Origin of the sequence: Rhizobium leguminosarum, from assembly GCF_004123835.1 — a bacterium.
Taxonomy (GTDB): Bacteria; Pseudomonadota; Alphaproteobacteria; order Rhizobiales; family Rhizobiaceae; genus Rhizobium; species Rhizobium leguminosarum_M.
In genome coordinates this window covers 1,233,585-1,346,873 of sequence record NZ_MZMU01000003.1, presented here as the reverse complement: position 1 = coordinate 1,346,873, position 113,289 = coordinate 1,233,585, and the positions used below count along the sequence as shown (strand labels likewise).

Genomic DNA, 113,289 nt, shown 5'->3' with positions numbered 1-113,289 from the left:
ATCGAAATCGGCCGCGTGATTGCCCTCGATGCTGAGGAACGGCGGCAGGAGCAGCATCTTGTCCGCCCAGGGGGCACCAGCAGTGCGGCTGACGGCGCGGCCGGATTTCGGCGAGACATAGACGAGATCGGAACGGGCGCCGGTCGCGGCGCATTCGGCAAGATCGAGGCCGAAGCCGAGGTCATTCAGCACCGCAAGCTCGAAGCGCACAAAGAGTTCACCGGCATCGGCCGGGTTGTGCAGGTGATCGAGGATGACCTCCAGCGCATCGAAGAGGTGCGGATGCGGGTCACGCTCCGGCAGCAGCCGCAGCAGCGCGCCCATCGCCTGGACACCGTAGACGGCGGTCGCCGTTTCCATCAGTCGGGCAGCGCGCAACGTCACCGGCTCGACGCGGAATTCGCCCAGATGCTCGTCAAGCCGGGCACGCCAGATGACTTCCACTGCATTGCCCGCTTGCAGCACCGGCTGCATGGCGCGCGAGCGGCCGGAGCGCACCAGGCCGAGATGGCGGCCGCGATCACGCGTCATTACCTCAGCGATGACGCTCGTCTCGCCGTGGCGCTTGACGCCCAGGATGATCGCATGGTCCTGCCACTGCATCGAAAGAAGTCCTTACGGCTGACGAATCCATCCTACTGCATAATTCAACGCGTTACAGCGTCCTTTGCGCGTCTGAAAAGACGCGCTGCAATGCAAGGTCTGGCTTCTGCCATGGACCGCGTCAGGCGACAGCCGGGAAAAGCCTCTGCAGGAACTCCCGCATCGCCGTTTCGTCGAAAGGCTTCACCAGAAGCGGTATGTTCTGCAGATCGGGCGGGAAATCGCCGGTATCGGAATAGCCGCTGACGAAGCCGAAGGGGATGCCGATATCGAGAAGATGGCGGGCAAATCCGAAGCTCATGCCCTCGCCGAGATTGACGTCGAGAAGGGCGAAATTATATGTCTCCGCAGCAATGGCAGCCCTCGCCTGTTCGACGCTGCCGACGATATCGATACTCTCGACACCTGCCAGGCGGAGAATATCCTCCGCCTCCATCGCGATGATCAGACTGTCTTCAAGAACCAGAACACGGATTGCGCTCATGATTCGATGCCCCTCGTCGGGCGCCTGTCGCAGCGCCCCGGCCGTTTCGCCAACATCATTGCCCTCCGGTGCCCCGCATGGCACGCTATCGGTGAATTCCGCCACCTTTTCTGAATAAACCATTTTTCTGCCCGGTCGATAAGAATCAAAATCGGAGGAAAGATGACGGCCGACCTTATTTTCCTTGCTGCTAATCTGCATTTAAAAAAGACATAACGAAGCTGCTTGGCTGAAGCATGTCGCGCAAAACTGTGCAGTGGTTTTGTGCTGACGACATGCGTAAAACAAAGACCTAAAATGCGAGGAGTGAATCTGAAAGATCGCGACGCGCTTTAGATGAACGGGCGTTTGCCCTCTCCGAGCCCTTCCCAGCCTGATATCGCCATCAATTCCTCGCCATTCAGCACCTCGCAGCCGCGCTCCTGCCAACGGATGAACCCACGTTCGCTGAGCTTTTTCAATGTCTTGTTTGTGTGAACGATGGAAAGACCGAGCGTATCGGCAATATGCTGCTGGGTGATGGGGATGAATTTGCGGCCGTTGAAGATATTGAGCTTCCGACCGCGCTCAAACAGGAAAGCGATCAGATAAGCTGCTCGTTCCAGCGCCGTGCGGCGGCCTATGCTCAAGAGATGCTCATCCAGGATGCGCTCCTCCCGCGCGGCGATCCAGGTGATGTCGAAGGCGAGCGAGGCGTGCTTGTTGTAGAGCGTCATCAGCCTGTCACGCTCGAAGACACAAAGGGACACGGGCGAAAGCGCTTCGACGGAATGCTGCATCTCACCGGCAATCGTTCCCTGCAGGCCGACCAGGTCGCCCGGCATGATATAATTCAGAATCTGGCGGCGTCCGTCCTCCAGCATCTTGTAGCGGAAGCCCCAGCCGGCGAGCACCGTGAAGAGATGAGCGCTATGTGCGCCCTCGACGAGGATGGTGGAGCCGGCATCGACGGCAAGCTCACCCCTCTTGAAGCTCGAGACGAATTCCAACTCGTCACGGCTGAACTCCCTGAAATGCGGCAGGGGCCGCAAAGGACATTGCTCGCAAGGGGTCTTAAAAGAATTGATGGGTCTCGACGTCGCCATACTTGCCCTTGCCGTCGCAAAATCGGCGCGCCAACATTGACGCGCCGTTCATCAAGGAATGCCCAAGGCACGGATTTGTTCCATGAGCGAGGCGAATTTTTGGTGCAGAAACAAATGGCTGGCGCAATCCCGACGAAATCCTTGCCATGCTTATTTCGGGAAATCGAGACCCATTTCGCGGAACCGCTCAGGATCATCACCCCAATTCTCGCGAACCTTGACGAACAGGAAGAGATGGACCGGCTGTTCGAGGATCTCCGACAATTCCTTGCGGGAAGCAGTCGAGATCGCCTTGATGGTTTCACCGCCCTTGCCGAGCGCGATCTTCTTCTGGCTGTCGCGCTCGAGATAGATCACCTGCTCGATCCGCACCGAGCCGTCCTTGCGCTCTTCCCACTTCTCCGTCTCGACATGCGAGGCGTAGGGAAGCTCCTGGTGCAGGCGCAGAAACAGCTTCTCGCGGGTGATCTCGGCAGCGAGCTGGCGCATCGGCAGATCGGAGATCTGGTCTTCGGGATAGTACCACGGCCCCTCCGGGAGCGTTTTCGCCAGATAGTCCATGAGGTCGTCGCAGCCGGAGCCATTTTCGGCGGAGATCATGAAGGTGCGCTCGAAAGCGATCTTCTCGTTGGCGGCAGCGGCCAGCGCCAGCAGATCCTCGCGGTTGACGCGGTCGATCTTGTTGAGCAGCAGGATCTTCGGCTGCCGGACTTCCTTGAGGCCTTCGAGGATGGCTTCGGCATCGCCGCGCAGGCCGCGCTCGCTGTCGATCAGCAGCACGATCAGATCGGCATCCCTCGCACCACCCCAGGCCGAGGTCACCATGGCGCGATCAAGCCGGCGTCGCGGCTTGAAGATACCAGGCGTATCCATGAAGACGATCTGGGCATTGTCGTGGATCGCGATGCCGCGGACGATGGCCCGCGTCGTCTGCACCTTATGGCTGACGATCGAGACCTTGGCGCCGACGAGGCGGTTGACCAGCGTCGACTTGCCGGCATTGGTCGGCCCGATCAGCGCGACAAAGCCCGAATGCGTCGGACCATTGGTTTCTGCGGCAGCTGCGGCCGCGATATCTTCTTCTTGTGTCATTGTCCCGTCAGTTTCCGGCAGGCGATTGCTGCCAAATGCCTTCGCGCTCGAGCATCTTCGTTGCCGCCACCTGTTCGGCGGCACGCTTTGACCGCTCTACGCCGGTTTCGGGCTTAATGCCAGCAACTTCCACCGTCACCTTGAAGCGCGGATCATGATCCGGTCCGCTGCGTTCATCAACCCGGTAGATCGGCGTGACGCCGAATTTCGCGTGCGACCATTCCTGCAGCTCGGTCTTGGCGTCGCGCTTGGCGCCATCGGCCCGCACCGCCCTGCCCTGCCAGTAACGCAGAATGAAGCGGCGGGCAACTTCCAGGCCGCCGTCGAGATAGATCGCGGCGATCAGGCTTTCGACGACATCGGCGCGCACATTCATCATGCGCTTGCCGGTCAGTTTCTTCACATCGGCGCCGGTGCGGATATAGAGGTGAAGATTGAGTTCGTCGGCAACCGCAGCACAGGTTTCGGCGCTGACGAGCTGGTTGAGGCGAACCGAGAGCTCGCCTTCTCCTGCCGTGCCGAAGGTGCGGAACAGAAGCTCGGCGATGCAGAGCCCGAGGACCCTGTCGCCGAGGAATTCCAGCCGTTCGTAATTGCCGCCCTTTTCGGTGCGGGCGCTGGCATGGGTCAGCGCGCGATCCAGGCGTTCCTTTTCAGCGAAGTCATGACCGATCAGGCCTTCAAGCTTTGCGCGGTCCGCCGCAGAAAGCGTCTGCGCCTTACTCATTCAACAACCTTGAAGAGGCGGTCCCAACGCATGTTCGTCGGCCACTTCCAGATTTCGCGGAAGGAGGTGTCGTTGCCGAGCGAGAAGAAGATGACGCTGGCACGGCCGACAAGATTTTCGGCAGGCACGAAGCCGACGTCAAAGCGGCTGTCGAGCGAGTTGTCGCGGTTGTCGCCCATCATGAAATAATGGCCTTCCGGCACGATGAATTCGCGGGTGTTGTCGCCACGCGACACCGGAGACTGATCAAGCGTGTCGTAGGACTTGCCGTCGTCGAGCGTTTCGCGGAACACCGGCACGTCCTCGCCCGGGTCAAGCTTGTAATCCGACGTGAACGCACCGTCCGCCACCTTCGGAACCGGCTTGCCGTTGACGTAGAGCACGCCGTCGGTCACCTGGATATGGTCGCCCTGCAGGCCGATGCAGCGCTTGATGTAGTCGATCTCGGGGTTCGGCGGGAAACGGAAGACGACGATGTCGCCGCGCTTCGGATCGGCGCCGAACAGGCGGCCGCTGAATATATCGGGCGAGAAGGGCAGCGAATATTTCGAATAGCCGTAGGCGAACTTGTTGACGAAGATGTAGTCGCCGACAAGCAGCGTCGGCATCATCGAACCGGACGGAATGGTAAAGGGCTGGAACAGCACCGTTCGGATCACCATCGCCAAAATCAGCGCCTGGATGATAACTTTGATATTTTCCCAGAGGGCGTTCGGCTTGGCTTCGACTTTTTCGGACACGCAGTCTTATTCCTTCAAGACGCCGCGGCGGCGCAATTCTTTCTGTCGTTCTCTCTAGCGGCTTCGGCCGGTTGCGGCAATGGCGACAACATCAAAAGCGACGAGAGGTCGCGATCAACAGCTCCCGAGGTCACGATCAACAGCTCCCGAGGTCGCGATCAGAGGCTCTCGGGCAACGCCTCGATAATGACGAAGGCCTGCGCCAAGGGATAATCATCCGTTATTGTCAAATGAATGGCGGGCCTGTGCCCCGCGGGCAGCAACGATTCGAGGATCAGGGCGGCGGCGCCCGATAAAAGCATGGTCGGCTTGCCGCTCGGCAGGTTGACGACGCCCATGTCCTTCCAGAAGACGCCCTGCGCTATGCCGGTGCCGAGCGCCTTGGAACAGGCCTCCTTGGCGGCGAAACGCTTGGCATAGGATGCGGCACGGTTTGCCCGCTTATCGGAACGCGCGCGCTCGATCTCGGTGAAGCAGCGATGGGTGAAGCGCTCGCCGAAGCGCTCGATAGATTTCTCGACACGGCGAATGTCGATCAGATCGCTGCCAATGCCGATGATCATGCCGGACCCTTCCGTGGCTTAAGAATTCTTGATCGGGTTCATATGCTCGGCATGTCGCCGGCTGGAACGGCAAGACGCAGGCGCGCCCGCTCCATCAGCCGTATATGGCGGCGCGTCTGAAAACTCCTGACGGTGTAGAACGTCAGCGCATAGAGCGCAACTGAGGTGACGATCGCCGGCGGGATAGCGCCGACCAGCATCGGCTCCAGCACCGGCTTCCATAATTCGGTGAAGTTCAACTTATGGAAAAGGGCGGCGAGATCCACCGTTTGACCGGCCAGATGGTCCTCGCGGCTCAACAGCAGATGCCCGATTTCCCAGGTGATGCCCCAGATGAAGGGGTAGGTCAGGGGATTGCCGAAGGCGGCGCAGCCGAGGGCGGCGGCCACCATGCTGCCGGAAAGGAAATAGGTGATGACGAAAGCCATGACGAAATGCACGCCGATGAAAGGCGTCCACGAGACGAAGACACCCGCAGCGACGCCGGCGGCAACCGCATGCGGCGAAGCGCTCAGGCGCAGGACGCGCATTGTCAGGTAACGGATCGGGCGAAGGAAACCTTTGCGAGGCCATAAAAGCTCCCGCATCTTTTCCTTGAATCCCGCAGGTTTGCGACGGCGAAACAACATGGCCGGTATTTAGTGCAGCGCACACCACCATGACAAGAGCGGCAAATGATACCGCCCGAAAAACAGCCCCTCAGTTGTCTCTGCGACTAGGAGCGTCTTCATGCCGAGGGGCGTCCGTTATGCATAACGTCCCTCAATTACCTCAAGTATAAAGTCCAGTATCAGCGATTGCGGAACAGACCGCGATCGACCTGGCGCTGACGAAACTCGAGGTCGATACGATCGAACGAGCCATTCAAATATGCCATTTCACGTTCCTGGGTGGTCGGAGCGCGAAAGGCGCGAGCGAATTTCTTGATAGGGTCAAACATTATCTTGTCTCATCTTCTGTTTATGTTTCGATGACCAGAAGATAGGCCTTGCAAAGGTTAATTACCACCGCCGCAACATGGATACAGGCATGCGCTCAACGCATCTCTCGCCTTTTTGATGCGCCGTTTTGATCTTAAAACGATCATAAAATGTGCAATCTTTCGCTCAAATCCCTGAAGGGCTTAACAAAAGCTTACTCGTAGAGGCGCCGGACCGTGGCAATGCAATCCAGCTCCTTCATCTGGGCGAGCAGCTGGTTGAGCTGACGCAGGTCCCAGACCTCGACCTCGAGCATCATTTCGGTGAAATCGGCCGCGACCCGCACCGTGTTCAGCAAGCGGATATTGACGTCGAGGCCTGCGACCGTCTGGGCGACCTTGGCGAGCGTGCCGGGTTCATTCAACCCATTCACCATGATACGCGCCATGAAACGCGACTTGTTGGCTTCGTCGAGATCCCAGCGCACGTCGATCCAACGGTCGGGCTGATCGTCGAAACGCTGCAGGCTCGGCGACTGGATCGGATAGATGGTGATGCCGTTGCCCTGGTCCATTATGCCGACGATACGATCGCCGGGCACAGCGCCGGTCGGCGCGAACTTGACGTCGACATTGCCGGACAGGCCGCGGATCGGCCCGATATCGGCCTCGGTGTCGATTTCCGAATGGCCGCCCTCGTGCCCTGCCTTGGTCTTGCCCGGGATCTTGAAGATCATGCCGGCGGCACTGCGGACGTTAAACCAGCCGTCATCGCCGGAGGGCTTCACGGTGACGCGCTCATCCTGATGATCGGGATAGACGGCGCGCAGCACGTCGAGCGAGGACATCTCGCCGCGGCCGACGGCGGCGATCGCATCCTCGACATCCTTCTGACCGAGACGGTGCAGCGCCGGCTTCATCGCTTCGCGCGAGAAGATCTTGCCGGCCCTGTTGAAGGTGCGCTCGAGAATGCGGTGGCCGAGACCGGCATATTGCTTGCGGATCGCCATGCGGGTGGCGCGGCGAATGGCGGCGCGCGCCTTGCCGGTCACGACGATCTCCTCCCAGGCGGCGGGCGGAACCTGCACGCCGGAGCGGATGATCTCGACCTCGTCGCCATTTGCAAGCCGCGTCACCAGCGGCATGATGCGGCCGTTGATCTTGGCGCCTACTGTGGTGTCGCCGATATTGGTGTGCACCGCATAGGCGAAATCGATCGGGGTGGCGCCGCGCGGCAGGGCGATCAGCTTGCCCTTCGGCGTGAAGCAGAAGACCTGGTCCTGGAAGAGCTCGAGCTTGGTGTGTTCGAGGAATTCTTCCGGGCTGTCGCCCTCGGCGAGCGCCTCGATCGTATGACGCAGCCAGGAATAGGCATTGGATTCGCGAGAAAGGATGTCGCCATCGGCATTGGTAGCGCCGTCCTTATAGAGCGTATGGGCGGCGATGCCGAATTCGGCGATTTCGTGCATGCGCTTGGTGCGGATCTGCAGTTCGATGCGCTGGCTGGAGGGGCCGACGATGGTGGTGTGCAGCGAACGGTAATCGTTCTGCTTCGGCGTCGAGATATAGTCCTTGAAGCGGCCCGGCACGACGCGCCAGCGTGTGTGGACGATGCCGAGCGCCCGGTAACAGGAGGGGATGTCCTCGACGATCAGGCGGAAGCCGTAGACATCGGAAAGCTGCTCGAAGGAAAGCGACTTCGACTGCATCTTGCGGAAGACCGAATAGGGCTTCTTCTGCCGGCCCTTGACATAGGCGCTCGTCAGGCCGCTTGCGACCAAAAGGTCGCGCAGTTCGGCCTCAATCTTCTTGACGATGCCTTCGTTGCGCTTCGAAAGCTCTTCCAGCCTTTTGGTGACGGTCTCGTAGGCTTCCGGGTTCATATGGCGGAAGGAGAGTTCCTCGAGTTCCTCGCGCATGTCCTGCATGCCCATGCGGCCGGCGAGCGGCGCATAGATTTCCATCGTCTCCTCGGAAATGCGGGCACGCTTGTCGGCCGACATGTGATCGAGGGTGCGCATATTGTGCAGGCGATCGGCAAGCTTGACGAGCAGCACGCGCACATCGTCGGAAATAGCCAGCAGCAGCTTGCGCAGGTTTTCCGCCTGCTTGGCCTTCTTGGTGACGAGATCGAGCTTCTTGATCTTGGTCAAACCCTCGACCAGGCGGCCGATATCCTCGCCGAAGAGTTCGTCGATCTCGGCGCGTGTCGCCGTCGTATCCTCGATCGTATCGTGCAGAAGGGCGACCGCGATCGTCGATTCATCGAGGTGCATGTCGGTGAGAATGGCGGCGACCTCGAGCGGATGGGAAATATAGGGATCGCCGCTCGCGCGCTTTTGTTGGCCATGCTTCTGCATGGCGTAAACATAGGCTTTGTTCAGCAGTGCTTCATTGGCATCGGGCTTGTATTGCTGAACCCGCTCCACGAGCTCGTACTGCCGCATCATTCCAAAGCCACTCCGATAAAAATAAAAGCGCGCCAATCAACGATTGGCGCACACATGGGCAATAATATGCCTAAGCAATAAAGGTGCAAGATTGACGATTGGTAATCGTCGCTCTTTTGCATCGCATGCAGCTTTTTCCGGATCGCATCTGACCGATGCGACAGGGATCCGGCCAGCGCGCTTAGTAGTCGTCGCTCTTTTCCGGCGGCACGAGGCCTTCGATGCCGGCAAGCAGCTCTTCTTCCGACATCTGGTCGAAAGTGATCGTCTCCGGCACGTCGTCCTGCTCTTCGCTATCGGCTGCGGCGACACCGCCGGCGGCGATCATGCTTGCCGGATCGGGCTCGGGCTCGTCGACTTCGACATGCTTCTGCAGCGAATGGATCAGATCTTCCTTGAGGTCATCGGGCGAAAGCGTCTCATCGGCAATTTCGCGGAGCGCCACGACAGGATTCTTGTCATTGTCGCGATCGATGGTGATCGAGGCACCCTGGGAAATCAGCCGGGCGCGGTGGCTGGCGAGCAGAACCAGCTCGAAGCGGTTCTCCACCTTGTCGATGCAATCTTCAACTGTGACACGGGCCATTGCCTGTCCTTTACGGTCGTCATTTCGGGATTAACACGCCCGATACAATTAAAACCGGGCAAATACAAGTTTTTCATTCCGGCTCCCTCGTCTTTATCCGCGGCTGAGCTAGATTTCCATGGAGAATGTCATAATTCCACCGAAGGTTGCTTGGAATATGTCGAATCGTGCCCTAAATCTTTCATATATGAATAATTCATAAAGTAAGGATCAGATCGAAATCGAAACACAAGCTATTGTTTTTATTGAAGTTTGCCCCATGCGGATTTCGATTGCTCTCATTGGATTGGTAAGCGATGTTTGACCCACGCGAAAAAATTGCACTCTTCATTGACGGCGCCAACCTCTACGCTGCATCCAAGAGCCTCGGCTTTGACATTGATTACCGCAAGCTGTTGAAAGCATTCCAGAAACGCGGATATCTGCTGCGCGCGTATTATTATACCGCTCTGATCGAAGATCAGGAATACTCATCGATCCGGCCGCTGATCGACTGGCTCGACTACAATGGCTACAAAGTCGTCACCAAGCCCGCCAAGGAATTCACAGATTCCATGGGCCGCCGAAAGATCAAAGGCAACATGGACATCGAGCTTGCCATCGACGCCATGGAACAGTCCGAAACGGTCGATCATCTCGTCATCTTCTCAGGCGACGGCGATTTCACGAACCTGGTCGAGGCGTTGCAGCGTAGAGGCCGCAAGGTCTCGGTGATCTCGACCATGGCGACCCAGCCGCCGATGATCGCCGACGACCTGCGCCGGCAGGCCGATCATTTCATCGACCTATTGTCTCTGAAGGCTGAAATCGGTCGCGACCCCTCCGAGCGGGCGCCACGCCCAGCCGAAGTCGCCCCGGCCAGCGATTTCGAGGACTGATCTCTCCATCATCCCGAACGGAGCGGCCACGAGGCTTACAGCTCCATGCGTCTTTTCAGACATGCAAAGGACGTTGTAACACCTTGAATGGCTGCGGCCAGCTCCTCACGCGGCCATGCCTTTGCGTGGATGATACGCGAAAGCGGCCGATTGCAGTGTGATCAGCCCCAGCGTGGTCAACCATGAGCCTTCAGCAGGCGGCTCTTCTGCCGGTTCCAATCGCGCTCCTTCTCGGATTCGCGTTTGTCGTGCAATTTCTTACCTTTGGCGAGCGCCAGTTCCATCTTTGCCCGACCGCGATCGTTGAAATAGATCTTCAGCGGGATCAGCGTCATGCCTTCGCGGTTGATGGCAGAGCGCAGGCGATGGATTTCACGGCCCGACAGCAGCAGCTTGCGGCGCCGGCGCGGTTCGTGATTGAAGCGGTTGGCCTGCAGATATTCCGGCAGGTAGGAATTGATCAGCCAGATCTCGCCGCCCTCATCCGAGGCGTAAGATTCGGCGATATTGGCCTTGCCTTCGCGCAGCGACTTGACCTCCGTGCCCATCAGCACGATGCCGGCCTCGTAAGTATCGATGATCTCGTAGTTGAAGCGGGCCTTGCGGTTTTCGGCCACGACCTTGTTCACCACGCGCTGGCTGCCTTTGGGGGCCATGACGATATTCCAATTTCTTCAGAGCATGATGCCGAAGGCGACATCATGCTCTATTTCTTTGATTTAGTTCCGGATTCAGATTTTAGGCCGACCCGGCCTAAAATCATCCGGACCTAGGGCGCGAAAAGCCGCGCCCTCATTCCTTGCCCTTTATGTAAGGGAGAGACCCCGTCTTGTGAAGAAGGCCGGTCTCGTCAGTTCAGCAGGCCTGCATGTCGCATCGCGGCGTCGATCGCCGATTCCGTTGCCGGCTCCAGCGTCGAAAGCAGCGGCGAGCGAACGTTGCGGCTCATCCGGCCAAGTTTGGAGAGCCCGTATTTGGCGCCGCAAAGACCCGGCTCAAGGAAGATCGCCTTGTGCAGCGGCATCAGCCGATCCTGAAATTCCAGCGCGCGGGCATAGTCGCCGGCCAGCGTAGCCGCCTGGAAGTCGGCGCAAAGGCGCGGGGCGACATTGGCCGTTACCGAAATACAGCCGACGCCGCCATGGGCGTTGAAGCCGAGCGCCGTCGCATCCTCGCCGGATAACTGCCTGAAATCTGCGCCGCAGCTGATGCGCTGTTCGGAGACGCGCTCGATCTTGCCCGTCGCATCCTTGACGCCGACGATATTCCTATGCGCCTTGGCGAGCGCACCCATCGTTTCCGGTGTCATGTCGACCACCGAGCGGCCGGGGATGTTATAGATATAGATCGGCAGATCGACGGCCTCGGCGATCGCCGAAAAATGCGCGATCAAGCCCTTCTGCGTCGGCTTGTTGTAATAGGGCGTGACGACCAGCACGGCGTTCGCACCGACCTTTTCGGCATGCTGGGCAAGCTCGATCGCCTCACGCGTATTGTTCGAGCCGGCGCCGGCCATGACGGGAACGCGTTTCGCGGCAACTTCGATGCAGAGTTCCACCACCCGTTTGTGCTCAGCATGCGACAGCGTCGGGGATTCACCGGTCGTGCCGACCGGAACGAGACCACCGCTGCCTTCCTTGATCTGCCAGTCGACATGAGCGGCGAAGCTGTCTTCGTCGATCAGTCCGGCATCCGTGAAGGGGGTGACGAGGGCGGGAATGGACCCATTGAACATGCAAAGCTCCTCACGACCAAATCCTTGCTTCGGCCGCATTCCATGAATATGAGTTGCGCACCATAGAGCGCCGAAATCATCGCGACAAGCGCGCAGAGTTCGGTTTAGGGCAAATTCCGATAGCAGATGTGAATGAATTTTACCTGGTACGGTAAGGTTTCGTTAAGATGCCTCTAGCCAAATGGCAGGGCGTGTTTTCGTTGCGAGATCCCGGATGAAGAAAGCTGTCCTGATTCTGTCCGCCTTCGGCTTCATTGCCGCCGCGTGGAGCAGTGTTGCGTCGCCGCTTCCCGGCGAAAGCACCCCCATGCCTGCCGTCAAGCCGCTCGGCTTCATTCCCGAAACAGCCATACCGGAATCGATCACAACAGGCGCCATTCCGCGCAATCCGGCCATCGCGCCCGTCAACGGCGACCTGAAAGCCGGCCTCGACGCGCTTTCCGACAAGGACCCGCAGCTGGCGCTTTCGATCCGTGACAGCATGCGCGACGGGACGCTCGACCGCCATATCCTCACCTGGGCGATCGCCGTTTCCGGATTGAAGGGTGTTCCTTCTTATGAAATCGCCAGCGCCGCGCAAGAGCTCAAGAGCTGGCCGGGTCTTTCGCGGCTGCGCGCCTATTCCGAACGCGCGATCTATGACGAAAATCCCGCCCCTTCCGCCGTGCTCGCCGCCTTCGGCGATACTGCGCCCGAGACGATGCAGGGCGCCGTCATCCTCGGCCGGGCGCTGGTTGCGTCAGGCAAGCAGGCGCAGGCGGCAAAATATATCCGCAAGGTCTGGCGCGGAGAGGCTCTCGACAAGGCGACCGAGGACAAGATCCTCATCGAGTTTTCCGCGCTGTTGACGCCTGCCGACCATAAGGCGCGGATGGACTATCTGATGTATCGCGGCCGGGTGGCGCAGGCCAAGCGCTTCGGAGACATGGGCCAGGCGCAGTCGCTCTACACGGCCTGGGCTGCCGTCGACGCCAAAGCTGGCAATGCCGGCGCGCTGCTCAACGCCGTCGATGCGAAATGGCGCGGCGATGCCGGCCTGCTGTTTGCGCGGATCGAATATCTGCGCAAGCAGGACAAATATGCCGAGGCGGCAGCGCTTCTGGAGCAGATGCCGCCCGAGCGTAGCGAACTCGTCAATTCCGGCGAATGGTGGAACGAGCAGCGCATCATCAGCCGTGGTCTCGTCGACCAGGGACAATTCAAGCCTGCCTATCGAATCGTCGCAAACTACGCCGCAACAAGCCCGACGGATATCGTCGAGGCTGAATTCCATGCCGGATGGTACGCGCTTCGCGGCCTGCAGGACTCGACAACGGCGGAAAGACACTTCCGCAAGATCCTCCAGACATCAAACGGGCCGATCTCGGTTTCACGCGCCTGGTATTGGCTGGGACGAGCAGCGGAGGCCGGAGGCCCCGGCAAATCCAGCGAATTCTATGCGAAGGCCGCGAATTTTCCCGGCACCTTCTATGGACAGCTTGCGGCCGAAAGGCTGGGGCGAAAGACGCTTGATGTCACCTATCCCGCACCGAGCACGGCCGACCGGCAACGCCTCCAGGCACGCGAAGCCGTGCAGGCGATCGCCCGGCTGGAGGCCGCCGGCCATGGATGGCGGGCCGCCATTCTCTATCTTGCGCTTGCCGATCAACTGCAAAGCCCCGGTGAATTGGCTGTCCTTGCGGCGCGGGCCGAGCAATCCGGCGATCATCATCTCTCGCTGCAGATCGGCAAGATCGCCTATGGGCGCGGCATCGATGTCGCAGCGCTTGCCTTTCCGGTCGGCGTAATCCCGGCGAACGCCAATATAACAGGCTCCGGCAAGGCGCTTGCCTATGCCATCGCCCGGCAGGAAAGCGCCTTCAACCCGGCCGCCGTTTCGGCGGCGAACGCGCGCGGCCTGCTACAGCTTCTGCCGGGAACAGCCCAGGCGGTGGCCAAGCGCCACAACATCGCCTTTTCCAAGGACAAGCTGACAGCCGATGCCGGCTATAACGCGACACTCGGCGCGCATTATCTCGGCGAGCAGATCGACGCCTTTGGCGGTTCCTATATCCTCACCTTCATTGCCTATAATGCCGGGCCGAAGCGGGTGCCGGAATGGATCGGCCGCTACGGCGATCCGCGCGGCAGGCCGATCGACGAGATCGTCGACTGGATCGAGCGCATCCCCTTCCCCGAAACGCGCAACTATGTGCAGCGGGTGATGGAGAACTACGAAGTTTATAAAGCCCGTCTGGGCCAGCCCACCGATATCGAGCGCGACCTGATCGGCGGACGCAGCGCCTCCTGAAGCCATTTGGCGCGGCTTGAAAAGCAAGCTACATCTTCGGGATCAAACAGGTCTTGAGGGATGCGATGCCGGATACGGATGCAGGCGGTTTCCAGGAACGATTTTATACTTCTTTTGATGGGTTGAGGCTTTATGCCCGCGACTACCGACCCGGCGAGCCGGCAACCGACGGATGGCTGCCGGTGATCTGCCTACCCGGCCTGACCCGCAATACGCGGGATTTTCATCCGCTTGCGCTGCTTCTCTCCGGGGACACGCCAGTGCCGCGCAGGGTGATTGCGCTCGATTCGCGCGGACGGGGAAACTCGGCATGGGATGACAACAAGGCGAACTACAATCTCGCCATCGAGGCCGGCGACGTCCTTACCGCCTGCGCGACGTTCGGCATCGAGCGGGCGATCTTCATCGGCACATCGCGGGGCGGGCTGATCCTGCATCTGATCGCGGCGACGCGGCCGGATCTGCTCGAAGCCGTCATCCTCAACGATATCGGGCCTGTGCTCGAGGCTGAGGGGCTAATGCTGATCCGCGATTACCTCAACAGCGGTAGGAAGCCGGCGAACTGGAACGAGGCGGCCGATATATTGAAGGAAAATCATGGCGCGTCGTTTAGCGCGCTCGGAGAGGAAGACTGGCGCGAAATGGCGCTTGCCCTTTATCGTGATATCGGCGGAAGGCCCGCCGCCGATTTCGACCCGGCGATCGCCGAAGCGCTTAAATTGATCGATTTCAGCCAGCCGCTGCCTGATCTCTGGGGGCAATTCGAAAGCCTGAGCCGGTTGCCGCTCATGCTGATCCGCGGTGAAAATACGACGCTGCTTTCACAGGAAACCGCCGGCGAAATGGCACGGCGGCATCCGCGGCTGATCCTTCATGCTGCCGAAGGACAAGGACACGCCCCGCTCCTGCATCTCGGCGATATCCCTACGACAATTCGAACTTTTCTCGACACCTGCCGATAACCTCACGAAATTGGTCAGCTGGCACAATCGGCCATTCGTCCAAATACAAAAAGCCCGGCTCGAGAGCCGGGCTTTCCTGATTGACCGAAGTCAGATCAGATTAGAACGAACGCTGCAGGCGGAAGTAGCCAGCCGTCTGATCGTCCTCATCTTCCGGATCGAGGTACTGAACCGAAGCCTTGGCGTAGAAGTTGTCGACGATCTGGTAATCGACCGTCAGACCGACCTTCCAGGCATCGCCGTCGCTGAAGTCGTCGCCGGCAACGTAGTAGTTGCTGTAGTACTGAACACCAGGAGTGATCTTGAGCTTGTCGGTTGCCTTGATAGCGTATTCGGCAGCAACAACCCATTCAGCCTTGGTGTAGTAGGAGCTCGGGCCAGTAGCGTATACGGCAGCGAGGCCGAGCGTACCGGGACCGATGTCAACCGTACCCATTGCGCGGATAGCACCGTCTTCGTTGTCGACGTCGTAGCCGGCAGTGATCTGGTAGCTGAACGCACCAGCCTTGCCGCCGAGACCGACTGCAACGCCGACGTTGTTCGGCTCTTCGTCCGTCTTGTAGAAGCCGTCTTCGAGTTCGTCGACGCTGATGCCAGCGTAGAAGGCATCGGTTTCGTACTGATAACGGATAGAGTTATGCAGCGTGACCGGCGAGCCGATGTCGTCGGTTTCGCCGGAGAGACCATCGTCCCACCAGCTGTAGAAGAGACCAGCGCGGAAGCCCGCGATGTCGAGGTAAGCGGAGTCGAGGATGGCTTCCTGTTCAGAGGAGTTGTCAGCATTGAACTGCATGACGATGACGCCGGTCAGCGGACCATACTCGGTATCGCTCTTGGCCGTGAACTGAACCTGGCCGCGAGTTCTTGCATCCCAATCGGAGTCGTTAGAAGCCGACTGATTGAGCGGCTGATCGCCAATATCAACCTGGAAACGGATGTAGCCTTCGATCTTGAGGCAGGTTTCGGTGCCCGGGATGTAGAAGTAGCCGGTGCCGTAAGCGTCGCAGACGCGAACATATTCAACCGGTTCCGGCTCGGCAGCAACGATAGCGTCAGCAGCCTGAGCACCGGAAACTACTGCGAGAGCAGCAGCGGAGCCGAGAAGAAGGCTCTTGATGTTCATAAATGACCTCCAATTCAAAGTTTCGATCGGGTTTGGGATCTTTCGCTGAGCAGCGTTCCCTGCCCCATCCCCGTGTTTCAAGAAGTGGACGATCAGTCGCCCTTGCTTCCGACACTGAAAATACAAGACGGAAGCCGTCACGCAATCACCAACTTACTCGGATGGGTGATTTGAGGCAGCCTTCCCGACATTCTGTTGCTGAAAGGACACAAGTCGGGCAATCGGCCTCGCTTTCCTTTATATTTTGTTAAGAAAACGCTGATTTTGCGGAGGCTTAGGTCAGGTCAGCAAAGAATTGGACATGCGCTTTGCGACACATTCGTGACGCTTTTTTGACAAAATGCGGCTCTTGCGGGGGATTCATGATTGCCGGAAGCGTAACCCGACGTGCACCGATCCGCTTTCGCCCCCTGCTGGTGGCTTCAGCGCGGGAGGTGATTCCCGCAGGCGATTCTCTCGCTTGAGGCAGAGAGATTGTTTCGTCGCCCGGCCTAGCCGACTAAGCGAACATGATTCCCTACCAGAAACTAACGATCGATGCGTGCTGAGGAAATCGGGATGGCGGAGAAGATGGGATTCGAACCCACGATACGCTTTTGACGTATACTCCCTTAGCAGGGGAGCGCCTTCGACCACTCGGCCACCTCTCCGGTGCGGCCTAACTATGGTGACCGGTCTGTGAATGCAAGGGTTTTTTGAGTTTTCACCAGAAGAAATGCAGCGAGCTGCAATTCAGCCGGTTGCGCAAACAAACCGCATTTCCTGGCGAATCCGCGGAGTTTGATCGCGCTTCGTTCTCTCGATGAAGAAGCCGAGCTCAGCCGAGCAGGCTCTTGAGGTCAGCAGAAGGGTCGGCGAGAATCGATTTGTCGGGATTGGTCCCGGATTCCAGCAGTTTTTTGCCGGTCACATAGGCCTTGGCGTCGTTGATCGCATCGACGGCGATCAGCCGGCCTTCCCTGAAGTACCAGACCGAATGGGCGCCTTCGCGGGCGCCGGGGCGCAGCAGCGTCTCGTCATAACCGAGATTGAAGCCGGCGATCTGCAGCTTGACGTCATACTGGTCGGACCAGAACCACGGCTTCGGATCATAAGGCTCGCTGCCGCCGGCGATGACGGCCGCCGCCGCTTCCGCCTGGTCGACGGCGTTCTGCACCGATTCGAGCCTGATGCGGCCGCCCTGCCAGGGAAGTGCGGCGCAATCGCCAGCCGCAAAGATCGCCGGATCGGAGGTGCGGGCGAATTCGTCGACGACAATGCCGTTGGCGACTTCGAGGCCGGCTTCCTTGGCAAGCTGATCGTTCGGGGCGACACCGATGCCGACGACGGCGAAATCGATGTCGATGACCGATCCGTCGGAAAGTGCGGCGCCGGTGACGCGGCCATCCTTGCCGATCAGATGCTTGAGCCCTGTCTTCTCGCGGATCACCACGTCATGGGCCTCGTGGATCACGCGCATGATGTCGGCGGTCTCCTTGGCCGCGACGCGCTGCAGGATGCGGTCGGCCATCTCAATGACGGTGACCTCAAGGCCGCGATGGCGGGCAACGGCCGCCGCCTCGAGACCGATATAACCGCCACCGATGATGAGGACACGGCGACCGGGGCGCATCTCGTCGGCGAGCAGGTCGGCATCGCGCTTGTCGCGGGCGACATAGACGCCTTCGAGATCGCCGCCGATTGCGGCCGGCAGCCGGCGCGGCGTCGAGCCGGTGGCCAGCGCCAGCGTGCCGTAATCGAGAACGGAGCCGTCCTGCAGCAGAACCTGCTTGCGGTCCGGTTTGATCTGCTCGGCCCAGGTCGAAAGGCGAAGCTCGACGTCATTGTCGGCATACCAGTGCTCGGCGCGGAACAGCAGGCGGTCGAAGGTCATTTCGCCGAGCAGGTATTTCTTCGACAGCGGCGGGCGCTGATAGGGGGCGACGTCTTCCGCACCGATCAGGGTGATCGGGCGCGTATCCTTCAACGCACGCAGCTTGGCTGCCAATGCGAAACCGGCCTGTCCCGCGCCGATGATCACCAGTCTATCCGTCACGATCTCACTCCTGAAGCTGCGCCCGACAACCACGCCAAGGCCTATTCCCGACAGCGCCGCGTGTCTTTCAGACCCGCAAAGGACGCTGTCGCATTTTGAGTTTCTACATAATCCCCGAAATCGATCCCGATTTCAGGGATTATGCAGTAGCCCACGCCCCGTCAACGGAAAGCGGCCTCTTACATTCAGCCGATCTCGATCCAGCGGCGCTCGTGGAAGGACTGTGCCATGGCATGCACCGACTTCTCTATCCTGAGACCGTCTTCGAATGTCACGATCGACGACGGCTCGCCTGAAATTGCCCGGATCAGCTCACGGCATTCGATGATCTTCAGATCGTTGAAGCCGAGGCCATGGCCTGGCGCCGGGATAAACCGATCATAGGGCTGATGGGCGGGTGCCGCCAGTATCTTGCGGAAGCCCTGCTCGGAACCGCGGCCGTCAGCCTGATAGAGTTCGAATTCGTTCATGCGCTCCTGGTCGTAGACGATCGAGCCTTTCGAGCCGAAAATCTGCAGGGCGATGCGGCCCTTGCGACCCCAGGCGGCGCGATTCGCCATCAACACGGCTGAGATGCCGCCACCAAGCCGCATCAGCACGTTGGCGCCATCGTGGTTTTCGACGGCACGGCGACCGCCCTCGCTCAGCGGGCGGTCGGCATAGGGTTTGACCATATCCGTTATGACGGCCTCGACATGCCCGAAGAGATACCAGAGCAGCGACAGCGGGTGCACGGCGAAATCGTCGAGCGCGCCGTAGCCGGCGGAAAGCTCGCTCTTCCAATAAAAGAAGACATCGGGATCGGCCATGAAATCCTCGTCCATCTCGACGCGGATATGGTTGACCGTGCCGATGGCGCCCTCGCCAATTAGAGTCCTGATATGCCGCATGACAGGATTTTGAATGTAATTATAGCCAAGGGCGGCAACCTTGCCGGATCGCTTCGCGGTTTCCAGCATGCGCTCGGCATCGGCATAGGCCGGCGCCATCGGCTTTTCGCACCAGACATGCTTGCCGGCCTCAAGGGCTGCAATCGCCATCTCGGCGTGGAACTGATTGGGCGTGGTGACGGAGACGACGTCGACCTCGGGGTCGGCGATCAGCGCCCGCCAATCGGCCGTTGCCTTCTCGAAGCCGAATTCACCGGCACGAGCCTCAGCCAGCCCGGCATTGGCTTCGGCCAGATGCACGAGACGCGGACGCTCGACATCGCCGAACACCGTCTTTACCGCATTCCACGCCAGCGCATGGCACTTGCCCATATAGCCAGTGCCGATCAAACCGATGCCGAGTGGCTTCATTTCCGTCTCCTCCAGAGCTGCGCGCGGATTTTTGGAATATTTGGATCATTTTGACAAGGGATCTTCTCTCAGGCATCTCTGTGCCCTTCCCTGACAAACTGTCTAAAAGTCTTCAATTACAGGGGATTAAAAACAATTAGGCGTGTCGTTTGAAATCGTCTATGCTCGATAATATGGAATATTTGTTTCATCTCGTGAGCCGCAAGCATGGATAACGATCCCCAGAGGCACGTGCGCGTGCCGCGCGATTTCGAAAGCCTGCGCAGCACAATCATCGAGCGCAAGGCGAGTATGCCGAAACGGCTGGCGCAGGTCGCCGCCTTCGCGCTCGGCAATCCTGATGAAATCGCCTTCGGCACGACGGCAAGCATCGCTGCCGCCTCCGACGTTCAGCCCTCGACGCTGGTGCGGCTGGCGCATCATCTGGGTTACGGAGGCTTTTCCGACCTGCAGAGCATTTTCCGCGAAAGATTGCGCGACAGGACGCTGAGCTATGAAGAGCGGCTCGTCACGCTGGAGCAGGCGAGCGGCGACGATGAGGACGCCAATCTGCTCTCCGGCTTCATTGCCGCCGCCAGCCAGTCGGTCAACCGGCTGGCGGCGACGGTGCAGAGCGATACTTTCACGAAAGCGGTGAATATCCTTGCCAGCGCCGAGACGATTTATCTGATCGCCAAACGGCGCTCCTACCCGCTGACGGCGCACATGACCTACGCTTTTTCCAAGCTCAACATCCGCCACCAGATCGTCGCCTCGCCGAACGGCGTCGACCCTGAAATGGTGCAGTTCGCAACCCCCAGGGATGCGGCGATCGCCGCGAGCTTCTCGCCCTATGCGGCCGATAGCCTCAGCCAGAGCCAGGAGCTTGCCGACCGCGGTGTGCCCGTCATCGCGATCACCGATTCGGCCTTCTCGCCGCTTGCCGCCTGCGCGACGCATTGGTTCGAAGTGGCGGAGGCCGATTTCGCCGGCTTCCGCTCACTTTCGGCCTCGATGGCGCTGACCATGGCGCTGCCGGTGGCGATCGCCGAACGGCGCCGCAAGCATCAGCACTCAAAAGCTGGAAAAGCGAAAATGGAATAAACATTCCGAATTGACAAAATATCGGAACCGATGTTTCATTATTGAAAATTCGCAGGCACTGGAAGCCGCGCAAAATCTAGCGGGAGGACATCATGGTACAATCGAATCCGGGCTCACAGCCGGAGCCGGCGCTTGATGTAATCACCATCGGCCGTTCCTCGGTCGATCTTTACGGCCAGCAGATCGGTTCACGGCTGGAGGATATCGGCTCCTTCGCCAAATCCGTCGGCGGCTGCCCGGCCAATATCGCCATCGGCACGGCGCGGCTCGGCCTCAAATCCGGCCTCATCACCCGCGTCGGCGACGAACAGATGGGACGTTTCATCCGCGAGCAATCGGGGCGCGAAGGTGTGGCGACTCAGGGCATCATCACCGACAAGGAGCGGCTGACGGCACTGGTGCTGCTGGCGGTCGAGGCCGAAGGCGTGTCGCCGATGATCTTTTATCGGTCGGACTGCGCCGATATGGCGCTCGATGAAGGCGACATCGATGAAGATTTCATAAAGTCGTCGCGCGCCGTTCTCGTTTCCGGCACGCATTTCTCCCGGCCGAATACCGAGGCCGCGCAACGCAAGGCGATCCGCATCGCCAAGGCGAACGGCCGCAAGGTGATCTTCGACATCGATTACCGACCGAACCTCTGGGGCCTTGCCGGCCATGCAGAGGGCTTCGAGCGCTACGTGAAGTCCGACCGCGTCTCTTCGAAGATGAAGGAGACGCTGCCGGATTGCGATCTCATCGTCGGCACCGAGGAAGAAATCCTCATCGCTTCCGGCGCCGACGACGTGCTCGGCGCGCTGAAGGAGATCCGCCGCCTTTCACCGGCGACGATCGTGCTCAAGCGCGGCGCCATGGGCTGCATCGTCTATGACGGACCGATCGCCGACGACCTCGAAGCCGGCATCATCGGCCAGGGTTTCCCGATCGAAGTCTTCAACGTGCTCGGCGCCGGCGATGCCTTCATGTCCGGTTTTCTGCGCGGCTTCCTGCGCGATGAGCCACTGAAGACCTGCGCCACCTGGGCCAATGCCTGCGGCGCCTTCGCCGTTTCCCGCCTGCTCTGCTCGCCGGAATATCCGACCTGGGCCGAACTCGACTTCTTCCTGACGACCGGCAGCCAACACCGGGCGCTGCGCAAGGACGAGGCGATCAACCATATCCACTGGGCATCGACCCGGCGCGGCGAAATCCCGCTTCTGATGGCGCTGGCGATCGACCACCGTTCGCAGCTCGTCAGCGTCGCCGATGAACTCGGTGTCGGCCACGACAAGATCGTCGCCTTCAAGCGGCTGGCGGTTGCCGCGGCGGCGCGGGTTTCGAACGGCCGCGACGGCTACGGCATGCTGATCGACGAACGCTTCGGCCGCGACGCCTTCTTCGACGCGGCGACGAAGAATTTCTCCTGGATCGGCCGGCCGGTGGAGCTGCCGGGCTCGAAGCCGCTGCGCTTCGAATTCAGCCAGGATATCGGCTCGCAGCTTGTGGAATGGCCACTCAGCCATTGCATCAAGTGCCTGTGCTTCTATCATCCCGACGACCCCTCAGAATTGAAGACGGAGCAGCAGGAGAAACTGCGGACGCTGTTCGAGGCGTCCCGCAAGGTCGGCCGCGAGCTGCTGGTGGAGATCATCGCCGGCAAGAACGGGCCGCTCACCGACGATACGATTGCGACTGCGCTGGAGGAACTCTATGCGCTCGGCATCAAGCCGGACTGGTGGAAGCTCGAGCCGCAGGCATCGACCGAGGCCTGGAAGAAGATCGATGCGGTGATCGCCAAGAATGATCCATGGTGCCGTGGTATCGTGCTCTTGGGCCTCGAGGCGCCCGCCGACGAGCTGATCTCCTGCTTCGAGGCGACGCTGGCGGCTCCCTCCGTGAAGGGCTTTGCCGTCGGCCGGACGATCTTTGCCGATCCGGCGCGTGCCTGGCTTTCGGGCGGAATGAACGACGAGGAGGCGATCGCCGACATGGCCGGCCGCTTCCGGCAATTGACAGAGGCCTGGCTTAAGACGCGTGGGCTTCAGTAGGATATAGAGTTAAGACCCCTCCGCAACCCCTCCCCACAAGGGGGAGGGACTTAAGTTGAGGCATCGCTTCACGCCACAAACGAGCTCCTTGCGGACGCGAGGTTGCGGTGAAATGCGGCGGCACGGCGGGTTAGCCCCTCCCCCTTGTGGGGAGGGGTTGGGGAGGGGAGAAACACGAAAGAAAGATTGCGGGAGGACCCGATGGGCAAGACGATACGGTTGACGATGGCGCAGGCCGTGGCGCATTTCCTCAAAAAGCAGATGACGATCGTTGACGGCAAGAAAGTGCCGATCTTCGGCGGCGTCTGGGCGATCTTCGGTCACGGCAACGTCGCCGGCATCGGCGAGGCGCTCTATCAGGTGCGCGAGGAATTGACGACCTATCGCGCCCACAACGAACAGGGCATGGCGCATGCGGCGATCGCCTATGCCAAGGCGAATTTCCGCACACGTTTCATGGCCTGCACGAGCTCGATCGGTCCGGGCGCGCTGAACATGGTGACGGCCGCCGGCGTGGCGCATGTCAATCGTATTCCCGTTCTCTTCCTGCCGGGCGACGTTTTCGCCAACCGTGCGCCCGATCCGGTGCTGCAGCAGATCGAGGATTTCGGCGACGGCACGATTTCGGCCAATGATGCCTTCCGTTCGGTTTCGCGCTATTTCGACCGCATCACCCGGCCCGAGCAGATCATCACGGCGCTGAAGCGCGCCATGCAGGTCCTGACCGATCCGCTCGATTGCGGCCCGGTGACATTGTCGCTCTGTCAGGACGTTCAGGCGGAAGCCTTCGATTATCCGGAAAGCCTGTTCGATGAAAAAGTCTGGACGACCCGCCGGCCGCAGCCGGATGCGGACGAGCTGGCGAATGCCATCGCACTGATCAAGGCGTCGCAGAAGCCGGTCATCGTTGCCGGCGGCGGCGTGCTTTATTCGCAGGCGACGAAGGAGCTTGCCGCCTTTGCCGAGGCCCATAGCCTTCCCGTCGTCGTCACCCAGGCCGGCAAGTCGGCGATCAACGAGACCCATCCGCTGGCGCTCGGCTCGGTCGGCGTCACCGGCACCTCGGCGGCGAATGCGATCGCCGAAGAGACGGATCTCGTCATCGCCGTCGGCACACGCTGCCAGGATTTCACCACCGGCTCCTGGGCGCTGTTCAAGAACGACGGCCTGAAGATGATCGGCCTCAACATCGCCGCCTATGACGCAGTGAAGCACGACAGCCATCCGCTGGTGACTGACGCCCGCGAAGGGCTGAAGGCGCTTTCAGCAGGGCTTTCGGGCTGGAAGGCGCCGGCCGCACTCGCCGAGAAGGCAACTGCGGAGAAGAAGGTCTGGATGGAGGCCGCTGCCAAAGCGATGGCGACGACCAATGCCGCCCTGCCCTCCGATGCCCAAGTGATCGGCGCAGTGGCGCGCACGCTCGGCGGCGAGAATACGACGGTGCTTTGCGCTGCGGGCGGCCTTCCCGGCGAATTGCACAAGCTCTGGCCGGCGACGGCGCCGGGCAGCTATCACATGGAATACGGCTTTTCCTGCATGGGCTACGAGATCGCCGGCGGGCTCGGCGCCAAGATGGCGCATCCGGAACGGGATGTCGTCGTCATGGTCGGCGACGGTTCCTACATGATGATGAATTCCGAGCTTGCGACCTCGGTCATGCTTGGCCTCAAGCTCAATATCGTCGTGCTCGACAATCGCGGTTATGGCTGCATCAACCGGCTGCAGATGGGAACCGGCGGCGCCAACTTTAACAATCTGCTGAAGGACTCCTATCACGAGGTGATGCCGGAAATCGATTTCCGGGCGCATGCCGAAAGCATGGGCGCCATCGCCGTCAAGGTGGCCTCGATCGCCGAGCTGGAGCAGGCGATCACCGACTCGAAGAAGAACGACCGCACCTCGGTCTTCGTCATCGACACCGATCCGCTTGTTACCACGGAGGCCGGCGGCCACTGGTGGGATGTCGCGGTGCCTGAGGTCAGCCCGCGCGAACAGGTCAACGAGGCGCGCAAGGGCTATGTCGCAGCGCGTGCCGCCCAGCGCATCGGCTAATATGATTTCTCGGAAGAGCGTCCCGGCTCTTCCGCAATGCTTTTAAGGAGAATGTTGATGAAGGCCAAACTCGGCATGTCGCCCATCGCGTGGTGGAACGACGATCTTCCTGAGCTCAGCGACGATGTGTCCCTGGAGGAATGCCTGCGGCAATCACGCTGTGCCGGCTTTACCGGCATGGAAAAGGGCCGCCGCTTCCCTGAGGATCCGGAGGTAATGCTGCCGATTCTTCGCGCCGCCGACGTGACGCTGTGCGGCGGTTGGTTCTCGGGCACGCTGGTTGACGAGGAGCTTGCTGCCAACAAGGACCGCATCGCACCGATGATCGAACTGTTCAAGGCCGTCGCCGCGCCCTGCATCGTTTATGGCGAGGTGGGCCGCTCGATCCAGGGCGACCGCTCCAAGCCGCTGGCGACCAAGCCGCGCCTCTCCGATGACGAGATGAAGGCCTATGGGCGTCGCGTCACGGAATTCGGGGAATGGTGCGCCGAGCAGGGCATGCCGCTCTCCTACCACCATCACATGGCTGCCGTGGTCGAAACCGAGCCGGAACTCGACGCCTTCATGCGCCATTCGGGCGAAGGCATCCCGCTGCTGGTTGATGCCGGGCATCTGGCCTTTGCCGGCGGCGACGTGCTGCGTGCCATCGAAAACCACCACGCCCGTATCAACCATGTTCACGTCAAGGATATCCGCAAGCCCGTGGTGGATGGACTGGACCGTAGCCGACAGTCCTTCCTCGATGCGGTGGCACTTGGCGCCTTCACGGTACCGGGCGACGGCTCGCTCGATTTCGGCGCCATCGTCCAGCGGCTGGCCGATCACGGCTATGAAGGCTGGTTCGTTGTCGAGGCCGAACAGGATCCGCGCAAGGCTCCGCCGCAGAAAATGGCCGAGATCGGTCACGCCGAGTTGATGCGCGTCATGACGGCTGCGGGCTATACCGTGGAAACGGAAGGCTTCCCCAAGGGATAACGGAACGAAAGACCCCCCAACCCCTCCCCACAAGGAGGAGAGGCTGATCGGACTGCTGGAGCAAGAAGCCCCCTCATCCGCCCTTCGGGCACCTTCTCCCCGTTGGGGAGAAGGGGAAAAAGACGGTGCGGCATATCCCTTCTCCCCCTCGGGGAGAAGGTGGCGGCAGCCGGATGAGGGGGCCGCACCCGCCAACTTACGAGGAAAAACACCAATGCCAAATCTCAAGGTGAAACCGTCCGGCACGCATGGCCGCGTCACGCATGTCACCCCGGAAAATGCCGGCTGGACCTATGTCGGCTTCGATCTGCATCGGATGAAGCCGGGCGAAACCGTTTCGGGAGAGACGGGCGATCGGGAAGTCTGCCTCGTCTGGGTGACCGGCAAGGGCAAGGCGTCTGCCGGCATCAAGGATTTCGGCACGCTCGGCGACCGGATGAACCCGTTCGAAGGCGCCCCGCATGCGCTCTACATCCCGATGGAATCGACATGGTCGGTGACGGCGGAGACCGATCTGGAGCTCGCGGTCTGCTCCGCACCCGGCGGCGGTACCTATCAGGCAAAGGCCATCCCGCCCGGCACACATCCGCAGGTGACGCGCGGCAAGGGTACGAATGTGCGCTACGTCAACAATATCATGCCGGAAGACGACAGCTCGGCGCATTCGCTGCTGGTCGTCGAGGTGATTACGCCGGGCGGCCACACCTCCTCCTATCCGCCGCACAAGCACGACCAGGACGACCTGCCGAACGAGAGCTTCCTGGAAGAGACCTATTACCATCGCCTCAACCCGCCGCAGGGCTTCGCTTTCCAGCGCGTCTACACCGACGATCGCTCGCTTGACGAGGCAATGGCGCTCGAGGACGGCGATGTGACGCTGGTGCCGAAGGGCTATCATCCCTGCGCCGCCTGCCATGGCTACGACCTCTACTACCTCAACGTCATGGCCGGGCCGCAGCGTATCTGGAAATTCCACAATGCCGCCGAGCACGAGTGGCTGCTGAAGGCGTAGGCGTCGCGTTCGATCGCTAAATAATCTGACAGCGCGAAATCGCCGCTGATGGCTCACTGCCTCCATCCCAACACGGATGGAGGATCACCATGCACAGTTCGAATTTCACGATACCGGCCCGAAATATTCGCTCTTCACACCGTACGCGACCCGGCCTGTTCCTTGCCGCAATCACGGCGGCGCGCTGGCTGGCCCGCAAAATAAACGAACGGCGCAACCGGAATGCGTTGATGGAGCTTTCCGACGAACAGCTGAAGGATATCGGCCTTTCCAGGGGGCAGACGCAAAGCGATGTTCATGTCTGCAGCCGTTACTAAAGTGCTGTTATAAGTACCGTCGGTTCTGGCCTGTCTGATACGGACTATGCAATGTCGCAGTTCTCAACGGCACCGCTTCTGAAAACGAAGATGGTCACTATTCGTGACATCATCTGCAATGGCGAGTGCCGTCATAAGAGCGACGAGGAATGCGCCCACAGGACGAGCCTCGTCTATCCATATCGCGGCGTCTTCATGCGCCATGTCGGCCGCAATGATACGGTGGCCGAAGCCAATCAGGTCTTGTTCTTCAATGCCGGTCAGGGATATCGGATCAGCCACCCTATCGAGGGCGGCGACGCCTGCATCGATCTGGCGATCGACGAATCCATGCTCGAAGAGCTCGCGCCGAAAGACCAGGTGCAGTCCGGGCCGGCTTTTGCCTTCCGCCGCCAGCGCCGGCGGATCGATCCGCGCGCGCAGGCGCTGGTCGCGCTCCTGCGTCATGGTCTCAGCCGCAACGTCGCCGAAACGCTGGAAGCGGAAATACTGGCGCTGACACTGGTGCGCCGCTCGCTCGGCGAGCGCACGTCGCATGCGGCGGGTGCCAGCGCCGGCCGGCAGAAACTCGTCGACCGGGCAAAGCTGGTGCTCTCCTCCGATCTCGCCCGGCGCTGGACGCTTGCGGAAATCGCCTCGGAAGTCGGCGTCTCGCCCGTGTATCTCACCCAGGTCTTCCAGCAGGTCGAGGCGACGCCACTTTACCGCTAGGCTGCGGCTTGCCCGTGCACTCGATCTGCTTGGCCAGTATGAGGATCTGACCGCGCTCGGTCTCGATCTCGGCTTTTCCAGCCACAGCCATTTCAGCGCTTCCTTCAAGCAGTCCTTCGGGCAGACTCCGGCCGAATTCCAGCGCGCGGCGCAGCTGCGGCGCAAGTGAAAGCCTACAGCGCCGCACGTCTTTTCAGACGCGCAAAGGACGCTGTAGCACTTTGAATCCCCGCATAATTCCTTAAATCGATCCCGACTTAAGGAATTATGCGGGGGGTCAATCGCTAAAGATTTCGACAGCGGCGATGCGGTCTTCGATGGTCTTATCAGCCTGTCCCGATCGCGGGACGATCAACGGAGGATCACCAGATGAAGAATACCACATGCGCTGCCTGCGACTGCGAACTCGGCGCGGAGACCATCACCGTCAAGCTCGGCGGCAAGACTGTCGAGGTCTGCTGCCAGGAATGCGCCGAGGCGTTGAACGAGGCGGAAGCCGCGACAACGGCCGCTTCGAGCGGCAAGGAATAGACGACAGCAGGAAAAGCCGTGCTGGCGAGTGCGGCTTTTCCGTCTCAGGTTGGTAAAAGTCCATAGCGCCAACCGCGGCGCTTCGCATTCTGCGACAGCACGAGGAAGGCAAGGATGAACATGCCTGCCTCGGCAAAGACCGGCACCATCCAGATTCCCTGTTCGCCGAAGACGAAGGGCAGCAGGAAGGTGAGCGGCAGGGTCAGCAGATAGGGCCGCGACAGGCCGAAGATCGCGGCGCGCGGCGCATCGCCGATCGACTGGAAATAGGACGACAGGATCAGCAAATCCCGCCGAAGGCCTCAGTGCCGCCGGCCGATGCCAGCGATAGGCGAGCACGGCCGCGAGACAGGCGAATTGCGAGGCGATGGTGCAGGCTGCCGAACCGAGCACACCCCAATGCATTACCGCCATGAACAGCCAGTTGGCGAGGATGTTGAGCAGGGAGGCCGACAGCGTCACCAGCGTCATGAAACCGATCTTGCCTTCGCAGCGCAATCCGTCGAGATGCAGCGACAGGAAGAAGCCGACCGGCGCACAGGCGATCATCGCGCCCATGAACAGCATGGCGCCATCGGCCACGGCAGCATTGCCGGCGGCACCGGCATCGATGATCTGCCGGCCGACAGTCCAGTAGACCAGATTGAGGACGAGGGTAACGGCGAACGCCAGCGCATGCGCGCCGGCAAACACCCGACGCGCGCCTTGACGATCGCCGGCGCCGAGCCGGCGGGCGAGGATGCTCGCCATGCCGTTCGAGACAAGCGATTGCAGGGCGACCAGCAGCATCAGTCCGGGGAAAATCAGGCTGACGGCAGAGAGCGCGTCCGGGCCGACATAGGCGCCGAGGAAATAGGCGTCGACGACGGTGAACAGGCCGTTGACGGTGGTGATCGCGACGATCGGTGCCGCCGTCCTGATGAAGACGCCCGGCAGCCAGCCGGTGAGAAAGGCATTGCCTTGGGAAAGATCGGTCATGGAGAAATCCGTGCGATATGATGCAGGGCCCGATCCGGCTAAATCAGCCGGATCCGGACGGTCTCAAAAGGACAAAAACAATCTAGAGATCGAGGACCAGATGCGGCACGCCGTTCGAGGTCTTCCTCGGCGACACGCCATCGGCATCGATCTGCGCGTTCACGCGCTGGCGAAAGGCCGAGAAGCTCTCGAAGGTGACGACATCCACCGGCTCGTCGAAATGGATGGTGATCCTGTGGAGGTCGCCGTCCGGCAGGGCCGAAAGCGCCAGGACTTCGCCGGTGAACGGCTGATTGAGATAACGGCCGCGAATATGCGCGCCGATGAAGAGCGGCGTCTTGGGAGCGGCATTGGGCTTTGCCGCAAGGGCCGCAAGCGTATTCCAATCGCGCACGCCGTGCTGGCGGGCAATCATTTCCAGGGCCGCACTGTGGGTCAGTGTGGTGCCGCGATCATTCATCGCCTGGCGCAGGCGCTTGGCCTGGGCCTTCAATTCGTCAATGGCCGGATAGGTCGTCGTCATGGAGTGAGCCTTCGTAAGGCATGCTCTTCGACTGTGGATGGGAGCTCGCATTGCCGCCAGTCAGCATGCACAAAGGGCCGTGACCATGATCGCGAGGACTTCACCATGGACTTTCATCCGCGAGCGGCCGGCGCCTCGAACCGGCCTTTGTATGCGCGAACGCCGCCGACATGTCAAGAATGGCGCATCTGCCTCAGGAATGCGCAGCTTTGGGGCAAACCTGCACGAAATCGATGCGATTTTCCCGCGGCTTTCACATAAGCATTCAATCTTAACGGTGTTCTTTAGTAAGTGTCAGCATTCTTCAGCTAATATCCTGCCGTATAACAGCGGAGGCTAAAGGGCCTTTCAGATGCACCTCGACACAGAACACCCCAAGCCGGAACGTGCTTACAGGGAATTCAATCTCGACAGGCCCGGCAACATCATCTTCGTCGGCCATCACCTCAGCACCGGAACGCAGGTGCGCTGCCTGATCCGCACGATCACGCTTGCCGGCGCATTGCTCGAAGTCAGCCCGAACCTGGAAATGCCGAGCCATTTCTTCCTCGAAATCCTCGGCATCCATGACGAGATCGGCTCGACCGTGGTCAAACGCGAAGGCGAATTGGTGACGATCAGCTTCAACATGCTGATCAATCCGGAATTCCTGCACCACGTGTTGCGATTGAACTTCGAAACCTGAGGCTTTTTCCGATCCACGAATCATCGCGGCACGGCACCTTTGTTTCTGTAGCCCGTCTTGCGACAAGGCGCGCGATGATCGAAACGGCCCAGAGAAATCCGCGCCATTCCGGACGATCGAGCGGATCGCTCAAGGGATCATGGCGGAATCGGCGATTGCGGATTTCGATTTCCGTAAAGAGAGTAACCCAGTTGAGATCCATTGCTTCATCCTCCATCTATTTCCTGGAGCACTTGAGCTAAGGCTTCGCGCCCGTCCGATGTAGAGGCGCTGGGGAAAGGGGGTTTTCATCCATGAAAGATGCGAGCTGGGACGACCTGCAACTTTTCTTCCATGTTGCGACCGGCGGCGGGCTTTCGGCGGCGGCGACGCGCACCGGGCTCAGCGCACCGACGATCGGCCGGCGCATGCTCGCGCTCGAACGGGTGACCGGCCGCTCGCTCTTCAGCCGCGGCCCCACCGGTTATCTGCTCGCCAAGGACGGGCAGGAGCTGCTCGATCGCGTCCGGCTGATGCAGGATGCTGCGCGTGCGATCTCCGACTGGCGCGGCGAGGTGCTGACACTGCCGATCGTCTCGACGGCCGCCGACAGCTGGACCTCGCGCTTCGTCGCCGACAATCTGGCCAGCGTCTGGACGCCGAAGGACAGATTCCGCATGTGCTACAAGACCTGCGATACGAGCGTCGATTTCACCTATCGCGAGGCGCATATCGCCATTAGCCACAGCCGGCCGGAGAGCGGCAACGTCGCGATACGCCGTTCGGTCAAGGTGGCGCATACGGCTTATCAGGCGGCCGGCTATGACGAGACAAATTGCAACTGGATCTCGCTCGGCACAGATACCGCCATTACGCCGGCGGACAAATGGACTTTCGAACAGCCGGACTCCTGGATCACCAGTTGGACGAACACACCACATATGCTCTTTTACCTGATCCGCGGCGGTGCCGGCCGCGGCGTGCTCCCCTGTTTCATCGGCGATCAGGAGCGCAGGCTCGTCCGCGCCGGGCCTGTCATCGACGAACTGACCTACGAAATGTGGATCGTTGCGCATGACGACGAGCGGCAACGGCCGGAAGTCAGGATCGTCATCGACCGCCTGGCGGCGCTCTTTGCCGATCATGAAGATCTGTTTGCCGGGCAGAAATCGTCCGCGTGACGCGACGGCATGAGAAAACGCGGGCCATTCGACCCGCGTTCACTAGAGCGGTTCAGCTTTTCATGAAAACGCAGAACCGCTCTAACTTTTTGTTTACGCAATTCCGGACGGAAAACCGCTTCGCACTTTTCCTGGAATTTCTCTAATAGGTAGGTTTTTTGCCGGCTCAGGCGGCGAGATGCCGCTCAATCTCGTCGACCGGCATATTGGTATAGTCCTTCGCCAATTCTAAAGAGATCGCTGCCTGCGCATCGGCGCTGAGCGCCGGCCGCAGCGCACCGAGTGCTTTCGGCGGCGCAACGAGGACGATGCGGCGGACATCCTTTTCCTGTGCCAGCTCATCCAGCCTTTCCGCGACCTGTTTCAGGAACTGGGCTTCGGCCTGATCCTGCCAGTTGGTCTCCTCGACAGCACTGCGGCTGAAGCCATCGGCGGCATGGCTGCGGCCGGGCTTGTCGGCCCCGATCTCGCGGTCGGGCTCGCTCGGCTGCGTCAGAGTTTCCAGCACCTTCAGGTTCATCAGCTGGGCATCGCCGGCATTCTGCATGATCAGAGCCTTGGCTCCGTTGCAGACCACGACCCATGATTTCCAAGGGATTTTAACGTCGGTCATCTTCAACTCCTCGCTGTCGTCATTCGAAGCGCGCCATGCTTCATCGATCAAGGCAGAACGCTCGGCCATTGAAAGAGTTCGGGAAAATTGCACCGAAATCGCAGGGGCGGCGATCTGTTCGGCCTTGGCTGCGTAAAAAAGGCAAGCTCGCTTCTCGTCTGCGACGGGATATGGCTCGGCCGCCGCAGCTTCTATCGCGACCAGTTAGGATCACTGATGCTACCCTCGCCCAATCCGGCGGCCTCTATCGCCACGGCGTTTCTCCACGGTGCCATTCTGGGACTGGCTGCCTATGGCACTCATGACATCACCAATCTCGCCACGCTTCGCAACTGGCCGCTCGCCATGAGCCTGGTCGACGTGACCTGGGGCACGCTGCTGACGGCGCTGACTGCCGCCGGCCAATATCTCGCCGTCAGATTTTTTGGCTGAAACGGGAGCCTGGAGATAAAAGCCTGCGTCCCGATAATGAACATTGGGCGTCCCGCTTGGGTACAAAGTTTAAACTCGTTAAAATTGTAATTTTATATTTGACGAATGTGCAAAACATTCATGTGACCTTGGTTGGAGCAAGACCCCCAGCTTGAATGAGATCAAGACCAGCTTGCTCGCGATCAAGACCCCAAATGTGCCCTGTCTGACGGAGAATGTGAATGACTATGCTCCGCGCTACACACCTTGCCACGGTCAAATCCGCTGTCTACGACCTGCGCTGGGAAGAGTTCAACGTCAAGCGACCCGCCCGCATCGTCGCTGTCCGCCCGTGCCTGACCGGCGTGTCGATGCGAAGCGCCGAGATCATCGATATCTCGCAGGGCGGCGCCACCTTCGTCGTATCGACCACCGCCGGTCTGCCGAAACATTATTATCTCAACATTCTCGGCCTCGCCTACCGGATCGGCTGCGCCGAGGTCTACCGCCACAAAGAACGCATCGGCGTGCGGTTCATCAACATCATGGACCCCGAGGTTCTGCGCCGCGTCGTCCGTACCGATTTCATGATCGGCAATATGGAAGCAATCGACGCCCGACGTGCGCCGATCTTCCGCGCGTGAACAGGCCGACGACACGCGCAGCGCTGCCGTTGCGGAAATAATCTTGCTTGCGTTGGCCGTGCCCGGGCCTATTGTTGCGCCGATTGTCAATATGTCCGGGAAGCTGCCTTCGCATGTCCGCCTTTTCGCGCTTCACACCTCTTGCCAGCGCCCTGCCCTCCACAGTTCCCTTCGTCGGCCCCGAGGCCATCGAGCGCCAGCGCGGACTTGCCGTTTCGGCGCGCATCGGCGCCAATGAGAACGGCTTCGGCCCAGCCGCTTCCGTCTTTGCAGCGATGCGCGAAGAGGCCGGCAATATCTGGAAATACAATGATCCGGAGAATTTCGCGCTCCGGGAAGCGCTTGCCGCCCATCTCGGCGTCTCGGCCGCCAATATCGCCATCGGCAGCGGCATCGACGAATTGCTCGGCCAGATCGTCCGGCTGGTGATCGAGCCGGGCGCGCCCGTCGTCACCTCGCTCGGCGCCTATCCGACCTTCAATTTCCATGTCGCCGGTTTCGGCGGCCGGCTGGTGACCGTTCCCTACGCAAACGACCGCGAGGATCTCGACAGGCTGCTCGATGCGGTGAAACGCGAGAATGCGCCGCTCGTCTATTTCGCCAATCCCGACAATCCGATGGGAAGCTGGTGGGATGCCGACAGCATCGTCGCTTTCGCCCGTGCGCTGCCCGAGACGACGCTGATGGTGCTCGACGAGGCCTATAGCGAGACGGGGCCGGCAGATTCGCTGCCGTCGATCTCCTCGCTCATCGAACTGCCGAACGTCGTTCGCACCCGCACCTTCTCCAAGGCCTACGGGCTTGCCGGCTCACGCACTGGCTATGCGATCTCGACGGCGGGCACGGCACAGGCCTTCGACAAGATCCGCAACCATTTCGGCATGAACCGGCTGGCGACGGCAGCAGCGCTCGCGGCGCTGAAGGACCAAGCCTATCTCGTCGAGGTGGTCGGGAAAATCCATGCGGGCCGGGAGCGGATCGGCGGTATCGCCCGGGCGAACGGCCTTCAACCGCTGCCCTCGGCGACGAATTTCGTGGCGATCGACACCGGCCGCGACGGCGTTTATGCCAGGGCGATCGTCGACGGGCTGATGGAGCTCGGGGTTTTCATCCGCATGCCTGGCGTGGCGCCGCTCAACCGCTGCATTCGCGTCAGCGTCGGGCCGGAGGCGGATATGGCGCTCCTCGAAGAAGCGCTGCCGCGGGTGCTGAAACAGATCGGCTGATAAAACGAAGAACCGCGGCCGGTGGAGGATCCGGTCGCGGTTCCGTTCTCCCGGCGTCGGCCCCGTCCAAAGCGCCCCGCCAGCTCCCTCTTTTTGAGGTTGTTATTGCTGCTTTTGTCGAATTCCTGGTCGGAGGCGGTGTTAGAGCGGTTCAGCTTTTCACGGAAACGCCGAATCGCTCCAGCTTTTTGTTTTTACGCGATTCCGAACGGAAAACCGCTTCGCACTTTTCCTGGAATTGCTCTAGTGAACCGTCATCCACTCGCGGGCGGCGCGTAGCGCTGCTGCGAGCTGCATCTTGTCCATGGCGGCGGCCACGTCGGCACGAAGCTCGGCGGCGCGGTCGTTGCCCTTGATGGCGGCGATGTTCAGCCATTTGTGGGCGGCGACGAGATCGACTTCGCAGCCGCGGCCGGTCGCATACATCAGACCCATTTCGCAGAAGACATCGGCGCTGTTGTCGCCACCCATGGTGGCCGTTTCAGCATTGTGCATTTCAAAGCGTGCCATCGGTTTTATCCCTGTTAGCCTGTTTATGACTGACCCTGTTTTACCCTCCGGGCCTTGCCGTCTATCGCGGCTTGGCGGCCCTTCCGGTCCGGCGGGTTTGCCCCGCTCGTTTGATGGGTTCACTATGCCAAACGGCTTTCAAAAAACGCCTAAAATGCATGATTAATTTGAGACAAACAAAGTGCAAACACTTGGTAAAATTGGATTTTTGTTAAACATCGGACTCCCTGCGAATTAAGGATTTTCGAGCGGATTTTACGAAAGATTCAGATTTGAAAATAAACGGATCGTTCATCATGAAATCAGCAGGCGATATCTTTACAAGCTCGCCGCATGGCTTTTTTCTCCCGTTTTTCACTCGATCCGCAGAACGGTGATCGGGCTTATTTACCTTTACGTTCGCGTCAGTTATTTTCGCGACTGACCAAGGGAAATCATGGAGGAAAAGATGATCCGCAGCTTCGTTCTCGCCGGCGCCATAACAGTTATCGCGGGTATCGCGCATGCCGAGGAGCCGATCGTCGGCAACTGGAAGACGGCCGCCGGCGATACGGCGGTGATCGCTTCCTGCGGCGGCAGTTACTGCGTGACGCTGAAGACCGGTAAATATGCCGGCCGGAAGATCGGCACGCTTGCGGGAACCGGCGGCAGCTATGCCGGCGAGATTACCGACCCGGCCGCCGAAAAGACCTATAGCGGCTCGGGCAAGGTTTCCGGCAATTCGCTGAGGATGCAGGGCTGCGTGATGAAGATCCTCTGCAAGTCGCAGACCTGGACGCGGCTCTGAGAGAACGCGGGGCGGATAGCGGCAACGCCGATGTGTGTTAGAATGTACACATTTCAGCACAGGAGTTTCGAAATGGCCGCCAGCACGACCATGACAATTCGGGTCCGCCCCGACATCAAAGAAAAGCTCGACAGGATTGCGGCCGAGACGCAACGCAGCAAATCATTTCTCGCAGGCGAGGCCGTAGCGGCCTATGTGGAGCGCGAGCTTGAAATCATCGAGGGTATCAAGCGCGGCAAGGCCGATGCGGAAGCCGGGCGCGTTATACCGCACGATCAGGCTGTCGCCGAAATGCGTGAGGTCATAGAGGATGCCAAGCGTAGGAAGACCCCGCGCGGATGAGGCCGGTTCTTTGGTCGAAGGAAGCACACCAGGATAATCTCGAAATTCTGCGTTACATCGCAAGCGACAACCCCGATGCGGCCGAAAGGGTCGTGGACGCCATCGAGGATGCCGGCAAAAAACTTGGCGAATTTGCAACCGGTCGGCCGGGACGAGTAACCGGCACTTATGAAAAATCCCTCACCATGTTCCCCTACATAATTTCCTATGAGTTGCGGCCGATCGCGGGACGTGAAAGCGTCGTCATCTTGCGTGTGATCCATACCGCGCGGGATTGGCCGACCCAGGAATAGCCGAGCCGCCTTATAAGCGTATCGCAACGCACCCTGTGCAGCAATCATCCAACACGCCAAGCATGTCACGCCTGCCATGCCTCGAAGCCCTTGGCGACCGGCCCGAGCCTGTCCGGCAAGCTGAACGGCGGATGAACCGGGATCTCAGCACCCGTTCAGCCGTCGCGTGGCAAAACTCTTGTCACGATAGAGTTGCGTATCGGGGATAAGGGGATGAACATCTATATTCTGGCAAGACGCTTTAGCATCATCACGCTGTTTGCGGCGATCTTCGCGATCACATTTTCAGCGGTCGTGGTGCACGAAGGCGGCGGCGGCGCGCAGTCGCATTTCGGGGCAAGCTATACCTGCCTGGAGAGAAACGGCAACTTCTGCGCGCCATCGGTGCGGTGACCGGCATCCACACACGGAGGAAGATAAAAAATCGGGATTCCGCCGGCGCGCGTCGTTTGCTTGTCAAGAACAACTCTCTATAATGCGTCATGAACAAACGAATCTCCCTTTTGTCGCCCCTCGACACATCCTCTCCACCGCCTTTCCAGCCTCAGAGCTTCGATGATCCCGCCAAGGCGGTCGAGACGCTGACAGCGCTTTACGAGCGCAACACGGCGTTCCTGATCGAGAGCTTCAGCGAACTTGCGCAGGGCGCTCCGATCTCCTCGCGCTATCGCGCATTTTATCCGCAGGTCAGCATCGAGACGACAAGCTACGGCCATGTCGATTCGCGGCTTTCCTACGGTCATGTCACGGCACCCGGCATCTACACGACGACCGTCACCCGGCCGAAGCTCTTCAAGCATTACCTCAAAGAGCAGCTGTCGCTGCTGATGAAGAGCCATAATGTCCCGATTGTCGTCTCAGAATCGTCAACGCCGATCCCGCTCCACTTCGCCTTCGGTGAGGGAGCGCATGTAGAAGCATCGACCAACGCCTTCGTCGACGTTCCGATGCGCGATATCTTCGACACGCCCGACCTCAACACCACCGACGACGAGATCGCCAACGGCGAATATATCCCGCCGCCGGGAGAGCCCTCGCCGCTGGCGCCGTTCACCGCGCAACGCATCGATTATTCGCTCGCCCGGCTGTCGCATTATACGGCGACGCATGCGGAGCATTTCCAGAATTTCGTGCTGTTCACCAACTACCAGTTCTATATCGACGAATTCTGCGGCTGGGCGCGCAAGCTGATGGCGGAGGGCGGCGACGGCTATACCGCCTTCGTCGAGCCCGGCAATGTCGTCACCCTGCCCGGCTCGAACGCGCCGGACACGGATGCCGCCCTCACCCGCCTGCCGCAGATGCCGGCCTACCATCTGAAGAAGAAGGGCCATGCCGGGATCACCATGATCAATATCGGCGTCGGCCCCTCCAACGCCAAGACGATCACCGACCATGTCGCCGTGCTGCGCCCGCATGCCTGGCTGATGCTCGGCCACTGCGCCGGTCTTCGCAACAGCCAGCGGCTCGGCGACTATGTTCTCGCCCATGCCTATATGCGTGAGGACCATGTCCTCGATGACGACCTGCCGGTCTGGGTGCCGATCCCGGCGCTGGCCGAAGTGCAGGTGGCGCTCGAAGCCGCCGTTGCCGAAATCACCGGCTATGAAGGTTTCGAGTTGAAGCGCATCATGCGCACCGGTACCGTCGGCACGATCGACAACCGCAACTGGGAACTGCGTGATCAGCGCGGGCCGGTGAAGCGGCTCTCCCAGGCGCGAGCGATCGCGCTCGACATGGAATCGGCAACGATCGCCGCCAACGGCTTCCGCTTCCGCGTGCCCTATGGCACGCTGCTCTGTGTCTCCGACAAGCCGCTGCACGGCGAATTGAAGCTGCCGGGCATGGCAACGGCCTTCTACCGCACGCAGGTCAACCAGCATCTGCAGATCGGCATCCGCGCCGTCCAGAAGCTTGCCGCCATGCCGAAGGAAGCGCTGCATTCGCGCAAGCTGCGCAGCTTCTTCGAAACGGCCTTCCAATAGGCCGTTTTCCTCATCTGCCGGTCACGACAGGCGCCGAGCCCTCGGCCAGCATCTGCGGCCTACCGGTCGCAAGATTCAGCCCTGATATCAGCAAGGTGAAGGCCATCACGACGAAAGCGATGCGCAGGAGAACCTTCAGCACATCGGCATCGTCGAGTACTACCAGCTGACGCTTCTCGTTGCGACGTGCCCAGATCTGGCTTGCCAGAGCGATTTCAAGAATGCTCATTTCCATTCTCCTCGACAGGTTTCGATGAAGCCTTGTCGAGTGCTGCCTTGCTATTTCGACACCTCATCCGCACAATTTTTTTTCGCGGCGCTGTCGAAATGCATGCAGGTCGTTCGTCCATGTTTATGGGAACAGGGCGAGGAGGCTGCCGCGATGAAATATCTCTGTCAGGTCTGGTTCGATGGCGAGGTACTCGGCGCCATGACACAAGAGGAGAAGACCGAACTCGACACCAATTCCTTGAATTATGACAAGGACCTCGTCGATAGCGGGCATATGATCGTCGCCCAGGCGCTGCAGCCGCCAAAATCGGCGGTGACCGTACGGGTGCGCAATGGCGAGATGTCGGTGACGGACGGTCCCTTCGCCGAGACAAAGGAGGCGCTCGGCGGCTTTATCCTGATCGAGGCCAAGGATCTCAACGAAGCGATCCGCATTGCCGCCGGCATCCCGCTCGCCATGCTCGGCGCGATCGAAGTGCGGCCAATCCACGAATTCGGAGCCAAATGAGGAGAGACCAATGAAATTTCTATGCCAGATCTGGTTCGACACGGAAAAAAGCAAGCTGGTCCCTCAGACCGAATGGGATGCGCTCACACAGGAGTGCATCACCAGCGACAATCGCTGGCGCGAGAGCGGTCATCTGCTGGTGGCGCTCGCCTTGCATGAACCGTCAACGGCGATCACGGTCCGCCTGCGCAATGGCGAAGCCTTTGCGACCGATGGCCCATTTGCCGAAATCAAAGAGCATCTCGGCGGTTTTGTGCTGATCGAAGCCGAGACTATCGACGAGGCGAAGACGATCGTGTCGAGTTTTCCGATCCTCAAATATTGCTCGATCGAAGTGCGCCCGACTTACGCCATCCAGGATGGGAAATAGCCATGCGCTACATCTGCCTGATTTATAACAGCACCGACACGGACGGAACGCTGACGCCTGATGAAACCGACGAACTTATCAAAGCGCATTTCGCTTTCGATGAGGAGCTGTGCCGCGAAGGCATCATGATCCACTCCGATGCCTTGGAGATGCCTGACAAGGCGACCGTGCTGCGCGTTCGCAACAACACGCTCTCCGCCACGGACGGCCCCTATGTCGAGACGAAGGAGCACCTGGCCGGCTTCTACGTCATTGAGGCGCCGGATGTGATGAAAGCCAGGGAGATTGCCGGGCGGATCCCCTCGGCGCGTTTCGGCGCGGTCGAACTGAGGCCCGTGCGGATACTGACCCTGCCGGACTGAGGTGCACCATTGGAAAGCGTGATCGAAGAAATCTACCGAACGCAGTCGCGCCGGGTGCTGGCGACGCTGATCCGCCTGCTCGGCGATTTCGACCGGGCGGAGGAGGCGCTTCACGACGCCTTTGCCGCCGCCGCCCGGACATGGCCGACAGACGGCATTCCCGGCAATCCCTTCGCCTGGCTCGTTTCGACGGGGCGCTTCAAGGCGATCGATACGATGCGGCGGCGGGTGCGTTTCGATGCTTCGCAGCATCATATCGAGGACAGCCTTTACACGCCCGATGCAACGGAGATCGGCGACATGGAACCGATCGAGGACGACATGCTGCGGCTGATTTTCACCTGCTGCCATCCGCTCATCCCGGCCGATGCGCAAATGGCGATGGCGCTCCGGGAAATCTGCGGACTGACCACCGAAGAGATCGCCCATGCCTTCCTCATTCCGGCGCCGACGGTGGCCCAGCGGATCGTGCGCGCCAAAGGCAGGATCCGGGCGGCGAAGATCCCCTATGAAGTGCCGGGCCGCGAGGCGCTGCCGGAGCGGCTCGACCGCGTGCTGCACGTCATCTACCTCGTCTTCAATGAAGGCTATTCGGCCTCCTCGGGTGAAGACGTGGTCCGCGCCGACCTGACCGCGGAGGCGATACGGCTGGCGCGGCTCGTTCTGACGCTGCTGCCTCACCCCGATATTTCCGGACTTCTGGCCCTGATGCTGCTGCAGGATTCGCGCCGCAGCGCCCGCCGCGGCGAGCAGGGATCACTGGTGCTGCTTGCGGATCAGGACCGCTCGCTCTGGGATCACGCGAGGGTCACGGAAGGCCTGGCGCTGCTTGCCGAGGCGATGCGGACGGGAGAGATCGGCAGCTATACGGTGCAAGCGGCGATCGCCGCCGAGCATGCGAGGGTTTCGAGCGCCGAAGAAACCGACTGGCGGCGGATCGCCTTTTATTACGATCTGCTTCTGGCGGCACAGCCCTCGGCGATCGTCGAGCTCAACCGCGCCGTGGCGATTGCCATGGCGGAGGGGCCGGCGAAGGGGCTGGAGCTGGTCGATGCCATTCTGGAACGCCGGCAGTTGCAGGCCTATCACCTCGCCCATTCGGCGCGCGCCGATTTCCTGCGCCGTCTCGGCCGGAGGCAAGAGGCGATCGCGGCCTATGAAACGGCGCTGTCGCTCTGCCGCCAGGAGCCGGAGCAGGCGTTTCTGAGAAGACGGATTTCAGAGCTTGCCGCGACGTCCGAGCGGCAGTGAGATCGCCGTGCCGGTCAGCGCCGAGACGATGATCAGCAGGTGGGCATTGACGCTTGCCTGCGCCAGCGCGGCCAGGGCCATCCGCTCGCTCGAGGCGCCCAGGGCGATGGCGCCGGCGGTGATGCCGGCCGGATAAGTGCCGACGCCGCCTGGCGCATGCATCGGCAGCACGGAGGAGAGCTCGCCGCCGAGCGCGCCGCCGAAGCTTGCCGCCATCGGCAGCACGCCCATCAGGCCGAGCGCCCATGCGAGCACCATCACCTTCACCAGCCAGTTGACGATGGTCATCGTCCAGGCACGCGCAAAGGCGATGGCATCGAGCGGCAAGCCGTTTTCGATCTCGGCGACGAATTTCTGCGCCTGGTTCGGCAACAGCCTGGCGGCTAGGCGCAGCAGCGGCTTGCGGGCGGCGAAGGCCGCGACCGGCAGCAGCAGGAAGGCTGTCCAGAGCGACCAGGCAACAGCGGCATCGGCTGAAGCGACGGCAAAGCCGATGCCGGCGGCGGCCAGAAGCGCGTGCAGGTCGAGCAGCCGCATGACGAACAGCGCCGAGGTTCCGCGCGTCAGCGGAATGTCGAATTCTGTGCGCATCAGCAGCGGAAAGCTGGTCTCGCCGGCGCGGAAGGGCAGCATGATGTTCAGCAGATTGTGGATCTGCGTGACGCGGAAGAGGACCGCGAACCGGCCGGCCGTCTCGTTCGGGAAATAATCATAGATGCGCCAGGTGCGCAGGAAATAGGTGCTCGTCAACAGCACGAGCGCACCGATCACCGGACCTGCGCCGACATCGGCCCACTGCCTGATGATAACAGGCCAACCCCAGAACCATTGGATGAAGAGCCCATAGGCTGCGACGATGACGACCGTCAGAACGGTCATGCGATTGCGCATAAACCAGGATTGCCGGCTTTCAACGATCGAACTCTTCATGTAGTAGGCATTCCTCGCTTGGCTTCGGCATAGGCAGCGGTTCCGTCGCCAGGCCTTTTAGGAGAAATGAAGGTTGCGCACAACGACGGAGTTGATGGCGGCCCTCTACGCCGACGATCCGAGCGACCGACTGGTAGATGACGGCGCCTCGCCGGTTTGACGTGGAGATCGATGTTGGAGCGGATTACCAGAAGCATTACAAGCGCAAGCGTTTTTCTGGCGGCCTATTTCCTGCTGAACATCGCGCTTCGCATCGCCTTGCCGCATACGCTCGATCTCGACGAGGCGGAGCAATCCTTCTACTCGCAATACCTGCTTGCCGGATACGGTCCGCAGCCGCCCTTCTACAACTGGATCCAATATGCCATCGTTTCGGTGACCGGCATATCGATGTGGGTGCTGTCGGTGCCGAAGAACATCATTCTCTTCGGCTGCTATCTCTTCTACGGGCTTGCTGCCCGCGAGGTGCTGAAGAGCCGTTCGCTCGCAGCCGTCGCCATGCTGAGCCTGATTACCCTGCCGCAGGTCGGCCTGATGGCGCAGCGCGAACTGACCCATACGGTTGCCCTGCTGTTTGCGACCTCGCTCTTCCTCTTCGGTTTTTTCCGCACGCTGCGCCAGCCGACGATCGGGAGCTATCTCCTCATCGGCATTGCCACCGGCATCGGGCTCATCTCGAAGTATAATTTCGCCATCCTGCCATTTGCCGCCCTCATCGCCGTGCTGCCGGAGCGGGAATGGCGCAGCCGTCTCATCGACTGGCGTTTGCTGCCGGCCGCCGTGCTCGCCATTCTGATCGTGCTGCCGCATGCGCTCTGGCTGCCTGACAATCTCGCCAGCGCGTCTGCGCCGACGCTGGAGCGGATGACCGCCGAACACCTGGCCCCGGCCGGCCTTCTCCGCATCGGGCAAGGACTGCTGTCTCTTATCATCGCCGTCCTCGGCTTCGTCGCATTGCCGATCGTTCTCATCGCGGCCGCCTTCCGGCGCGACTTCTTTCGCGCGCTCTCCTCTTCCAGCCCGATGATCCGGGTGATCGAGCGGATGATGGTCATCAGCCTTCTCGCCTTCCTCGGCGTGGTCCTCTTCGCCGGCGCCAGCGATATCCACGAGCGCTGGCTCGACCCATGCCTGCTCGTGCTGCTGATCTATCTGTTCCTGAAACTGGAAACCGCAGACATCGATCTTTCCGCCGGTCTTGCGCGCTTCCGGCCCGTGGTGCCGGTCTTCATGGTCGTCATCCTGTCGATCCTTCTTTTCCGGATCGTCGGCATTCAATATATCGGCACTTATACGAGAACGAACGTACCCTTTTCCGGCTACGTGGCTGAATTGACCGCGACCCGCAAGCCGGTTCTCATTGTCGCCGGAACCAAGTTCGTTGCCGGCAACATGCGGCTGAAGTTTCCCGATGTTCCCGTCGTGATCCCGTTCTTCCCCGGACCCGGAGTTCCCGAATATGCGGACGCGAAGGGGCCGGTGCTGGTTATCTGGCGCGGCGAGACCGCAGATGATCCAACAATTTCCCCCGGCTTCGCCAATGACCTCGTCAAATCGGGCATTCATCTGCAAGAGTTGAAGACGCTGACGCTGCCCTATCTCTTCGGTGACGGCAAACGCAGCTTCTCCATTGGTTACTCCTGGGTGGAAGGCGGCGCGAAATAGCGCCCGGCAGGTCAGCCGATTGCGGGGAAACCGGCATTGCCCGCTGGCAACCGGCGGACACTTCATGTAGTAGCCTTCCGCAAGCGCGGCGGCAGCAGTAAAGATTGCTCGGCCGTCCGGCCTTTTGGAGATGAAAGTTGCAGACAACGGTAGAGCCCATTCGCGGTACGAATGATCCGGTACAATCGCTCGAACTGTCGCTGGTCGTGCCCATTTTCAACGAAGAGCAAAGCGTCGGCCCGCTTGTCGAGCGTGTCGTGGCGGCGATGGTCAGCTACCCCCATCGCTGGGAGCTGATCCTCGTCGACGACGGCAGTACGGATGCGACGCTCGTCAACGCCCGGAAGTACGTCGGACGCGAGGGGCTGGCGCTCAGGATCGTCGAGCTGCAGCGCAACTTCGGCCAGACAGCCGCCATGCAGGCCGGCATCGATACCGCCCGGGGTCGCCTGATCGCGACGATGGACGGCGACCTCCAGAACGATCCGAAGGACATTCCTTCGATGGTCGCCGAGCTGGAACGGCGTGAACTCGACCTCTTGGTCGGCTGGCGCAAGAACCGCAAGGACGGTCTGTTCCTGCGCAAGATCCCCTCCTGGTGCGCCAACTACCTGATCGGCCGCATCACCGGCGTCAAGCTGCATGATTACGGCTGCAGCCTGAAGATCTACCGTGCCTCGATCATCAAGCAGGTGAAGCTGATGGGCGAGATGCACCGCTTCATCCCCGCCTGGGTCGCCGGTGTGGTGCCGAGCTCGCGCATCGGCGAGATGGCCGTCACCCACCATGCCCGCGAGCACGGCGTTTCGAAATACGGCATTTCGCGCACCTTCCGCGTCATCCTCGATCTGCTGTCGGTGATGTTCTTCATGCGCTACAAGGCGCGGCCGGGGCATTTCTTCGGATCGCTCGGTCTAGGCCTCGGCGCGCTCGCCATGCTGATCCTGCTCTATCTCGGCTTCGACAAGTTCATCCTGGGCAACGACATCGGCACGCGACCGATGCTGATGGTCGGCGTCGTGCTGCTGCTGTCGTCGGTGCAGATGATCACCACCGGCATCCTGGCAGAAATGATCGCGCGCACCTATTACCGCGACGATGCCTCTCCGAATTATATCGTGCGGCAGATCTTCGACGATCAAAGCCAAGCCTAAGCCGGCAGCACGATGCTGGAGCGCGTAACGAGGACGATCAAAACCGCGGGCCTGCTGCTTGCAGCCTATTTCGTGCTCAACATCGTGCTGCGCATCATGCTTCCGCATTCGCTGGAACTCGACGAGGCGGAGCAATCCTTCTTCTCGCAATATCTGCTGGCGGGCTACGGCCCGCAGCCGCCGTTCTACAACTGGATGCAATATGCCGTCGTTTCGCTGACGGGCATGTCGATCGGCGCGCTGATCGTTCCGAAGAACATCCTGCTGTTCCTGTCCTATCTCTTCTATGGCCTTGCCGGGCGGCGCGCCCTGAAGGACGAGGCACTTGCCGCCGTCGGCATGCTGGCGCTGATCACCCTGCCCCAGGTCTCCTACATGGCCCAGCAGGATCTGACCCACACGACGGCGCTGCTCTTGGCCAGCTCGCTGTTTCTCTACGGCTTCTTCCGCACGCTCGACCGGCCCGATATGGCGAGCTACCTGCTGCTCGGGCTTGCGGCCGGCATCGGGCTGATCTCGAAATATAATTTCGCGCTGATGCCTGTCGCCGCCTTGATCGCCATCTTGCCCGATGCCGAATGGCGACGCCGGGCGCTCGACTGGCGCATGCTGGCCGCGATCACGGTTGCGCTCGTCATCGTCCTGCCGCACGCGATCTGGCTGCAGGGCAATCTCGCATTCGCCTCCTCCGACACTCTGGTCAAGATGGCCGCCGGCAGCGAACCTGCCGGCGCCTTGCGGATCGGCAAAGGCCTTGTCGCCTTTCTCGTCGCCATAATCGCCTTTGCGGCGTTGCCGGTGGTGATCTTCGCCACCACCTTCCGCCGGGATTTTGTCCAGGCGCTTTCGGCGGGCAACCGCTGGACTGGGATGATGGAGCGGATGATGCTCGCAAGTCTTGCCGGCATCGTTCTCATCGTGCTGTTCACCGGCTCCACCACGGTTCGCGAGCGCTGGCTCGACCCGTTCCTGCTGGTGCTGCCGATCTATTTCCTGGCGAAGATGCAGGCTGCTAACCTTGACCTTTCCGCCGGATTGCGCCGCTTCCGGCCGGTGTTGCCGGTGCTGATGGCCTGCGTGCTGATCGCACTTGGCTTCCGCGTCGTCGGCGCCGGGCTGATCGGCACCTACAGCCGGCCGAATGTGCCGATGGCGGGTTTTTCGCGCGAGATGACCCGACAGGCGGAACCGGCGCTGGTGATCGCTTCCGACACCTATATCGGCGGAAACATGCGGTTGCAGTTTCCCGATGTGCCGGTAGTGATCCCGGATTTTCCGGCACCGGGCATTCCGGCCTATGCCGAGGCCAAGGGGCCGGTGCTGATCGTCTGGCGTGGCAAGAAGACGGCGACGGCTGCCGATGCCGTCATGCCGGAGCGGTTTTCCTCGGCGCTGACGGCGGCGGGCATCGCGCTGCAGGAGATCGGCTCGCTGTCGCTTCCTTATTATTTCGGCCGCCAGGGCGACAATTTCGCGCTCGGCTACGCCTGGGTTCGGCCGGGGGCCAGATAGAATGACCGAGAGCAACCGTCGCGACATCAGTTGGATCTTCGTTCTGCTGGCAGCCTATTTCGCGCTTCAGGTCGGCGTGCGGCTCGCAACCTCGCATTCGCTCGATCTCGACGAGGCCGAACAGGCCTTCCGCTCGCAATGGCTTGCCGCCGGCTACGGCCCGCAGCCGCCCTTCTACAACTGGCTGCAATACACCGTCTTCCAGTTTGCCGGTGTCTCGCTGACCGCCCTTTCCATCGTGAAGAACCTTCTGCTGTTCATCTCCTATCTGCTGTACGGCCTGACGGCGCGGCTCGTGCTGCGCGACAAGGCGCTGGTGGCGATTGCCACGCTCGGGCTGCTGACGATCCCGCAGATGGCTTTCGAGATGCAGCGCGACCTGACGCACACGGTCGCGGTGTTCTTCTCGGCCAGCATCTTCTTCTACGGTTTCATCCGCAGCCTGAAGCAGCCGAGCCTTGCCTCCTATCTCATCGCCGGCATCGGCATCGGCTTCGGCCTGCTGGCCAAATATAATTTCGCGATCCTGCCGGCGGCAGCCTTGATTGCCGCGCTGGCCGATGCGCGCCTGCGGCCGCGGATCTTTGATTGGCGGCTGGTGCTGACGGCGGCGGTAGCATTCGTCATCACCCTGCCGCATCTCTTCTGGCTGAAGGACAATCTCGATTTCGCCACCGCACGCACCCTGGAGAAGATGACCGCGAGCGGCGATGCGAGCTATCTCACGCAGGTGTCCATGGGCGTCAGCTCGCTCGCTCTCGCCACCATCAGCTTTGCCGGGTTGACTGTGGCGGTGTTCGCGATCGTCTTCGGCAAAAGCCTTCGTCCGGCGCTCGGCTCCGGCTCGCAATGGACGCGGCTGCTCGAGCGGATGATGCTCGTCTTCGTCATCGGCATTCTGTTGCTGATCGTCTTCGGGGGTGCTGCCGGCATCAAGGATCGCTGGCTGGTGCCGATGCTCTTCATCCTGCCGCTCTATTTCTGCCTGAAGATCGAGGCCGCAGGCGTCGAGACCGGCAAGGCTTTCCGGCGGTTCATGGCTGTCATCGCCGTCATCATGATCGGCGTGCCGGCAGCCCTTTACGGCAGTGTCGCAGCCGCACGTTTCACCGGCCATTACGAGCGGCTGAACAGACCCTATGCCACGATGTTGGAAACCCTCCGCCAACAGGCCGAACCGGCGGCGATCCTTGCCGGCGACAGCCTGCTTGCTGGCAACCTCAGGCAAGATATTCCCGGCGTGCCGGTCCTCTCCGTGGATTATCCCGGCTTCAATCCGGATCTTACCGGCCGGCGACCGCTTCTCCTGGTGTGGCTCCTCCCGCAGAAGGGGGGAAGCGAAGCACTGCCGCCGGCCATGGCTCAATGGCTGCAGACCAATCTCGGCGTGTCCGCACCGCAGACGTCGGTGATCGACGTGCCCTATGTCTATGGGCACGGCGACGACAGCTATCGTTTCGGCTATGCCTGGGTCAACGAGCCTGGCTGAGCGCAATCAGGATTTCAGCTCCTTCCAGGCCAAATCCAGCGCCAGCCTGGTAATCCTCGCCATCTCGTCCACCTCGGCGTGGCTGATGACGAGAGGCGGCGAGGCGAGCATGCGGTCGCCGGTGGCGCGCAGCACGAGGCCGTTCGCCAGCGCGTGGTTGCGCACCAGCGCACCGACCTGATCGGGCTTGGCATAACGGGTGCGCGTGCTCTTCTCGGCGGCAAGCTGCAGGCCACCCATCAGGCCGATGCTGACGGCTTCGCCGACCAGATCATGGTCTGCGAGCGCTGCCCAGCCCCTGCCGAAATAGGGGCCGATATCGTCGCGCACGCGTTCGACCAGTCTTTCCTCTTCGATGATGCGCAGGTTTTCGAGTGCTGCGGCAGCGCAGACCGGGTGGCCGGAATAGGTGAAGCCATGATTGAAGTCGCCGACCTCGTTGATCAGCACATCGGCGATGCGGTCGCTGACGAGCCACGCCGCCGATCGGCAGGTAGCCGGAGGAAAGCCCCTTGGCGATCGGCGCCAGATCGGGCTCGACACCGAAATACTGGTGGCCGAACCAGGCGCCCAGACGGCCGAAACCGCAGATCACCTCGTCGGTCACCAGCAGGATATTGCGCGCCTTGCAGATGCGGTCGATCTCCAGCCAGTAGGTCTCGGGCGGGATGATGACGCCGGCAGCGCCCTGCACCGGCTCGGCGACGAAGGCGGCGACATTCTCCTCGCCCAGCTCGTCGATCTTCGCTTCGAGCTCGCGGGCAACCTTGAGACCGAATTCGGCGGGTGAGAGATCGCCGCCCTCGCCGTACCAATAGGGCTGGCCGATATGGACGATGCCCGGGATCGGCAGGTCGCCCTGCTCATGCATGTATTTCATGCCGCCGAGACTGGCGCCGGCGACGGTCGAGCCATGATAACCGTTCTTCCTCGATATCACGATCTTCTTCGACGGCTTGCCGACGGCGCTCCAGTAGACCCGGGCCATGCGGAACCAGGTGTCGTTCGCCTCCGAGCCGGAGCCGGTGAAGAAGATATGGTTGAAACGCTCGCCGGCATGGGAGGCGACCTTCTGCGCAAGCAGCGTCGCCGGCGTCGAGGTCGTGCCGAAAAAGGTGTTGTAATAGGGCAGCTCGTTCATCTGCCTGGTGGCGGCATCGGCGATCTCCTGGCGGCCATAGCCGATATTGACGCACCAGAGGCCGGCGAAGCCATCGAGATATTTCCTGCCGTGATTGTCGAAGATGTAGACGCCCTCGCCGCGCTGGATAATACGCGCGCCCTCGGCATTCAGCTTCTTCATGTCGGCGAAGGGGTGCAAGTGGTGCGCGGCGTCGATCGCGGCAAGATTCGAGGGCGGGTAAGTATCGGGCATGATTGGTAAAGACCCTCGCGGATTGAAAGGCTGATGTCGATGGGATAGGAGCTTGGCCTTCTCCCGGAGGATTTTCAAGGTCATGGCGAGCGACAGGGTGGACGGCAAGGCCGAGGGCGGCGACCCGCGTTTCGAGATCCTGATCGTCGGCATGAACGGCGACCTGCGTGGCAAGCAGCTTCCGCCCGGCGCCGAAGACAAGGTCTGGGCCGGTGACATCCGCCTTCCGACCTCGACGCAATCGCTCGACATCTGGGGCGACGATAATGACGACATCACCGGCCTGTCGCTGACGATCGGCGATCCTGACGGCAAGGTCATCCCCGACCGACGCAGCCTGGTGCCGATGCCCTGGGCGCCCGAGGGTTCGATGCAGGTGCTCGCCACCATGCATGAATTCGACGGCAGCCCGAGCTTCATGGATCCGCGTGCCATCCTCACCTCGGTGGTCGAGCGCTATGCGGCGCGCGGGCTGACGCCCGTCGTCGCCACCGAGCTGGAATTTTACGTGATGTCGGGAGACTGGCGCGAGACCGGACGTCCCTGCCCGCCCGAAAGCCTCACCTATCGCGGCGAACCAAACGGTTTCCAGCTCTACGACATGAGCGCCGTCGACGCGCTCGATGGCTATTTGCAGACGCTGAGGGCCTATGCGAAGGCGCAGGACCTGCCGGCGGATGCGACGACGGCGGAATTCGGTCCGGGCCAATTCGAGGTCAACCTGCTGCACCGCGCGGATGCGCTGGCAGCCGCCGACGATTGCCTCTATCTCAAGCGCATCGCCGAACAGGCGGCGCGCCGGCACGGGCTGAAATCGACCTGCATGGCCAAGCCCTATTCCGAACATGCCGGCTCCGGCCTGCACGTGCATGCGAGCATCATCGACCAGCAAGGCCGCAACATCCTCGATGCCAGGGGCGGCGAGCCGAAGCTCATCAAATCGGTGATATCAGGCCTGCTCGACACCATGCACGCAACGCAGCTGATCTTCGCTCCCTTCGCCAATTCCTACCGCCGCTTCCAGCCGGGGTCGTTTGCGCCTGTCGATCTGACCTGGGGCAGCGGCCATCGCGGCACGGCGATCCGCATCCCCGACAAGGATGGCCCGTCCGCACGCATCGAACATCGCGTCGCCGGCGCCGACGCCAATCCCTATCTGCTGCTGGCGGCGATCCTCGGCGGCATGCTCACCGGTCTCGATGGCGAACTCGACCCCGGCGAAGAGACCACGCCTTCGCACATACCTGCGAATACGGCGCGGCTGACGCATGATTTCCTTAGCGCCGTCGAAACCTTCCGCACCTCGCCCTTCATCGCCGATATCTTCGGCGCGCGCTATCAGGCGCTCTATGGCGACACCAAGCGCAAGGAAGCGCTCGCGCATTTGCGCACGGTTTCGGATTTCGACTACCGCACCTATCTGCCGCGGCTCTGAAGACTATGCCGCGGCCGACTTACGCAGCGGGCTCGCGGCGTTCGTCCGCATTCACCTGGGCGGCGAGACCCTGCTTGACGAGAACCTTCAATTCGCCCGGATGCAGCCGGATCGAGACGTCGCGTTCGAGCGGCAGCAACTCGCCGTCCATGACGCAATTGGCCTTGGAGCGCAGTTTCGGGAAATGCAGATGCACTTCGGCCGGGTGCATCACCATGACATCGGCATTCTCGCGGACCTTGCCGCGCAGCATGTCGATGGCGAGACGGGCGACACCGAGGGGTTTCAGCGGATTTGCCGTGTAGAAGCCGAGTTCGCCGCTTCTCAAATTATCGGCGTAGAGCAGCGCGTTCTCGCCGAAGGGATTGTTGGAGACTGAGATCGCCGACACCCTGCGGCGCTCGCGCATGCCGATCGCCTCGAACTCGACCTCGAATTCCGGCGGGTTGAAGATGACGCCCAAAGCCGCCTTCGTGCTCGCCCGTATCTTGCCAAGCCGGGACCGATAGCTGTAGGCGTTGCGGTAGCGCACCATGCGGGCATGCAGGCCGGCGGAAAACTGGTGGATGAAGGGCCGGCCGTTGGCGCTGGCGATATCGACATTATCGACCTCGCCGGAGGCAAGCACATCGAGCGCCTGCCAGATATCGAGCGGCACACGCAGCGAGCGGGCAAAGAGGTTCATCGTACCGGCCGGCACGACGCCGAGCGCAATTCCGTTTTTCCAGGCGATCGATGCCGCCGCCGAAATCGTGCCGTCGCCGCCGCCGGCAACGATACCGTCGATATCGTCGCGCTTGGCCGCCCGCTCCATGGCAGGAACGATTTCCTTTCCTGAGAAGACGATGGCGTCGAAATCGTGCCCCGCTTCGCGGAAAGCCGCCTCCGCCCTTTTTTCATAGGCCAGCATGTCGGTGGTCTTGAAGGTCCCGCCGTCGCGATTGAAAAAGCCTACAAGCTTCATAAGAGCTCCCGTCTCTGGCGCGGAAATGCTCCTGCCTTGCCCCTGAGATGGTTGCGGTATCGCCGATTTCAAGCGCAACCTTCTTTCCTGACAAAGGGCAGAAATGCAAAAATTGCAATAGACGTATGCACATAGCAGGACGCTGCACTGCAAAAAATGCACTCGACGGCAGCCGAGACCTCACGGATAGATGGTCTATCGGAGACATCGTCTCCACCTCCCGCCATTTCCACCGATCGGCTTGCGGCCGCGCCTGCGCGCCAGGGCCATTGCCAAGCAGAAACCGCCTCGAGGAGCTCTCGTGAGTGAGATTGCCGCCAATATTTCAGTCGATAGCCGGAACTCCATTGATCGCCAGGATGTAGAGCTGCCGTCGGCAATGACGGTGGCGCTGGTCCAGTTGGCGCTCGCCTGCGGCGGCTTCGGCATCGGCACCGGCGAATTCGCAATCATGGGTTTGCTGCCCAATGTCGCCGAGACCTTCTCGGCCACGACACCGCAAGCCGGCTACGTCATCAGCGCCTATGCGCTCGGCGTCGTCGTCGGCGCACCCGTCATTGCCGTGCTCGCCGCAAAGATGGCGCGCCGCACGCTGCTTTTGACCCTGATGCTGATCTTTGCCGCCGGCAATATATCGAGCGCCATGGCGCCGACCTTCGAAAGCTTCACGCTGCTGCGCTTCGTCAGCGGCCTGCCGCACGGCGCCTATTTCGGCGTCGCGGCCCTTGTCGCCGCCTCGATGGTGCCGGCGCATCGCCGCGCCCGTGCCGTTGGCCGCGTCATGCTCGGCCTGACCGTTGCGACACTTCTCGGCACGCCGTTGACGACATTCTTCGGCCAGTCGCTCGACTGGCAGGTGGCGTTTTTCTCGGTCGGCGTGCTCGGCCTGCTGACCGTGGTGCTGATCTGGTTCTACGTTCCGAAGGACAGGGTTTCCGCGGAAGCGGGCTTCCTGCGCGAACTCGGCGCCTTCCGCCGGCCGCAGGTGTGGCTGACGCTCGGCATCGCCGCCGTCGGTTACGGCGGCATGTTCGCGATGTTCAGCTATATCGCCTCGACGACGACTGAGGTGGCGATGCTGCCGGAAACGGCCGTTCCGATCATGCTGGTCCTCTTCGGCGTCGGCATGAATGCGGGCAATTTCATCGGCTCGTGGCTTGCCGACAAATCGCTGCTCGGCACGATCGGCGGGTCGCTCATCTATAATATTGTCGTGCTGACCACCTTCTCGCTGACCGCCGCCAACCCCTATTTGCTCGGTCTCTCCGTCTTCCTCGTCGGCTGCGGCTTTGCCGCCGGCCCGGCGCTGCAGACGCGGCTGATGGATGTCGCCGCCGACGCGCAGACGCTTGCGGCCGCTTCCAACCATTCCGCCTTCAACATCGCCAATGCGATCGGCGCCTGGCTCGGCGGCCTCGTGATCGCCGGGGGGTACGGTTTTGCGGCGACCGGTTATGTCGGCGCGGCGCTGTCCTTCCTCGGCCTCTTCGTCTTTGCAGCCTCGCTACGCCTCGAGCGCCGCGGCCGGAGCGCGCAGGCCGTCTGAGGCCAAGCGCAACTCGCGGCCTTCCGGGCTGCAGAAGACATAATCGTCACCCCAGGCGGCCAACGCCTGGATGACAGGCTTGAGCGTCATGCCGAGCGGCGTCATTGCATATTCGACCCTCGGCGGCACGACCGGATAGACGGTGCGTGATACCAGGCCGGACTCTTCCAGTTCACGCAGCTGCTTGGTCAGCATGCGCTGGGTCACGGCCGGCAGCTTGCGCCGCAATTCGTTGAAGCGCAGGGTTCCCTGCATCAGATGAAAGAGGATCACGCCCTTCCACTTCCCGTCGAGGTAAGTCAGCGTCGCTTCGACCGGGCAGCCGGGGAAATTCTTGATGAGCTTGGCGCGCGGCAATGACATTTTACAGTATCCTTTTGGGTACTACGTACAGAATTTGTGCATTCTTGCGTTGTCAGAACATAGTGCGCATCTAGCTTCCGTGCAACGAACATAGGAGTTTCCCATGCGCGCCGTCGCCTACAAAACGCCCCAACCGATCTCCGCCGAAACCTCGCTGATCGATGTCGATCTGCCGATGCCCGAGGCTGGGGGCTACGATCTGCTCGTCGAGATCAAAGCCGTTTCGGTCAATCCCGTCGACGTGAAGGTGCGCGCCCATTCCGCGCCGCCCGAGGGCGAGCTCAAAGTGCTCGGCTGGGATGCCGCCGGCATCGTCAAGGCCATTGGCGCTGATGTCACCCTGTTCAAGCCCGGCGACGAGGTGTTCTACTCCGGAGTCATCAGCCGCCCGGGCAGCAATGCCGAATTCCATCTCGTCGACGAGCGCATCGTCGGCGCCAAACCGAAGAGCCTCGATTTCGCTGCCGCGGCCGCCCTGCCGCTGACCTCGATTACGGCCTACGAGGCGCTGTTCGACCGGCTGAAGGTGCAGGACGCGGTTTCGGGAGCGGGACGCTCCATCCTGGTCATCGGCGGCGCCGGCGGCGTCGGCTCGATCGCCATTCAGATCGCCCGGGCATTGACCGATCTGACGGTGATCGCCACGGCCTCGCGGCCGGAAACGCAGGACTGGGTCAAGGAACTCGGCGCGCATCACGTCATCGACCATTCCCAACCGATCGCGCCGCAAGTGGCAGCGCTCGGCATCGGCGCGCCGGGATTCATATTCTCGACCACCAATACCGACAGCCATATCGGCGACATCGTCGAAGCGATTGCGCCGCAGGGCCGCTTCGTTTTGATCGACGATCCGAAGACGCTCGACATCATGCCCTTCAAGCGCAAGGCCGTCTCCGTTCATTGGGAGCTGATGTTCACCCGCCCGCTCTACGGCACGCCTGACATGATCGAGCAGCACAAGCTGCTGAACAAGATTTCCGAGCTCATCGACGCCGGAAAGATCCGCACGACGCTTTCAGAGATCGTCGGGCCGATCAATGCGGCAAACCTCAAGACGGCGCATGCCATGGTCGAAAGCGGCAGGATGAAGGGCAAGGCGGTGCTTGCAGGATTCTGAGATCGCAGCCGGCACGCCCGGTGTTTCCCGCAAGGTCGTATACGCCATACCCACCTGGAATGCCGCATCGCAAGGTGCGACATTCTGGCGTTAAGCATTTACCCCGCTTGACTTTTTCTGTGTTCGGGACCACCTAGCATCCACGTGGATGACGCTCGTCAGCCACGGATTTCAACGGAGCCATCATAACGATGCCAAGCGACAGTAGCAGTCGATTGCCTTTGCCGTACGCGGCCCTCGTGCGCTGACCGACTCCTGTCGGCTCGCCCGATCGGACGCTACGGCGGATCGACGGAAAGGCGAGCCTCAAATGAATATCAATCGCTTCCCTCTTCGGGCAGGCCACGCCGCCCGTGCCTTCATCAACAACAGCCGCGGCGCAACGATCGCCGAACGCGTCGAATCATTGAACGCGCTGAGCATCCAGGACGCCGGACGGGTGCTAACCGGCATGCCGCTCGACTATGCCGTCAACATTCTCGACCGGCCGGAGCTTCGCAACGCCGCACAGATCCTTGCGCTGATCAGCGCCGAGGAGGCCGCACGGCTGCTGCACGGCATGTCGAACGACCGCGTCGCCGACGTGCTGCTCGAACTCGACGGCGAGACCCGCGCCCGGCTGTTCTCCAGCCTCGACGAGCCGGTGCGCATCGCGATCCAGCACCTGATGGGCTATCCGCCGCGCACGGCCGGCGGCATCATGACGACGGAGTTCGTCAGCGTGCCTGACAACTGGACCGTCGCCCGCACACTCGACCATGTACGCCAGGTCGAACGCTCGCGCGAGACCGTCTACGCCATCTATGTGCTGGACGAGGTCAGCCATGCGCTGCTGCATGTGGTGACGCTGCGTCGCCTCATCACCGGCGAGCCGGACGCTTCGATCCTCTCGGTGGCGCAGAAGGGCGCGCCGGTTTCGGCCGATCCGCTGATGAAGCAGGAGGATGTCGCCCGGCTGATCCGCAAGCACGACCTGCTCGCTCTGCCCGTCATCGACGAACATGGGCAGATACTCGGCATCGTCACCGTCGATGACGTGATCGACACGATGATATCGGACACGACGGAAGCGGCACAGAGGTTCGGCGGCATGGAGGCGCTCGGCCAGCCCTACATGAAGATCAGCTTCGCCGGCATGATCCGCAAGCGCGCCGGCTGGCTCGCAGCCCTGTTCCTCGGCGAGATGCTGACGGCAAGCGCCATGCAGCATTTCGAAGGCGAGCTGGAAAAGGCCGTGGTGCTGACCCTGTTCATTCCGCTGATCATGAGCTCGGGCGGCAATTCGGGTTCGCAGGCGACTTCGCTGATCATCCGGGCGCTGGCACTCGGCGAGCTGAAGCTTTCGGACTGGTGGAAGGTGCTTTTGCGCGAACTGCCGACCGGCATCGTGCTCGGCGCGATCCTCGGCCTGGTCGGCTTCATCCGCATCGTCTTCTGGCAATCGGCCGGGCTCTACGATTACGGTCCGCACTGGCAGATGGTCGCCGTCACGGTGTTTGCCGCCCTGATCGGGATCGTCACCTTCGGCTCGATCTGCGGCTCGATGCTGCCCTTCGTGCTGCAGAAGCTGCGGCTCGATCCGGCCAGCGCCTCGGCCCCCTTCGTCGCCACGCTGGTCGATGTCACCGGGCTCGTCATCTACTTCTCGGTGGCGTTGCTCATCCTCAGCGGGACGCTGCTCTAAGCCGCAAGCAAGCCCGGGGGAATTATTTTCCCTCGGGCAGCTTCAACGGCCCATGCGTCTTGATGCTACGGATGGCGAAGTTCGAGCGGATGTCGCTGACATTCGGCAAGGTCAACAGCGTTTCGGTCAGAAGCCGTTCATAGGCGGCGAGATCCTCCACCACCACTTCGGCGAGGAAATCGGCCGTGCCCGAAATCAGAAAGCAGGAGACGATCTCAGGGATCGCGAGCAGCGCCTTCTGCTGTGCCTCGGAATTTTCGCGGCTGTGCTGGACGACCTTGAATTCGACGAAGACGGTGAGGCCGAGACCGACCTCCTTGCGATCGAGATCCGCGGTGTAGCCGCGGATGATGCCGGAGCGTTCGAGATTGCGGATGCGGCGCAGGCAGGGCGACGGCGAAAGGTTCACCTTCTCGGCGATCTCGACATTGGTGGCGCGCGCATCCTCCTGCAGGCACTTCAGGATGGCGATATCGAATTTATCGAGATTTGGCATTTTCGCGATCCCTGCTGGAGTCAATTGGCAGAAGATTGCGCATAGCATGATTTTTGAGCCATAGATAGCAAGGACCTGCCTTGGCCTCTGGCGCTAATCTGCTCTTCAACCGGACAGGCTCCGGACGGAGGAAAGGATTAAGACGATGACCACCATTGCATTCACGAACGACAAGTCGCCGTCGCAGCTACTGGGTTATGCCGGCGGCACTATTACCGTGCTGATCTGGGCGACATGGTTTCTCGTCACCCGCCACAGCGCCGCAACGCCGCTCGGCTCGATCGATATCGGGCTGATCCGCTTCGGAATTCCGGCGCTGGTGCTTTCGCCCGTCTGGCTGAAGACGGGGCTGCTGCCGAAGGCGCTGCCGCTGCACCTGCTGGCGATCATGGTGTCCGGTTCCGGCGCCGTCTTCTTCCTGCTGACCACGCTGGCAATCCATTCGACGCCGGCCGCCTCTTCAGGCATTCTGCTCGGCGGCTCGATGCCGCTCGCCGCGGCGCTGATCGGCATTGCGCTGTTTCGCGAAAGACCTGACAACACCCGCATCGCGGGGCTCGTTGCGATCGTCGCCGGCGTGCTGATCCTGCTCACGAGCAGCCTTGCGGACGCCTCGCTGCCATGGATGAGCTTCGTGCTGCTGCCGGCCGGCGCCGTTCTCTGGGCAGGCTATACGCATGCCTTCCGCCGCTCCGGCCTGACCGCCGTACAGGCGAGCGCCCTGATCGCCATCTGGTCCTTTCTGATCATGGGCGCGCTTGCCCTCATCTTCGGCGTCTCGCTGCCACAGGCTCCACTTCAGGAAATCGGCCTGCAGGTGCTGAGCCAGGGCGTTCTTTCCGGCCTCGTCGCCATGGTCGCTTACGGCACCGCCGTCAAAACACTCGGCGGAACACAGGCTGCCGCCTTCACGGCGCTGACGCCGGTGCTCGCGACGCTTGGCGGCGGCTTGCTGCTTGGCGAAGCGATCGGCATGACGGAAATCAGCGCCGCCGTGATCACCGGCATCGGCGTGGCACTTTCGACAGGTATCGCCACGCCACGCCGCTAACCAGCGAGGACAGACACTTCGAAAGCCGCCGGCAGCATCGCTACGGCGGCTTTTTCATGAGAAATGCCGTCTCTGTATTGCTTAAGCCTGGATGACGACGACCCTGGCGCCGACCTCGACGCGGCTATAGAGGTCGATCACGTCGTGGTTCATCATGCGGACACAGCCGCTCGACATGGCGAGACCGATCGATTGCGGCTGGTTGGTGCCATGAATGCGGAAATGCGTGTCGTTGCCACCGCGATAGAGATACATGGCCCGCGCACCGAGCGGGTTGTTCGGGCCGCCCGGCATGCCGCCGGCGAGCTTGCGATAGCGCTCTTCGCGGCGCTGCATGTTTTCGGTGGGCGTCCAGCTCGGCCACTCGGCCTTGCGGCCGATATAGGCGTTACCGGCAAAGGCCAGCCCCTCGCGGCCGACACCGACACCATAACGCATCGCCCTGCCGCCGCCGAGGACGTAATAGGCGCGGCGGGCGGGTGTATCGACGATCACGGTGCCGGCAGCATGCGTGGTTTCGTAGGCCACTTCCTGGCGGCGGAGCTCCGGCTTGATCTTGTCGATCGGCACCTGCTTCAACGGGAATTTTTCGTCCGGAAGTGCGGCATAATTGGTCTGACTGTTCAGACCGGTCGAAGAGCAGCCGGCCACGAAAAGCGGCAGAGCGATCAGGAAGCCCCGGCGGGAGATCGTCATGAATGTGTCCTTAGTGCGTCAACTTGATGTCGCAAGCTAAGGAAATTATGGTTAACGAACGGCTAACAGCCTCCGGAAGAAGGCGATCACGAAGGCGTCAGCACGCAAGAATTGTCGCGGTGGGGATAATTCGCCTCACATATTCGGATAGACCGGCCCCTCGCCGCCCTGCGGCGGCACCCAGTTGATGTTCTGGTTGGGGTCCTTGATGTCGCAGGTCTTGCAGTGCACGCAGTTCTGGGCGTTGATGACGAAGACGTCCTTGCCGTCCTTCTCCACCCATTCGTAGACGCCGGCCGGACAGTAACGCGTCGACGGGCCGGCATAGATGTCATGTTCGGACGACTTCTGCAGGTTGATGTCCTTGACCTGAAGATGCACCGGCTGGTCCTCCTCGTGATTGGTGTTCGACAGAAACACCGAGGACAGGCGATCGAAGGTCAAGACGCCGTCGGGCTTCGGATAGGCGATCGGCTTGTGCTGCGACGCCGGCTCCAGGCTCTCAGCATCCGTCTTGCCATGTTTCAGCGTGCCGAAGACGGAAAAGCCGAACAGCGTGTTGGTCCACATGTCGAAGCCGCCGAGCGCCACGCCGAGCGCGGTGCCGAACTTCGACCAGAGCGGCTTGACGTTGCGCACCCGCTTGAGGTCGCGACCGATATCGCCCTTGCGCCATTCATTCTCGATCTCGATCACTTCGTCATGGCTGCGGCCGGCTTCGATCGCGGCGGCGATCTTCTCGGCCGCCAACATGCCCGACAGCACTGCATTGTGGCTGCCCTTGATGCGCGGCACGTTGACGAGACCGGCCGAACAGCCGATCAGCGCCCCGCCGGGGAAGGAAAGCTTCGGCACCGACTGGTAACCGCCCTCGGTGATGGCACGCGCCCCATAGGACAGCCGCTTGCCGCCCTCGAAGGTTCCGCGGATCGCCGGATGGGTCTTGAAGCGCTGGAATTCTTCGAAGGGATAGAGATAGGGGTTCTTGTAGTTGAGGTGGACGACGAAGCCGACCGCCACCAGATTGTCCTCCAGATGATAGAGGAACGAACCGCCGCCGGTCTTCATGCCGAGCGGCCAGCCGAAGGAGTGCTGCACCAGGCCCGGCCGATGGTTTTCCGGCTTGACCTGCCAGAGCTCCTTGATGCCGATGCCGAATTTTTGCGGCTCGCGGTCCTTTTGCAGATCGAACTTGGCGATCAGCTGCTTGGCAAGCGAGCCGCGCACGCCCTCGCCGATCAGCACGTATTTGCCGAGCAGTTCCATGCCGCGGGTATAGTTCGGCCCGGGCTCGCCGTTCTTCTCGATACCCATGTCGCCGGTGGCCACCCCGATGACGGCGCCCTCGTCATTGTAGAGCACTTCTGTTGCGGCAAAGCCCGGATAGATCTCGACGCCGAGTTCTTCGGCCTTGGTCGCCAGCCAGCGACAGACGAGCCCAAGCGAGACGATGTAGTTGCCGTGATTGTTCATCAGCGGCGGCATCAGCACATTCGGCAGGCGAACAGAGCCAGCCGGACCGAGCAGCAGGAAGTGATCGGCGGTGACTTTGGTCTTGAAGGGATGATCGGCCTCGTCGCGCCAGCCGGGCAACAGCCGGTCGATGCCGATCGGATCGACCACGGCGCCCGAGAGGATATGCGCGCCGACTTCCGCGCCCTTCTCCAGCACGACGACCGACAGTTCCGGATTGACCTGCTTCAGCCGGATCGCCGCCGCAACACCAGCCGGGCCTGCGCCGACGATCACCACGTCGAATTCCATGCTCTCGCGTTCGGGCAGCTCAGTCGTCTCGGTCATTCACTCGTCTCCGCTTGGCGGCACGCGGCCGTCATCCCGTCATGGCACTTTCTTGTCAAAACGAGAAAGCATTGTCGAGCCGGGATACGACAGCCAATCTTCCAATTCGCACAATGATGACGCCTCGTGAGACAGAATTACATAACGCTTACGTCAACGTCAATTATCAAACGCCGCCGATCCGGTCACATGCCCTTTCCTTTTCCGCCGCTTGCGCCTTATACATCGCTCGAAGCTATCGGAGGACAATCATGGATCTCGGCATCAACGGCAAACGGGCACTCGTCCTCGCCTCCTCGCGCGGCCTCGGCCTCGGCATCGCCGTCGCGCTGGCGCGGGAGGGCGCAAACGTGCTGCTCTGCGGGCGTAGCGGCGAACAGCTGGAGGCCAATTGCAAGGCGATCAATGGTGAAGGCAAAGGCCAGGCCGACTGGATCTGGGCCGATCTCGGAGACGAACGCTTCGTCGAGATGACGACGACGGCGGTGAAGGATAAGTTCGGCGCGCTCGATATCCTCGTCAACAATACCGGCGGACCGGCGCCCGGTACGACGGAGGATATGACGGGCGAAAAGCTCGAAAGCTATTTTCTCTCCATGGTCGCGCGCGTGATCACGCTCACCAATGCGCTGCTGCCCGGCATGAAGGCGCAGGGCTGGGGCCGCATCCTCACGGTTGCCTCATCCGGCGTGATCGAACCGATCGCCAATCTGGCGCTGTCGAATACGCTGCGCCCGGCCCTTGCCGGCTGGAGCAAGACGCTTGCCTCCGAAGTGGCGGGCTTCGGGGTCACCACCAACCTGCTCTTGCCCGGCAGCATCCTGACGGCACGGCTCGACGATCTCGACGGAGCTGCGGCAAAGCGGACCGGCAAGAGCCTCGAGGAGATCCGCACCGACAAGGAAGCGCGCATTCCGGTCGGCCGCTATGGGAGGGTCGAGGAATTCGCCGCAACGGCTGCCTTCCTGTGCAGCCAACCGGCAAGCTATATCACCGGCTCGCTCATCCGCTGCGACGGCGGCGCGGCACGATCCGTCTGACATTCCTTCTCAGCCGACGTGGGCTGCCGCCGCCCATGTCGCCACACTTCGGATCATCTGTTCGACGTTAGCCGGATCGTCCGCAAGTTCGGCGAGTTCGGACAGACGATGGAAGCCGGTCAGGATCGCAATGCGGCGCCGGTCGAGCCTGCGTCCGGTCAGCATTTCATAGGCCGATATGATGCGTGCGGTCAGATCGGGCGAAATGAAGTTCGAGTAGATGAATTCCTGGTGCAGCGGACCAAAGCCGGAATCGGCGAAATCGTAAATGCCGTTGAGCTTCCTTTGCGCATGGTCGAAAGCCATGTTCCAGCCGTGACCGTCGAAGAAGCCGTAGATGTTGCCGTAGGGATCGGGCGGCAAGGCTTCGAAATCCGAAATAATGGCCTGCGCAAAGCTCTTGATGTCAGGCGGCAGCAGCGGCAAAGCCTTGGTTCGCACCGTCTCGGGCGATTGCCATGGCTGGACAGAACCGGCACCGGCCGATCGTATGCGATCGGCATCGACCACATGCAGCTCGGCGTAAAAACGCGCAAGATCTTCCGCGAGGCGCTGACGATCGCCTTCGCCAAGCGCATCGTAATCTTCGGCAATGAGATGATCGCCGTCGAGCTTGGCATGGCTGGAAAAGATCGGCGGCCCGTCGTGAATGCGCATGTCGGGAACCGCCATCGACAGCGACGGCCGAACGATATCGAGCAAGGCGGCTTCCTTCACAAGCGCTCTTTCCGCACTTGAATGGCGCGGAAACTTGAAGATCAGCGTGTCATCGACGTCGACGGCAAGCGAATCCCAGCCCTTCGCCGCCAGCTTGAAGACGGAGGCCGTGAGTTCAGGAAATATGCTTGTTATGAGAGAGCGAAACTCGCTGGCGTCCAACTCAGTCATGACGACCTGCCTTCTCTGGTTTTTCCGCGTTCTTCCCGCGCGATGCACGGCATACGGGTCGGCTTCGGCACCTAGCGAACCACCCTCGCCGCCGCCGTCAGTCGGCATCGGACTACACTGGCTCTATATTAGTATAGTTTGAATATTACGGAATATTCATTACAAAATTTTAAGCCGTTATAACCACTTAGTGATCGCGCACCGGGAATTATGTCTTTTTTGCGCCGCAATATAAGCAGCTCAATCAGAGCATAAAATTTGCAACCTTGCTCAAGACCGGTTCTCGCCCATGAAGAAATTTTGGATCACCGTCAGCGTTATCGCAATTGCCACCATCGGCGTCTGGCAATTCGGGAATCTGAGCCCTTATGCCTCTCGAATTCCCTACCTCTCGCAGTTCATCAAGCAGCCGGCCGGCGGCAATGGCGGCGGGCAGCAGACACAGGCCGATCAGCAGGCCAATCAGGCGCAAGACGGTGGCCAACATCAGGGCGGCGGGCGCAGACGCGGCGGCGGCGGCCCAACCGTCGTCAAGACCGTCGCCGCCGTGAAAACGACGCTGCCGATGGATGTGACGGCGACCGGCTGGGCCGATGCCGATGACAATACGACGATTGCCGCACAGGAACAGGGCCTGATCGTCAGCATCGATGCGCAGGATGGGGCAACCGTGAAAGCCGGCGACCTGATCGCCAAGCTGGACGACCGCACGGCCAAGGCGACCGTCGACAAGGACAATGCGATGATCGTGCGCGACGCGGCAACCCTTTCGGAAGCCGAGACCGCATTGACGCGCGCGCAGGATCTCTTCAACCAGAAGGCCGGCACCCAGCAGAGCCTCGACCAGGCAGTCGCCGCCCGCGATACCGCCGCAGCCACTGTTGACGCCGACAAGGCGTCGCTTGCCTCCGATCAGATCATCCTCGAGAACACCGACATCCGCGCTCCCTTCGACGGCCGGCTCGGCGATATCGCCATCAGCAAGGGCGCTTTCCTCAGTGCCGGCTCGGCAATCGTCACCATTGCGAAATACGATCCGATCTATGTCAAATTCCACCTGCAGGAACGCTACCTGCGGGAGCTGAAGAGCGCTCTGGCAGCCGGTCCGGTCGAGGTCAGCACCGCCCCCAATTCCACCAAGGGGCAAGTGCGAAAGGGCGAGATCAGCTTCTACGACAACACGGTCGATACGGCCTCGGGCACGATCCTCGCCAAGGCGAAATTCGAGAATGCCTCCGGTGCGCTCTGGCCCGGCCAGTCGGTCAACATCGTCGTGCATTTCAACAATGACGAACAGCAGGTGGTGGTGCCGACGGTTGCCGTCAGCCCCGGCCCGGAGGGTTTCTTCGCCTTCGTCGCCAAGGATGGCAAATCGCATCTGACGGCCGTTACCGTTGCCCGCGCAAATGGCGGCTTCACCGCCATAGAATCAGGTCTTCAGGCAGGCGATCACGTCGTCGTCGAGGGCCAGGGCCAGCTCAGCGACCAGCAGGCGATCAACGAGCAGTTCGACGAAAAGGCGCTTGATGTCGCCTCCGCCGAAGAGCCTCGGCAACAGCAGACCTCCGAGACGATCGCGGTGGGAGCTCAGCAATGATCCCGAATTTCTGTATCCAGCGCCCCGTCGCGACGACGCTGCTTGCCATCGGCGTCATTCTGGCCGGTCTTGCCGGTTATCAGCTCGTACCGGTCGCAGCGTTGCCGCAGGTCGATTTTCCCACCATCAACGTTTCGGCGCAGTTGAGCGGCGCCTCGCCACAGACGATGGCAACCTCGGTTTCGACACCGCTGATCAAGCAGTTCGAGACCATTCCCGGGATCACCGAAATCAGCGCCTCCAGCTCGCTCGGCAGCACCAGCATCGTGCTGCAGTTCGACCTCAGCCGGAATATCGATGCGGCCGCAGCCGACGTGCAGGCGGCGATCTCGCATGCCACCCGGCAACTGCCCGACAATCTGACGACGCCGCCGAGTTATCGTAAGACGAACCCGGCCGATGCGCCCGTCATGCTGCTCTCCGTGCAGAGCAACACCATGCCGCGCAGCAAGCTCGACGACATCGCCGAGAACATCATCTCGCCGTCGCTTTCCACACTTCCCGGCGTTGCCCAGGTCAGCGTCTACGGTGCACAGACCTATGCCGTCCGCGTCGAGGTCGATCCCAACAAGCTGCTCACCCGCGGTATCGGCATCGACACCGTCAACAAGGCGCTTGCTGCCGCCAACAGCCAGCAGCCTGTAGGAACGCTGCAGAACAATTCGCAGAGCATGACCATCACGGCCAACACGCAGAGCACCAGCGCCGAACAATTCCGTTCGCTCGTCATTGCCAATCCGAACGGCGCGCCGATCCACCTCGGCGATATTGCCGACGTGCAGGACAGCGTCGAGAACCAGTATACCGGCAGCTGGTATGACGGCCAGCGTGGCATTATCCTCGCCATCCAGCGCCAGCCTGATGCCAATACGGTCGATGTCGTCGATGCGATCAACGCCAAGCTGCCGCAGCTTCACGCCGAAATCCCGCCCTCGGTCAACACGGTCGTCATGAACGACGCCGCAAAGCCGATTCGCGATGCCATCTCCGATGTGAAATTCACGCTGCTCCTGACGATCGGCCTCGTCGTTCTCGTCATCTACCTCTTTACCGGCCATGCGACCGCAACGATCATTCCCGGGCTTGCCGTTCCGCTGTCGCTGATCTCGACCTTCGGCATGATGTATGTGCTCGGCTACAGTATCGACAACATCTCGCTGCTCGGGCTGACGCTCGCGGTGGGGCTCGTGGTGGATGACGCCATCGTCATGCTCGAGAACATCCTGCGCCATGTCGAGGAAGGCATGCCGGTGCGGGAAGCGGCGATCAAGGGTGCGGGCGAAGTCAGCTACACCATCATTTCCATGTCGGTTTCGCTGATCGCGGTCTTCATCCCGATCCTGCTGATGGGCGGCGTTGTCGGCCGCGTGTTCAACGAATTCGGTATGGTGGTTGCCATCGCCATCATCTCCTCGGCAATCGTCTCGCTAACCGTGACGCCGATGCTCGCCTCGCGTCTGTCCAACCACCAGAGCCGCCCGCCGCTCATCATCCGCATCTTCGATGCCGGCTTCGAGCGAACGCTGCGTGGCTATGACAGGGCTGTCGGCTGGTGCCTTCGCCACCGCCCCACGATCCTCGGCGTTTTCCTCGCCTCGGTGGCACTGACGATCTATTTCTTCATGACGCTGCCGACAAGCTTCTTCCCACAGGAAGATATCGGCCGCCTGACGATCAGCACGCAGGCCCGGCAGGACATTTCCTATTCCGCCATGGAAGCGCTGCAGCAACAGGCGGCCGCCGTCGTCAAGGCGAACCCGGCGGTCAACCACGTCATGTCGACGATCGGCGGCAACCCGAACAAACCGCAGAACAACGGCTCGATGTTCGTCGAACTCAAGGACAAGAAGGACCGTGCGCCGCTTGACCAAACGCTGCGCGAGCTGCGCACGGCGATCAACAAGATCCCCGGCCTGCAGGCCTTCGTGACGCCGAACCAGAGCCTACGCTTCGGCGGTCGCCAGACGGCCAGCCAATATCAGCTGGTCGTGCAGGCACTGAACGCCGACCAGACCAACCTGTGGGCCGGCAAGATCCAGGCGGCGATGCGCAAGGATCGCCTCTTCACGGACGTGACGTCGGACGCGCAGAACAACGCCCTGCAGGCCAATATCGTCATCGATACCGAGCGGGCCTCCGCCTACGGTATCGACAACGACACGCTGCGCACGACGCTGCAGGAATCCTTCAGCGGATATGCAGCGGCGGAAATCCAGTCGACCGGCGACAGCTACGACGTCATCGTCGAATATGACACCAGTAAACCCTGGGACGACCAGAAGCTCTCGGAAATCCGTGTGGCCTCGGCCAATGGCAGCTTGGTGCCGCTTTCGAACTTCGCGCATGTCGAGCGCACGGTCGGCCCTGTGACCATTAACCAGACGGGCCAGCTCGTCTCGACCACCGTTTCCTTCAACCTGCCGGAAGGAGTATCGCTCAGCGACGCGACCGCGGCAATCGACCAGATCAAGACGGAAATGAGCATGCCGGCCGACGTCTTCACCTCCTATGGCGGTACAGCGCAGATCTTCGAGCAGTCTCAGGGCAATACGCCATACCTCATCCTGGCGGCGGTGCTGACCATCTATGTCGTGCTCGGCGTGCTCTATGAAAGCTTCATCCACCCGCTCACCATTCTTTCCGGTTTGCCTGCGGCGGCCTTCGGTGCGCTGCTGGCGTTGAAGATCATGGGCTTCGACCTGTCGATCATCGCCCTTATCGGCCTCTTGATGCTGATCGGCATCGTCAAGAAGAACGCGATCATGATGATCGACGTGGCGGTGGAGACCATGCGCACGACGGGCGAAAAGGCGACGGTGGCGATCCACGAGGCCTGCGTGCGACGCTTCCGGCCGATCATGATGACGACCTTCTGCGCCCTGCTCGGCGCCCTGCCGATCGCACTCGGCACCGGCGCAAGCTCGGAACTGCGCCAGCCGCTCGGCATCGCCGTCGTCGGCGGCCTGATCGTCTCGCAGATGCTGACGCTCTTCATTACCCCGGTCATCTTCGTCGAGATGGACCGTTTCGGCAATTTCCTCGGCCGCCTCATCGGCCACAAGAAGGTCGAGGAGCCGGAGGTGCAGGAGGCAAGGGCAATGGCTGCCGAGTGATGACGGCCCTCTGAGTTCGGCATTGCCGATTGACCCTTGCGGCGCACTTCTTCTTCCAACCGGGAGAAGAAGTGCGCCCGCGATCACATCAACTTCCGCTCCTCTTGAATGTGTCACGCCTCTGTGGCATCACCCGCCCTCCTTGATCCGGGCGTTCGCACGCCCTCGCGGAGCGATGCTCCGTCTCCAATAACAATCGGCATGAAGAGGTGCGGGCATGGCTCAGGCGCTGGGTTTCGACTTCGGCACGACGAATACGGTTCTCGCCATGGCGGATGGCGGGGCGACGCGCTCGATGGCGTTCACGAGCACGGAGGGTACGGCAGACAGCATGCGCACGGCGCTTTCCTTCATGAAGGATGCGCAGCTCGGCGCTTCGGCGCTGAAGGTGGAGGCCGGCCATGCGGCGATCCGCCAATTCATCGACAATCCTGGCGAATGTCGCTTTCTGCAGTCGATCAAGACCTTTGCGGCGAGCGCGCTGTTCCAGGGCACGCTGATTTTCGCCAAGCGGCATAATTTCGAGGATCTGATGGAGATCTTCGTGCGGCGGCTGCGCAACTATGCCGGCGACCACTGGCCTTCGGATGTCAGCCGCATCGTCACCGGCCGGCCGGTGCATTTTGCCGGCGCCAGCCCCGATCCGGCGCTGGCGACCGAGCGCTACAACGCGGCGCTGTCGCGCTTCGGCTTTCCCGAAATCCACTATGTCTATGAGCCAGTCGCCGCCGCCTTCTATTTCGCGCAGAACCTGAAGCAGGATGCCACCGTGCTGGTCGCCGATTTCGGCGGCGGTACCACCGACTATTCGCTGATCCGCTTCGAGACCGTCGCCGGCAGGCTGACGGCAACGCCGATCGGCCATTCAGGTGTCGGCGTCGCCGGCGACCATTTCGACTACAGGATGATCGACAACATCGTCGCGCCGCTGATCGGCAAGGGCAGCCATTTCAAAAGCTTCGACAAGATCCTCGAAGTGCCGTCCAACTACTATTCCAGCTTCGGCCGCTGGAACCAGCTGTCGATCTTCAAGTCGACGCGCGAATTCGAGGATCTGAAGAAGCTGGTGCGCACCAGCCTGGAACCGGAAAAGCTCGAAATCTTCATCGACCTGATCGATCATGACGAGGGCTACCCGCTCTATCAGGCGGTGTCGGCGACGAAGATGGCGCTCTCGGCATCAGAGGAAGCGCCTTTCGATTTCGCGCCGCTTGGCCGCAGCGGACATCGCAACATCAAGCGGAGCGACTTCGAAGGCTGGATTGCCGATGATCTCGCCCGCATCGAAGGCGCGCTCGACGACGTGCTCGACAAGACCGAGACGAAACCGTCGGAGATCGACAAGGTTTTCCTGACCGGCGGCACCTCCTTCGTGCCGGCGGTGCGCCGCATCTTTACCGAACGCTTCGAGGGCGACCGGATCGAAAGCGGCGGCGAGCTGTTGTCGATCGCCCATGGCCTGGCGCTGATCGGCGAACGCGACGACATCGCGCAATGGACTGTGCAATAGAGTCGGCAAGGTCGGGCAATCGGCCGCCCGCCCTTTCAATGCCCCTGTCACTCCGCTAAGCTTGTCCGCATGATCTCCGCCAACGACCTTTCCCTAGCCGAGCTCGCAGCGCTTCTGCATTTCCATGCCGATGCCGGCGTGGAATGGCTGCTGGAGGAAGAGGCGATCGACCGCTTCGCCGAGTTCGAGGCGATGAAGGCCGCCCGCCGCCCGCCGGCGGCACAGGCGCAGCAGCAACGTCCCGCCGCTGGGGAACGCCCTGCCCCAGGTCAGGCACAGGTGCGCCCGAATGCAGCGGCACGCCCAGCACCTGCCGAACGCGCAGCGCCCGGTCCGCAACCGGCAATCCCGGATGGCGAGGCTGTGCAGCAGGCGCGCTTCGTCGCCGAAACCGCGCGATCGCTCGTCGAGCTCAAGACCGCGATCGAAGCCTTCAACGGCTGCAACCTCAAGCACAGCGCCCGCTCGACCATCTTTGCCAGCGGCGATGCCGAAAGCGGGATCATGGTGATCGGCTCGGCGCCGAGCGCCGAAGACGATCGCGAGGGCATGCCCTTCTCGGGAAAATCCGGTCAGCTGTTCGACAAGATGCTGGCAGCGATCGGGCTGACGCGCTCAGCCATTCTGCTGACGCAAGTCATCCCCTGGCGACCACCTGGCAATCGTGCGCCCTCGGCGGCGGAAATGGACATCTGCCGCCCCTTCATCGAGCGGCAGATCGCGCTTGCCGAACCGAAGGCGATCCTCCTGCTCGGCAATTTTTCGGCGCGCTTCTTCTTCGGCGAAAACGATACGATTCACGGGTTGCGCGGCCGTTGGAAGGAGATTGCCGCTGCGGACTGTGTCATTCCTGCCATAGCCAGCCTTCATCCGCAGGATCTGTTAACCGCACCTGTAAACAAGCGGCTGGCCTGGAATGACCTGCTGGCTTTTCAGGCGAAGCTTAAGTCCCTCTCTTTGCTTAGAAATTAGCCAAAGTTGAATAATTTGTGAATCAATCTATGCGTTTTTCGCATGGCTGCATCCCGCCGTGACGCATTGCGGAATCTATGCTGCATCGCAATATCAGCTGTGTCTTGGGAGGAATCACAGGAACCAAGGCCATGAACAAGCGTTTTCGTCCTATCCATAGCGGGTTTGAAACCCTTCGCCTCGGCGGCGACCAGGTTCGTTCCACTCAAGGCTACAGCCGTTTCGGCTTTGCCACGAACGAACAGATGATTGCCCGCGGCACCGGCATCAACAGCCGTACGGCGCGCCCGAACGCCATTTTTTCGGACTTCCAGCAATATTGAGCGGCAGGCGCTTCGCCTGCCCTTTCGTGTCAAGAGTACCCAACATGTCGACGATCCTGATATCGCTTCTGCGCAACATCGAAACCTTCGAGCACATCCGCGTCGCGGTCTGCGCCGCGCGGGAATATGAGCGCGAGCTTTCGGTCAAGCCGGCTGATGCCGGATCCCGCATTGGCGCAGGTACAGCGGCGATCGTTCTCTGATCAAATGGCCATCTCCTCGATCTGGGCCTTCGCCCATTCGAAGGCTTCGTCGACATAGGCGAACTTGACCGCCTGCCAGGCGCAATATTCCTCGACGAAATCCCGCGATATCCATAGGTGCGTCTTGCGCGGCTCGTCATGCCAGCCGACGCAGCCGCGCTGCGCCGCTTTTGCCAGCAGCCGTTGCAGGTGCGTGCGCGACATCATGAAATCGGCAGCGAGCGCGCGGGTTTCGACGCGGCCGACGGACAGCCGCCCCGACTCACTGCTTTCCATATCCATCCGGGCCACATCCATCCGGGCGATGAAGTTGTCGACGACGAGGCCGCCGGCTTCCGTCCAGAGGAACAGCGCCACCTGCTCCGGCGGTTCGCGCCAGGCGGCATCTTCGAGGCAATGGCGGGCAATGCGCGGCTGAATGAGCCGCATCAGTGATGGATTTGCCTGGAAAAACACTGCCCTTTGACCGCCGTCGAGCAGGTCGAGCGCGCCGAGATTGGAGAAAAGCCAAGCAAACATTCCCTGATGGCTGACGTCGGCCGGTTCGAAATGACGTGGCCGCCGCCGCTCGTCGCCGGGCGTATGGGTTATGAAGCGGTAGGTATAGAGTTCTTCGATGAAGGCGAGCACGGTGTTGCGGCTCGCCACCTTATGCGCGGTGATACGCGCGGTCAGCCGAACGGCAGTGAAACCCGACGTCGGGTCGCGCGGATCATATTCCAGGTGGAGGGCATAGGCAGTCTGGGTCAGAAGCCAGCGTTGATGGGAGGCGAGCAGTCGCGCCAGCCGCGGACCGGCATCGAACATGCCGCGCATCTGCCCAGCCAAAAAGCGAATGCTCATCAGAAAGGAAGAGTTCCCCACCAATTGCTCCGCTGTGAATGCCATTATGCTTTTCTCCACCCCCGCTCGCCGGCCAGCGTTCGGAGCAACGATACCGAGAGCTCCTCCGGCATCAGCGGCCATTCAGACATGCACAGCTTGGAATAAATGATACTCTCTCATGTTCAACAATCATATTCCACAGGCCGACGGTATCCCAAGAATTCACCATTCTTTTCACTCTTTGAGCGCAAGTTTCAAGCCGCCGCAATCCCTGCGTTAAAACCTTGACAAACATGCGCTTGCAGGCGTCAGGCTTGCGGCGTCGTGGCCTTGCGCGCCTCTCTCTGCTCGATGCCCAGCTGATGCTCGCGATAGATGATGAAGATGCCGGCGGCGACGACGATGACGGTGCCGATCAGCATGGTCACGCTCGGCACGTCGCCGAAGACGAAGTAGGCGACAATGCCACCGAGCAGGATCGACGTATATTCGAACGGCGCGATGGTGGAGACATCGGCATGGCGGTAGCTTTCCGTCAGCAGGATCTGCGCGACGCCGCCGCAAAAACCGGCGGCGATCAGATAGAGCGCCGTCGGCCATGGCAGGATGAGCCAACCGAAGGGAAGAGAAGCCAACGAGAAGACCGAGGCGGTGATCGAGAAATACAGCACGATCGTCGCCGTCTTCTCTTCCTCGACGAGGCGGCGCACCTGAATCATCGCCACGCCGCCGAGAACGGCCGAGAACAGTACGCAGAGCGCGCCGACGGCCTGTTCGGCTTCCATGCCGCCGTCGCGAAACAGCGTGAGTTTCGGCCAGGAAACGATGGCGACGCCGACGATGCCGACCAGGACGGCGCTCCAGCGATAGATGCGCACGGTCTCGCCGAGAAAAACGGCGGCGAAGATGACGGCGACGAGCGGCAACGCATAGCCGAGCGCGATCGCCTCCGGCAGCGGCAGATGCAGCAGGCCATAGAAACCGAAAGCCATCGACAAGATGCCGATCGTGCCGCGCTTCAAGTGACCGATTGGATTGGCCGTGTAGAAGGCGGCGCGCAACTGCCGGTTATAGGCCAGATAGGCTATGATCGGGAAAAGCGCGAAGAACGACCTGCAGAAGGTGACCTGACCCGGCGGGATGTCCGAGCCCGCCAGCTTGATGAAGGTCTGCATGGCCAGGAAGACCACGACCGACGAGACTTTCAGCGCAATGCCTCTCATCGGGTTTCTGAGAACCGAGTGCATGATCCTGGCTCGTAATACTGCTCAAGCGGAACGGGGGGACGCGTTCGACTCGGGAACGCAGCGGGTGACGTCTTCCATCGTAGCGAAAGAAAAAACCGATTGGCGAAAAAACCGCAAGCGACATGAGAGAATCACAAAACCGCCGTCAGCGGCAGGCCCAACCGTGCTGCTTATGCGCCACCGCTCTGAAATTTCTCGTTTTGAGCCATTCACCCCGAAAATGTTCATCTCGCGGGTCTAGCCGTTAACCAATTGAAAACCATAGGCAAGCATCGTTTTTTATCGCTGATCTCGAAATTTTCTTCACCGCACAAACAATTGCCCGCTCCTTCCAGGATCCCATTTGATGAAGCCGCTTAGCGCCGAAACCATTGCCCAGTCGCAGAATGCGACACCGCGCTCCATGCGCGTCGTCACCGACGGCATCAGCACCGACCTCGAGCGCTTCAGCGCCGACAACACCCACATCGTCAAGCAGATCAAGCTGCTGGCGATCAATGCGCTGATCGAGGCAGCCAGAGCCGGCGAGACCGGAAAGGGCTTTGCCGTCGTTGCCAACGAGGTGCAGCGGCTGGCGCAGATCGCGACCGACATCACCGGCAGGTTCGAAAGCAACGTGCTTGGCCGCATCGGCCTCAGCCGCGCCATGGCCGATTCGCTGGTCGAGGAGATGGAGGGCGTTCGCCTCACCGATCTGGCGCAGACACTGGTGCAGCTCATCGTCCGCAATCTCTTCGAACGCACGGCCGATGTGCGCTGGTGGGCGACGGACCCGGCGCTCTGGCAGGCGCTGCAGAACCCGAGCCGGGAAACCGTCGCCTTTGCGGCGGAGCGTCTCGGCGCCATCAACCGCTTCTACACCGTCTATCTCGATCTCGTCATGACCGATCTCTCGGGCAAGGTGATCGCATCCGCCAATCCCAAGTTCCAGCGCAAGATCGCAGGCACGAGCCTTGCCGGCGATCCGTGGTTCCGCGCGGCGTCGGCCTGCTCCTCCGGTGACGCTTATATCGTCGACGACGTCAAAGCGAGCCCGCTGCACGACGCCAGGCATGCGCTCGTTTACGCCACAGGCATCCGCGACGAGGGCAAGCTCGACGGCCGGCTGATCGGCACGCTCGGCGTCTATTTCGACTGGCAGAACCAGGGCCAGGCGATCGTCGAGAAGGAGGCCAACCTGCCGCCGCAGCTGGCGGAAAGAACGACGGTCATGCTGCTCGACGGCAAGAGCCGGGTCATCGCCACCACCAATCCCGCCTTGCTGTTTTCCCATTTCGCGCTCGCCAATCCGTCCGGTCAGGCGAAAGGCAGCTACTACGACAATAACGGCTCGATCGTCGCCTTCGCGCGCACCCTCGGCTACGAGGATTACGACGGGCTCGGCTGGTACGGCGTCGTCGTGCAGCAGACGGAAGACGACGCGACGATCAAGGCCGCGCTCAATCTGAAGTAGCGCCCTTCTCCCCGCGGCCGTGGTCATCCGTTGCGAATAAGATATTTTGCCCGCGAACTTGGTGTTCGCGGGCAATTTGCTTTAACTTTAGTTCAGACTTTAATGTAATCATCCCCGGCAAAATTTATGGCAGAGTGCGCCCGCCTCTGTATTCGCGATTATCAAATAACGGTCTTCAGGAAACACCATGCGAACAGATACCGGCCAGGTCATTCATCTGGCAGATTACCGTCCCACCGACTTCGTGCTGGAACGTGTGGACCTGACCTTCGAACTCGACCCGACGGAGACAAAGGTCGAGGCGCGTCTGATCTTTCATCGTCGCCCGGGCACCGATCCGACAGCGCCGATCGTTCTCGACGGCGACGAACTGACGCTGTCGGGGCTGCTGTTCGACCAGGTGGAGCTGGACCCTTCGCGTTACGACGCAGCACCGGAAAGCCTGACGGTGCGCGACCTGCCGGAGAGCGCGCCCTTCGAACTGACGATCACCACCGTCATCAACCCTGAGGCCAACACCAAGCTGATGGGCCTTTACCGCACCGGCGGCATCTACTGCACGCAGTGCGAGGCGGAGGGTTTCCGCCGCATCACCTATTTCCCCGACCGGCCCGACGTGCTTGCGCCTTTCACGGTCAACATCATCGCCGACAAGGACGCCAACCCGCTGCTTTTGTCGAATGGCAACTTCCTCGGCGGCGCCGGCTATGGCCCCGGCAAGCATTTCGCCGCCTGGTTCGATCCGCATCCCAAGCCGAGCTATCTCTTCGCGCTCGTCGCCGGCGATCTCGGCGTCGTCGAAGACACCTTCACGACCATGTCCGGCCGTGAGGTGGTGCTGAAGATCTATGTCGAGCACGGCAAGGAGCCGCGCGCAGCCTACGCCATGGACGCGCTGAAACGCTCGATGAAGTGGGACGAAGAGAGGTTCGGCCGCGAATACGATCTCGACATCTTCATGATCGTCGCCGTCTCCGATTTCAACATGGGCGCGATGGAGAACAAGGGCCTCAACGTCTTCAACGACAAATACGTGCTTGCGGATCCAGAGATCGCCACCGATGCCGACTATGCCAATATCGAGACGATCATCGCGCATGAATATTTCCACAACTGGACCGGCAACCGCATCACCTGCCGCGACTGGTTCCAGCTGTGCCTCAAGGAAGGCCTGACGGTCTATCGCGACCACGAATTCTCTTCCGACCAGCGCTCACGCGCCGTCAAGCGCATCGCCGAAGTGCGCCACCTGAAATCGGAGCAGTTCCCGGAGGACGGCGGCCCGCTTGCCCATCCGGTGCGGCCGACGACATATCGCGAAATCAATAATTTCTACACGACGACCGTCTATGAAAAGGGCAGCGAAGTCACGCGCATGATCGCGACGCTGCTCGGCAGGGACGGCTTCAAGAAAGGCATGGACCTCTATTTCGACCGCCATGACGGTGAGGCCGTGACGATCGAGGATTTCGTCAAATGCTTCGAGGATGCAAGCGGGCGCGACCTAACGCAATTTTCGCTCTGGTACCATCAGGCCGGCACGCCGCTCGTCACCGCGTCGGGCAGCTATGATGCGGCGGCCGGCAGCTTCACCCTGTCGCTCGAACAGATGATCCCGGCAACGCCCGGCCAGCCCAGCAAGGAGCCGATGCATATTCCGCTCAGCCTCGCGCTGTTTGGCGAAAACGGCGGCAAGATCGAGCCGACCTCGGTCGACGGCGCGGAATATGCCGGCGAGGTGCTGCATCTCACAGGCCGCACGCAGACGGCCGTGTTCCATGGTGTTGGGTCGCGGCCGGTCGTTTCGATCAACCGCAGCTTCTCGGCGCCGATCAACCTGCATTTCGATCAGAGTCCGGCCGACCTCGCCCGTCTCGCCCGCCATGAGACCGATCATTTCGCCCGCTGGCAGGCATTGACCGATCTGGCGTTGCCGAACCTGCTTAAAGCGGCCCGCGACGCCCGCGAGGGCAAGCCTGTCATCTGCGAGGCGACCTTCGTCGAGACGCTGATTGCGGCGGCCGCCGACGAGAGCCTCGAGCCCGCCTTCCGCGCCCAGGCGCTGGCTCTGCCGAGCGAATCCGACATCGCCCGGGAACTTGGCGGCAACAACGATCCCGATGCCATCCATGCCGGCCGGCAGGCGGTCCTGAAACAGATCGCCGATGCCGGAAAGGATGTCTTTGCCGGCCTCTACGCAGCGATGACGACAACAGGCGATTTCAACCCGGATGCGAAAAGCGCCGGCCTGCGGACGCTACGCAATACCGCCCTCACCTACCTCTCGCATGCCGAAGAGACGCCGGCCCGCGCCAAGGCTGCCTTCGATGCGGCCAACAATATGACCGATCTCAGCCATGCGCTGACGATCCTCGCCCATCGTTTTCCCGACAGCGCGGAGACGAACGAGGCGCTCGCCACCTTCCGTGACCGCTTCGCGGAAAATGCGCTTGTCATCGACAAATGGTTCGCGATCCAGGCCGGCATTCCGGGCGCCGAAACCCTGGGACGGGTCCGCGCCCTGATGGACGATCCGCTCTTCAAGCGAACCAATCCGAACCGGATGCGGTCGCTGGTCGGCACATTCGCCTTTGCCAACCCGACCGGATTCGGCCGCGCCGACGGCGAAGGCTATCGCTTCCTCGCGGATCAGATTCTCGATATCGACGGGCGCAACCCGCAGCTTGCCGCCCGCATCCTCACCTCGATGCGCTCCTGGCGCTCGCTCGAACCCGTGCGTGCCGATCACGCCCGCTCGGCGCTGATCGAGATCGAGCGGGCCGCCGATCTTTCGACCGACGTGCGAGATATCGTCGAGCGCACGCTTAAAGGGTAATTTGATTCGATCGGCCATCAGGAAAAATTCGGCGGCCGGTCGCCCAGCACCTCGAATCACCTGGAAAAACCCGAAATTATAAATAGTTAACGGATTTTTACCTTTGCCTCTGGACAAGGCGAATCACCCATGATTCTCTAGGTCAGGTTCGAGCGAGCGGCGCGCGAATCACATGAGGGACAAGGCGAAGAGATGATGGACGTGCGGCGGGCAACCGTGGCCGGAGGACGGCTGCGTGTCGATTTTGACGGGCTCAAAGCCTGGCGCGACAGCCTTTCAGGCCATGCGACATCGGAACCACTTCTCCGTTATCTGCCGAAGGCCGAGCTGGTCTTGAAGCGAGCCATCCCGGCGCTGATCGTCGCCTTCCTCTCCGTCATCGCCGCCTCGCACTTCTTCGGCATGATGAGCGAATACGGGCGGCTGGAGGCCTCGGCGCGCCATGCCACCGCACTTTCGGCGGCGACCGCCTCTGCGGTGTTTGCCGATGCGGCCGACATCTTCGACAGCGGCGATATCACCGGGGCGCAGGCCCGCCTCGCCAAATACCTGCCGCAGGACCGGCTGGACAGCGGCGCTTTCGTGCTGCTCGTGCAGGCAAACGGCAAGGTTTTTGCGGCGACCACCGCCGGGCTTTCGCATGTTGGCAGCAATGTCGGCGATTTCTTCCCCGAGGTCTCGGCGATCCGCCGCTTCGGCGATCGCGCCGGCGTCATCGAAACGACGATCGGCGGCGTGCCGCACTATGCCGAGATCACGCTGATGGGCAATGCCGGCGGTTATATCGTCGCCGCCACCTCGCTCGACGAGATCGACCGGCTCTGGCGCGAGGAACTGGCGCTCAACGTCACGCTGTTTGCCGGCATCTCCTCCATCCTGCTCGTCATCCTCTATGCCTATTACACGCAGGTAAAGCGCGCCCGCGACGCCGACGACATCTTCCTGGAATCGAACCTGCGCGTCGAGACGGCGCTGTCGCGCGGCCGCTGCGGCCTCTGGGACTTCGATTTCGAGAACCGCGAATTCTTCTGGTCGCGCTCGATGTACGACATGCTCGGTCTGCCGGGCTCCGACAAGACGATGGGTTTTGGCGAAGCCGCCCGACTGATGCATCCCGATGACGGCGGGCTCTACGAGATCGCGCGCGCCATCGGCAAGGGCGCTTCCGGCCAGGTCGATCAGATCTTCCGCATGCGCCATGCCGGCGGCCACTATGTCTGGATGCGGGCGCGTGCCCAGGTGATCCGCAGCAATTCCGGCCGCATGCACCTGATCGGCATCGCCATGGACGTGACCGAACAGCATCGGCTCGCCCAGCGCTACGCAGAAGCCGACCAGCGCCTGGCCGACGCCATCGAATGCACCTCGGAAGCCTTCGTGCTCTGGGACAAGAACGATCGGCTCGTCATGTGCAACACGCATTTCCAGCAGGCCTATGGCCTGCCGGACAGCGTGCTCGTGCCCGGCACCGAGCGCTCGACCGTCAATGCCGCCGCCGCCCGGCCTGTCATCGAGCGGCGGATTTCCGATGCCGACGGCTCTGGCTATTCGCGTACGACGGAGGTGCAGCTCGCCGACGAGCGCTGGCTGCAGATCAACGAGCGGCGCACCCGCGACGGCGGCAGGGTTTCGGTCGGAACCGACATCACGCTGATGAAGCGCCATCAGGAGCGGCTGCGCGAATCCGAGCGCCGGCTGATGGCGACGATCGGCGATCTGTCCGCCTCGCGCCAGACGCTGGAGATCCAGAAATCCGAGCTTTCGACGGCCAACGCCAACTATCAGGCGGAGAAGGAACGCGCCGAGGCCGCCAACAAGGCGAAATCCGAATTCCTCGCCAACATGTCGCATGAGCTGCGCACGCCGCTCAACGCCATCCTCGGCTTCTCGGAAATCCTGCAGAACCAGATGTTCGGTCCGCTCGGCTCGCTGAAATACGACGAATATGCCCGCGATATCCATGACAGCGGCAAACATCTGCTCAACGTCATCAACGACATTCTCGACATGTCGAAGATCGAAGCCGGCCATGTCAGGCTGCATTGCGAGCGCATCGATCTTGTGCCGCTGATCGAGGAAAGCCTGCGCTTCACTGCCATGCCCGCGGCTGAAAAGAACATCGTCATCGAACAGCGCATCTGCTCCGGCCTGACGCTGATGGCCGACCGCCGGGCGATGAAACAGGTGCTGCTCAACCTGCTCTCCAATGCGGTGAAGTTCACCGACAATGGCGGCCGCATCGCCGTGCGCACCCGCCGCGTCGACGGCGCCGTCGTCGTCACCATCGCCGACACCGGCATCGGCATTCCACGCTCGGCGCTGTCGAAGATCGGCCAGCCCTTCGAGCAGGTGCAGAGCCAGTATGCCAAGAGCAAGGGCGGCTCCGGCCTCGGGCTCGCCATCTCCCGCTCGCTGACCTCGCTGCATGGCGGCCGCATGAAGATCCGCTCACGCGAAGCGGTCGGCACCGTGATCTCGCTGCGCATTCCCGACGATAACTAGTAAAGCCCTGTGGGAACTAGCGCCGTGCTCGATCCATACGATTTCGCGCTCGAGTTGACGGGCTTTCTCGTGCTGGTTGCCTGGAAACTCCACCTTGGCTGGTGGTCCTCGGCATGGGCTTGAGGGCGTTGGCTATCTAACTCGAAAACCTCGATAGCGACCACGCCCAAACCGTCCGCGCGTCGCTTGAAAAAGGGGCCGGATGATGCGCTCATCCCGGCCCCTAACTGGTCTTCACAGCTAGCTGGCAGTCTCACTGCCCTATGGTTGCGGCTCGACCGAGTTTTATGCCGTCAGACGGCAATCTTGCCGCCGCCGGCCTTGGTGATGGCGACGACCGCGGGCCGCACCGGCATATCGGGTTTGAAGTCTGGCCACCGGGTGGAAAGGTCCTCGTAATAGGACGGGCGGCCGTGACCCGGCCAGTCCTCGCCGCCATCGCCGGGATGCTGCACGGCGACGAAGGCGGTCTGGTCATCAGGCGTAAAGAGCGGGCCGCACATTTCGGCGCCGACCGGCACGCGGAAGAACAGTTTCGACGTGGCACGCGCCGCTCCTTCCGTATCGACGGCCCACAGACCGTCGGTGCGGCCGGTGGCCTTGTTGTTGTTGCCGTCCGTCGACACCCAGAGGCGACCGGCGGAATCGACGGCGCAGTTGTCAGGCATGCCGAACCAGCCGTTCTTGGTCGTTTCAGTCGAGAAGGTCGCGCCGACGGCCGCAACGGACGGATCGCCGCACTTCAGAAGCACTTCCCACTTGCCTGAGGTGGCCGTGAAGTCGCCGTCGTTTTCGGAGATCTCGATGATGTGGCCGAAGGCGTTCTCCGCGCGCGGGTTGGCGGCGTCCACCTGGTCGGCCTTGCGGCGGGTATTGTTGGTCAGCATGACGTAGACCTTGCCGTTGACGCTGTTTGGCTGGACGTCTTCCGGGCGGTCCATCTTGGTAGCGCCGAGCGCGTCGCCGGCACGGCGACATTCGATCAGCACATCGGCCTGGCTGGTGAAGCCGTTCTCGGCCGTCAGCGGGCCTTGGCCGAAGGTCAGCGGCAGCCACTGCATGGTGCCGTCCTCATTGAACTTGGCGACATGGAGCGTGCCGCTGTCGAGCAGGTTCATGTTGGCGGCGCGGTCGTTCGGGTTGAACGTAGCGTCGGTCACGAACTTGTAGACATAGTCGAAACGCTCGTCGTCGCCGAGATAGAAGACCACCTTGCCGTTCTTGGCGACTATGGATTCAGCGCCTTCGTGCTTGGTGCGGCCGAGTGCGGTGCGCTTCTTCGGCGTGGAGGTCGGGTCCATGACGTCGACCTCGACGATCCAGCCGAAACGGTTCGGCTCGTTCGGCTCCTTGGCGAGATCGAAGCGATCGTAGAAATTGGCCCATTCGTAGCCGCCTTCCGGAACGCCGTAACGCTTGTAATTGGCGGCTTCCTTGTGGCCCTCCGGCAGATTGCCGGAGAAATAGCCGTGGAAATTCTCTTCCGCCATGATGTAGGTGCCCCAAGGCGTGACGCCGCCCGCGCAGTTGTTGATCGTGCCGATGGCGCGGGTACCGGTCGCGTCCGCACTGGTCTTCAGGCGATCGCGGCCGGCGGCCGGGCCGGAAATGTCCATCGGCGTGTTGGCGGTGATGCGGCGGTTATATTTGCCGTCGGCGACGACCTGCCACTTGCCGTCCGCCTTGCGGATCTCGACGATGGTGCCGCCATGGGCGGCCATCTCGACATCCACCTGCTCCTTGCTGAGCGCGCCTTGCTTGATCTTGCCGTCGACGACCTGCACGAGGCCGGGAAACATCAGATGCGGGTTGGTGTATTCGTGGTTGACGACGAGCAGGCCGTGCTCGGACGAACCTTCGAGCGGAATGAAGCCGACATAGTCGTTGTTGTAGCCGAACTGCTTGCTCTGCGCATCGGCCGTCTGCTTCGTCGGGTCGAACTCGGGAGCGCCCGGTAGCACGGCATCGCCCCAGCGCAGCAGGATATCGGCATTGTAACCTTCGGCCACATGATGGTTGGCATCGATGCCGGCCTCGACCTCGGTGAAATTGAAGGCAGAACCGTTGTTCGACTGAGCGCGCGCTTCGTCGGCACTCATCAAAGCGATCGGGCTGACGGTCGCGGCGATCGCCGATACGGCAAGCGAGCCCTGCAGGAAATTGCGGCGCGAGAAACGCTTGCCGATGATTTCACCCATAGTAGGGTTGGCGCTCGTGTTATGGCCATCGCCATCCGCGTCTTCAAGCTGCGTCGTTGGGAATATCTTCTGAGAAAGTTGCTCGTTCATTGGCTCGCCTCCAAGTTAAGATTCACCCCAAGTCTGGAGCCATTCTAACCTAAGGTTACACTATTACAGGTGTGCGACAGGCATCGAAATGTCGAGCAGGCGGCTCACAAGGCTGAGGCAGCACCGTTCTCTCTGAAAAGCAGCGCAAAACGACGATCACGCCGTCCTCACTTTTCATTGCTCCGTCTTGATCTCGCGAATTTGTCGTTTTTAAACAGCGACTTATCGTACTTCCGCCGATTGTCAACAAATGTCGAACAGTTTGTCGCTGTTTCGCGAGGGCTGAGCGCCCGCTAGGGAAATGCTGCACGCAATGTGCTGTCGAAACAATTCAAGGATCATCAATGTTTTCCATTAAGTCCGCCCTCGTTGCCGGTGTCCTGGCACTTGCGTCCTCCACTGCATATGCGCAGACGATCGATGTTCCTGCCGGCACCTATCAGGCGGATGTGACCCATACCAATGTTCTGTGGAGCGTCGTCCATTTCGGCCTTTCCAACTATATCGGCCGCTTCGACAAGATTTCCGCGAAGCTCGAGCTCGACCCTGCGGACGTTACGAAGTCGAAACTGACGGCAACCATCGATCCGGCTTCGGTCAGCACAAACTATCCGGCAAGCGAAAAGAGCTTTAATGCAGAGATTGCCGGTGAGATGTTCTTCGATGCGGCCAAGTTCAGCGAGATCACCTTCGTTTCCACGGCCATCAACGTCAAGGACGGCAAGACCGGAACCGTCACCGGGGACCTGACGTTCCACGGCGTCACCAAGCCCGTCACGCTCGACGTTACCCTGAACGCGGCGCTCAACCCGCACCCGATGTCCAAGAAGCCGACCGTCGGCTTTTCAGCAACCGGAGTGATCAAGCGCTCCGATTTCGGTGTCGCCGCTTTGGTCGGTCCTGTCAGCGACGACGTCAAGCTGACGATCGAAACCGAGTTCGTCGCTCAGTAGGTGTTCGTTGCCGGCGCAGCCCGACATCGTCGGGTTGCACCGGCTCTTTTGCGCTCCCATTGCGACGACTGGAAGTCACCCATGTCAGCTACACATTCGGTCCGGGCCTACAGTATGGGTGCAATGATCCTGCACTGGCTCATCGCTGCGCTCATCCTGACCCAGCTTGCCATGGGTTTTCTGATGAGCCGCGTGGAGAGCGTTCCAGATACGCTGCGTTTTGCGATGTTTCAGTGGCACAAGACGTTCGGCATCGCGGTCCTAACCTTGACGATCGCCCGCATCGCCTGGCGCCTGTTCCACACGCCGCCCGCGCATGCGCCGATGACACGGGCGGAACGGGCCGCGGCCAGCATCGTCCATGCACTGTTCTATGCGCTGATGCTGGTCGTGCCTTTGACCGGCTGGCTGCTGGTGTCGGCGTCCTCTACAGGGATTCCCACCCTTCTGTTTCTCTCCGATACCCTGGTCTGGCCACATCTGCCCATTCCAACCTCGATGCGCGCAACAGTTGAGGCCGCGTCCGAGAATGCGCATGTCATTCTGGCCTATGGTTTCGGGTTGCTTCTGGTTCTGCATGTGGCCGGGGCGCTCAAGCATTCGGTGATAGACCGGATGCCGTCCTTTTCGCGAATGATACCTTTCGGCTGGCTGCGCCGGATGCCCTCCTCCGCAATCGGCGTGCTGGTCTCCGTCGTGCTGGCACTGTGCTTTATCGGCGGCGGACTCTTGATCTCCAGAACGGGCGGCACTGCATCCGTCAATGCTGCGGACCTTGGATCGACTGAAGCATCGCCATCCGGCTGGGTGATCGATAAAACGAAGTCTGCACTGACCTACACGATCAATTTCTCCGGAACGCCGACTGCCGGCACGATCGGAAAATGGGACGCATTCATCGAATTCGATCCGGTCAATCTTGGCGCCGCCAAGGCGCGGATTGTCATCGACGCCGCCTCCATCGATTTCGATAATTCATTCGTCAGGCCCAATATCGGCGGCGACGACGGCCTGCAGACGGCCACCCATCCGCTGGTGGAGGTTGTGCTCGACCATTTCGAAACGGCGGGCGAGGCCTATGTCGGCAAGGGCAATGCCCTTGTCCGCGGCGTGACGGTGCCTGTGTCGGTCCCGTTTACGATGCAGCGCGACGGGGCGGGACGGGCCATCGTTGCCGGCACGGCGGAGCTGGATCGTCTGGCCCTTGGACTTGGCCTGCAGAATGACGGAAAGGGTGAATGGCTCGACAAGGTCATCCGCGTAACCTTCAAGCTCGAAGCGACGCCGTCCGGGCCAATGAGCTAAGCCGGAAAGTCGTTGGCGCCCCCGGTTCATTGAAGAAAGAGCAACCTGTGATCTCAGGTGGTCGATGCAGCGGTGAAAACCGCCAGCTGAGCGGCGAAAGCACGCTTGTATGCGGGCCGCGCTTCGCCGCGGGCGACATAGGCGGAAAGGTTCGGATAGCCGTCCAATATATCCGATCCTTTCAGCCTGAGCAGCACCGTCACCATCAGTAGGTCGCCGGCGCTGAACGCGCCGTCGAGCCAATCGGCATCGCCAAGGCGACGGGAAAGATCGTCCAGCCGCTTCCGGATGCTGACCTCGAGGGCATGCAAGCGCTGCTCGTACCAAGGCTCGTTGCGCTCGAGGATTCTGGCGAGGGCGCGGTCGAAGATCGGTGGTTCCACCGTGTTGAGCGCGGCGAACATCCATGTGAGCGCGCGCGCCCGGCCATTCTCATCGTCCGGCAGCAGGCCCGCATGGCGCTCGCCGATATGCAAGACGATGGCGCCGGACTCGAACAGTGCGAGATCGCCTTCCTCATAGGTCGGGATTTGCCCGAAAGGCTGAAGTGCGAGATGCGCGGGTTCTCTCATCGTCTTGAAGGAAACAAGACGAACGTCGTAAGGCTGGCCCACTTCCTCGAGCGCCCAGCGAATGCGCATGTCACGCGCCAGACCTCTGCCGCGATCGGGCGACCGTTCAAAAGCGGTAATGGTAATCGTCATTGGTGTTCTCCATAGCTTTGTCCTGAAGACGACTGGCTAAACGAGAATCCGACAGGCCATGCTCGAGATAATCCTCGCGGTCGTTCCATCTGGTGTGAGATCAGGCTTTCACGACATTCAGGAATATTTTCCGAACCGCTTTCGACAGCCGCTTCACCTCCGCTTCCAGCGTCTTGATGTCAGGGCAGTCGCCGGCGCGGCAGACGAGTTCGACGAGGCCCGCCGGCGCTTCTTTCGGATCAAACAGGCTGTCGATGGAGAGGCGGATCAGTTGCGAAAGGCCGGTATAAAGCGTGAAGGCCTCGAGGCATATGTCGAGATCGGACGTCGCCATCAGCCGGTCGCCAAGCACCTTCAGGGCTTCGCCAGTGCTCATCCCATTGACGGCAATACCGACACCCCTGGTCGGCGCGATCAGCGCGAGATACTGGGCGATGAATTCGAGATCGATGACGCCGCCGGGGATCTGCTTCAGGTCCCACGGGCCGGAGGGCGGCTTTTCCTTGTCGATCAGTTCGCGCATCTCGGCGACGTCATGCGCCACCTTGGCAATGTCACGATCGGCCGACAGCACCTCGCGGATGATAAGTTCCGCCTCGGCGATCAGGCTCTCATTGCCGCAAATCAGCCGGGCGCGGCTGAGCGCCATATGTTCCCAGGTCCATGCCTCTTTGCGCTGGTACTTGCCGAAGGCATTGATGCGGGTGGCGACCGGCCCCTTGTTGCCGGATGGGCGCAGCCGCATGTCGACCTCATAGAGCACACCTTCGGCGGTCGGCGCCGACAAGGCGGCCATCAGCCTCTGGGTGATGCGGGTGAAATAACGTGTCGCATCGAGCGGCTTCGGCCCATCGGATTCGGAGGCCATGTCGTCATAATCATAGAGCAGGATCAGATCGATGTCGGAACCGGCCGTCAGCTCGAAGCTGCCGAGCTTGCCCATGCCGGCGACCGCGATGCGCCCGCCGGGATAGTCGCCATGTGCTGCCCGCATCTCGCCGACCACGGCCTCGAGTGCCGCCGCGATGATGAGGTCGGCGAGATGGGTGAAGGCGCGTGCGGCCATCACGCCGTTGATCGCGCCTGTGAGCAGGCGGATGCCGATCAGGAAGCGCTGCTCGGCGGCGAAGATGCGCAGCCGGTCGAGCACCTCCTCATAGTGGCGGGCCTGGGCAAGCGAGCCCTTCAGCCGCTCGCCGAGATAATCGCGCGTCGGCAGCTCGGCCATCAGGCCGGGATCGAGCATGCCGTCGAAGACATGCGGCTTGGCGGCGATCACCTCGGCAAGCCGGGGTGCCGAGGACATGATGTTGACGATCAGCGACAGCAGCGCCGGGTTGCTGCCGAGCAGCGAGAACAGTTGGATACCGGAGGGAAGGCCGGAGATGAAACTGTCGAAGCGCAGCAGCGCCTCGTCGGCGCGCTTGCTTTCGCCGAAAACCCGCAAAAGCTCCGGCGCCAGCTCCGTCAGCCTTTCACGCGCCTCGACCGATTGCGTCGCGCGGTAGCGGCCATAATGCCAGGTGCGGATGATACGGGAAATATCGGACGGCCTGGTGAAGCCGAGTTTCTTCAGCGTCTCCAGCGTATCCGGGTCGTCGCCCTGGCCGGTGAAGACGAGGTTGCCGGTCTCGGTGGAAAGCCTGCTCTCCTGCTCGAAGAGGTGGGCATAACGCCGCTCGACCGTCTTCAGCACGCCGACCAGCCGTTCGGAGAAGCTCGGCGTGTCGGAAAAGCCCATCATGAAGGCGATGCGCTTCAGGTCGGCATCCGTCTCCGGCAGCAGGTGGGTCTGCTCGTCGCGCACCATCTGGATGCGATGCTCGACATCGCGCAGGAACCAGTAGGCCTCGGTCAATTCGTCACGGGTTTCAGCGTCGAGCCATTTCGCCTTGGTGAGTTCTCCGAGCGTCTCCTCCGTCGACCGGCCGCGCAAGGCCGGCATGCGGCCGCCGGCGATCAACTGCTGTGTCTGGACGAAGAATTCGATCTCGCGAATGCCGCCGCGGCCGAGCTTGACGTTATGACCCTTGACCGCAATGGCGCCGTGGCCCTTATGCGCGTGGATCTGCCGCTTGATCGAATGGATATCGGAAATCGCCGCGTAATCGAGATATTTGCGGAAGACGAAAGGGGCGAGCCCGCGCAGGAAATCGCCGCCCGCGGTCAAGTCGCCGGCAACGGCGCGCGCCTTGATGAAGGCCGCCCGTTCCCAGTTCTGGCCCCTGCCCTCGTAATAGATCATCGCCGCATCGACCGGGATCGCCAGCGGCGTCGAACCGGGATCGGGGCGCAATCTGAGATCGGTGCGGAAGACGTAGCCGTCGGCTGTCCGCTCCTGCAGGATGCGCACCAACCGCCGCATCATTCTCGGGAAGATCTCGATCGCGTCATCCGGGTCGGGCACGATGCCCGCCTGTTCGTCGAAGACGACGACGAGATCGATATCGGAGGAATAGTTGAGTTCGGATGCGCCGAGTTTGCCCATGCCGAGCACAATCAGCCCGGAGCCGTCGCTCGGTACCGCCAGATCCCGCAGCCGCAGCTTTCCACCCTCATGCGCCGCCAGCAGCAGATGGTCGATCGCGGCGGCAACCGAAGCTTCGGCAAGCTCGCTCAGCCAGGCCGTCGTCGCCCGGCCGTCGAAGATGCGCGCGAGATCGGCGAGTGCAACGAGGAAGGCCACCTTGCGCTTGATGATGCGCAGCCTGCTCATTACCACGGATTCCGAAGGCGCTGCCCCCTCGCCGTCCCGTTGCCAGCAGCGCCGCGCCTCGGCGACCAGCGCCTCGATCTGCGGCTCCAGCGGTTGAGTGATGGCGCCGGCGAGAATAGTGGGGTCGAGATTGACGATCTCGCGCAGGTAGGGCGACAGCGTCAGCACGGCCGCGATGAAATCGCGGAGCGGGCCTTCCGTCTTCAGCAGCGCCGCCACCGACGGCTCGCTTTTGCCGGCCTCCTGAAGGTCGGCCAGCGCCAGCTTCAACTCCGTCTGGTTCAGCGGCCGCAGCAGCCCTTCGGCGACATCCTTCAGACCATGCGTCGATCTCGTCAGCATGCACTCTCCCTGCTTTAGCGCCTAGGGAAACGACCCCGCAGAATCGCGGGAACGCCTCCCTGACCGGCATTAAACTAGGGTCTTGGCGGAAAACCGCCAATACGCGATTCAGCCGATCATCGGCAGCGGGCCATCAGGCAGCCTTGGCCGGGAAGATCATGCTGACGGTCAATCCGCGCTTTTCGGGCTTGTCGGGATCGGTATCGGAGAGTTCCAACCGGCCATTGTGCAGCTCCATCACCGCTTCCACCAGCGAAAGCCCAAGCCCCGTTCCCGGCTTTGACCGGCTTTCATCGAGGCGGACGAAGCGCTTCACCACGTCGTCGCGCCTGTCGGCCGGAACGCCCGGTCCGTGGTCAGCGACCGAAAGGCAGATGCCGTCCGGGCGGCGGGAGAGCTTCAGCGATACCTTGCCCGCCCCTTCGGTATCAGAGGAATATTTGATGGCATTGTCGAGCAGATTGAAGATCGCCTGACCGATCAGCTCGCGATTGCCCTGCACCTCGACATCCGGCTCGATGCTGGAGCTGAGGCCAAGCCCGGCCTCCTCCGCCGCCGGCTCGTAAAGCTCGGCGCTATCGGAGACGATGGCCGAAAGTTCCACCGGCGACATCTCGGCGGCGACCGATCCGGCCTCGACCCGGGAGATCATCAACAGCGCGTTGAAGGTGCGGATCAGTTGGTCCGATTCGGAGATGATGCCTTCGAGCGCGGTGCGCCGCGTCTCGCCGTCGGCGATACCCAGCGCATCGGCCGCCTTGTTGCGCAGCCGCGTCAACGGCGTCTTCAGATCGTGGGCGATGTTGTCGGAGACCTGCCGCAGGCCCTCGTTCAGCTTCTCGATGCGCTCCAGCATGGTATTCAACGACATCGACAAGCGGTCGAATTCATCGCCGGATCCGCCCACAGGCAGGCGCTGCGACAGGTCGCCGGCCATGATCTTCTTGCTGGCATCCGACATGCGGTCGATGCGTTTCAGCGCGTTGCGGCCGATGGCGAACCAGATGATGATGGCGCCAAGCCCCATGATCGCCAAGGCCACCATCAGCGCCTGGCGCACCAGCAGACGGAAACGCTCGGGGTCGCCGAGGTCGCGGCCGATCAGGATTCTGAGGCCATTGTCGAGCACGAAAATATTGGCGATCGCCTTGTGGCGGCGCTCGACACCCCCGCCGTCAGTATAGCGTTGGTAACCGAAGGGCGCGGAGGTCCAGCCGATCTCCTCGAAGACGCCCGGTTGCACCGAGGCGACGTTGCCGGCGAGAATATCACCCGAGGGACCGGCGATGATGTAGAGGTTGGCGCCCGGCTGGCGGGCACGCCGCTCCATCGTTCGCAGGAGAAGGTTCATGCCGCCGGTGTCATAGGCGCGCTGTACCTGCTCCACCTCCTGCCTGACGGCGTCGCGGATCTGGCCCGTCAGCAGCCGTTCCGACATCGCCGTCACATAGAAGACGAGCGTCGCGGCGCAGATGGCGAAAAGCAGGATATAGAGTGCCGAAAGGCGGACTGCGGTGGACTTGAAGAGAACCTTGAAACGGCTCATCCCTCATCCTTGATCATATACCCCGCGCCGCGAATGGTCTTCAGGAGCGGCTGGCTGTAGTCCTTCTCGATCTTCGAACGCAGGCGCGAGACATGGACGTCGATGACGTTGGTCTGCGGGTCGAAGTGATAGTCCCAGACATTTTCGAGCAGCATGGTGCGGGTCACCACCTGACCGGCATTCTTCATCAGATATTCCAGCAGACGGAATTCGCGCGGCTGCAGCGGGATCTCCTTGCCGCCGCGGCGCACCTCATGGGCGAGCCGGTCGAGTTCGAGATCGCCGACGCGGTAGACGACGTCCTGATCCGGCGTGCCCTTGCGGCGGCCGAGCACCTCGACGCGCGCCAGCAACTCGCTGAAGGCATAAGGCTTCGGCAGGTAATCGTCGCCGCCGGCACGAAGACCGGTCACGCGGTCATCGACCTGGCCGAGCGCCGAGAGGATGAGGACCGGCGTATGGATCGCCTTGCGGCGCAACTCGCTGATGACGGAAAGCCCGTCCCGGCGCGGCAGCATGCGGTCGATGACGATGACGTCATAAGTATTTTCCGACCCCATGAACAGGCCGCTCTCGCCGTCGCTGGCGTGATCGGCGACGATGCCCGCCTCGCGAAAGGCTTTCGTGAGGTAGACCGCGGCTTCCAGATCATCTTCGATGATGAGAATCTTCATGCGGCCGACATTACCCGCCGGCTGCGTTTCGGCAAGGCTCAAAGCATCTTCCTGCGGGGCGGCGCTCATGGCGATCATCCTTCAAAGGTCAGAAGAATAGAGCCGCACGGAGTTTCGTCCGCGCGGCTCCAGTTGTCTTGAGGATCAGCCCTGGCCGTTGATCGGAAGCGCTACGAAACGGCTTCCTTCATTGGACTGGATCTGGAAGAGCGCGCGGGTGCGGCCGTCCTTCTTGGCCTGGTTCAGCACCTTGACGACATCGTCAGGGCTGGCGACCTCCTGGTTGTTGACCGAAGTGATCTTTTCGCCTTCCTTGATGCCCTTGTCGGCAGCGTCGGAGTCCGGGTCGATGCCGGTGATTGCCAGGCCCTTGCCGTCATCGGAAGGGCCGACCGTCAAGCCGAGATCGGCAAGCGCCTTCTCGGACGCCGGTGCCTCAGGCTGCTGTGGCTGATTGCTGTCATCGGCGGACGCATCCTTCTGGTCGATCGGCAGCGTGCCGAGTTCGACGGTGAGAGGCTGGGCCTTGCCGGCGCGCCAAACCGAAAGCTCGACCTTGCTGCCCGGCTGCATCGCGCCGATGCGGCGGCTGAGATCACGCGCATCCTTGATCGTCTCACCGTTCAGCGCGGTGACGACGTCGCCGGCCTTCATGCCGGCCTTGTCACCCGGCGATCCGGCCTGCGGGGCGACGACAAGGGCGCCGCTCGGCTCGGAGAGACCGATGGATTCGGCGATATCCTTGGTCACCGGCTGGATCTGGACACCCAGCCAGCCGCGCGAGACCTGGCCGTCCTTCATCAGATCGGCGACGACATCCTTGGCGGTCGAGGCGGGAATGGCGAAGGCGATGCCGACGCTGCCGCCCGACGGCGAGAAGATCGCGGTGTTGATGCCGACGACTTCGCCGCTGAGATTGAAGGTCGGGCCGCCGGAATTGCCGCGGTTCACCGCGGCATCCACCTGCAGGTAATCGTCATAAGGACCGGAGCCGATATCGCGGCCGCGAGCCGAGACGATGCCGGCTGTGACCGTGCCACCGAGGCCGAAGGGGTTGCCGACGGCAACGACCCAGTCGCCGACGCGGACGTTGTTGTCGTCTGCCCAGTTGACGTAGGTGAACTTCTTGCCCTTGCCGTCGACCTTCAGCACGGCGAGGTCGGTGCGCGGATCCTTGCCGATCAGCTTGGCATCGAGCTCGGTGCCGTCATTCGTGACAGCGACGAAGGCCTGGCCATCAGAAACGACGTGGTTGTTGGTGACGATATAGCCGTCCTCGGAGATGAAGAAGCCGGAGCCCTGGGCGACGGGGCGGAGGCGACCCTTGCCGCCCGGACCACCATTCGGGCCGTTCTGGCCGAAGCGCCTGGAATGGCCCTGCTGATCATTCGGATCCTGGCCGAACTGCTTGAAGAACCGCTTCAGCGGATGATCGTCGGGAAGGTCGTCGAAGCCGCGGCCGTTGAAATCGAAGGAGAAGCCGTCATTGTTGTTGTCGGAGACGGGATTGACGCGGTTTTCGACCCGGACGGAAACGACAGCCGGTGAAACGGCGTCGACGACGTTGGCGAAGCTCGGAACGGCAGGCGCCTGAACCTTGACAGCTTCGGCATAAGACCGGGTGATTTCGAGCGGAACGCCGGTTGCAAGCACAGCGGCTGCGATACCGGCGACGGTAGAAGCCTTGAGCACAGTGGCGAGGGACGGACGTCCGTTGAAATTCTTGAGCATTGGAGCACCTTCTCTTGTTCTTAAATCTTCAGACCGGCGGCGCCGGATCAGTCGATGAATAGAGATATAGGACGCCGCACCTTACTGCGAACTGTCCGGCCAATGAAAAGTTGGTAATGTTTGCAAGGTTTGCTTTTGGCAGAACGCGCCGCTGTCTTCTCAGGCGGCCTGGATGCGGCAACTGGCTCAGCCCGATCGGCTACTTCTTCAGGAGCTCGCTCAGCTTCGCCTGTTCATCGGCCGTCAGCTTGCTGCCGGTCGGCTTGCCTGCTCTCTTGCGCGCAAAGACCAGCAGTGATAGCCCGCCGGCCAGCACCAGAAGCACCGGCGCACCCCAGAGCAACACCGTCTTCATGCTGACACGCGGCTTCAACAGCACGAACTCGCCGTAGCGCGAGACGATATAGTTCAGCACCGCCTCGTCGCTGTCGCCATCGCTGATGCGCTCGCGCACCAGCAGGCGCAGATCCTTGGCCAGATCAGCATTGGAATCGTCGATCGACTGGTTCTGGCAGACCATGCAGCGCAATTCCGCCGAAAGGGCGCGGGCGCGCGCTTCGAGCGCCGGATCGGCCAGCACCTCGTCAGGATTGACGGCAAAGGCGGGGGCCGCCATCAGCAGCATAGCGAAAGCCAGGAAGAGACGCCGCATCATTCCGCCGGCTCCATTGCAGGAGCTGCCGGCTTCGCCTTGCGGCGCGGGGCGCCGACACGCAGGCGCCGGTCGCTGAGCGAGACGAGGCCGCCGAATGCCATGAACACCGCTCCGCCCCAGATGCAGAGAATGAACGGCTTCCACCAGATACGCACGACGATACCACCGTCCTTGGTGGCGTCACCCAGGGAGACATAGAGCTGGCTGAGCCCGAAGGTCAGGATGCCCGCCTCCGTCGTCGGCATCTGGCGGGCGGTGTAGAGGCGCTTGGCCGACCAGGTATCGGCAACCGCGACACCGGCGCGCCGGACGGTGAAGTGGCCGCGGTCCTCGGTATAGTTCGGCCCGGTCCCCGGCTGCATGCCGTCGAAATGCAGATTGTAACCGCCGGCCTCGGTCACCTCACCGGGCTTCATCTCGATGACATACTCGCTCTCGAACGTCGTCACCGCGACGATGCCGAGCACGGTGACGCCGAGCCCGGCATGGGCAAGGGCCGTGCCAAAGGCCGAACGCGGCAGGCCGGAAAGCCGGCGCCAGGCGAGACGGCCTGCGACCTTGCCGATGCCGGCGCGGTACCAGAGATCGGCTACCGCACCGAGGATCAGGAACAGCCCGGCAGCGAGGCCGAGCACCGAAAGCACCGGCCCGCCATGTTCGATATAGAAGAAGACCACCGCGGCAAGGAAGGCGAGACCTGCGACGACATACAGCCGCTGCAGGGCGCCAAGCAGATCGCCGCGCTTCCAGGCAAGCATCGGCCCGAAGGGCACGATGACGACCAGCGGCGCCATCAGCAGGCCGAAGGTCAGGTTGAAGAAGGGCGCTCCGACGGAAATCTTGTCGCCGGTCAGCGTTTCCAGCAGCAGCGGATAGAGCGTGCCTGTGAGCACCGTGCCGCAGGCGACGGTCAGGATCAGATTGTTGACGACGAGCGCGCCCTCGCGCGAAATCGGCGCAAACAGCCCGCCGGCCGACAGCTTCGGCGCGCGGAAGGCGAAGAGCGACAGCGCGCCGCCGATGAAGATCAGCAGGATGCAGAGAATGAAGACGCCGCGGGAGGGATCGCTGGCAAAGGCATGCACCGAGGTCAGCACGCCGGAGCGCACCAGGAAGGTGCCCATCAGCGACAGCGAAAAGGTGAGGATCGCCAGCAGCACCGTCCAGATCTTCAGCGCCTCGCGCTTTTCCATGACGAGCGCCGAATGCAGCAGTGCGGTGCCGGCGAGCCACGGCATGAAGGAGGCGTTTTCCACCGGGTCCCAGAACCACCAGCCGCCCCAGCCGAGCTCGTAATAGGCCCAGTAGGAGCCCATGGCGATGCCGAGTGTCAGAAAGGTCCAGGCCGCCAGCGTCCAGGGCCGCACCCAGCGCGCCCAGGCGGCGTCGATGCGCCCTTCCAGCAGGGCCGCGACCGCAAAGGAGAAGCAGACGGAGAAGCCGACATAACCGAGATAGAGCAGCGGCGGGTGGATCGCGAGACCGACATCCTGAAGCACCGGATTGAGATCGCGGCCCTCGGCCGGCGCCGGATCGAGCCGGAGGAAGGGATTGGAGGTCAAAAGAATGAACAGCGTGAAGGCGACCGAAATCCAGGCCTGCACGGCCAATACGTTGGCCTTCAGCGTCTCCGGCAGATTGCGGCCGAAGACGGCGACCAGCGCGCTGAACAGCGTCAAGATCAACAGCCAGAGCATCATCGATCCCTCGTGATTGCCCCAGACGCCGGAATATTTGTAGAGCAGCGGCACCAGCGAATGCGAATTCTCCCAGACATTCTCGACCGAGAAATCCGAGACGACATGGGTATAGGTCAGCACGCCGAAGGAGAAGGCCACGAGCGCAAACATCGCCAGCGAGCCGATCGTCGCCACATCCATCATCGCCCGGTCGTGACGACGGGCTCCGATCACCGGCACGATGGAGAGGATGAGCGCCGTTGCCAGCGCCAGCACTAGCGCGTAATGGCCGATCTCGATGATCATTGCGTCGCCTTCACTTCCTGCCCCTGCGCTTGTTTCCCAGGGTTTTCCTGGCCCTGAGCTTCCTGGCCCTGAGCTTTCTGGCCCTGAGCTTTCTGGCCCTGAGCTTTCTGGCCTTGGCCTTCCTTCCACAACCCCTGGGATTTCAGCCTGTCGGCCACGTCCTTCGGCATATAGGTCTCGTCATGCTTGGCAAGCACGGTGTCGGCGACGAAGACGTTCGTCCCGGCGGCAAACATGCCTTCGGTGACGACGCCCTGTCCCTCGCGGAAGAGATCGGGGAGAATACCGGTGTATTTGACCTTCACGGCATTGGTGCTGCCGTCGGTGACGGCAAATTCAACCGTCGAGCCGGTGCCGCGCACGACACTGCCCTCGCCGACCAGGCCGCCGAGGCGGATGCGGGTTTCCGGCGCCACCGGCGTCTTGGCGAGATCGGCCGGCATGTAGAAATAGGCGACCGACTGGCTGAAGGCGAACATGACCAACAGCACTGCGGTGAGGATGAAGCCCATGCCGCCCGCAATCACCGCGAGGCGCTTCTGCTTGCGCGTCATTGCGTCGCTCCCTCCGTGGCTATGCCGAGTTCCCTGGCAAGCGCCAGCAATTGCCTGCCCTGTTCGCCGGGCGGCGGAAAGGCCGCAAGCCCGCGCTTCAGGGCGCCGGCGGCGCGATCCTTATCGTTCAATACGGCGTAAGAGCGGACGAGCCGCATCCATCCCTCGAAATTGTTCGGATCCTCGCTGAGCTTGGCGTCGAGGCTTTCGACCATGCCGCGGATCATCTGCTGCCGGTCGCCGGCGCTCATATTCTCCGCCGCCGCCACATCTTGCTGCGTGGGGCCGGGGCCAGCCGAACCGGCGCCCGGGGCAGCCGGATCGGCGCCTGCCTTCGCGCCGCCGTTCATGGCGATATGCTCGTTGACCAACGGCAGCCAGGGCGCATCGGCGGGCGATTGTTTTGCCAGCGCCTCGAAGGCCTGGCGCGCCTCATTTGGCCGTCCCGCCTGCTCCATGCTGAGAGCGATGTAGAAGCGGGCACGCGGATTGTCAGGTTCGAGCGTCAGCGATTGTTCCAGCACTTGCCGCGCCTCCTCCGTCACCACGCCGTCCGAGACCGCCATCAGCGTTTCGGCAAGTCCGTCGAGCCGGACTGGGCTCGGGCCGAGAAGCCGGATGGCATTGCGATAAGCCAGTTGCGCATCGTTGACGCGCATCGTGCGGAAATAGATCGGCGCCAGCACGTCCCAGCCCTTGCCGTCATCGGGTTTCTCAGCCAGGTGCCGTTCCGCCTTGGTGATCAGCACCGCCACGTCGTTGCCGGGGTTTTCCAGCCGCGCTTCCAGCGGCTGCGAGGGCAGGTCCGGCCTGCCCGTCGTCAAATAAAGACAGAGCCCGAGAACCGGCAGGAGCAGGAGGACGAAGGCTTCGGTGAAACGGTGATGCCGTGCGGGTTTCGCCGTCTCAGCCGGCTCGTCGGCAGAGACGGCGATCAGCCGCCGGCCGATTTCTGCCCTGGCGTAATCGGCCTCCTCCGGGGTGATCAGCCCCCCATTGAGATCGCGGTCGAGTTCGCGCAACTGGTCGCGATAGACCGCCGCCTCGCCGGCGCGGATATTTTCCGCCGCCTTCGCTCCGCGCAGAAGGGGGTAGAGCAGGATAACGGCGACGACTGCCGTCAGAACGGCAACGAGAATCCAAAACAGCATACCGGCCCAAATACGTGAAGCGCGTCTTCATTCCAACTGCCAAAGCCGGAATGACGAAGATTTGAGGCTAGCGCATAACCCCGAGAATCGGAATCGATTTTCGGAAAGGATTATGCGCCATTTAAAGTGATAGAGCGTCCTTAGCGCGTCCTGTCGGACGCGCGTCGCTCTATTGGCCGCAATTCAGAGCGGCGACCAGCTGCCGTCGTCGTTGCGGCAGGCAGCGCCCCGCGCCACCGTGTCCTTGCCGTCGACGGTCAGCGTGTGGGTATATTGCCGGCAGTTCTGCGAGCCGACCTGATAGGGTGCAGCTGCGACCACCTTGCCGGTGACGTCCTTGCCGGTCCAGAGCACCGGCTGGCCGACGGCCGCCCCTTCCAGCGCCCGATATTCCGCCTCGAGCGCCCGCTGCTTGTCGCTGTCGGTCAAGCTCACGCCGCTGCGGCCGACGATGCCGCCCTGCAGCGCGGTGATGAAGGCGGCCGATGCCGAGGGCTTGCTCGAAAAAATGCCGCGCGAAGCGGCACTCTTCGTCGTCGTGCAGCCGGACAGCGCGACGGCGACGAGAAGAGCGGAAGCGATCATGCCTTGCGAGCGTAAAATCATTGCGTCGAACCACGATCAGGGGTCAATTTCAGCCGATCGAAGTGCAGCGTCCCCGTGTCAGCATTAAGGCAAAGCATGCTATACATTTGCCAGTATCTTTGTGACATCAAGCAGTTGCTCATGCAACATCCTTTGTGACGCCGGGCAGGATAAGCTTGGCCTTCAGCCCGCCCCATTCACCGCGGGAAAGCTCGAGCCGTCCCTGGTACTCGTTGGAAATCTCGGTGACGATCGAAAGGCCGAGCCCGGTTCCGGGTTTGCTTTCGTCGAGCCTGCGGCCGCGCTTCAGCGCCTCGCGGATCTGGTCCGGCTCCAGGCCCGGCCCGTCATCCTCGACGGCGAGCTCCACCCAGTGGCGGCGCGCGCTCGCCTCCACCCCCTTCACATCCTCGCCGGCCTCGACGGCCGAAAGCCGCACCCTGCTCTTGGCAAAACGCGCCGCATTTTCCAGGAGATTGCCGACGGTCTCCTCGAGATCCTGCTGCTCCATGGCAACGGCCAGATGCGGCGGCGAAACGACGAGATCGAATTCGGTATCGACGTTCAGCCGGCGCATGACGCGCACCAGCCGTTCAAGCGCCGGCTCGGCATCCGTGCGGGCGAGCACGGATTCGCGCTGCGCGGCGATGCGCGCCCGATTGAGATAGGACTGCACCTGCCCCTGCATCGATTCCGCCTGGCTGCGCACCAGCTCGCCATGGGATTTTTCCAGGACACGCGCCTCGTTCAGGAGCACGGCGATCGGCGTCTTCAGCGAATGCGCGAGATTGCCGACCTGCATGCGGGCCCGCTCAACGATACGGCGATTGCTGTCGATCAGCGCGTTCACCTCGTTGGCGAGCGGCAGGATTTCGCGCGGGAAGTCGCCTTTCAGCTGTTCGCTCTCGCCGGCGCGGATGCGCTCCAGCGCGGCGCGTGCCTTGTCGAGCGGCTTCAGGCCGTAGAGAATCGCCAGCGCGTTGACGATCAGGCTGCCGACGCCGAAACCGGCAAGCGCCAGATAGAGGCTGTGGGAGAAGGTGCGCACGTCGTCCTCGACGACATCGACATTGCCGGTGACGCGGACACGCGCTGCACGCCCGTCGGTATCGAGCACCACTTCGGTCTCGGCCACCTGCACGCGGTTCCCGGAAGCATCCGTCACCTGGTAATAGCGCTCGTAATTCTTGTCGAAGGGCGCCTCGACGACGGAGGGAACCGGAATGAGCGCCGAGCCTAGCGAAGGCGACACCAGCGGTGCCGTCGTATAGGTGCCGAGCGGCTCCACCACCCAGTACCAGCCAGTCTTCGGCTGGGCAAAACGCAGGTCGCCGAGCTGCGGGCTGCCGCTGAGCGCGCCCTGATCGCCGATCGTCACCGAATTGATGACATTATAGAGCTGCGCCCGCAACAGATCCTGGAAACCGCGTTCGGCGCTCTTGCGGTAGAGGGTGGAGATCAGCAGGCCGATCACCACCAGCGCCACCGTCGACCAGACCGTGGTCAGCAGCAAAACACGTGCGGTGAGTGATTTAATTCGCATGTTTCGGCGCTTGGATACGGTAACCGAGACCGCGCACCGTTTCGATCAGATCGACCCCCATTTTCTTGCGCAGGCGGCCGACGAAGACCTCGATCGTGTTGGAATCACGGTCGAAATCCTGGTCGTACATATGCTCGACCAGTTCCGTGCGCGAGACGACCTCGCCCATGTGATGCATGAGATAGGAAAGCAGGCGATATTCGTGCGAGGTCAGCTTCAGCGTCGTGCCGTTGACCGTCGCCTTCGAGGACTTGGTATCGAGCCGCACCGGCCCGCAGATGATCTCGGATGAGGAATGCCCGGCCGCACGCCGGATCAGCGCCCGAATGCGGGCCAGCACTTCCTCGACATGGAAGGGCTTGGTGACGTAGTCGTCGGCACCGGCGTCGATGCCGGCGACCTTGTCGCTCCAGCGGTCGCGCGCCGTCAGGATCAGCACCGGCACGCCGCGGCCGGCGCCGCGCCATTTTTCAAGAACGGTGACCCCGTCCATCTCCGGCAGGCCGATATCGAGGATGATGGCGTCATAGGGTTCGGTGTCGCCGAGGAAATGGCCTTCTTCGCCGTCGAACGCCTGGTCGACGACATAGCCCGCCTCCTTCAGCGTGTCGGCCAGCTGCCGGTTCAAATTAACGTCGTCTTCGACTACCAGGATGCGCATCGGTCCGCCTTCGTCCGCTTCAAATCGATCAATGTCCTGAATAAGCCGATTCCGCCTACATCGGAACCTTTACCGTGACTTTGCGTGGGCGCTGGCCATTTCCCTGCACAAGAACGGTGATGATGCAGGTATCGCCCACCGGTTGCACGGACAGGAGCTGGCCGCCCGTCTGCTCGACGACCTGGGCTGCAGCGGCGCTGCAATCGCCTCCGATACGCACGACAAAACTGCCCGCGGCGTCCGGTGAGGGCGCCGATACCACCAGTCCGGCGGCCAATGCTGCGACGCTCAGAGGAAAGGCCATGTGTTATGCTTTCAAGGTAATGCCAACTTGCCCCGAATATGTACTCACGCGACCTGAATGGCAAATGAATGCGCTGTAATGCAGGGTGTTTAGAACTGTTCTCGACTGTTCGGGGCAGCCGGTTTCAGCGCCTGTAAACCGCCGCCGCAGCAAGCTCCGGCGGCCGCCGTTGCGTCCAAAAACGAACCCTCAGCCTTGGTATCCACGCATTCTTCATCACCTTCGGTAAAGGCGGAAAGCCGGCGGGACCGACACCCCCAGTCTTTGTCTGCGAATCGGCCGCGCTCTTCTCTTTCCTGCCGCCCGCAGCTTTCACCGGCCGGTTGAAACTGTTATGTCCATGCTGCCCTCACATTTCAGAACCATTTCAGCACCGATGCCAAAATCCTCCCGCTTCCGCTCGGCGCAGACGGTCACCGTCCTTGCCGTTACCCAGCTGATCGGCTGGGGCACGACCTTCGACATGCTCGGGGTTATGGGCCGCGTCGTGGCGCCGGATCTCGGCCTGGCGAACGAAGTGGTGTTTGCCGGCCTGACGATCATGATGGTGGTCAGCGCCATCGTCGGTCCGGCGACCGGCCGCTGGCTCAGCCGCTATGGTGCTGCCCGGGTGCTTTCGGCCGCCTCGCTGACCTTTGCGCTTGGCCTGCTTCTGCTTGCCGCCGCAAACGGCATCGTGCTTTATGCCAGCGCCTGGATCATCATCGGCATCGGCGGCGCATTTGGCCTCTCGGCACCGGCCTATACCGCCGTCGTCGAGCGCGAAGGGGCAAACGGCAAACGCGTCATCGCCATCCTGATGCTGTTCACCGGGCTTTCGAGCGCCATCTTCTGGCCGATCCTCAGCCTGCTCAATGAGGCGGTCGGCTGGCGCCTCACCTTCCTGGTCTGTGCGGCGCTGCAATTCTTCGTCTGCCTGCCGCTGCATCTCTTCGCCCTGCCGAAGCCGATCGCAACACATGTCGAAGGCGGCACAGCCGAAATCGCCCCGGTGCCGCTGTCGAAGGCCAAGCAGCGCAAAGCCTTTCTGCTGATCGCCGCGGCGACGACGATCTCGACCTTCGTCACCTTCGGCATCTCGCCATCGCTGCTCGAAATCTTCCGCCAGTCCGGCGCTTCGCCGGCCTTTGCGCTGCAGCTCGGCTCGGCACGCGGCATCCTCGGCATCTCGGCACGTTTCCTCGACATGCTGCTCGGCCGGCGCGGCAATCCCATGCTCAGCGCGGCCATGGGCATCTGCCTGATGATGATGAGCTTCGTTATTATGCTCGTTGCCAGCCCGTCGACGCCGCTGCTCGTCACCTTCGTCCTGTTTTACGGGTTCGGCACCGGCGTCATGACCGTCGCCCGCGCGCTGCTGCCGCTGGCGCTGTTCTCACCGCGCGAATTCGGACTGCAATCGGCCCGGCTGTCGCTGCCGCAGAACCTCGCCAACGCCATCGCCCCCGTCATCTTCACCGCCATCCTCGATCGCGCCGGCACCGGCCCGGCGCTCGCCGCCTGCGCCGTTCTCGCGGCATTGTCGCTCATCTTCGTGCTGATGCTGATGGCGCTGGTGCGCGGTGCCCGCGCATCAGAGTCAGCCATTCTTAATGTTTCTTGATTATCATCCACCTATGGACGAGAGCGGCTTTCCATCCACACCGCAACCGCTGGGGCAACCTGACTATGAACCAGCAGCCGCTTTTGGTGAATCTTTAGAATCGCTTGCCGCCGCTTTTTCGAAAGTTGAGTCCGGCGGTTCGGAAGTTGAGTCAGCTTCGGAGTGATCCGAATCCGGACAATCATTCATCCGTTTGAAATTTCAATGGAATATAGCTTTACGGCCGAAACGCTTGCGAAAATCAGAGCCGCCGCGTCACCGCCGTGCGGCTGTCGTAATCGGCGGCGATGCGCTTTTCCCGGAGCGGCCGCACGCGATCGATCGAGAGCTGATAATCGGGATGCGCCTTGTAGGCGGCAAGGGCCGCCTCGTCGTCGAATTCGCCATAGACTACGAGATCGATCTCGGTGCCCAACTGATCGGTCTTCGCATTGCTGCCGATTTCCAGCAGCCGCGCATGCGGAATGCCGGTCAGTATAGAAAGCCCGGCCCTCACCTCCTGTAGATGTTCCTCTTGCACGGTGAAGAAGACGATATGACGGATCACGCGGAAGCTCCTGTCAGATTTATCAAAATGATGGAGCGACCTTGGCGCATCCTATCGGACGCGCCGCACTCCAGATCTCAGCCGGGCGATAACATGCGCGCCCCAGGCCTTCAACCGCGCGAGCATGCCACGGGCCGCATCGGGACGTATCGCCGCATCAAAGACCATGGCATAGGCGGCAAGCTTTTCCGCCCGGTCGGTGCCATTAACGATGCGGCGCGCATTCACCCAATCCACGGTCGTTGCGTTCAGGTGATCGGCGAGCCTGTGGCCGGTAAAGCTGCCCTGCAGCATGCCTTCGATCAGGATCGTCACCGCCGCATCCATCTCCATCGCCCGGTCGGGATTGGCAACGAGGTCGATCCCCGTCAGCACGCTCATCGCCTCGTAGTTCCGTTTGTGGGTGAGCTGCACCAGGCCGCGGCCGAGCCAGCTGCAGCCATCCTCGTCCGGCCGCCAGTAGGGCGTCTTCACCCAGGAGAGTCGGCCTGCGGCAAAGGCCGTCTCGAGGATCTCGACCGCGCGCACATCGCTTTCCGCCAGCGTCTCGCGCACCGGCTGCATCGTATAAGCGGTCTCGTGGTAAGCGGTTGCGAGGATATAGGCGAGCCACCGCCGGTCGGCATCGGCAAACCGTTCTTCCCAGGCGTCGAGGATCGCCGTGATACCCACTACCTGAGGCTGCGTCAGCTCTCCCTTGAAGAGTCCGTGCCGCACAACATCGAAAAAGAATGCCCGGTCCATGTGGACAACCATTCCGCGCTTCCCTCAAATATCAAGGTTAAAACTATCTTAATCGATTAAATTCGATTTAATCGTTTAAAGTGTTTAAGCCACTGATTTACACGCCTTTTGTCTTGTGCAATGCATCTTCCTGCCCTGAAGCCTTACCACGAAAAGAGGAGACTTCCGATGCAGACATCCGCCAATGCCCCAAACACCATTCCCCAGCATGTCGTCGACCAGATGGAAAACGAATGGCGCCAGGTTCGCCCTGAACGGGAAAATACGCGCCCGGCTCAGCAGCCTCAACAACAACGCTGAAATAGACGCAAAGCGGTACCGATGTAAGCTCGAGCGCCGCCAGCGCCCGATCAATGCCCCGGCCAGTCACTCGTGGCCGGGTGAATTTTTTCATAGGTACAATAAACATCCCAGCGGTTTGCCCCCTCATCACATCACCACCCCCTCATCGCATAACAGCATCAAGCCGTTTCGCCAGCGTGTCCAAGGACCGGGTGAAAACCGTCCTGTCGTCCAGCGCACGCGACAGCACCAGCGCGCCCTGAATACCGGAGACGCCCTCCTCGGCGAGCGTTTGCGCCTCCCCCTCAGGGCAGCCTGCCCGTATCAGCGCCGAACGCAAGGCGTCGATCCAGCGGATGAAATAGTCGCCGATCGCTGCCGAAAACCGTTCGCGGGTTTCGTCAAGCGCGAAGGCGCCGACGAGGCAGATGCGGCCCCCGGAGCGGAAATAATCGTTTACATTCGTCCACATCGCCGCGATCGCCTGATGGGCGTCGCCCTCTCTCAACGGCTGATAGATCGCATGTTCGAACCAGGTATCGACCTCGGCGAGCACGGCACTCGCCATCTCCTCCTTGCCGCCGGGGAAGAAGTGGTAAAGGCTGCCCTTGCCGATGCCGGTGCGTTCGGTGATCCGGCTGAGCGACGCGCCCTCGTAGCCGAGTTCGCGGAAGATTTCCGCCAGCAGCGGTATGATGTCGGCGCGTTCGTAGACAGTTTTCACCCGCGAACTTCCCTTGGCTTGATCAGAGGCCGAGTTCTGTCAGACCGGGATGGTCGTCCGGCCGCCGGCCGAGCGGCCAATGGTACTTGCGTTCCGATTCCCGGATCGGCAGGTCGTTGATGCAGGCGAAGCGGCGCTGCATCAGGCCGGCAGCGTCGAATTCCCAGTTCTCGTTGCCATAGGAGCGGAACCAGTTGCCGCTGTCATCGTGCCATTCATAGGCGAAGCGCACGGCGATGCGATGATCGGTAAAGGCCCAGATCTCCTTGATCAGCCGGTAATCCAGCTCCTTTGCCCATTTGCGGGTGAGAAAGGCAACGATCTCGGCGCGGCCGGTGATGAATTCGGCGCGGTTCCGCCAGCGGCTGTCCGGCGTATAGACGAGCGAGACGCGTTCGGGATCACGGCTGTTCCAGCCGTCCTCGGCAACACGGACTTTCTGGGTGGCGGTCTCAAGGGTGAAAGGCGGGACGAGGCTGGACATGGGTTCTCCGGGGCGTTCCTGTACTGAACGGTTATCATTGTACTAATCGGTACAATGATTGGCAAGCCGCTTCGCGACGGCATTTCTCAAAGGCCGGGAGGCAGGCTCCACCGCAGCGGCAGGGCATCCGGGCGAAGCACGATCGCTTCGGGCGTGAAACGCCACAACCTTTCCGCCCGTTGAAAGGTGGCGACCTCAGGTGAATCCAGCAGCACCTCGACCCTTCCCGTCATCTGCAGCATGTCGCCGGTTTCGAAATCGATGAAGACCAGCCCCGCCTTCGGATTGACGAGGAAATTGCCGAGCGTGTTGAAGAACCGATTGCCGGGGAAATCGGGAACGGTCAGCACACCGTCGGCGCCGACACGGACGAAGCCGGCATTGCCGCCGCGATGGGACACGTCCACCTGCCGCTCGCCATTCTCTCGGTCGACATAGGAGGCAACAAAGAAGGTGTCGGCGCCCTCGATCATCCGCCGCGCCCGATCGTCGAGTTGGCCGGAGTGAAGCGGCGGCATCTCTGTGGGCACATCAGGGTCGCGGGCGAAGGCGGAAGAGCGAAGCTGGATATATTGCGGGCAATTGCCGAAGCTCTGGCCGACGCGCACTTGGAAAGCTCCAGCATCCGTCCTGCGGATCACGCCGTTCAGCCGGTTGCGCCGCCGGGTTTCGAGCTGGATGCCGAGCATCGCGATCGCGTCGCCATCCTCCATACCAGCATCGGCAGGATCGGCTGCGTCACGCGGCAGGTGGACCTCTAGGATCTCCGGCTCCGGCGAGGCCATGAAGCCCGGGCGCTCAGCTCGCACCGTTGCCCAGACATCGCCCTTGGCATCGACCGCGCCGAGCACGACGAAAGGCAGCATCGGAAAGAAGGCGCGGTGCTGCTCCGGCATGGCTCTGCGGACGAAATTACGACCCGGCCCGTCCATGCGTTCGGCGACACCGACACTGCGCTGCATGGCGAGTTCGCCCGCATGCCAGGGCGATGTGACGTCCTGTTTTGTCTGATCCAGCATCACGACCTCCTTCAGGGCGGCATTTGAGGGAACCGGGACAGCGACCTGCCCCGGCGGTTTCTCACGCGGCAAGGCCGATTTTGGTCTTGCGAAAGCCGACGAAACCCGGCAGCACCTCGATGCGCGCAAGCCAGGCGCGAACGCTTGGATAGGCCGAGATATCGACATTGCCCTCCGGCGCATTGGCGATGTAGCTGTAGAGCGCGATGTCGGCGATCGCAGGATTGTCGCCGAGCAGGAAGCTGCGGCCGGAGAGCTCCGCCTCGATCAGCGCGAGAATGCGGTGCGCCCGGGCGATCACCTCGTCGGTGCGGAAATCGGCGCCGAAGACGGTGACCAGGCGCGCGGCACATGGCCCATAGGCGATCTCGCCTGATGCAACCGAGAGCCATTTCTGTATCCGCGCCGCGGCCACCGCCTCTTCCGGCAGCCAGTCGGTGCGGCCGTATTTGCGCGCGAGATAGACGAGGATGGCGGAGGAATCGGCAATGACCGTGCCGTTGTCGTCGAGCACTGGCACCTGGCCAAAGGGATTGAGCTTCAGAAAGTCCGGCGCTTTGTGAGCGCCAGCCGCCAGGTCGACCTCGACCAGTTCATAGGGCACGCCGAGCAGCGACAGGAACAGGTGAGCCCGGTGCGCATGGCCGGAAAGCGGGTGATGGTAGAGCTTCATGATGGTTCCTCTGGTCTTCTAATCGACGGGACGCGGTTGGCGATGGCCGCTTCGAACCATCTGCGGCGTAATTTATTGCCTTCCACCTGACTGCAGTAGAATGCTAATCTGGAAGGCATGCTCCCAATTCATGGAAGGATAGGATGGATCGCCTCGACGCCATGACCGTGCTTCTTGCCGTTGTCGAACAGGGCAGCCTGTCGGCCGCTTCACGGCATCTGCGATCCCCGCTCGCAACCGTCAGCCGCAAGGTTTCGGAACTGGAAGCACATCTCAACGCCCAGCTGCTGCAACGGAGTAACCGGAAGGTCACGCTGACGGAGGCCGGCCGCTCCTATGTCGAGGCGGCACGGGAAATTCTTAATCGGGTGGAAGAGGCGGAACGGACGGCGGCCGGCGAATACAGCGCCCCGAAGGGCGAGCTGACGATGACCGCGCCGATCGTTTTCGGGCGGCTGCATGTCCTGCCTGTCGTGGTGGATTTCCTGAAAGCCTATCCCGATATCAATCTGCGGCTGATGCTTGGCGACCGGCTGTCGAACCTCGTCGAGGATCATATCGACGTGGCGCTGAGGATCGGCAACCTGCCGGACAGCAACCTGATCGCCACAAGGCTCGGCGCGATCCGCCGCACGGTCTATGCCAGCCCGGATTATCTGACACGGCACGCCCTGCCCCGGCATCCAGGCGATCTCGCCGGGCATGACTGCGTCACCTTCGAGGGCATGGCCTCGATGCTGAGCTGGACATTCACCGAGGGGAAACATGATCTCACGGTGCCGATCCGATCGCGGCTTGCCGTCAACACCGCCGAGGCCGCGGTCGATGCGGCTGTCGCCGGCCTCGGCATCACCCGCGTGCTCTCCTACCAGGCCGCACGCGCCGAGATGGCCGGTCTGCTGGTGCCGCTGCTCCAAGATTTCGAACCGCCGCCGGCGCCGGTGCATCTCGTTTATCCCGCGCAGGGACTGGTACCCCTGAAACTGCGGGCGCTGCTCGATTTCGCGACGCCGCGCCTGCGCGCGACGCTGAGATAGGCCCTAAAGCGCGTCGCGATCTTTCAGATTCGCCCCTCGCGCTTTAGGTCTTTGCTTTTACGCATGTCGTTATCGCAAAACCGCTGCACACTTTTGCGCGACATGCATTAGGCGAGCTTGCCCTCTTCCGCCTTGTAGAAATACTGGCTGGCGACCAGCCAGCCCTTCAGCGGCCGGAGCGGCGGAATGCAGGTGGCGAGCATGAAGGGACCGGTGACCAGAAGCTGCACCCAGATCGGCGCCGAAAAGGCCACCTCCAGCCAGACGCCGAGCAGCACGCTCGGGATGCAGGCGAAGCAGATGACGAAGAAGGCCGGACCATCGGCCGGATCGGCGAAGGAATAATCGAGACCGCAGACCTCGCATTCCGGCTGCAACGTCAGGAAGCCCTTGAACATATGGCCCTGGCCGCAGCGCGGGCAGCGTCCCTTGATGCCGGTCTGCATCGGAGGAAGTGGGGGATATTCCGTGTCCATGACGATCTCGCTTTCTTGCTTCGCAAACATTGATGCTATCAATATTTGCAATGACTGCATGCAATATAATTACATTATGGGGAAATTACCAGTCAATTCGCCAGAATGCCGCAGAGCTCCCCAGCGTATGCCGGCAGCAAGCTGACTGCAGATTTATCAAGCAGCATTTGGGGCGCAGCCAGGCCTGGCAGCTTGGGCGGATCAGACGTGAACGTGGTGGTTACGCTTCGCCCATGCCCGGATAGATCTGGGCGCGACCGATCTGATTTCGACCGCCTCCGGCTTTCGTCCTGCCTGATCAGCCCGGAGCCGGGTTCTGCGTCAGAAGAACGACGCCGCCATTTCCGGCGGGCCTTCCAGCGCGTGGGCCATGAATTCCAGTGCGCCCTGCAGTTTCTCCCGGGTGATCGGTCCGCCAAGGCAGACACGCACGGCCTCGGGTGCCGTGCCCTCGACCGTGAAGGCATCGCTTGCCACGACGCCGATGCCGGAAGAACGGGTATGGCTGCCGAAGGTGGAGCGGGTCCAGCCGTTGGAGAGCGGCAGCCAGATGTTGAAGCTGATCGGATCGGCGCGGTAGCTGCTGGCCGGCAGGATGGCGGCGACCATTTGCTGGCGGGCGGCGGCTTCGGCGCGAATGAAACGCAGGATCGTATCGGCAGTGCCGTCCTCGACCCAGCGGGTGGCGAGCGCCACGGTCAGTGGCGAGGCCATGACATTGTTGGCGCGCATGGCGCTGACGAAGGGCCACACGGCCTTGCTGTCCGGCGCCACGACATAGGCAAGTCGCAGACCCGCGCCGATGCATTTCGCCAGCCCGCCGATATGCCAGGTCAGATCGGGCGCTGTTGCGGCGAGCGGCGCCGGGCCGTGCTGCGGAATGAAACCATAGGCATCGTCCTCGACGATCGGCACGTGATATTTGCGGGCAACGGCGCAGATCTCCTCGCGGCGCCTGGCCGGGATGGTCAGCGTCGTCGGGTTCTGCAGCGTCGGATTGAGATAGAGCGCCTTCGGCTTCAATCTTTCGCAGGCCTCGGCAAAGGCGTCCGGCAGGATACCGTCCTCGTCCATCGGCAGGCCGGTCAGATTGAGCCGCAACTGGGCGGCGATCGAGCGCATGCCGGGATAGGTGATGATTTCCGAAAGCACGGTTTCGCCCGGCTTTGCCAGCAGGCCGAAGATCGCCAGCAGGGTCGGATGGGCGCCGGGTGTGACGAAGATGCGCTCCTGCGAGGGCACCAGCCCGCGACGGCTGAGCCAGGAGGCAGCAGCCTCCTTGTCCATGCTGGAGCCGCCGAAACCCTGGTAGCGCAGGAGCGGAATGAGGTTCGCCGCCACCGCCGACATGCCCTCGCGCATGCGGGCGATCAGCTCGGGATCATCCGGTTCCGGCGGCATGTTCATCGAGAAATCGACGATAGAGGCGCGGCGGGGATCGGGCGCGGCGTCGGGCGCGAATCCCTGGCGCTCCTTGTCCGCGCCACCGGTGACGAAGGTGCCTCGGCCGACATGCGAATCCACAAGCCCGCGCTTCTGCGCCTCGACATAACCTCTCGCTACCGTCGTGAAATCCACATTCAGCCGCTTGGCGAGTTCACGTTGTGGCGGCAGCCGGTCCCCAACCACCAGATGTCCGCTGCGCAGATCCATTTCGATCACATCGGCTATCGCCATATAACGCGGGCTGCTGCTGCGGCTGAGATCGGGATGCCAGTCTTTCATGTCGAAATCCGTATCGGTCTGATTCCTGATGAGATTGACCGTATATTGTTGCACAATGCCGCTGTCACGAAAAATGTCACGCGCCAAGTCCGGAGAACGACGCAGGACGGAATGGCGCAGCTTTTGCGTACGCCTTGATACGTTTTAATGACGGATTGTCGCCGGATTTGCCTGCCGTCTGCGCAAATACAATCTGGCACTGCGACTGCGCTGTCGCAGGCGGATTTCGACAGCGTGTGCGCCAATGACGTGCTGACGATCCGCTCGCCTTGCCGATCGGCTTTCACCCGAGAAGGCCCGGGTGAGGCGCGAGGACGGCAAGACAATCAGCAGCGTCTTCAGCGCGTATTGACGAGGGTTTGCCGCGAGCTATGGCTTCAGGCCTACGCCGCGAAAGCGTCAATGCCGGTCAGCCTTGCCGACAAGATCCACAGGCGTGCCGCCTCCTCGGGATCGGCTGCATGGTCGCTGACGCCGCCGGGTTCTCCAACCGTTGCGCGGATGGCGATATCGCAGTCCTCGCAATAGAGGCCTCCCATACCGTCGAGTTGCGGCGAGGTCGCCGCCCAAACCTGCGTGGCGGCCCCCTGGGATGGCGTCTTGAATGTCGGATCAATCGGGTTGCCGTCCGCATCGATCCAGCCGGCCCCGACCATTTCCTCCTTTGCGAGATGGCGCTGCAAGGGGGTAAAGATCTTGCCCGGGTGCAGCGAGAAGGCGCGGATGCCGGTGTCGCGCCCGAGCCTGTCCAGATGCACGGCGAAAAGTGCGTTGGCGGTCTTCGACTGACCGTAGGCCCGCCATTTGTCGTAACCGGTTTCGAATTGCACATCCTCCCATCGTATGGCCGAGTTGTGATGGCCACCGGAGGAAACCGAAACGATGCGAGCGCCGCGCGAGATCGCCGGCCAAAGGCGGTTGACCAAGGCGAAATGGCCGAGATGATTGGTCGCGAACTGTGCCTCCCATCTGTCGCCGACACGCGTTTCCGGGCAGGCCATGATGCCGGCGCTGTTGATCAGGATGTCGATGCTGCGGCCAGACACGACGAACCGCTCGGCAAAGACACGAACGCTTTCGAGGTCGGAAAGGTCGAGCCGATCAATCTCTACGCCATCGATACCGGCGACCGCGCTGCGCGCCGCCTCGATGCTCCTTGCGCCGATGGTCACCTTGGCGCCGGCGCCCGCCAGAGCGCGCGTGGTCTCGAGCCCGAGACCGGAATGGCCGCCGGTGACGATGGCGCGCTTGCCGGAAAGATCGAGACCGGCCAGAACCTCGCCGGCCGTCGTGTGGGCTCCAAATCCGGAGCCGATGGGGACTTGTTTGTCACTCATGATAATTACCTTTGTTCTGCGACGTTGCCGTCGCTCGGGATGACGGTCGCGAGAATAAGGCGTGGCCTCCAGACGATCCATGCGCTAAAGTCCGACATATCTTCGCCATCGTCCGGATTTTTACATGGACCCGTTATCCGATGTTCTCGCATTGCTCAAACCGCGCAGCTATGTTTCCGCGGGGCTTGACGCTGGCGGCGCTTGGGCGATCGATTTTCCGCCCCCGGATGGCATCAAGTTCAACGCCGTGATTTCAGGCGCGTGCTGGCTGAGCGTCGATGGCGTCCCCGAAGCTGTCCGCCTGGAGGAACGCGACTGCTTTCTGCTGACGCGCCGCCGAGCCTTTCGTCTCGCCAGCGATCCGGCGCTCGAAGCGATCCCGTCCGACGCGATCTATTCGATCGCCCGCGACGGCATTGCGACTTGCAACGGCGGCGGCGATTTCTTCCTGATCGGCAGCCGTTTTTCCTTTTCGGGAGGAAATTCGGACATCCTTCTCGGAATCCTGCCGCCGATCGTCCATGTGAAGAGGGATTCCGATCACGCCGCCGTGCTGCGCTGGTGTCTCGATCGGATGACGCGCGAACTGCGCGACCAGCAGCCGGGTGGCTTTCTGATGGCGGAGCATTTTGCTCATGTCATGCTCATGCAGGTGTTGCGCCTCCATATCGCATCGCCGAATGCGCGCGGCGTCGGCTGGCTTTTCGCGCTTACCGACCGGCGGATCGGTGCGGCTATCGGTGCCCTGCATGCCGATCCAGCCCGCAAGTGGACGCTGCAGTCGCTGGCTGAACGGGCCTCGATGTCCCGGTCCAGTTTTGCTCTCCACTTCAAGGAAAAGGTCGGGCTTGCGCCGATGGATTATCTGACGCGCTGGCGCATGCTCCTCGCAGGTGACCGATTGACAAACTCGGCCGAAGCAATTGCCGGTGTCGCTCTGTCGCTCGGTTATGAATCCGAAAGCGCATTCAGCACCGCTTTCAAGAGAGTGATGGGATGCTCGCCGCGGCAATATGGTCGCGCTCAGCCGCCCGGTGCCATGCGAGATAGTCTCAGCGCTCAGTGAAACCTTGATTGGTGCAGGCATCGGAGGGAGGTCGCGCGTTGGCCTGCCGAAATTCCCTCCGATACGGTCTTGCACCCGCCGTCCATTCTCTTACCTATTCAAGGAAGAATGCGCCGGCTTTCGGCCTTTCGCGTCGGCGCCCATCGGGATGAAAGCATGAATATCGATCCGATTTTGCGGTCAGTCGTGGCCGTCCGTTCCTCCATTCCGGAAGATGCCTTCACGGCGGAGACGCTGGGCACTGTCCGGGAAGGCAGCGGCGTGGTCATTCGCGACAATGGGCTGGTGCTGACCATCGGTTATCTCATCACCGAGGCCGAAGAGGTCTGGCTGACGACCCATGACGGGCGTGTAGTTCCCGCGCACGCGCTTGCCTATGATCAGGAAAGCGGCTTCGGCCTGGTCCAGGCGCTTGGGGCCCTGAACGCACCGGCGGTGGATCTCGGCGACGCGGCCACGGCCAAGCCCGGCGATCCCGTCGTGCTGGCCGATGGCATAGGAGAATTCGTCGAGGCAAATATCGTCGCCCGGCAGGAATTCGCCGGCTATTGGGAATATCTGCTCGACGAGGCGATTTTCACGGCACCAGCCCATCCCTCGTGGGGCGGTGCGGCGCTGATTGGTTCGGACGGCAAGCTTCTCGGCATCGGTTCGCTTCGCCTGCAGATGAGCCATGGCGACGAGGTTGCCGATATCAACATGGTCGTGCCGATCGACCTTTTGCCGCCGATCCTCGACGATCTCTTGAGCCGGGGCCAGGTCAACAGACCGCCGCGGCCCTGGCTCGGCGCCTTCTCCGCCGAGAGCAATGGCGGCGTGGTGGTCATGAGCGTGGCCGAAGGCGGTCCGGCCGCCCAGGCGGGCCTGCGTCAGGGCGACATCATTTCGGAGATCCGCGACGAAGAGGTCGATGGCCTGGCCGATTTCTACCGAAAACTCTGGAGCAGCGGCCCGGCCGGCGCCGAGATTCCCATGCGGATACTCAGGAATGGCCGGGAAGCCTGGCTGCGCATCAAGTCCGCCGACCGCAACAGCTTTCTCAAAAAGCCGCAGCTGCAGTAAGGTCGCGCCAGCGTCGTGAAGGCCGCTGACGCTCATTCGAGCGGATTGTCCGGGCCTCCCTACCCCGCCTCACAGATTTTCCGGTGTGATCGTCAGGAAGCGCACCGGCTCAGTGCTGACCTCCACCTCGATGAGACCCAGCCTGTTCAGGGCAAGGTCTATCGATCGTCTCGCCTGCACCTCCGGCGCCTGGTCGAGCACGATCGACATGATGCCACGACTGAGATAGTCCTGCGTCTCTCCCGTCAATTCGTGGCCGACCCAGAACGGCCGCCCAGCCTTGTTTGCCTCGAGCACCCTGGCAACACCCTTGTTGTCGCCGCCCGCACTATAGACGCCGATGATGCCGGGTTCGCGCCCGAGGGCCGCCTGCAGCAGCTCCATGGCATTGTGCTCGTCATCGAGGTCGAACATGACCTCGATGAAACGGTGCTCGTTTGAACCATTCTCCGAGAGATAGCTGGAGAAGCCGCGGATCCGCTCCTTATGATTCTCATAGGCGCCGCTGTGGCAGAGAGCGACGAACGAACCGGGGCGCTGCGCCAGCATGCCCGACATGTAGTGAGCCGCCGTGCGTCCGGCAGCGTAGTTGTCGATGCCGACATAGGGCAGTTCGGGGGCCGGACGAGTCATGATCTGAATGACGGGGATACCGAGACCGGCTGCCTTGCGCACACTGGTGACGACATCGGCATGGTCGGGCGCAACCACGATCAGCGCCGACCGGCGTGCCGTCGGATTGGCGATATAGCGGGCAAATTGCGCCGGCTCGTTCTCGCGGACGAAGGTGCGGTGAACGGTGATGCTGTCGTCGAGCGAGGCGGCGATGCGCTCGAACGCCCGGTTCAGCCGCGAATAGAAGCTGGTCTCCGGGCGAACGAGGATTACCTCTATCCGGATCAGGCCGCGATGGGCGACCGGCAGGCTTTGCCGGTATTCAAGCCGTCTTGCCGCCAGGAAGACTTTCTCCACCGTCTCCGGCCGCACGCCGCCGCGGCCGTTAAGGACGCGCTCGACGGTCGCGGTGCCAACGCCGGCTTGGCTTGCGACATCCTTCAAAGTCACCTTCATCAGGGCTCACTCACTCCCAAAGCTGACACAGCAGAGCATCGGCACGCTGCGCCGTCAATGATCAAATTTGATCAAGGAAGCATTGGAGCATGGGGGCGCCGCGGCAGTATCGTGCTGGCAATCCGGGAGGAGCACCGGACGTCCGAAACAACCGAGATCAAGGATCATCCGCCGGCGCGAAGCGGCCGGGGATGACGGAGGAGCCAGATGAAGATCGCACTCGACCCGCATATGCACCGTCACCTCAACCTGCGCGACCTCTGCCGCAAGGCAGCGGAGCTCAGTTATGAGCATATCGAGCTTTCACCGCGCGACGATTTTCTGCCCTGGTGGGTGCGCCCGCGGGCACACAAGGAACGCATCGCGGAATTCAAGGCGGCCCTGAAGGATCACGGCGTCCAGCTCGCCTCGATCCTGCCGATGTATCGCTGGGCGAGCCCGCATGAGGACGAGCGGCAGGCCGCGGTGCGCTACTGGAAGGAAGCAATCGCGATCGCCGCCGAAATGGGCTGCGATACGATGAACTCGGAATTCGGCCGCGGGCCGTCGCCGGATCGCAGCCACCGCGCCAGCTGCTGCGGCGGCATGCATACCCACGAGCACAGCGAAGCCGCCTGGTGGCGCTCGATAGAAGAACTCGTTCCGGTGTTCGAGCGCGAAGGCGTGACGCTCAACATGGAACCGCATCCGGAAGACTGGTGCGAAACGCTGCATCCGGCGATCGACATGCTGAAGACCATCGGCTCGAAAAACGTCAAGTTCCTCTACTGCGCGCCGCATACCTTCTATTTCGGTG

The 113,289-nt window shown here is 61.7% G+C and carries 104 protein-coding genes, 1 tRNA gene and 3 pseudogenes (2 of these 108 running past the window's edge); 50 read left to right on the top strand and 58 right to left on the bottom strand.

What is annotated here, in order from left to right; genetic code table 11:
• From recO to rpoZ, 11 genes are all read right to left on the bottom strand, one after another.
• On the bottom strand, nt 1–603 hold the 5' portion of the coding sequence (gene recO / locus B5P46_RS10480; protein ID WP_129418594.1) for a DNA repair protein RecO. Its footprint begins 168 nt before the window's first position; only the first 603 of its 771 coding nucleotides appear in the window; it begins with the start codon at nt 601–603; its stop codon lies beyond the left edge, outside the window.
• Nucleotides 604–724: 121 nt separating this feature from the next.
• Nucleotides 725–1,210, bottom strand: a complete 486-nt coding sequence (locus B5P46_RS10475; RefSeq protein WP_129418593.1) for a response regulator — start codon at nt 1,208–1,210, stop codon at nt 725–727.
• Between the two features lie 209 nt (nt 1,211–1,419).
• The gene (locus B5P46_RS10470; RefSeq protein WP_129418592.1) at nt 1,420–2,172 is read right to left on the bottom strand and encodes a Crp/Fnr family transcriptional regulator; all 753 of its coding nucleotides are present in this window, start codon (nt 2,170–2,172) and stop codon (nt 1,420–1,422) included.
• A gap of 150 nt (nt 2,173–2,322) precedes the next feature.
• On the bottom strand, nt 2,323–3,264 hold the full coding sequence (era, locus tag B5P46_RS10465; protein ID WP_129418591.1) for a GTPase Era: 942 nt from the start codon (nt 3,262–3,264) through the stop codon (nt 2,323–2,325).
• Nucleotides 3,265–3,271: 7 nt separating this feature from the next.
• The gene (gene rnc / locus B5P46_RS10460) at nt 3,272–3,991 is read right to left on the bottom strand and encodes a ribonuclease III (protein ID WP_011651202.1); all 720 of its coding nucleotides are present in this window, start codon (nt 3,989–3,991) and stop codon (nt 3,272–3,274) included.
• The gene (gene lepB, locus B5P46_RS10455) at nt 3,988–4,731 is read right to left on the bottom strand and encodes a signal peptidase I (protein ID WP_129418590.1); all 744 of its coding nucleotides are present in this window, start codon (nt 4,729–4,731) and stop codon (nt 3,988–3,990) included. Before lepB ends, rnc begins: the two co-directional genes overlap by 4 nt.
• 158 nt (nt 4,732–4,889) lie before the next feature.
• Entirely contained in the window at nt 4,890–5,294 is a 405-nt protein-coding gene (acpS, locus tag B5P46_RS10450) for a holo-ACP synthase (protein WP_129418589.1), read from the bottom strand.
• Nucleotides 5,295–5,332: 38 nt separating this feature from the next.
• Nucleotides 5,333–5,923, bottom strand: coding sequence for a DUF2062 domain-containing protein (locus tag B5P46_RS10445; protein WP_129418588.1), 591 nt, complete (start codon nt 5,921–5,923; stop codon nt 5,333–5,335).
• Between the two features lie 161 nt (nt 5,924–6,084).
• On the bottom strand, nt 6,085–6,234 hold the full coding sequence (locus B5P46_RS10440; protein WP_129418587.1) for a DUF3563 family protein: 150 nt from the start codon (nt 6,232–6,234) through the stop codon (nt 6,085–6,087).
• A 194-nt stretch (nt 6,235–6,428) separates the two neighbouring features.
• Entirely contained in the window at nt 6,429–8,663 is a 2,235-nt protein-coding gene (locus B5P46_RS10435; RefSeq protein ID WP_129418586.1) for a RelA/SpoT family protein, read from the bottom strand.
• Nucleotides 8,664–8,844: 181 nt separating this feature from the next.
• Nucleotides 8,845–9,249, bottom strand: coding sequence for a DNA-directed RNA polymerase subunit omega (rpoZ, locus tag B5P46_RS10430; RefSeq protein WP_003558080.1), 405 nt, complete (start codon nt 9,247–9,249; stop codon nt 8,845–8,847).
• 296 nt (nt 9,250–9,545) lie between these two features.
• On the opposite strand from rpoZ, the gene B5P46_RS10425 reads away from it, so the two are divergent.
• Nucleotides 9,546–10,127, top strand: a complete 582-nt coding sequence (locus B5P46_RS10425) for an NYN domain-containing protein (RefSeq protein WP_003546927.1) — start codon at nt 9,546–9,548, stop codon at nt 10,125–10,127.
• Nucleotides 10,128–10,303: 176 nt separating this feature from the next.
• On the opposite strand, the gene smpB is transcribed toward B5P46_RS10425, so the two are convergent.
• Nucleotides 10,304–10,783 (bottom strand): SsrA-binding protein SmpB, encoded by a 480-nt coding sequence (gene smpB, locus B5P46_RS10420; protein ID WP_003546925.1) that lies wholly within the window; start codon nt 10,781–10,783, stop codon nt 10,304–10,306.
• 194 nt (nt 10,784–10,977) lie between these two features.
• Nucleotides 10,978–11,862, bottom strand: a complete 885-nt coding sequence (gene dapA, locus B5P46_RS10415; RefSeq protein ID WP_129418585.1) for a 4-hydroxy-tetrahydrodipicolinate synthase — start codon at nt 11,860–11,862, stop codon at nt 10,978–10,980.
• A gap of 214 nt (nt 11,863–12,076) precedes the next feature.
• Here dapA and B5P46_RS10410 point away from each other — a divergent pair, with 214 nt between their 5' ends.
• Nucleotides 12,077–14,152 (top strand): lytic transglycosylase domain-containing protein, encoded by a 2,076-nt coding sequence (locus B5P46_RS10410; RefSeq protein ID WP_129418584.1) that lies wholly within the window; start codon nt 12,077–12,079, stop codon nt 14,150–14,152.
• 65 nt (nt 14,153–14,217) lie between these two features.
• Nucleotides 14,218–15,114 (top strand): alpha/beta fold hydrolase, encoded by an 897-nt coding sequence (locus B5P46_RS10405; protein ID WP_129418583.1) that lies wholly within the window; start codon nt 14,218–14,220, stop codon nt 15,112–15,114.
• Nucleotides 15,115–15,214: 100 nt separating this feature from the next.
• On the opposite strand, the gene B5P46_RS10400 is transcribed toward B5P46_RS10405, so the two are convergent.
• From B5P46_RS10400 to B5P46_RS10385, 4 genes are all read right to left on the bottom strand, one after another.
• Nucleotides 15,215–16,237, bottom strand: a complete 1,023-nt coding sequence (locus B5P46_RS10400) for a porin (RefSeq protein ID WP_129418582.1) — start codon at nt 16,235–16,237, stop codon at nt 15,215–15,217.
• Nucleotides 16,238–16,796: 559 nt separating this feature from the next.
• Nucleotides 16,797–16,887: transfer RNA gene (locus B5P46_RS10395), tRNA-Ser, on the bottom strand.
• A 167-nt stretch (nt 16,888–17,054) separates the two neighbouring features.
• Complete coding sequence (locus B5P46_RS10390; protein WP_129418581.1) at nt 17,055–18,272, bottom strand: NAD(P)/FAD-dependent oxidoreductase; 1,218 nt, start codon at nt 18,270–18,272, stop codon at nt 17,055–17,057.
• Nucleotides 18,273–18,457: 185 nt separating this feature from the next.
• Nucleotides 18,458–19,573 carry a Gfo/Idh/MocA family protein gene (locus B5P46_RS10385; RefSeq protein WP_129418580.1) on the bottom strand — a complete coding sequence of 372 codons (1,116 nt, stop codon included), beginning with the start codon at nt 19,571–19,573 and terminating at the stop codon, nt 18,458–18,460.
• Between the two features lie 207 nt (nt 19,574–19,780).
• Here B5P46_RS10385 and B5P46_RS10380 point away from each other — a divergent pair, with 207 nt between their 5' ends.
• The 7 genes and pseudogenes from B5P46_RS10380 (at nt 19,781) to B5P46_RS10350 (ending at nt 27,919) form a co-directional block, all read left to right on the top strand.
• Nucleotides 19,781–20,656 (top strand): MurR/RpiR family transcriptional regulator, encoded by an 876-nt coding sequence (locus B5P46_RS10380; RefSeq protein ID WP_129418579.1) that lies wholly within the window; start codon nt 19,781–19,783, stop codon nt 20,654–20,656.
• A 92-nt stretch (nt 20,657–20,748) separates the two neighbouring features.
• Nucleotides 20,749–22,683 (top strand): bifunctional 5-dehydro-2-deoxygluconokinase/5-dehydro-2-deoxyphosphogluconate aldolase, encoded by a 1,935-nt coding sequence (locus B5P46_RS10375; RefSeq protein WP_129418578.1) that lies wholly within the window; start codon nt 20,749–20,751, stop codon nt 22,681–22,683.
• Nucleotides 22,684–22,884: 201 nt separating this feature from the next.
• Nucleotides 22,885–24,735 (top strand): 3D-(3,5/4)-trihydroxycyclohexane-1,2-dione acylhydrolase (decyclizing), encoded by a 1,851-nt coding sequence (iolD, locus tag B5P46_RS10370; protein WP_129418577.1) that lies wholly within the window; start codon nt 22,885–22,887, stop codon nt 24,733–24,735.
• 57 nt (nt 24,736–24,792) lie between these two features.
• On the top strand, nt 24,793–25,710 hold the full coding sequence (gene iolE, locus B5P46_RS10365; RefSeq protein ID WP_129418576.1) for a myo-inosose-2 dehydratase: 918 nt from the start codon (nt 24,793–24,795) through the stop codon (nt 25,708–25,710).
• Between the two features lie 214 nt (nt 25,711–25,924).
• Nucleotides 25,925–26,722: a 5-deoxy-glucuronate isomerase gene (iolB, locus tag B5P46_RS10360; RefSeq protein ID WP_129418575.1), complete on the top strand. Its 798-nt coding sequence runs from the start codon at nt 25,925–25,927 to the stop codon at nt 26,720–26,722.
• Between the two features lie 89 nt (nt 26,723–26,811).
• Nucleotides 26,812–27,039, top strand: a complete 228-nt coding sequence (locus B5P46_RS10355) for a DUF1127 domain-containing protein (RefSeq protein ID WP_129418574.1) — start codon at nt 26,812–26,814, stop codon at nt 27,037–27,039.
• A gap of 51 nt (nt 27,040–27,090) precedes the next feature.
• Nucleotides 27,091–27,919, top strand: a pseudogene (locus B5P46_RS10350) (helix-turn-helix transcriptional regulator).
• Between the two features lie 406 nt (nt 27,920–28,325).
• Here the strand turns inward: B5P46_RS10350 and B5P46_RS10340 are convergent.
• Nucleotides 28,326–29,259 (bottom strand): annotated as a pseudogene (locus tag B5P46_RS10340) (MATE family efflux transporter).
• 82 nt (nt 29,260–29,341) lie between these two features.
• The gene (locus B5P46_RS10335; RefSeq protein ID WP_129418573.1) at nt 29,342–29,782 is read right to left on the bottom strand and encodes a glyoxalase superfamily protein; all 441 of its coding nucleotides are present in this window, start codon (nt 29,780–29,782) and stop codon (nt 29,342–29,344) included.
• Between the two features lie 352 nt (nt 29,783–30,134).
• On the opposite strand from B5P46_RS10335, the gene B5P46_RS10330 reads away from it, so the two are divergent.
• A complete protein-coding gene (locus B5P46_RS10330) occupies nt 30,135–30,467 on the top strand; it encodes a hypothetical protein (RefSeq protein WP_129418572.1) in 333 nt (110 codons plus the stop codon).
• Here B5P46_RS10330 and B5P46_RS34890 read toward each other — a convergent pair.
• Nucleotides 30,418–30,669 (bottom strand): hypothetical protein, encoded by a 252-nt coding sequence (locus tag B5P46_RS34890; protein WP_129418571.1) that lies wholly within the window; start codon nt 30,667–30,669, stop codon nt 30,418–30,420. The two genes, B5P46_RS10330 and B5P46_RS34890, sit on opposite strands and share 50 nt — an antisense overlap.
• Before the next feature lie 91 nt (nt 30,670–30,760).
• On the opposite strand from B5P46_RS34890, the gene B5P46_RS10320 reads away from it, so the two are divergent.
• Entirely contained in the window at nt 30,761–31,627 is an 867-nt protein-coding gene (locus tag B5P46_RS10320) for a LysR family transcriptional regulator (protein WP_129418570.1), read from the top strand.
• A gap of 166 nt (nt 31,628–31,793) precedes the next feature.
• On the opposite strand, the gene B5P46_RS10315 is transcribed toward B5P46_RS10320, so the two are convergent.
• Nucleotides 31,794–32,240: a host attachment protein gene (locus B5P46_RS10315; protein WP_129418569.1), complete on the bottom strand. Its 447-nt coding sequence runs from the start codon at nt 32,238–32,240 to the stop codon at nt 31,794–31,796.
• Nucleotides 32,241–32,354: 114 nt separating this feature from the next.
• Between B5P46_RS10315 and B5P46_RS10310 the strand changes: the two genes are divergently transcribed.
• From B5P46_RS10310 to B5P46_RS10300, 3 genes are all read left to right on the top strand, one after another.
• Nucleotides 32,355–32,672 carry a DUF2177 family protein gene (locus B5P46_RS10310; protein ID WP_129418883.1) on the top strand — a complete coding sequence of 106 codons (318 nt, stop codon included), beginning with the start codon at nt 32,355–32,357 and terminating at the stop codon, nt 32,670–32,672.
• A 221-nt stretch (nt 32,673–32,893) separates the two neighbouring features.
• On the top strand, nt 32,894–33,295 hold the full coding sequence (locus tag B5P46_RS10305) for a PilZ domain-containing protein (RefSeq protein ID WP_129418568.1): 402 nt from the start codon (nt 32,894–32,896) through the stop codon (nt 33,293–33,295).
• Nucleotides 33,296–33,408: 113 nt separating this feature from the next.
• Entirely contained in the window at nt 33,409–34,521 is a 1,113-nt protein-coding gene (locus tag B5P46_RS10300) for a pyridoxal phosphate-dependent aminotransferase (RefSeq protein WP_129418567.1), read from the top strand.
• Nucleotides 34,522–34,764: 243 nt separating this feature from the next.
• On the opposite strand, the gene B5P46_RS10295 is transcribed toward B5P46_RS10300, so the two are convergent.
• On the bottom strand, nt 34,765–35,031 hold the full coding sequence (locus B5P46_RS10295) for an SEL1-like repeat protein (RefSeq protein ID WP_012756760.1): 267 nt from the start codon (nt 35,029–35,031) through the stop codon (nt 34,765–34,767).
• Nucleotides 35,032–35,479: 448 nt separating this feature from the next.
• Between B5P46_RS10295 and B5P46_RS10290 the strand changes: the two genes are divergently transcribed.
• From B5P46_RS10290 to B5P46_RS10270, 5 genes are all read left to right on the top strand, one after another.
• A complete protein-coding gene (locus B5P46_RS10290) occupies nt 35,480–35,818 on the top strand; it encodes a DUF2147 domain-containing protein (RefSeq protein WP_129418566.1) in 339 nt (112 codons plus the stop codon).
• 72 nt (nt 35,819–35,890) lie between these two features.
• Nucleotides 35,891–36,160, top strand: a complete 270-nt coding sequence (locus tag B5P46_RS10285) for a CopG family ribbon-helix-helix protein (RefSeq protein WP_129418565.1) — start codon at nt 35,891–35,893, stop codon at nt 36,158–36,160.
• Entirely contained in the window at nt 36,157–36,453 is a 297-nt protein-coding gene (locus B5P46_RS10280; protein WP_129418564.1) for a type II toxin-antitoxin system RelE/ParE family toxin, read from the top strand. The genes B5P46_RS10285 and B5P46_RS10280 overlap by 4 nt, the downstream gene beginning before the upstream one ends.
• A 213-nt stretch (nt 36,454–36,666) precedes the next feature.
• Nucleotides 36,667–36,846, top strand: coding sequence for a hypothetical protein (locus tag B5P46_RS10275; RefSeq protein ID WP_129418563.1), 180 nt, complete (start codon nt 36,667–36,669; stop codon nt 36,844–36,846).
• A gap of 89 nt (nt 36,847–36,935) precedes the next feature.
• Nucleotides 36,936–38,438: an AMP nucleosidase gene (locus B5P46_RS10270; protein ID WP_129418562.1), complete on the top strand. Its 1,503-nt coding sequence runs from the start codon at nt 36,936–36,938 to the stop codon at nt 38,436–38,438.
• Between the two features lie 10 nt (nt 38,439–38,448).
• On the opposite strand, the gene B5P46_RS10265 is transcribed toward B5P46_RS10270, so the two are convergent.
• A complete protein-coding gene (locus tag B5P46_RS10265; RefSeq protein ID WP_129418561.1) occupies nt 38,449–38,667 on the bottom strand; it encodes a hypothetical protein in 219 nt (72 codons plus the stop codon).
• Between the two features lie 153 nt (nt 38,668–38,820).
• Between B5P46_RS10265 and B5P46_RS10260 the strand changes: the two genes are divergently transcribed.
• From B5P46_RS10260 to B5P46_RS10245, 4 genes are read left to right on the top strand one after another with little or no spacing between them, the layout of a single operon-like run.
• Nucleotides 38,821–39,177, top strand: coding sequence for a YciI family protein (locus tag B5P46_RS10260; protein WP_129418560.1), 357 nt, complete (start codon nt 38,821–38,823; stop codon nt 39,175–39,177).
• A 10-nt stretch (nt 39,178–39,187) separates the two neighbouring features.
• Nucleotides 39,188–39,547, top strand: a complete 360-nt coding sequence (locus tag B5P46_RS10255) for a YciI family protein (protein ID WP_129418559.1) — start codon at nt 39,188–39,190, stop codon at nt 39,545–39,547.
• Between the two features lie 2 nt (nt 39,548–39,549).
• The gene (locus B5P46_RS10250; RefSeq protein ID WP_129418558.1) at nt 39,550–39,909 is read left to right on the top strand and encodes a YciI family protein; all 360 of its coding nucleotides are present in this window, start codon (nt 39,550–39,552) and stop codon (nt 39,907–39,909) included.
• Between the two features lie 9 nt (nt 39,910–39,918).
• Nucleotides 39,919–41,160, top strand: coding sequence for an RNA polymerase sigma factor (locus B5P46_RS10245; RefSeq protein WP_129418557.1), 1,242 nt, complete (start codon nt 39,919–39,921; stop codon nt 41,158–41,160).
• Here B5P46_RS10245 and B5P46_RS10240 read toward each other — a convergent pair.
• Nucleotides 41,128–42,090 (bottom strand): lysylphosphatidylglycerol synthase domain-containing protein, encoded by a 963-nt coding sequence (locus tag B5P46_RS10240; protein ID WP_129418556.1) that lies wholly within the window; start codon nt 42,088–42,090, stop codon nt 41,128–41,130. The genes B5P46_RS10245 and B5P46_RS10240 overlap by 33 nt on opposite strands.
• A gap of 171 nt (nt 42,091–42,261) precedes the next feature.
• Between B5P46_RS10240 and B5P46_RS10235 the strand changes: the two genes are divergently transcribed.
• The 4 genes from B5P46_RS10235 (at nt 42,262) to B5P46_RS10220 (ending at nt 47,910) form a co-directional block, all read left to right on the top strand.
• Nucleotides 42,262–43,755: an ArnT family glycosyltransferase gene (locus B5P46_RS10235; protein ID WP_129418555.1), complete on the top strand. Its 1,494-nt coding sequence runs from the start codon at nt 42,262–42,264 to the stop codon at nt 43,753–43,755.
• Between the two features lie 137 nt (nt 43,756–43,892).
• Nucleotides 43,893–44,909, top strand: a complete 1,017-nt coding sequence (locus B5P46_RS10230; protein ID WP_129418554.1) for a glycosyltransferase family 2 protein — start codon at nt 43,893–43,895, stop codon at nt 44,907–44,909.
• Between the two features lie 12 nt (nt 44,910–44,921).
• Nucleotides 44,922–46,421, top strand: a complete 1,500-nt coding sequence (locus B5P46_RS10225; protein WP_129418553.1) for a glycosyltransferase family 39 protein — start codon at nt 44,922–44,924, stop codon at nt 46,419–46,421.
• A gap of 1 nt (nt 46,422) precedes the next feature.
• On the top strand, nt 46,423–47,910 hold the full coding sequence (locus B5P46_RS10220) for an ArnT family glycosyltransferase (protein WP_129418552.1): 1,488 nt from the start codon (nt 46,423–46,425) through the stop codon (nt 47,908–47,910).
• Nucleotides 47,911–47,916: 6 nt separating this feature from the next.
• Here B5P46_RS10220 and B5P46_RS10215 read toward each other — a convergent pair.
• Nucleotides 47,917–49,285: pseudogene (locus B5P46_RS10215) on the bottom strand (aspartate aminotransferase family protein).
• Between the two features lie 82 nt (nt 49,286–49,367).
• Between B5P46_RS10215 and B5P46_RS10210 the strand changes: the two are divergent.
• A complete protein-coding gene (locus tag B5P46_RS10210) occupies nt 49,368–50,720 on the top strand; it encodes a glutamine synthetase family protein (protein ID WP_129418551.1) in 1,353 nt (450 codons plus the stop codon).
• 19 nt (nt 50,721–50,739) lie between these two features.
• Here the strand turns inward: B5P46_RS10210 and B5P46_RS10205 are convergent, their stop codons facing one another.
• Nucleotides 50,740–51,684: a diacylglycerol/lipid kinase family protein gene (locus tag B5P46_RS10205; RefSeq protein ID WP_012756741.1), complete on the bottom strand. Its 945-nt coding sequence runs from the start codon at nt 51,682–51,684 to the stop codon at nt 50,740–50,742.
• A gap of 301 nt (nt 51,685–51,985) precedes the next feature.
• Between B5P46_RS10205 and B5P46_RS10200 the strand changes: the two genes are divergently transcribed.
• Nucleotides 51,986–53,230, top strand: a complete 1,245-nt coding sequence (locus B5P46_RS10200) for an MFS transporter (RefSeq protein WP_129418550.1) — start codon at nt 51,986–51,988, stop codon at nt 53,228–53,230.
• Here the strand turns inward: B5P46_RS10200 and B5P46_RS10195 are convergent.
• Nucleotides 53,189–53,593, bottom strand: a complete 405-nt coding sequence (locus B5P46_RS10195) for a winged helix-turn-helix transcriptional regulator (RefSeq protein WP_129418549.1) — start codon at nt 53,591–53,593, stop codon at nt 53,189–53,191. The two genes, B5P46_RS10200 and B5P46_RS10195, sit on opposite strands and share 42 nt — an antisense overlap.
• Nucleotides 53,594–53,696: 103 nt before the next feature.
• Between B5P46_RS10195 and B5P46_RS10190 the strand changes: the two genes are divergently transcribed.
• Both B5P46_RS10190 and mgtE read left to right on the top strand, forming a co-directional pair.
• Nucleotides 53,697–54,710 (top strand): zinc-binding alcohol dehydrogenase family protein, encoded by a 1,014-nt coding sequence (locus B5P46_RS10190; RefSeq protein WP_129418548.1) that lies wholly within the window; start codon nt 53,697–53,699, stop codon nt 54,708–54,710.
• Nucleotides 54,711–55,020: 310 nt separating this feature from the next.
• Entirely contained in the window at nt 55,021–56,394 is a 1,374-nt protein-coding gene (gene mgtE, locus B5P46_RS10185) for a magnesium transporter (RefSeq protein ID WP_129418547.1), read from the top strand.
• A gap of 22 nt (nt 56,395–56,416) precedes the next feature.
• Here mgtE and B5P46_RS10180 read toward each other — a convergent pair whose 3' ends face one another.
• Nucleotides 56,417–56,938, bottom strand: a complete 522-nt coding sequence (locus B5P46_RS10180; RefSeq protein WP_206735328.1) for an Lrp/AsnC family transcriptional regulator — start codon at nt 56,936–56,938, stop codon at nt 56,417–56,419.
• Between the two features lie 97 nt (nt 56,939–57,035).
• On the opposite strand from B5P46_RS10180, the gene B5P46_RS10175 reads away from it, so the two are divergent.
• Complete coding sequence (locus B5P46_RS10175) at nt 57,036–57,941, top strand: DMT family transporter (protein ID WP_129418545.1); 906 nt, start codon at nt 57,036–57,038, stop codon at nt 57,939–57,941.
• Nucleotides 57,942–58,022: 81 nt separating this feature from the next.
• Here B5P46_RS10175 and B5P46_RS10170 read toward each other — a convergent pair whose 3' ends face one another.
• A complete protein-coding gene (locus B5P46_RS10170) occupies nt 58,023–58,637 on the bottom strand; it encodes a L,D-transpeptidase (protein ID WP_017959713.1) in 615 nt (204 codons plus the stop codon).
• 135 nt (nt 58,638–58,772) lie between these two features.
• A complete protein-coding gene (locus tag B5P46_RS10165) occupies nt 58,773–60,437 on the bottom strand; it encodes an electron transfer flavoprotein-ubiquinone oxidoreductase (protein WP_129418544.1) in 1,665 nt (554 codons plus the stop codon).
• A gap of 251 nt (nt 60,438–60,688) precedes the next feature.
• Here B5P46_RS10165 and B5P46_RS10160 point away from each other — a divergent pair, with 251 nt between their 5' ends.
• Nucleotides 60,689–61,477: an SDR family oxidoreductase gene (locus tag B5P46_RS10160; protein ID WP_129418543.1), complete on the top strand. Its 789-nt coding sequence runs from the start codon at nt 60,689–60,691 to the stop codon at nt 61,475–61,477.
• A 9-nt stretch (nt 61,478–61,486) separates the two neighbouring features.
• On the opposite strand, the gene B5P46_RS10155 is transcribed toward B5P46_RS10160, so the two are convergent.
• Entirely contained in the window at nt 61,487–62,365 is an 879-nt protein-coding gene (locus tag B5P46_RS10155) for a phosphotransferase family protein (protein ID WP_129418542.1), read from the bottom strand.
• A 289-nt stretch (nt 62,366–62,654) separates the two neighbouring features.
• On the opposite strand from B5P46_RS10155, the gene B5P46_RS10150 reads away from it, so the two are divergent.
• From B5P46_RS10150 to B5P46_RS34365, 6 genes are all read left to right on the top strand, one after another.
• Complete coding sequence (locus B5P46_RS10150) at nt 62,655–63,962, top strand: efflux RND transporter periplasmic adaptor subunit (protein WP_129418541.1); 1,308 nt, start codon at nt 62,655–62,657, stop codon at nt 63,960–63,962.
• The gene (locus tag B5P46_RS10145) at nt 63,959–67,075 is read left to right on the top strand and encodes an efflux RND transporter permease subunit (RefSeq protein WP_129418540.1); all 3,117 of its coding nucleotides are present in this window, start codon (nt 63,959–63,961) and stop codon (nt 67,073–67,075) included. Before B5P46_RS10150 ends, B5P46_RS10145 begins: the two co-directional genes overlap by 4 nt.
• Nucleotides 67,076–67,292: 217 nt before the next feature.
• Nucleotides 67,293–68,585: an Hsp70 family protein gene (locus B5P46_RS10140; RefSeq protein WP_129418539.1), complete on the top strand. Its 1,293-nt coding sequence runs from the start codon at nt 67,293–67,295 to the stop codon at nt 68,583–68,585.
• 69 nt (nt 68,586–68,654) lie between these two features.
• Nucleotides 68,655–69,557, top strand: a complete 903-nt coding sequence (locus B5P46_RS10135; RefSeq protein WP_129418538.1) for a uracil-DNA glycosylase — start codon at nt 68,655–68,657, stop codon at nt 69,555–69,557.
• Nucleotides 69,558–69,688: 131 nt separating this feature from the next.
• Complete coding sequence (locus tag B5P46_RS10130; RefSeq protein ID WP_129418537.1) at nt 69,689–69,880, top strand: hypothetical protein; 192 nt, start codon at nt 69,689–69,691, stop codon at nt 69,878–69,880.
• 44 nt (nt 69,881–69,924) lie between these two features.
• A complete protein-coding gene (locus B5P46_RS34365; protein WP_164902133.1) occupies nt 69,925–70,083 on the top strand; it encodes a hypothetical protein in 159 nt (52 codons plus the stop codon).
• Here the strand turns inward: B5P46_RS34365 and B5P46_RS10125 are convergent, their stop codons facing one another.
• Both B5P46_RS10125 and B5P46_RS10120 read right to left on the bottom strand, forming a co-directional pair.
• Entirely contained in the window at nt 70,084–70,971 is an 888-nt protein-coding gene (locus B5P46_RS10125; RefSeq protein ID WP_129418536.1) for a hypothetical protein, read from the bottom strand. It lies immediately after the preceding gene.
• Between the two features lie 245 nt (nt 70,972–71,216).
• Nucleotides 71,217–72,155, bottom strand: coding sequence for a DMT family transporter (locus B5P46_RS10120; RefSeq protein WP_129418535.1), 939 nt, complete (start codon nt 72,153–72,155; stop codon nt 71,217–71,219).
• Nucleotides 72,156–72,501: 346 nt separating this feature from the next.
• On the opposite strand from B5P46_RS10120, the gene B5P46_RS35265 reads away from it, so the two are divergent.
• The 3 genes from B5P46_RS35265 (at nt 72,502) to B5P46_RS10100 (ending at nt 78,946) form a co-directional block, all read left to right on the top strand.
• Nucleotides 72,502–73,608: a methyl-accepting chemotaxis protein gene (locus B5P46_RS35265; RefSeq protein WP_129418534.1), complete on the top strand. Its 1,107-nt coding sequence runs from the start codon at nt 72,502–72,504 to the stop codon at nt 73,606–73,608.
• A 187-nt stretch (nt 73,609–73,795) separates the two neighbouring features.
• Entirely contained in the window at nt 73,796–76,444 is a 2,649-nt protein-coding gene (pepN, locus tag B5P46_RS10105; RefSeq protein ID WP_129418533.1) for an aminopeptidase N, read from the top strand.
• Between the two features lie 192 nt (nt 76,445–76,636).
• Nucleotides 76,637–78,946: a PAS domain-containing sensor histidine kinase gene (locus B5P46_RS10100; RefSeq protein ID WP_129418532.1), complete on the top strand. Its 2,310-nt coding sequence runs from the start codon at nt 76,637–76,639 to the stop codon at nt 78,944–78,946.
• A 293-nt stretch (nt 78,947–79,239) separates the two neighbouring features.
• Here the strand turns inward: B5P46_RS10100 and B5P46_RS10090 are convergent, their stop codons facing one another.
• Entirely contained in the window at nt 79,240–81,234 is a 1,995-nt protein-coding gene (locus B5P46_RS10090) for a PhoX family protein (protein ID WP_129418531.1), read from the bottom strand.
• Nucleotides 81,235–81,578: 344 nt separating this feature from the next.
• On the opposite strand from B5P46_RS10090, the gene B5P46_RS10085 reads away from it, so the two are divergent.
• The gene (locus B5P46_RS10085) at nt 81,579–82,187 is read left to right on the top strand and encodes a YceI family protein (RefSeq protein WP_129418530.1); all 609 of its coding nucleotides are present in this window, start codon (nt 81,579–81,581) and stop codon (nt 82,185–82,187) included.
• A gap of 81 nt (nt 82,188–82,268) precedes the next feature.
• Nucleotides 82,269–83,492, top strand: a complete 1,224-nt coding sequence (locus B5P46_RS10080; RefSeq protein ID WP_129418529.1) for a cytochrome b/b6 domain-containing protein — start codon at nt 82,269–82,271, stop codon at nt 83,490–83,492.
• A gap of 53 nt (nt 83,493–83,545) precedes the next feature.
• Here the strand turns inward: B5P46_RS10080 and B5P46_RS10075 are convergent, their stop codons facing one another.
• The 13 genes from B5P46_RS10075 to B5P46_RS10015 form a co-directional block, all read right to left on the bottom strand.
• Complete coding sequence (locus tag B5P46_RS10075) at nt 83,546–84,196, bottom strand: glutathione S-transferase family protein (protein WP_129418528.1); 651 nt, start codon at nt 84,194–84,196, stop codon at nt 83,546–83,548.
• 100 nt (nt 84,197–84,296) lie between these two features.
• A complete protein-coding gene (locus B5P46_RS10070; protein ID WP_129418527.1) occupies nt 84,297–87,254 on the bottom strand; it encodes a bifunctional [glutamine synthetase] adenylyltransferase/[glutamine synthetase]-adenylyl-L-tyrosine phosphorylase in 2,958 nt (985 codons plus the stop codon).
• 133 nt (nt 87,255–87,387) lie between these two features.
• Nucleotides 87,388–88,800, bottom strand: a complete 1,413-nt coding sequence (locus B5P46_RS10065) for a sensor histidine kinase (protein WP_129418526.1) — start codon at nt 88,798–88,800, stop codon at nt 87,388–87,390.
• Nucleotides 88,797–89,552: a response regulator transcription factor gene (locus B5P46_RS10060; RefSeq protein WP_432431471.1), complete on the bottom strand. Its 756-nt coding sequence runs from the start codon at nt 89,550–89,552 to the stop codon at nt 88,797–88,799. Before B5P46_RS10060 ends, B5P46_RS10065 begins: the two co-directional genes overlap by 4 nt.
• 66 nt (nt 89,553–89,618) lie before the next feature.
• Nucleotides 89,619–91,205 (bottom strand): Do family serine endopeptidase, encoded by a 1,587-nt coding sequence (locus tag B5P46_RS10055; protein WP_129418524.1) that lies wholly within the window; start codon nt 91,203–91,205, stop codon nt 89,619–89,621.
• A gap of 199 nt (nt 91,206–91,404) precedes the next feature.
• Nucleotides 91,405–91,860, bottom strand: coding sequence for a cytochrome c-type biogenesis protein (locus B5P46_RS10050; protein WP_129418523.1), 456 nt, complete (start codon nt 91,858–91,860; stop codon nt 91,405–91,407).
• The gene (locus B5P46_RS10045) at nt 91,857–93,845 is read right to left on the bottom strand and encodes a heme lyase CcmF/NrfE family subunit (RefSeq protein ID WP_129418522.1); all 1,989 of its coding nucleotides are present in this window, start codon (nt 93,843–93,845) and stop codon (nt 91,857–91,859) included. The genes B5P46_RS10050 and B5P46_RS10045 overlap by 4 nt, the downstream gene beginning before the upstream one ends.
• Nucleotides 93,842–94,399, bottom strand: coding sequence for a cytochrome c maturation protein CcmE (gene ccmE / locus B5P46_RS10040; RefSeq protein ID WP_129418521.1), 558 nt, complete (start codon nt 94,397–94,399; stop codon nt 93,842–93,844). Before ccmE ends, B5P46_RS10045 begins: the two co-directional genes overlap by 4 nt.
• Nucleotides 94,396–95,550 carry a c-type cytochrome biogenesis protein CcmI gene (gene ccmI, locus B5P46_RS10035; protein WP_129418520.1) on the bottom strand — a complete coding sequence of 385 codons (1,155 nt, stop codon included), beginning with the start codon at nt 95,548–95,550 and terminating at the stop codon, nt 94,396–94,398. The genes ccmE and ccmI overlap by 4 nt, the downstream gene beginning before the upstream one ends.
• Nucleotides 95,551–95,733: 183 nt before the next feature.
• Nucleotides 95,734–96,156 (bottom strand): lipA protein, encoded by a 423-nt coding sequence (locus B5P46_RS10030; protein WP_018446204.1) that lies wholly within the window; start codon nt 96,154–96,156, stop codon nt 95,734–95,736.
• A gap of 118 nt (nt 96,157–96,274) precedes the next feature.
• On the bottom strand, nt 96,275–97,678 hold the full coding sequence (locus B5P46_RS10025) for a sensor histidine kinase (protein ID WP_018070966.1): 1,404 nt from the start codon (nt 97,676–97,678) through the stop codon (nt 96,275–96,277).
• Entirely contained in the window at nt 97,668–98,339 is a 672-nt protein-coding gene (locus B5P46_RS10020) for a response regulator transcription factor (protein WP_003546765.1), read from the bottom strand. The genes B5P46_RS10025 and B5P46_RS10020 overlap by 11 nt, the downstream gene beginning before the upstream one ends.
• A gap of 55 nt (nt 98,340–98,394) precedes the next feature.
• On the bottom strand, nt 98,395–98,643 hold the full coding sequence (locus tag B5P46_RS10015; RefSeq protein WP_129418519.1) for a hypothetical protein: 249 nt from the start codon (nt 98,641–98,643) through the stop codon (nt 98,395–98,397).
• A gap of 376 nt (nt 98,644–99,019) precedes the next feature.
• Between B5P46_RS10015 and B5P46_RS10010 the strand changes: the two genes are divergently transcribed.
• On the top strand, nt 99,020–100,246 hold the full coding sequence (locus tag B5P46_RS10010) for an MFS transporter (protein ID WP_206735327.1): 1,227 nt from the start codon (nt 99,020–99,022) through the stop codon (nt 100,244–100,246).
• A gap of 241 nt (nt 100,247–100,487) precedes the next feature.
• Here the strand turns inward: B5P46_RS10010 and B5P46_RS10005 are convergent, their stop codons facing one another.
• From B5P46_RS10005 to B5P46_RS09980, 7 genes are all read right to left on the bottom strand, one after another.
• Complete coding sequence (locus B5P46_RS10005; protein WP_129418517.1) at nt 100,488–100,793, bottom strand: Dabb family protein; 306 nt, start codon at nt 100,791–100,793, stop codon at nt 100,488–100,490.
• A gap of 51 nt (nt 100,794–100,844) precedes the next feature.
• On the bottom strand, nt 100,845–101,549 hold the full coding sequence (locus B5P46_RS10000) for a hypothetical protein (RefSeq protein WP_129418516.1): 705 nt from the start codon (nt 101,547–101,549) through the stop codon (nt 100,845–100,847).
• An 85-nt stretch (nt 101,550–101,634) separates the two neighbouring features.
• Nucleotides 101,635–101,931 (bottom strand): hypothetical protein, encoded by a 297-nt coding sequence (locus tag B5P46_RS34360; RefSeq protein ID WP_164986451.1) that lies wholly within the window; start codon nt 101,929–101,931, stop codon nt 101,635–101,637.
• 51 nt (nt 101,932–101,982) lie between these two features.
• Complete coding sequence (locus B5P46_RS09995) at nt 101,983–102,543, bottom strand: TetR/AcrR family transcriptional regulator (RefSeq protein ID WP_129418515.1); 561 nt, start codon at nt 102,541–102,543, stop codon at nt 101,983–101,985.
• A gap of 22 nt (nt 102,544–102,565) precedes the next feature.
• Entirely contained in the window at nt 102,566–103,027 is a 462-nt protein-coding gene (locus tag B5P46_RS09990; protein WP_129418514.1) for a DUF1348 family protein, read from the bottom strand.
• Nucleotides 103,028–103,113: 86 nt separating this feature from the next.
• The gene (locus B5P46_RS09985; protein WP_129418513.1) at nt 103,114–104,046 is read right to left on the bottom strand and encodes a pyridoxamine 5'-phosphate oxidase family protein; all 933 of its coding nucleotides are present in this window, start codon (nt 104,044–104,046) and stop codon (nt 103,114–103,116) included.
• Nucleotides 104,047–104,107: 61 nt separating this feature from the next.
• Nucleotides 104,108–104,719 (bottom strand): glutathione S-transferase family protein, encoded by a 612-nt coding sequence (locus B5P46_RS09980; protein WP_129418512.1) that lies wholly within the window; start codon nt 104,717–104,719, stop codon nt 104,108–104,110.
• 143 nt (nt 104,720–104,862) lie between these two features.
• Between B5P46_RS09980 and B5P46_RS09975 the strand changes: the two genes are divergently transcribed.
• Nucleotides 104,863–105,756, top strand: coding sequence for a LysR family transcriptional regulator (locus B5P46_RS09975; RefSeq protein ID WP_129418511.1), 894 nt, complete (start codon nt 104,863–104,865; stop codon nt 105,754–105,756).
• Nucleotides 105,757–105,863: 107 nt separating this feature from the next.
• Here the strand turns inward: B5P46_RS09975 and B5P46_RS09970 are convergent, their stop codons facing one another.
• From B5P46_RS09970 to B5P46_RS09960, 3 genes are all read right to left on the bottom strand, one after another.
• Nucleotides 105,864–106,232, bottom strand: coding sequence for a DUF983 domain-containing protein (locus B5P46_RS09970; protein WP_027665144.1), 369 nt, complete (start codon nt 106,230–106,232; stop codon nt 105,864–105,866).
• A gap of 321 nt (nt 106,233–106,553) precedes the next feature.
• Complete coding sequence (locus B5P46_RS09965) at nt 106,554–107,957, bottom strand: PLP-dependent aminotransferase family protein (protein ID WP_129418510.1); 1,404 nt, start codon at nt 107,955–107,957, stop codon at nt 106,554–106,556.
• A gap of 383 nt (nt 107,958–108,340) precedes the next feature.
• A complete protein-coding gene (locus B5P46_RS09960; protein WP_129418509.1) occupies nt 108,341–109,294 on the bottom strand; it encodes an SDR family NAD(P)-dependent oxidoreductase in 954 nt (317 codons plus the stop codon).
• A 124-nt stretch (nt 109,295–109,418) separates the two neighbouring features.
• Here B5P46_RS09960 and B5P46_RS09955 point away from each other — a divergent pair, with 124 nt between their 5' ends.
• Nucleotides 109,419–110,360, top strand: a complete 942-nt coding sequence (locus B5P46_RS09955; RefSeq protein ID WP_129418508.1) for an AraC family transcriptional regulator — start codon at nt 109,419–109,421, stop codon at nt 110,358–110,360.
• A 156-nt stretch (nt 110,361–110,516) separates the two neighbouring features.
• Complete coding sequence (locus B5P46_RS09950) at nt 110,517–111,422, top strand: S1C family serine protease (RefSeq protein ID WP_129418507.1); 906 nt, start codon at nt 110,517–110,519, stop codon at nt 111,420–111,422.
• Between the two features lie 69 nt (nt 111,423–111,491).
• Here B5P46_RS09950 and B5P46_RS09945 read toward each other — a convergent pair whose 3' ends face one another.
• Nucleotides 111,492–112,493, bottom strand: a complete 1,002-nt coding sequence (locus tag B5P46_RS09945; protein ID WP_129418506.1) for a LacI family DNA-binding transcriptional regulator — start codon at nt 112,491–112,493, stop codon at nt 111,492–111,494.
• A gap of 207 nt (nt 112,494–112,700) precedes the next feature.
• Here B5P46_RS09945 and B5P46_RS09940 point away from each other — a divergent pair, with 207 nt between their 5' ends.
• Nucleotides 112,701–113,289, top strand: partial view of a sugar phosphate isomerase/epimerase family protein gene (locus B5P46_RS09940; protein ID WP_129418505.1) — the 5' portion only. Its footprint extends 326 nt past the window's final position; only the first 589 of its 915 coding nucleotides appear in the window; the start codon lies at nt 112,701–112,703; the stop codon falls past the right edge of the window.

Bases quoted from the DNA above. Each gene is read 5' to 3' on its own strand.
- B5P46_RS10355 (WP_129418574.1), top strand. From the start codon at position 26,812: ATGCACAGTTCGAATTTCACGATACCGGCCCGAAATATTCGCTCTTCA.
- B5P46_RS10045 (WP_129418522.1), bottom strand. From the start codon at position 93,845: ATGATCATCGAGATCGGCCATTACGCGCTAGTGCTGGCGCTGGCAACG.
- B5P46_RS10050 (WP_129418523.1), bottom strand. From the start codon at position 91,860: ATGATGCGGCGTCTCTTCCTGGCTTTCGCTATGCTGCTGATGGCGGCC.
- B5P46_RS10210 (WP_129418551.1), top strand. From the start codon at position 49,368: ATGGCGAGCGACAGGGTGGACGGCAAGGCCGAGGGCGGCGACCCGCGT.
- ccmE (WP_129418521.1), bottom strand. From the start codon at position 94,399: ATGACGCGCAAGCAGAAGCGCCTCGCGGTGATTGCGGGCGGCATGGGC.
- B5P46_RS10440 (WP_129418587.1), bottom strand. From the start codon at position 6,234: ATGTTTGACCCTATCAAGAAATTCGCTCGCGCCTTTCGCGCTCCGACC.
- B5P46_RS10175 (WP_129418545.1), top strand. From the start codon at position 57,036: ATGACCACCATTGCATTCACGAACGACAAGTCGCCGTCGCAGCTACTG.
- B5P46_RS09970 (WP_027665144.1), bottom strand. From the start codon at position 106,232: ATGGACACGGAATATCCCCCACTTCCTCCGATGCAGACCGGCATCAAG.
- B5P46_RS35265 (WP_129418534.1), top strand. From the start codon at position 72,502: ATGAAGCCGCTTAGCGCCGAAACCATTGCCCAGTCGCAGAATGCGACA.
- rpoZ (WP_003558080.1), bottom strand. From the start codon at position 9,249: ATGGCCCGTGTCACAGTTGAAGATTGCATCGACAAGGTGGAGAACCGC.
- B5P46_RS10320 (WP_129418570.1), top strand. From the start codon at position 30,761: ATGAAAGATGCGAGCTGGGACGACCTGCAACTTTTCTTCCATGTTGCG.
- B5P46_RS09965 (WP_129418510.1), bottom strand. From the start codon at position 107,957: ATGAAAGACTGGCATCCCGATCTCAGCCGCAGCAGCAGCCCGCGTTAT.
- B5P46_RS10190 (WP_129418548.1), top strand. From the start codon at position 53,697: ATGCGCGCCGTCGCCTACAAAACGCCCCAACCGATCTCCGCCGAAACC.
- B5P46_RS10130 (WP_129418537.1), top strand. From the start codon at position 69,689: ATGAACAAGCGTTTTCGTCCTATCCATAGCGGGTTTGAAACCCTTCGC.
- B5P46_RS10145 (WP_129418540.1), top strand. From the start codon at position 63,959: ATGATCCCGAATTTCTGTATCCAGCGCCCCGTCGCGACGACGCTGCTT.
- B5P46_RS10375 (WP_129418578.1), top strand. From the start codon at position 20,749: ATGGTACAATCGAATCCGGGCTCACAGCCGGAGCCGGCGCTTGATGTA.
- B5P46_RS10330 (WP_129418572.1), top strand. From the start codon at position 30,135: ATGCACCTCGACACAGAACACCCCAAGCCGGAACGTGCTTACAGGGAA.
- B5P46_RS09950 (WP_129418507.1), top strand. From the start codon at position 110,517: ATGAATATCGATCCGATTTTGCGGTCAGTCGTGGCCGTCCGTTCCTCC.
- B5P46_RS10155 (WP_129418542.1), bottom strand. From the start codon at position 62,365: ATGACTGAGTTGGACGCCAGCGAGTTTCGCTCTCTCATAACAAGCATA.
- B5P46_RS10305 (WP_129418568.1), top strand. From the start codon at position 32,894: ATGACTATGCTCCGCGCTACACACCTTGCCACGGTCAAATCCGCTGTC.
- B5P46_RS10470 (WP_129418592.1), bottom strand. From the start codon at position 2,172: ATGGCGACGTCGAGACCCATCAATTCTTTTAAGACCCCTTGCGAGCAA.
- smpB (WP_003546925.1), bottom strand. From the start codon at position 10,783: ATGGCCCCCAAAGGCAGCCAGCGCGTGGTGAACAAGGTCGTGGCCGAA.
- rnc (WP_011651202.1), bottom strand. From the start codon at position 3,991: ATGAGTAAGGCGCAGACGCTTTCTGCGGCGGACCGCGCAAAGCTTGAA.
- B5P46_RS10405 (WP_129418583.1), top strand. From the start codon at position 14,218: ATGCCGGATACGGATGCAGGCGGTTTCCAGGAACGATTTTATACTTCT.
- B5P46_RS10280 (WP_129418564.1), top strand. From the start codon at position 36,157: ATGAGGCCGGTTCTTTGGTCGAAGGAAGCACACCAGGATAATCTCGAA.
- B5P46_RS10410 (WP_129418584.1), top strand. From the start codon at position 12,077: ATGAAGAAAGCTGTCCTGATTCTGTCCGCCTTCGGCTTCATTGCCGCC.
- iolE (WP_129418576.1), top strand. From the start codon at position 24,793: ATGAAGGCCAAACTCGGCATGTCGCCCATCGCGTGGTGGAACGACGAT.
- B5P46_RS09990 (WP_129418514.1), bottom strand. From the start codon at position 103,027: ATGTCCAGCCTCGTCCCGCCTTTCACCCTTGAGACCGCCACCCAGAAA.
- B5P46_RS34365 (WP_164902133.1), top strand. From the start codon at position 69,925: ATGTCGACGATCCTGATATCGCTTCTGCGCAACATCGAAACCTTCGAG.
- B5P46_RS09985 (WP_129418513.1), bottom strand. From the start codon at position 104,046: ATGCTGGATCAGACAAAACAGGACGTCACATCGCCCTGGCATGCGGGC.
- iolD (WP_129418577.1), top strand. From the start codon at position 22,885: ATGGGCAAGACGATACGGTTGACGATGGCGCAGGCCGTGGCGCATTTC.
- B5P46_RS10240 (WP_129418556.1), bottom strand. From the start codon at position 42,090: ATGAAGAGTTCGATCGTTGAAAGCCGGCAATCCTGGTTTATGCGCAAT.
- B5P46_RS10100 (WP_129418532.1), top strand. From the start codon at position 76,637: ATGATGGACGTGCGGCGGGCAACCGTGGCCGGAGGACGGCTGCGTGTC.
- B5P46_RS10235 (WP_129418555.1), top strand. From the start codon at position 42,262: ATGTTGGAGCGGATTACCAGAAGCATTACAAGCGCAAGCGTTTTTCTG.
- B5P46_RS10060 (WP_432431471.1), bottom strand. From the start codon at position 89,552: ATGATCGCCATGAGCGCCGCCCCGCAGGAAGATGCTTTGAGCCTTGCC.
- B5P46_RS09945 (WP_129418506.1), bottom strand. From the start codon at position 112,493: ATGAAGGTGACTTTGAAGGATGTCGCAAGCCAAGCCGGCGTTGGCACC.
- B5P46_RS10140 (WP_129418539.1), top strand. From the start codon at position 67,293: ATGGCTCAGGCGCTGGGTTTCGACTTCGGCACGACGAATACGGTTCTC.
- era (WP_129418591.1), bottom strand. From the start codon at position 3,264: ATGACACAAGAAGAAGATATCGCGGCCGCAGCTGCCGCAGAAACCAAT.
- B5P46_RS10205 (WP_012756741.1), bottom strand. From the start codon at position 51,684: ATGAAGCTTGTAGGCTTTTTCAATCGCGACGGCGGGACCTTCAAGACC.
- B5P46_RS10055 (WP_129418524.1), bottom strand. From the start codon at position 91,205: ATGCTCAAGAATTTCAACGGACGTCCGTCCCTCGCCACTGTGCTCAAG.
- B5P46_RS10275 (WP_129418563.1), top strand. From the start codon at position 36,667: ATGAACATCTATATTCTGGCAAGACGCTTTAGCATCATCACGCTGTTT.
- B5P46_RS10165 (WP_129418544.1), bottom strand. From the start codon at position 60,437: ATGACCGAGACGACTGAGCTGCCCGAACGCGAGAGCATGGAATTCGAC.
- B5P46_RS10180 (WP_206735328.1), bottom strand. From the start codon at position 56,938: ATGCTATGCGCAATCTTCTGCCAATTGACTCCAGCAGGGATCGCGAAA.
- B5P46_RS10020 (WP_003546765.1), bottom strand. From the start codon at position 98,339: ATGCGCATCCTGGTAGTCGAAGACGACGTTAATTTGAACCGGCAGCTG.
- B5P46_RS10250 (WP_129418558.1), top strand. From the start codon at position 39,550: ATGCGCTACATCTGCCTGATTTATAACAGCACCGACACGGACGGAACG.
- B5P46_RS34890 (WP_129418571.1), bottom strand. From the start codon at position 30,669: ATGGATCTCAACTGGGTTACTCTCTTTACGGAAATCGAAATCCGCAAT.
- acpS (WP_129418589.1), bottom strand. From the start codon at position 5,294: ATGATCATCGGCATTGGCAGCGATCTGATCGACATTCGCCGTGTCGAG.
- ccmI (WP_129418520.1), bottom strand. From the start codon at position 95,550: ATGCTGTTTTGGATTCTCGTTGCCGTTCTGACGGCAGTCGTCGCCGTT.
- B5P46_RS10030 (WP_018446204.1), bottom strand. From the start codon at position 96,156: ATGATTTTACGCTCGCAAGGCATGATCGCTTCCGCTCTTCTCGTCGCC.
- B5P46_RS10065 (WP_129418526.1), bottom strand. From the start codon at position 88,800: ATGAGCCGTTTCAAGGTTCTCTTCAAGTCCACCGCAGTCCGCCTTTCG.
- B5P46_RS10070 (WP_129418527.1), bottom strand. From the start codon at position 87,254: ATGCTGACGAGATCGACGCATGGTCTGAAGGATGTCGCCGAAGGGCTG.
- B5P46_RS10270 (WP_129418562.1), top strand. From the start codon at position 36,936: ATGAACAAACGAATCTCCCTTTTGTCGCCCCTCGACACATCCTCTCCA.
- mgtE (WP_129418547.1), top strand. From the start codon at position 55,021: ATGAATATCAATCGCTTCCCTCTTCGGGCAGGCCACGCCGCCCGTGCC.
- B5P46_RS10015 (WP_129418519.1), bottom strand. From the start codon at position 98,643: ATGGCCTTTCCTCTGAGCGTCGCAGCATTGGCCGCCGGACTGGTGGTA.
- B5P46_RS09975 (WP_129418511.1), top strand. From the start codon at position 104,863: ATGGATCGCCTCGACGCCATGACCGTGCTTCTTGCCGTTGTCGAACAG.
- B5P46_RS09960 (WP_129418509.1), bottom strand. From the start codon at position 109,294: ATGAGTGACAAACAAGTCCCCATCGGCTCCGGATTTGGAGCCCACACG.
- B5P46_RS34360 (WP_164986451.1), bottom strand. From the start codon at position 101,931: ATGAAAAAATTCACCCGGCCACGAGTGACTGGCCGGGGCATTGATCGG.
- dapA (WP_129418585.1), bottom strand. From the start codon at position 11,862: ATGTTCAATGGGTCCATTCCCGCCCTCGTCACCCCCTTCACGGATGCC.
- B5P46_RS10300 (WP_129418567.1), top strand. From the start codon at position 33,409: ATGTCCGCCTTTTCGCGCTTCACACCTCTTGCCAGCGCCCTGCCCTCC.
- B5P46_RS10085 (WP_129418530.1), top strand. From the start codon at position 81,579: ATGTTTTCCATTAAGTCCGCCCTCGTTGCCGGTGTCCTGGCACTTGCG.
- B5P46_RS10265 (WP_129418561.1), bottom strand. From the start codon at position 38,667: ATGAGCATTCTTGAAATCGCTCTGGCAAGCCAGATCTGGGCACGTCGC.
- B5P46_RS10160 (WP_129418543.1), top strand. From the start codon at position 60,689: ATGGATCTCGGCATCAACGGCAAACGGGCACTCGTCCTCGCCTCCTCG.
- B5P46_RS10445 (WP_129418588.1), bottom strand. From the start codon at position 5,923: ATGTTGTTTCGCCGTCGCAAACCTGCGGGATTCAAGGAAAAGATGCGG.
- B5P46_RS10080 (WP_129418529.1), top strand. From the start codon at position 82,269: ATGTCAGCTACACATTCGGTCCGGGCCTACAGTATGGGTGCAATGATC.
- B5P46_RS10125 (WP_129418536.1), bottom strand. From the start codon at position 70,971: ATGGCATTCACAGCGGAGCAATTGGTGGGGAACTCTTCCTTTCTGATG.
- B5P46_RS10385 (WP_129418580.1), bottom strand. From the start codon at position 19,573: ATGAAGCCACTCGGCATCGGTTTGATCGGCACTGGCTATATGGGCAAG.
- B5P46_RS10400 (WP_129418582.1), bottom strand. From the start codon at position 16,237: ATGAACATCAAGAGCCTTCTTCTCGGCTCCGCTGCTGCTCTCGCAGTA.
- B5P46_RS10255 (WP_129418559.1), top strand. From the start codon at position 39,188: ATGAAATTTCTATGCCAGATCTGGTTCGACACGGAAAAAAGCAAGCTG.
- B5P46_RS10335 (WP_129418573.1), bottom strand. From the start codon at position 29,782: ATGACGACGACCTATCCGGCCATTGACGAATTGAAGGCCCAGGCCAAG.
- B5P46_RS10195 (WP_129418549.1), bottom strand. From the start codon at position 53,593: ATGTCATTGCCGCGCGCCAAGCTCATCAAGAATTTCCCCGGCTGCCCG.
- iolB (WP_129418575.1), top strand. From the start codon at position 25,925: ATGCCAAATCTCAAGGTGAAACCGTCCGGCACGCATGGCCGCGTCACG.
- B5P46_RS10090 (WP_129418531.1), bottom strand. From the start codon at position 81,234: ATGAACGAGCAACTTTCTCAGAAGATATTCCCAACGACGCAGCTTGAA.
- B5P46_RS10000 (WP_129418516.1), bottom strand. From the start codon at position 101,549: ATGGTTGTCCACATGGACCGGGCATTCTTTTTCGATGTTGTGCGGCAC.
- B5P46_RS10260 (WP_129418560.1), top strand. From the start codon at position 38,821: ATGAAATATCTCTGTCAGGTCTGGTTCGATGGCGAGGTACTCGGCGCC.
- B5P46_RS10295 (WP_012756760.1), bottom strand. From the start codon at position 35,031: ATGGCACGCTTTGAAATGCACAATGCTGAAACGGCCACCATGGGTGGC.
- B5P46_RS10315 (WP_129418569.1), bottom strand. From the start codon at position 32,240: ATGACCGACGTTAAAATCCCTTGGAAATCATGGGTCGTGGTCTGCAAC.
- B5P46_RS10150 (WP_129418541.1), top strand. From the start codon at position 62,655: ATGAAGAAATTTTGGATCACCGTCAGCGTTATCGCAATTGCCACCATC.
- B5P46_RS10120 (WP_129418535.1), bottom strand. From the start codon at position 72,155: ATGCACTCGGTTCTCAGAAACCCGATGAGAGGCATTGCGCTGAAAGTC.
- B5P46_RS10025 (WP_018070966.1), bottom strand. From the start codon at position 97,678: ATGCGAATTAAATCACTCACCGCACGTGTTTTGCTGCTGACCACGGTC.
- B5P46_RS09955 (WP_129418508.1), top strand. From the start codon at position 109,419: ATGGACCCGTTATCCGATGTTCTCGCATTGCTCAAACCGCGCAGCTAT.
- pepN (WP_129418533.1), top strand. From the start codon at position 73,796: ATGCGAACAGATACCGGCCAGGTCATTCATCTGGCAGATTACCGTCCC.
- B5P46_RS10135 (WP_129418538.1), top strand. From the start codon at position 68,655: ATGATCTCCGCCAACGACCTTTCCCTAGCCGAGCTCGCAGCGCTTCTG.
- B5P46_RS09980 (WP_129418512.1), bottom strand. From the start codon at position 104,719: ATGAAGCTCTACCATCACCCGCTTTCCGGCCATGCGCACCGGGCTCAC.
- B5P46_RS10380 (WP_129418579.1), top strand. From the start codon at position 19,781: ATGGATAACGATCCCCAGAGGCACGTGCGCGTGCCGCGCGATTTCGAA.
- B5P46_RS10425 (WP_003546927.1), top strand. From the start codon at position 9,546: ATGTTTGACCCACGCGAAAAAATTGCACTCTTCATTGACGGCGCCAAC.
- B5P46_RS10435 (WP_129418586.1), bottom strand. From the start codon at position 8,663: ATGATGCGGCAGTACGAGCTCGTGGAGCGGGTTCAGCAATACAAGCCC.
- B5P46_RS10475 (WP_129418593.1), bottom strand. From the start codon at position 1,210: ATGGTTTATTCAGAAAAGGTGGCGGAATTCACCGATAGCGTGCCATGC.
- B5P46_RS10290 (WP_129418566.1), top strand. From the start codon at position 35,480: ATGATCCGCAGCTTCGTTCTCGCCGGCGCCATAACAGTTATCGCGGGT.
- B5P46_RS10170 (WP_017959713.1), bottom strand. From the start codon at position 58,637: ATGACGATCTCCCGCCGGGGCTTCCTGATCGCTCTGCCGCTTTTCGTG.
- B5P46_RS10285 (WP_129418565.1), top strand. From the start codon at position 35,891: ATGGCCGCCAGCACGACCATGACAATTCGGGTCCGCCCCGACATCAAA.
- B5P46_RS10225 (WP_129418553.1), top strand. From the start codon at position 44,922: ATGCTGGAGCGCGTAACGAGGACGATCAAAACCGCGGGCCTGCTGCTT.
- B5P46_RS10075 (WP_129418528.1), bottom strand. From the start codon at position 84,196: ATGACGATTACCATTACCGCTTTTGAACGGTCGCCCGATCGCGGCAGA.
- B5P46_RS10010 (WP_206735327.1), top strand. From the start codon at position 99,020: ATGCCAAAATCCTCCCGCTTCCGCTCGGCGCAGACGGTCACCGTCCTT.
- B5P46_RS10220 (WP_129418552.1), top strand. From the start codon at position 46,423: ATGACCGAGAGCAACCGTCGCGACATCAGTTGGATCTTCGTTCTGCTG.